The organism is Neoalteromonas flava (assembly GCF_002807685.1).
Taxonomy (GTDB): Bacteria; Pseudomonadota; Gammaproteobacteria; order Enterobacterales; family Alteromonadaceae; genus Alteromonas_E; species Alteromonas_E flava.
Window position 1 is genome coordinate 115,344 of sequence record NZ_PEAX01000004.1, and the last position, 115,343, is coordinate 230,686.

The 115,343-nt window shown below is 46.5% G+C and carries 102 protein-coding genes (1 of these 102 only partly in view); 49 read left to right on the forward strand and 53 right to left on the reverse strand.

The window, feature by feature from the left end; translation table 11 throughout:
* On the reverse strand, nt 1–4,485 hold the 5' portion of the coding sequence (locus tag CSH92_RS10615) for a PAS domain-containing protein (protein ID WP_100657619.1). 12 nt of this gene lie to the left of the window's left edge; only the first 4,485 of its 4,497 coding nucleotides appear in the window; it begins with the start codon at nt 4,483–4,485; its stop codon lies beyond the left edge, outside the window.
* 347 nt (nt 4,486–4,832) lie between these two features.
* Nucleotides 4,833–5,153, reverse strand: coding sequence for a TraR/DksA family transcriptional regulator (locus tag CSH92_RS10620; RefSeq protein ID WP_100657620.1), 321 nt, complete (start codon nt 5,151–5,153; stop codon nt 4,833–4,835).
* A 231-nt stretch (nt 5,154–5,384) separates the two neighbouring features.
* Between CSH92_RS10620 and CSH92_RS10625 the strand changes: the two genes are divergently transcribed.
* Nucleotides 5,385–6,545: an iron-containing alcohol dehydrogenase gene (locus CSH92_RS10625; protein ID WP_100657621.1), complete on the forward strand. Its 1,161-nt coding sequence runs from the start codon at nt 5,385–5,387 to the stop codon at nt 6,543–6,545.
* Nucleotides 6,546–6,592: 47 nt separating this feature from the next.
* On the opposite strand, the gene CSH92_RS10630 is transcribed toward CSH92_RS10625, so the two are convergent.
* The 3 genes from CSH92_RS10630 to CSH92_RS10640 all read right to left on the reverse strand — a co-directional run bounded on the left by CSH92_RS10630 (nt 6,593) and on the right by CSH92_RS10640 (nt 9,606).
* Nucleotides 6,593–7,048: a hypothetical protein gene (locus tag CSH92_RS10630; RefSeq protein WP_100657622.1), complete on the reverse strand. Its 456-nt coding sequence runs from the start codon at nt 7,046–7,048 to the stop codon at nt 6,593–6,595.
* Between the two features lie 2 nt (nt 7,049–7,050).
* Complete coding sequence (locus CSH92_RS10635; RefSeq protein WP_240612789.1) at nt 7,051–7,260, reverse strand: hypothetical protein; 210 nt, start codon at nt 7,258–7,260, stop codon at nt 7,051–7,053.
* Between the two features lie 207 nt (nt 7,261–7,467).
* The gene (locus CSH92_RS10640) at nt 7,468–9,606 is read right to left on the reverse strand and encodes an alpha-galactosidase (RefSeq protein WP_420807508.1); all 2,139 of its coding nucleotides are present in this window, start codon (nt 9,604–9,606) and stop codon (nt 7,468–7,470) included.
* A 175-nt stretch (nt 9,607–9,781) separates the two neighbouring features.
* Here CSH92_RS10640 and CSH92_RS10645 point away from each other — a divergent pair, with 175 nt between their 5' ends.
* From CSH92_RS10645 to galK, 7 genes are all read left to right on the forward strand, one after another.
* Nucleotides 9,782–11,743 (forward strand): beta-galactosidase, encoded by a 1,962-nt coding sequence (locus tag CSH92_RS10645; protein ID WP_100657624.1) that lies wholly within the window; start codon nt 9,782–9,784, stop codon nt 11,741–11,743.
* 373 nt (nt 11,744–12,116) lie between these two features.
* Nucleotides 12,117–14,918: a TonB-dependent receptor gene (locus tag CSH92_RS10650; protein WP_100657625.1), complete on the forward strand. Its 2,802-nt coding sequence runs from the start codon at nt 12,117–12,119 to the stop codon at nt 14,916–14,918.
* A 74-nt stretch (nt 14,919–14,992) separates the two neighbouring features.
* Nucleotides 14,993–16,519, forward strand: coding sequence for a tryptophan halogenase family protein (locus CSH92_RS10655; protein WP_100657626.1), 1,527 nt, complete (start codon nt 14,993–14,995; stop codon nt 16,517–16,519).
* Nucleotides 16,520–16,547: 28 nt separating this feature from the next.
* The gene (locus tag CSH92_RS10660) at nt 16,548–17,312 is read left to right on the forward strand and encodes a SapC family protein (RefSeq protein ID WP_100657627.1); all 765 of its coding nucleotides are present in this window, start codon (nt 16,548–16,550) and stop codon (nt 17,310–17,312) included.
* Nucleotides 17,309–18,769, forward strand: coding sequence for an SLC5 family protein (locus tag CSH92_RS10665; protein ID WP_100657628.1), 1,461 nt, complete (start codon nt 17,309–17,311; stop codon nt 18,767–18,769). Before CSH92_RS10660 ends, CSH92_RS10665 begins: the two co-directional genes overlap by 4 nt.
* A gap of 67 nt (nt 18,770–18,836) precedes the next feature.
* Nucleotides 18,837–19,868 carry a UDP-glucose--hexose-1-phosphate uridylyltransferase gene (locus tag CSH92_RS10670; protein ID WP_100657629.1) on the forward strand — a complete coding sequence of 344 codons (1,032 nt, stop codon included), beginning with the start codon at nt 18,837–18,839 and terminating at the stop codon, nt 19,866–19,868.
* Between the two features lie 2 nt (nt 19,869–19,870).
* Nucleotides 19,871–21,019, forward strand: a complete 1,149-nt coding sequence (gene galK / locus CSH92_RS10675) for a galactokinase (RefSeq protein WP_100657630.1) — start codon at nt 19,871–19,873, stop codon at nt 21,017–21,019.
* 18 nt (nt 21,020–21,037) lie between these two features.
* Here galK and CSH92_RS10680 read toward each other — a convergent pair whose 3' ends face one another.
* The 3 genes from CSH92_RS10680 to CSH92_RS10690 form a co-directional block, all read right to left on the reverse strand.
* Nucleotides 21,038–22,306 carry an alpha/beta hydrolase family protein gene (locus CSH92_RS10680; RefSeq protein ID WP_100657631.1) on the reverse strand — a complete coding sequence of 423 codons (1,269 nt, stop codon included), beginning with the start codon at nt 22,304–22,306 and terminating at the stop codon, nt 21,038–21,040.
* A gap of 39 nt (nt 22,307–22,345) precedes the next feature.
* Entirely contained in the window at nt 22,346–23,038 is a 693-nt protein-coding gene (locus CSH92_RS10685) for a FadR/GntR family transcriptional regulator (RefSeq protein WP_100657632.1), read from the reverse strand.
* 99 nt (nt 23,039–23,137) lie between these two features.
* Nucleotides 23,138–23,758 carry a hypothetical protein gene (locus tag CSH92_RS10690; protein ID WP_100657633.1) on the reverse strand — a complete coding sequence of 207 codons (621 nt, stop codon included), beginning with the start codon at nt 23,756–23,758 and terminating at the stop codon, nt 23,138–23,140.
* A 356-nt stretch (nt 23,759–24,114) separates the two neighbouring features.
* Between CSH92_RS10690 and CSH92_RS10695 the strand changes: the two genes are divergently transcribed.
* Entirely contained in the window at nt 24,115–25,116 is a 1,002-nt protein-coding gene (locus CSH92_RS10695; protein WP_100657634.1) for a substrate-binding domain-containing protein, read from the forward strand.
* A gap of 16 nt (nt 25,117–25,132) precedes the next feature.
* Entirely contained in the window at nt 25,133–26,062 is a 930-nt protein-coding gene (locus CSH92_RS10700; protein WP_100657635.1) for an aldose epimerase family protein, read from the forward strand.
* A gap of 38 nt (nt 26,063–26,100) precedes the next feature.
* On the opposite strand, the gene CSH92_RS10705 is transcribed toward CSH92_RS10700, so the two are convergent.
* The 8 genes from CSH92_RS10705 to hemC all read right to left on the reverse strand — a co-directional run bounded on the left by CSH92_RS10705 (nt 26,101) and on the right by hemC (nt 35,558).
* A complete protein-coding gene (locus CSH92_RS10705) occupies nt 26,101–28,146 on the reverse strand; it encodes a S9 family peptidase (RefSeq protein ID WP_100657636.1) in 2,046 nt (681 codons plus the stop codon).
* 131 nt (nt 28,147–28,277) lie between these two features.
* Nucleotides 28,278–29,180: a MipA/OmpV family protein gene (locus tag CSH92_RS10710; protein WP_100657637.1), complete on the reverse strand. Its 903-nt coding sequence runs from the start codon at nt 29,178–29,180 to the stop codon at nt 28,278–28,280.
* Between the two features lie 23 nt (nt 29,181–29,203).
* Nucleotides 29,204–30,820, reverse strand: coding sequence for a sel1 repeat family protein (locus tag CSH92_RS10715; protein WP_100657638.1), 1,617 nt, complete (start codon nt 30,818–30,820; stop codon nt 29,204–29,206).
* 10 nt (nt 30,821–30,830) lie between these two features.
* Nucleotides 30,831–31,493, reverse strand: a complete 663-nt coding sequence (locus tag CSH92_RS10720) for a cupin domain-containing protein (protein ID WP_100657639.1) — start codon at nt 31,491–31,493, stop codon at nt 30,831–30,833.
* A gap of 10 nt (nt 31,494–31,503) precedes the next feature.
* Nucleotides 31,504–32,691 carry a heme biosynthesis HemY N-terminal domain-containing protein gene (locus tag CSH92_RS10725; RefSeq protein WP_100657640.1) on the reverse strand — a complete coding sequence of 396 codons (1,188 nt, stop codon included), beginning with the start codon at nt 32,689–32,691 and terminating at the stop codon, nt 31,504–31,506.
* Entirely contained in the window at nt 32,688–33,881 is a 1,194-nt protein-coding gene (locus tag CSH92_RS10730) for a uroporphyrinogen-III C-methyltransferase (protein ID WP_100657641.1), read from the reverse strand. Before CSH92_RS10730 ends, CSH92_RS10725 begins: the two co-directional genes overlap by 4 nt.
* Nucleotides 33,882–33,884: 3 nt before the next feature.
* The gene (locus tag CSH92_RS10735) at nt 33,885–34,616 is read right to left on the reverse strand and encodes a uroporphyrinogen-III synthase (protein ID WP_100657642.1); all 732 of its coding nucleotides are present in this window, start codon (nt 34,614–34,616) and stop codon (nt 33,885–33,887) included.
* 9 nt (nt 34,617–34,625) lie between these two features.
* The gene (gene hemC / locus CSH92_RS10740) at nt 34,626–35,558 is read right to left on the reverse strand and encodes a hydroxymethylbilane synthase (RefSeq protein WP_100657643.1); all 933 of its coding nucleotides are present in this window, start codon (nt 35,556–35,558) and stop codon (nt 34,626–34,628) included.
* Between the two features lie 174 nt (nt 35,559–35,732).
* On the opposite strand from hemC, the gene CSH92_RS17425 reads away from it, so the two are divergent.
* Entirely contained in the window at nt 35,733–35,912 is a 180-nt protein-coding gene (locus CSH92_RS17425; protein WP_100657644.1) for a YgaP family membrane protein, read from the forward strand.
* 53 nt (nt 35,913–35,965) lie between these two features.
* On the opposite strand, the gene CSH92_RS10750 is transcribed toward CSH92_RS17425, so the two are convergent.
* Entirely contained in the window at nt 35,966–36,421 is a 456-nt protein-coding gene (locus CSH92_RS10750; RefSeq protein ID WP_100657645.1) for a YHS domain-containing (seleno)protein, read from the reverse strand.
* A gap of 197 nt (nt 36,422–36,618) precedes the next feature.
* Between CSH92_RS10750 and CSH92_RS10755 the strand changes: the two genes are divergently transcribed.
* Both CSH92_RS10755 and CSH92_RS10760 read left to right on the forward strand, forming a co-directional pair.
* Nucleotides 36,619–37,044, forward strand: a complete 426-nt coding sequence (locus CSH92_RS10755) for a hypothetical protein (RefSeq protein WP_100657646.1) — start codon at nt 36,619–36,621, stop codon at nt 37,042–37,044.
* Between the two features lie 154 nt (nt 37,045–37,198).
* Nucleotides 37,199–37,591: a hypothetical protein gene (locus CSH92_RS10760; RefSeq protein ID WP_100657647.1), complete on the forward strand. Its 393-nt coding sequence runs from the start codon at nt 37,199–37,201 to the stop codon at nt 37,589–37,591.
* Between the two features lie 66 nt (nt 37,592–37,657).
* On the opposite strand, the gene CSH92_RS10765 is transcribed toward CSH92_RS10760, so the two are convergent.
* The gene (locus CSH92_RS10765; RefSeq protein WP_100657648.1) at nt 37,658–37,843 is read right to left on the reverse strand and encodes a hypothetical protein; all 186 of its coding nucleotides are present in this window, start codon (nt 37,841–37,843) and stop codon (nt 37,658–37,660) included.
* Between the two features lie 158 nt (nt 37,844–38,001).
* Here CSH92_RS10765 and CSH92_RS10770 point away from each other — a divergent pair, with 158 nt between their 5' ends.
* Nucleotides 38,002–39,288 carry an APC family permease gene (locus tag CSH92_RS10770; RefSeq protein WP_240612790.1) on the forward strand — a complete coding sequence of 429 codons (1,287 nt, stop codon included), beginning with the start codon at nt 38,002–38,004 and terminating at the stop codon, nt 39,286–39,288.
* A 468-nt stretch (nt 39,289–39,756) separates the two neighbouring features.
* A complete protein-coding gene (locus CSH92_RS10780; protein ID WP_100657650.1) occupies nt 39,757–40,536 on the forward strand; it encodes a type 2 periplasmic-binding domain-containing protein in 780 nt (259 codons plus the stop codon).
* A gap of 86 nt (nt 40,537–40,622) precedes the next feature.
* Here the strand turns inward: CSH92_RS10780 and CSH92_RS10785 are convergent, their stop codons facing one another.
* Nucleotides 40,623–41,291 carry an alpha/beta hydrolase gene (locus CSH92_RS10785; protein WP_205662164.1) on the reverse strand — a complete coding sequence of 223 codons (669 nt, stop codon included), beginning with the start codon at nt 41,289–41,291 and terminating at the stop codon, nt 40,623–40,625.
* Nucleotides 41,292–41,440: 149 nt separating this feature from the next.
* Between CSH92_RS10785 and gmk the strand changes: the two genes are divergently transcribed.
* The 11 genes from gmk to CSH92_RS10840 all read left to right on the forward strand — a co-directional run bounded on the left by gmk (nt 41,441) and on the right by CSH92_RS10840 (nt 51,863).
* Nucleotides 41,441–42,085 carry a guanylate kinase gene (gene gmk / locus CSH92_RS10790; RefSeq protein ID WP_100657652.1) on the forward strand — a complete coding sequence of 215 codons (645 nt, stop codon included), beginning with the start codon at nt 41,441–41,443 and terminating at the stop codon, nt 42,083–42,085.
* A gap of 75 nt (nt 42,086–42,160) precedes the next feature.
* Nucleotides 42,161–42,430 (forward strand): DNA-directed RNA polymerase subunit omega, encoded by a 270-nt coding sequence (gene rpoZ / locus CSH92_RS10795; protein WP_100643468.1) that lies wholly within the window; start codon nt 42,161–42,163, stop codon nt 42,428–42,430.
* A gap of 111 nt (nt 42,431–42,541) precedes the next feature.
* The gene (gene spoT / locus CSH92_RS10800; RefSeq protein WP_100657653.1) at nt 42,542–44,659 is read left to right on the forward strand and encodes a bifunctional GTP diphosphokinase/guanosine-3',5'-bis pyrophosphate 3'-pyrophosphohydrolase; all 2,118 of its coding nucleotides are present in this window, start codon (nt 42,542–42,544) and stop codon (nt 44,657–44,659) included.
* A 17-nt stretch (nt 44,660–44,676) separates the two neighbouring features.
* Nucleotides 44,677–45,063, forward strand: a complete 387-nt coding sequence (locus CSH92_RS10805) for a RidA family protein (RefSeq protein WP_100657654.1) — start codon at nt 44,677–44,679, stop codon at nt 45,061–45,063.
* A 10-nt stretch (nt 45,064–45,073) separates the two neighbouring features.
* Nucleotides 45,074–45,784 (forward strand): tRNA (guanosine(18)-2'-O)-methyltransferase TrmH, encoded by a 711-nt coding sequence (gene trmH / locus CSH92_RS10810; RefSeq protein WP_100657863.1) that lies wholly within the window; start codon nt 45,074–45,076, stop codon nt 45,782–45,784.
* Nucleotides 45,785–45,857: 73 nt separating this feature from the next.
* Nucleotides 45,858–46,484, forward strand: coding sequence for a peroxiredoxin-like family protein (locus CSH92_RS10815; RefSeq protein ID WP_100657655.1), 627 nt, complete (start codon nt 45,858–45,860; stop codon nt 46,482–46,484).
* A 70-nt stretch (nt 46,485–46,554) separates the two neighbouring features.
* Nucleotides 46,555–47,181, forward strand: coding sequence for a peroxiredoxin-like family protein (locus CSH92_RS10820; RefSeq protein WP_164084719.1), 627 nt, complete (start codon nt 46,555–46,557; stop codon nt 47,179–47,181).
* A 37-nt stretch (nt 47,182–47,218) separates the two neighbouring features.
* Entirely contained in the window at nt 47,219–49,297 is a 2,079-nt protein-coding gene (gene recG, locus CSH92_RS10825; protein WP_100657657.1) for an ATP-dependent DNA helicase RecG, read from the forward strand.
* Complete coding sequence (locus tag CSH92_RS10830) at nt 49,290–50,096, forward strand: class I SAM-dependent methyltransferase (RefSeq protein WP_100657864.1); 807 nt, start codon at nt 49,290–49,292, stop codon at nt 50,094–50,096. Before recG ends, CSH92_RS10830 begins: the two co-directional genes overlap by 8 nt.
* Nucleotides 50,097–50,111: 15 nt before the next feature.
* Nucleotides 50,112–50,585, forward strand: coding sequence for a peroxiredoxin (locus CSH92_RS10835; protein WP_100657658.1), 474 nt, complete (start codon nt 50,112–50,114; stop codon nt 50,583–50,585).
* A 96-nt stretch (nt 50,586–50,681) separates the two neighbouring features.
* Entirely contained in the window at nt 50,682–51,863 is a 1,182-nt protein-coding gene (locus CSH92_RS10840) for a BaiN/RdsA family NAD(P)/FAD-dependent oxidoreductase (protein ID WP_100657659.1), read from the forward strand.
* A 92-nt stretch (nt 51,864–51,955) separates the two neighbouring features.
* Here the strand turns inward: CSH92_RS10840 and CSH92_RS10845 are convergent, their stop codons facing one another.
* The 10 genes from CSH92_RS10845 to CSH92_RS10890 form a co-directional block, all read right to left on the reverse strand.
* The gene (locus CSH92_RS10845) at nt 51,956–53,539 is read right to left on the reverse strand and encodes a winged helix-turn-helix domain-containing protein (RefSeq protein ID WP_100657660.1); all 1,584 of its coding nucleotides are present in this window, start codon (nt 53,537–53,539) and stop codon (nt 51,956–51,958) included.
* 153 nt (nt 53,540–53,692) lie between these two features.
* Complete coding sequence (locus CSH92_RS10850; protein ID WP_100657661.1) at nt 53,693–54,169, reverse strand: energy transducer TonB; 477 nt, start codon at nt 54,167–54,169, stop codon at nt 53,693–53,695.
* Nucleotides 54,170–54,189: 20 nt separating this feature from the next.
* Nucleotides 54,190–54,483, reverse strand: a complete 294-nt coding sequence (locus CSH92_RS10855) for a hypothetical protein (protein ID WP_240612791.1) — start codon at nt 54,481–54,483, stop codon at nt 54,190–54,192.
* Nucleotides 54,484–54,699: 216 nt separating this feature from the next.
* On the reverse strand, nt 54,700–56,007 hold the full coding sequence (locus CSH92_RS10860; RefSeq protein ID WP_100657663.1) for a sensor histidine kinase: 1,308 nt from the start codon (nt 56,005–56,007) through the stop codon (nt 54,700–54,702).
* Nucleotides 56,007–57,338: a sigma-54-dependent transcriptional regulator gene (locus CSH92_RS10865; RefSeq protein ID WP_100657664.1), complete on the reverse strand. Its 1,332-nt coding sequence runs from the start codon at nt 57,336–57,338 to the stop codon at nt 56,007–56,009. Before CSH92_RS10865 ends, CSH92_RS10860 begins: the two co-directional genes overlap by 1 nt.
* Nucleotides 57,339–57,356: 18 nt before the next feature.
* The gene (locus tag CSH92_RS10870; protein ID WP_100657665.1) at nt 57,357–58,574 is read right to left on the reverse strand and encodes an ABC transporter permease; all 1,218 of its coding nucleotides are present in this window, start codon (nt 58,572–58,574) and stop codon (nt 57,357–57,359) included.
* A 10-nt stretch (nt 58,575–58,584) separates the two neighbouring features.
* A complete protein-coding gene (locus CSH92_RS10875) occupies nt 58,585–59,898 on the reverse strand; it encodes an ABC transporter permease (protein ID WP_100657666.1) in 1,314 nt (437 codons plus the stop codon).
* Between the two features lie 4 nt (nt 59,899–59,902).
* The gene (locus CSH92_RS10880) at nt 59,903–60,619 is read right to left on the reverse strand and encodes an ABC transporter ATP-binding protein (RefSeq protein ID WP_100657667.1); all 717 of its coding nucleotides are present in this window, start codon (nt 60,617–60,619) and stop codon (nt 59,903–59,905) included.
* A 16-nt stretch (nt 60,620–60,635) separates the two neighbouring features.
* Nucleotides 60,636–61,895, reverse strand: coding sequence for an efflux RND transporter periplasmic adaptor subunit (locus CSH92_RS10885; protein WP_100657865.1), 1,260 nt, complete (start codon nt 61,893–61,895; stop codon nt 60,636–60,638).
* A gap of 196 nt (nt 61,896–62,091) precedes the next feature.
* On the reverse strand, nt 62,092–63,006 hold the full coding sequence (locus CSH92_RS10890; protein WP_100657668.1) for a M14 family metallopeptidase: 915 nt from the start codon (nt 63,004–63,006) through the stop codon (nt 62,092–62,094).
* 178 nt (nt 63,007–63,184) lie between these two features.
* Between CSH92_RS10890 and CSH92_RS10895 the strand changes: the two genes are divergently transcribed.
* The 3 genes from CSH92_RS10895 to CSH92_RS10905 are packed head-to-tail and all read left to right on the forward strand — an operon-like array spanning nt 63,185 to nt 65,163.
* Nucleotides 63,185–63,736, forward strand: coding sequence for a DsrE family protein (locus CSH92_RS10895; protein ID WP_240612792.1), 552 nt, complete (start codon nt 63,185–63,187; stop codon nt 63,734–63,736).
* Between the two features lie 18 nt (nt 63,737–63,754).
* A complete protein-coding gene (locus tag CSH92_RS10900; RefSeq protein WP_100657669.1) occupies nt 63,755–64,282 on the forward strand; it encodes a hypothetical protein in 528 nt (175 codons plus the stop codon).
* 14 nt (nt 64,283–64,296) lie between these two features.
* Nucleotides 64,297–65,163 (forward strand): ATP-grasp domain-containing protein, encoded by an 867-nt coding sequence (locus CSH92_RS10905; protein ID WP_100657670.1) that lies wholly within the window; start codon nt 64,297–64,299, stop codon nt 65,161–65,163.
* On the opposite strand, the gene CSH92_RS10910 is transcribed toward CSH92_RS10905, so the two are convergent.
* Together CSH92_RS10910 and CSH92_RS10915 are read right to left on the reverse strand one after the other, a co-directional pair.
* The gene (locus CSH92_RS10910) at nt 65,164–65,946 is read right to left on the reverse strand and encodes a PhzF family phenazine biosynthesis protein (RefSeq protein ID WP_100657671.1); all 783 of its coding nucleotides are present in this window, start codon (nt 65,944–65,946) and stop codon (nt 65,164–65,166) included. It lies immediately after the preceding gene.
* Nucleotides 65,947–66,167: 221 nt separating this feature from the next.
* Nucleotides 66,168–67,517 carry a DUF3300 domain-containing protein gene (locus tag CSH92_RS10915; RefSeq protein WP_100657672.1) on the reverse strand — a complete coding sequence of 450 codons (1,350 nt, stop codon included), beginning with the start codon at nt 67,515–67,517 and terminating at the stop codon, nt 66,168–66,170.
* Nucleotides 67,518–67,698: 181 nt separating this feature from the next.
* Between CSH92_RS10915 and CSH92_RS10920 the strand changes: the two genes are divergently transcribed.
* Entirely contained in the window at nt 67,699–68,103 is a 405-nt protein-coding gene (locus tag CSH92_RS10920; RefSeq protein ID WP_100657673.1) for a hypothetical protein, read from the forward strand.
* Between the two features lie 38 nt (nt 68,104–68,141).
* Here CSH92_RS10920 and ribA read toward each other — a convergent pair whose 3' ends face one another.
* From ribA to CSH92_RS10935, 3 genes are all read right to left on the reverse strand, one after another.
* Nucleotides 68,142–68,756, reverse strand: a complete 615-nt coding sequence (gene ribA, locus CSH92_RS10925; RefSeq protein WP_100657674.1) for a GTP cyclohydrolase II — start codon at nt 68,754–68,756, stop codon at nt 68,142–68,144.
* 74 nt (nt 68,757–68,830) lie between these two features.
* On the reverse strand, nt 68,831–71,722 hold the full coding sequence (locus CSH92_RS10930) for an EAL domain-containing protein (protein WP_100657675.1): 2,892 nt from the start codon (nt 71,720–71,722) through the stop codon (nt 68,831–68,833).
* Nucleotides 71,723–71,797: 75 nt separating this feature from the next.
* The gene (locus CSH92_RS10935) at nt 71,798–73,237 is read right to left on the reverse strand and encodes a protein adenylyltransferase SelO (RefSeq protein WP_100657676.1); all 1,440 of its coding nucleotides are present in this window, start codon (nt 73,235–73,237) and stop codon (nt 71,798–71,800) included.
* Between the two features lie 60 nt (nt 73,238–73,297).
* Between CSH92_RS10935 and CSH92_RS10940 the strand changes: the two genes are divergently transcribed.
* Both CSH92_RS10940 and CSH92_RS10945 read left to right on the forward strand, forming a co-directional pair.
* Entirely contained in the window at nt 73,298–73,615 is a 318-nt protein-coding gene (locus CSH92_RS10940) for a c-type cytochrome (RefSeq protein WP_240612793.1), read from the forward strand.
* A gap of 56 nt (nt 73,616–73,671) precedes the next feature.
* Complete coding sequence (locus CSH92_RS10945) at nt 73,672–74,337, forward strand: glutathione S-transferase family protein (protein WP_100657677.1); 666 nt, start codon at nt 73,672–73,674, stop codon at nt 74,335–74,337.
* On the opposite strand, the gene recQ is transcribed toward CSH92_RS10945, so the two are convergent.
* The gene (recQ, locus tag CSH92_RS10950) at nt 74,334–76,157 is read right to left on the reverse strand and encodes a DNA helicase RecQ (RefSeq protein ID WP_100657678.1); all 1,824 of its coding nucleotides are present in this window, start codon (nt 76,155–76,157) and stop codon (nt 74,334–74,336) included. The genes CSH92_RS10945 and recQ overlap by 4 nt on opposite strands.
* 112 nt (nt 76,158–76,269) lie before the next feature.
* On the opposite strand from recQ, the gene CSH92_RS10955 reads away from it, so the two are divergent.
* Nucleotides 76,270–77,607, forward strand: coding sequence for a magnesium transporter (locus CSH92_RS10955; RefSeq protein WP_100657679.1), 1,338 nt, complete (start codon nt 76,270–76,272; stop codon nt 77,605–77,607).
* 57 nt (nt 77,608–77,664) lie between these two features.
* On the forward strand, nt 77,665–78,579 hold the full coding sequence (rarD, locus tag CSH92_RS10960) for an EamA family transporter RarD (protein ID WP_100657680.1): 915 nt from the start codon (nt 77,665–77,667) through the stop codon (nt 78,577–78,579).
* Here the strand turns inward: rarD and CSH92_RS10965 are convergent.
* Complete coding sequence (locus CSH92_RS10965) at nt 78,576–79,820, reverse strand: GGDEF domain-containing response regulator (protein ID WP_100657681.1); 1,245 nt, start codon at nt 79,818–79,820, stop codon at nt 78,576–78,578. The two genes, rarD and CSH92_RS10965, sit on opposite strands and share 4 nt — an antisense overlap.
* 47 nt (nt 79,821–79,867) lie before the next feature.
* Nucleotides 79,868–82,036 carry a DNA helicase II gene (gene uvrD, locus CSH92_RS10970; RefSeq protein ID WP_100657682.1) on the reverse strand — a complete coding sequence of 723 codons (2,169 nt, stop codon included), beginning with the start codon at nt 82,034–82,036 and terminating at the stop codon, nt 79,868–79,870.
* Between the two features lie 230 nt (nt 82,037–82,266).
* Here uvrD and CSH92_RS10975 point away from each other — a divergent pair, with 230 nt between their 5' ends.
* Nucleotides 82,267–82,662, forward strand: a complete 396-nt coding sequence (locus tag CSH92_RS10975) for a TspO/MBR family protein (protein ID WP_100657868.1) — start codon at nt 82,267–82,269, stop codon at nt 82,660–82,662.
* A gap of 25 nt (nt 82,663–82,687) precedes the next feature.
* Here the strand turns inward: CSH92_RS10975 and CSH92_RS10980 are convergent, their stop codons facing one another.
* The gene (locus CSH92_RS10980) at nt 82,688–83,464 is read right to left on the reverse strand and encodes a hypothetical protein (RefSeq protein WP_100657683.1); all 777 of its coding nucleotides are present in this window, start codon (nt 83,462–83,464) and stop codon (nt 82,688–82,690) included.
* Nucleotides 83,465–83,666: 202 nt separating this feature from the next.
* Here CSH92_RS10980 and cysE point away from each other — a divergent pair, with 202 nt between their 5' ends.
* Nucleotides 83,667–84,470, forward strand: a complete 804-nt coding sequence (gene cysE, locus CSH92_RS10985; protein WP_100657684.1) for a serine O-acetyltransferase — start codon at nt 83,667–83,669, stop codon at nt 84,468–84,470.
* A 7-nt stretch (nt 84,471–84,477) separates the two neighbouring features.
* Here cysE and CSH92_RS10990 read toward each other — a convergent pair whose 3' ends face one another.
* The 8 genes from CSH92_RS10990 to CSH92_RS11020 are packed head-to-tail and all read right to left on the reverse strand — an operon-like array spanning nt 84,478 to nt 90,716.
* Nucleotides 84,478–85,203, reverse strand: coding sequence for an HAD-IA family hydrolase (locus tag CSH92_RS10990; protein WP_100657685.1), 726 nt, complete (start codon nt 85,201–85,203; stop codon nt 84,478–84,480).
* Nucleotides 85,204–85,211: 8 nt separating this feature from the next.
* The gene (xerC, locus tag CSH92_RS10995; protein WP_100657686.1) at nt 85,212–86,108 is read right to left on the reverse strand and encodes a tyrosine recombinase XerC; all 897 of its coding nucleotides are present in this window, start codon (nt 86,106–86,108) and stop codon (nt 85,212–85,214) included.
* Nucleotides 86,109–86,111: 3 nt separating this feature from the next.
* Nucleotides 86,112–86,798 (reverse strand): DUF484 family protein, encoded by a 687-nt coding sequence (locus CSH92_RS11000; protein WP_100657687.1) that lies wholly within the window; start codon nt 86,796–86,798, stop codon nt 86,112–86,114.
* Nucleotides 86,795–87,625: a diaminopimelate epimerase gene (gene dapF / locus CSH92_RS11005; RefSeq protein WP_100657688.1), complete on the reverse strand. Its 831-nt coding sequence runs from the start codon at nt 87,623–87,625 to the stop codon at nt 86,795–86,797. Before dapF ends, CSH92_RS11000 begins: the two co-directional genes overlap by 4 nt.
* A gap of 35 nt (nt 87,626–87,660) precedes the next feature.
* Nucleotides 87,661–88,911, reverse strand: a complete 1,251-nt coding sequence (gene lysA, locus CSH92_RS11010) for a diaminopimelate decarboxylase (RefSeq protein ID WP_100657689.1) — start codon at nt 88,909–88,911, stop codon at nt 87,661–87,663.
* On the reverse strand, nt 88,911–89,078 hold the full coding sequence (gene lptM, locus CSH92_RS17125; RefSeq protein ID WP_164084720.1) for an LPS translocon maturation chaperone LptM: 168 nt from the start codon (nt 89,076–89,078) through the stop codon (nt 88,911–88,913). Before lptM ends, lysA begins: the two co-directional genes overlap by 1 nt.
* 50 nt (nt 89,079–89,128) lie before the next feature.
* Entirely contained in the window at nt 89,129–90,196 is a 1,068-nt protein-coding gene (locus tag CSH92_RS11015) for an MJ1255/VC2487 family glycosyltransferase (protein ID WP_100657690.1), read from the reverse strand.
* Between the two features lie 7 nt (nt 90,197–90,203).
* Nucleotides 90,204–90,716, reverse strand: coding sequence for a phosphatase PAP2 family protein (locus CSH92_RS11020; RefSeq protein ID WP_100657691.1), 513 nt, complete (start codon nt 90,714–90,716; stop codon nt 90,204–90,206).
* A 177-nt stretch (nt 90,717–90,893) separates the two neighbouring features.
* Between CSH92_RS11020 and rraA the strand changes: the two genes are divergently transcribed.
* Complete coding sequence (gene rraA / locus CSH92_RS11025; RefSeq protein ID WP_100657692.1) at nt 90,894–91,379, forward strand: ribonuclease E activity regulator RraA; 486 nt, start codon at nt 90,894–90,896, stop codon at nt 91,377–91,379.
* A gap of 99 nt (nt 91,380–91,478) precedes the next feature.
* Here the strand turns inward: rraA and CSH92_RS11030 are convergent, their stop codons facing one another.
* Genes CSH92_RS11030 through mpl form a run of 3 tightly spaced genes read right to left on the reverse strand, consistent with a single transcriptional unit; the run spans nt 91,479 to nt 94,318 of the window.
* Nucleotides 91,479–92,279 carry a S1/P1 nuclease gene (locus CSH92_RS11030; protein WP_100657693.1) on the reverse strand — a complete coding sequence of 267 codons (801 nt, stop codon included), beginning with the start codon at nt 92,277–92,279 and terminating at the stop codon, nt 91,479–91,481.
* 3 nt (nt 92,280–92,282) lie between these two features.
* Nucleotides 92,283–92,924 carry a flavin prenyltransferase UbiX gene (locus CSH92_RS11035; RefSeq protein ID WP_276307868.1) on the reverse strand — a complete coding sequence of 214 codons (642 nt, stop codon included), beginning with the start codon at nt 92,922–92,924 and terminating at the stop codon, nt 92,283–92,285.
* Nucleotides 92,921–94,318 carry a UDP-N-acetylmuramate:L-alanyl-gamma-D-glutamyl-meso-diaminopimelate ligase gene (gene mpl / locus CSH92_RS11040; RefSeq protein ID WP_100657694.1) on the reverse strand — a complete coding sequence of 466 codons (1,398 nt, stop codon included), beginning with the start codon at nt 94,316–94,318 and terminating at the stop codon, nt 92,921–92,923. Before mpl ends, CSH92_RS11035 begins: the two co-directional genes overlap by 4 nt.
* A 219-nt stretch (nt 94,319–94,537) precedes the next feature.
* Here mpl and CSH92_RS11045 point away from each other — a divergent pair, with 219 nt between their 5' ends.
* The 9 genes from CSH92_RS11045 (at nt 94,538) to CSH92_RS11085 (ending at nt 104,793) form a co-directional block, all read left to right on the forward strand.
* Entirely contained in the window at nt 94,538–95,509 is a 972-nt protein-coding gene (locus CSH92_RS11045; RefSeq protein ID WP_100657695.1) for a class 1 fructose-bisphosphatase, read from the forward strand.
* Nucleotides 95,510–95,659: 150 nt separating this feature from the next.
* On the forward strand, nt 95,660–96,193 hold the full coding sequence (ppa, locus tag CSH92_RS11050) for an inorganic diphosphatase (RefSeq protein ID WP_100657696.1): 534 nt from the start codon (nt 95,660–95,662) through the stop codon (nt 96,191–96,193).
* A 118-nt stretch (nt 96,194–96,311) separates the two neighbouring features.
* Entirely contained in the window at nt 96,312–96,767 is a 456-nt protein-coding gene (locus CSH92_RS11055) for a DUF3299 domain-containing protein (RefSeq protein ID WP_420807512.1), read from the forward strand.
* A 68-nt stretch (nt 96,768–96,835) separates the two neighbouring features.
* Nucleotides 96,836–98,455: a methyl-accepting chemotaxis protein gene (locus CSH92_RS11060; RefSeq protein ID WP_100657698.1), complete on the forward strand. Its 1,620-nt coding sequence runs from the start codon at nt 96,836–96,838 to the stop codon at nt 98,453–98,455.
* A gap of 245 nt (nt 98,456–98,700) precedes the next feature.
* Complete coding sequence (locus tag CSH92_RS11065) at nt 98,701–99,384, forward strand: substrate-binding periplasmic protein (protein ID WP_164084721.1); 684 nt, start codon at nt 98,701–98,703, stop codon at nt 99,382–99,384.
* Nucleotides 99,385–99,405: 21 nt separating this feature from the next.
* Complete coding sequence (locus tag CSH92_RS11070; RefSeq protein WP_100657700.1) at nt 99,406–99,738, forward strand: hypothetical protein; 333 nt, start codon at nt 99,406–99,408, stop codon at nt 99,736–99,738.
* Nucleotides 99,739–99,810: 72 nt separating this feature from the next.
* Nucleotides 99,811–100,191, forward strand: a complete 381-nt coding sequence (locus tag CSH92_RS11075; protein WP_100657701.1) for a hypothetical protein — start codon at nt 99,811–99,813, stop codon at nt 100,189–100,191.
* Nucleotides 100,192–100,479: 288 nt separating this feature from the next.
* Complete coding sequence (locus CSH92_RS11080) at nt 100,480–101,685, forward strand: efflux RND transporter periplasmic adaptor subunit (RefSeq protein WP_164084722.1); 1,206 nt, start codon at nt 100,480–100,482, stop codon at nt 101,683–101,685.
* A gap of 9 nt (nt 101,686–101,694) precedes the next feature.
* On the forward strand, nt 101,695–104,793 hold the full coding sequence (locus tag CSH92_RS11085) for an efflux RND transporter permease subunit (protein ID WP_100657703.1): 3,099 nt from the start codon (nt 101,695–101,697) through the stop codon (nt 104,791–104,793).
* 42 nt (nt 104,794–104,835) lie between these two features.
* Here CSH92_RS11085 and CSH92_RS11090 read toward each other — a convergent pair whose 3' ends face one another.
* The 3 genes from CSH92_RS11090 to uvrA are packed head-to-tail and all read right to left on the reverse strand — an operon-like array spanning nt 104,836 to nt 108,817.
* The gene (locus CSH92_RS11090; RefSeq protein ID WP_100657704.1) at nt 104,836–105,564 is read right to left on the reverse strand and encodes a 2OG-Fe(II) oxygenase; all 729 of its coding nucleotides are present in this window, start codon (nt 105,562–105,564) and stop codon (nt 104,836–104,838) included.
* Nucleotides 105,554–105,961, reverse strand: a complete 408-nt coding sequence (locus CSH92_RS11095) for an acyl-CoA thioesterase (protein WP_100657705.1) — start codon at nt 105,959–105,961, stop codon at nt 105,554–105,556. The genes CSH92_RS11090 and CSH92_RS11095 overlap by 11 nt, the downstream gene beginning before the upstream one ends.
* A gap of 27 nt (nt 105,962–105,988) precedes the next feature.
* Complete coding sequence (uvrA, locus tag CSH92_RS11100) at nt 105,989–108,817, reverse strand: excinuclease ABC subunit UvrA (protein ID WP_100657706.1); 2,829 nt, start codon at nt 108,815–108,817, stop codon at nt 105,989–105,991.
* A 185-nt stretch (nt 108,818–109,002) separates the two neighbouring features.
* Between uvrA and CSH92_RS11105 the strand changes: the two genes are divergently transcribed.
* From CSH92_RS11105 to CSH92_RS11115, 3 genes are all read left to right on the forward strand, one after another.
* On the forward strand, nt 109,003–110,304 hold the full coding sequence (locus CSH92_RS11105; protein ID WP_338063737.1) for an MFS transporter: 1,302 nt from the start codon (nt 109,003–109,005) through the stop codon (nt 110,302–110,304).
* A gap of 12 nt (nt 110,305–110,316) precedes the next feature.
* Nucleotides 110,317–110,841 carry a single-stranded DNA-binding protein gene (gene ssb, locus CSH92_RS11110; protein ID WP_100657707.1) on the forward strand — a complete coding sequence of 175 codons (525 nt, stop codon included), beginning with the start codon at nt 110,317–110,319 and terminating at the stop codon, nt 110,839–110,841.
* Between the two features lie 586 nt (nt 110,842–111,427).
* The gene (locus CSH92_RS11115) at nt 111,428–113,821 is read left to right on the forward strand and encodes a response regulator (RefSeq protein WP_100657708.1); all 2,394 of its coding nucleotides are present in this window, start codon (nt 111,428–111,430) and stop codon (nt 113,819–113,821) included.
* A gap of 404 nt (nt 113,822–114,225) precedes the next feature.
* Here CSH92_RS11115 and CSH92_RS11120 read toward each other — a convergent pair whose 3' ends face one another.
* Entirely contained in the window at nt 114,226–115,203 is a 978-nt protein-coding gene (locus tag CSH92_RS11120; protein ID WP_164084723.1) for a PAS domain-containing protein, read from the reverse strand.
* Nucleotides 115,204–115,343 lie beyond the last annotated feature (140 nt).

Below are 115,343 nucleotides of genomic sequence, written 5' to 3' on the forward strand. Positions count from 1 at the left end.
TGCGTATAAATGCGAATAGATCACGCGCAGCGCAGAGTAAATGTTTTGTTTAGCCGTCGGCCAAAAGATAGCAATGTTGTCAATTAAGCGATTTTCGCAAAACATCTGTAGGCGATTAGCCATATCGCTTAATGGCGCAGAATGCATGCTTTCCAGTAGAGTGATTAACTTACGGGTGGACAGCTGGATATCACGAAGGTTGTTTTCTTCAACCGCATTGTCCAACTCTGCGACCCGAGCTTCTAGATTATCCATCAGATCCTGCAACGTATTCGCCAATGAAGTGACGCCTTGGTGGTGCTGTAGATAGGGCAATAAGTCAAACCATACGGAAGGTTCAGCAGGCATCGGGAGTTTGGCAAACTCAGGCACAGGCCTCTGCTCAGCAGCCGGCTGCTGTTCATTGACTTGCTTTAACTCTTCTTTTTGTGCATCGATCAGCGCCTGTTCTTGCGCGGCTAGTTTGTCTGCACTGCTGGCAATTTGCTTTTGTGCGTCTTGAAGAGCGTTTTCCTTCACACTAAGTTGCTGCTTGCTATCTTGCAGTTCAGCCTCCAAAGCCTTGAGCTGCTCATTCAACTCTTGCTGACTGCTATTTTGATCATTTAACGACGCTTTGCTTTGCGCATACTCTTCCTTGACCGAGCGCAATGCTTCAGTCAGGCGCTTCTGCTCAGCTTGTAATGCTTGGATATTATCTTCGCGCTGTTGCAGGCTACTTTGTTGCTCAGCAACCTGCTGTTTGAGTTTCTTCTCTTGTTCCTCCTGCTGCGCCAAACGGGCTTGCAGTGCGTCCGCTTGCTCCTTCGCTGCGTTTAATTCCTGCTGCAGCTTTTGCTCGTCGGATTGGGTTTTAGATACCGTGGATTCCGCACTCTTAAGAGCTTCCAGTTTGCTTGCTAGAGTCGACTGCATCTCCTTGTTTTGTGCTTCCGCTTGCTCTAGCGCTTGCTGTAATTGCTGCTTCTGTTTTTCAATTTCAGCATGATGTTGGCGCCACTGCTCATCGTTACCGGCCATCATCTCGCGTTGCTTGGTTGCGCGCGACTCGACGTCTGCCATTTCTTGCTTTAACTGTGCAAGTTTGTCTTGCTGAGCTTTACGTGCCAGTTTTTCTGCGTCAACTTGACGCTGATGTTCATCCAGTTGTGCTTGAGTAGAGTTAAGTTGCGCCTTCTTCGCAGCCAGTTCTTCAGCTAACGCTTGTTGCTTTTGCTGCCACTGTTGGTCACTTTGCGCGATCTTCTCATCCTGTGCTGCCGCACGTTGTTCAACATCCTGCAACTCGGCTTTTAGTTTCTCAAGTAAGGCGGCTTGTTGAGCCTTTTCTTCTTCCGTTTGCTGCTGAGTGCTGCTTAATTGTTCGGTGGTACGTTGTAACTCATCTTGCTTGGCTTTAAGTTCAGCTTGTAGCTCAGCTTGCTGGGCTTGCCATTTGGCGTCTGCTTCTGCAATTTTCTGCTGCTGTTCGATACTGCGCTTTTCAACCTCTTCCATTTCTTTATGTAATTGCGCCAATTCAGCTTCACGTGCCGCGCTTTGTTGCTTCTCTTTCTCTGACAACTCGCGCGCTTGAGCTAATTCTTGTGCGGTTGTATCTAATTGCGCTTGCTTGGCCTGAAGCTCTTGTTCGAGCTGCTGAGTTTGTTTCTCCATGTCGCCTTTTTGTTGTTGCGACATTTGTTCCAGCATTTTCATTTCGTGCTGTAGATGCTCAACGTAACTGCTTTTATTACTTAACTCTGCTTGGGCGGCTTGGCACATGAGCTCAAGTTCGCGTCGTTTTTGCTCTGCCAGCTCACTGGCTTTGCGCTGATTGATTAACTGTTCACGCAATTTTTCACTGGCTTGGCTAGAACTGACTAGCTGTGATTGCAGGGTGTGTATTTGTCCACCCACGTCGTGCAACTGCTTATCTTTACTGTCGATGGAGTTCTTCAATGATTCTATTTGGGCAAGTGAGGCCTCTAATGAGGCTTGCTGCTGCGCTTGTTCTTCTTTTAAACGTTGTGAATTTTGCTCACTGATCGCTAGTTGCTCTTGAGCTTTCTTGTGTTTTTTCTCACTGTATTGCAGCGCATCGGCAATTTGATTGCGTTGTTTTTGTAAGCGATTAACCTTGTCACTAGATTCTTCTAATTGCGCCTCAAGCTCAGCATTCGCCTCTTGGCTTTGCGCTAATAGTTCACGATTGCGCGCGTAGTCGTCTTGTAACGATTGCAAGTGACCAGTAATGTCCTCATGTGCCTGTTGCAGGTCTTGGATGGTATCCAATTTGGCTGCAAGGTCGGTCTCAGCGGCTTGTAGTTTTTGTTGGGTGTCTTCTAGTGAGCGTGCACGACTGGCTAACAGGTCCTGACTGCTTTCGAGCAGCTGTTGCTTTTCTGCAATCTCGCGCTCAGCAGCAGCGCGCAAGTTTACCGCTTCTAAACGCGCGGCATTAGCTTGCTCAATGGCTCGCAAATCAACCCACAAACAGAGTGTTGCCACATATTGTTGTTGGTCGAATAGTGGAACCAGAGTGACTTCACAAGGAAGCTGAACACCATTGTGTTCATGCACCCAAGAAAACGAATTCACCTTGTTCTCAATGGTCACTTGCTCCAAGTGTTGCGCCATTTCAGCGGCTTTATCTTCCGTGGTATTCAACGTTGCACTTGCCGGTGATTTGCCGCGCAGTTCATCAGCGTTTTTTACATCAAAAAAGGCACATGCAGCAGGGTTTAACTGGGTAAACCCATCATTCCCGAGTACAGCAATCGGCATTGCGCTATAGGTGATCAGTCGGTCTAATTTCTTGCTGATAAAATGCTGTTCTCTGGAGTCACTAATCCAACAAACATAGGTCGTTTCTTTCCCCGGTAGCTTGGATACATCTAGGCGTGTCGCAAGCGCATTGTCATCGCCGGAAGCCAGTTCAGAAAAGAAATTTTCGATAGCTCCTTTCTGATGTAAAAACCGCGCTGCGGTACCAGAGTGTTCAGGGTTCTTAAACAACTGGTAAAAGGTTTTCGATTCAAGCTCTTCTTTGCTTTTATTTAAAATATTGCTAAGCGAAGGGTTCACCTGCGTGATCTTATCTTCATCGTTGAACAAGGCAATTCCAAGGGGGGACTGTTCGATGAAGTTTTGTAACGCCTTAGTTTGCGTTGCGGCTTCTTGTTCGAGCTGCTTCACTGGCGTTAGGTCTTCAATCAATGCAACCATGCCAGCATGAGCCCCATCAACTTTATAACTAAGGAGATGTAAATTAACTTCGGCCTTTTGCTCATCGGCAATTTCGATGCTCAGCGATTTGCGCTTGGCGCCAAGGCCGTCGGTGCTCTTGTGTAACGCTTTAAACTCATCACTGAAAAACTCAACGTCGTCTATATGCTTGCCTTTGAGTCGGTTCAGCTCGACTTTAAACATGGCGCAGAAAGGGCGATTACAATCCACGATCTGGTTCTTAGCATTGATAAAATACACTGGCAATGGGCTTGCGCTTACCAAGGTCTTTACTTGTTTTTGATAATGCTCTGATTCGAGTTTTAGTTTCGCTAATTTGGCGTGACTGGTGAGCACCAAGGTAGCAGATACCGGTGCGTCTTGCCCTGCTGGTGTATAAGGCTGCGCATGTACACTGGCAGGAAAAACTTTGTCGGCGACGGCCAGCTCGACTTCTAATTCTGCCGGATAACCATCTTTGAGCTGTTTAATTGCGCGTTCCCATTCGGGGCGATTACCATCACTTAATAAGCGGGTAAAATCAGACAATCCGATAGATTCAGCTTCACTCACACCCAACATTTTAGCCGTAGGCTCGTTAAGCTGAATCGTTTCTTCCGCAAAAATTAACTCAGCAGCCGCGATATTGGCCTGCGACCGAGCTTCGAGTAAATGCTCATTAATGCCCTGGCGTTCATCGATCTGCTCTTGATAACTGTGGATATCTTCAATAGCCACTAAGGTAACGATATCGCCAATGGGTTTTTTCTGCGGAGCGATGCGCATTCGAACCAGTTTATCGCGACTACCTAGTAAACACTGAATATGCGTTTCTTGTGTTTGTTGAAGGGCTTGTTCAACCGTTTCTTTTAAGTCTTTGGGGCAAATCGAACTTAATGCTTTGGTAAGCATATGATCGACCTTTTGCGTCAAGTAATAGGCCGCCATACGGTTGGCATAAATCACATTACCGTCAGCATCAAGTTGCAAAATACCGGTAGTAAATCTATCCAGTTGCTCTTGTACATGCTGGATGCGACCATCAAATGCTAGCAATTCAGCATCTTTGCCTTTAATTTTATTCTTAAATACTACCAGCGCGATAATAAGTCCCAAAATGGCTGCGAGCAGCACACCAATAACCACATTAAAAGCTGTTGCACCCAGAGTTTGCAGAGGTTCGGCAAATGCCCATGCAGGACTTGCGATGAAGACGAGAATGAATGTGGTGCTAAGAGCTGCGGTCTTAGATATCAATGCAAGTGCTCGATTTGGCATTCCAGTTTGCTTCCGATGATAGTCAATTTTAATGAAATCAATACTATAAAGGATATCGACACATTGTTACGGTGCTGAACCGCATCTTTGGTGCTTAATTCGATACCTTTACTATTAGTTTTTGAAAATAGCTCATAAAAACATAGCAGAATGCCAGTAATTCGCTTGAAGAATTAATGCAGATAATCGATCTGGGCTAGCGCGGTAGAATTTCTTTTGCTCTAGTGGCCAGAGTTACTCTGTTGCAATTGCAGAAAGAACTGGCCAACGAGATATTGTTTGGTGAACATGACTTTTCTGTCGAGTTACCATTAGTTGTAGGCTGTGCGTATCTTCCGCCAAGGTTTTCACTTGGCGCAGTCACGACAAAATTGCGTGTAGGGTAGTATTTCAAGACGTTCATCGCCAATTGGGTCACCACACTTTGCACAGGTCCCAAAGTTTTCGTTTTTTAGCCGTTGCAATGCTGCATTGACTTGATTTAATTCCACCGTTGTTTCGTGCAATAGTTCGACTGCAACTTCTTCATTTTCCCGCTCAGTCGCCTGTTCGGCAAAATCAGCTGCACGGCATGTCGATAACTCTGATTGTAATGCCGCGATTCGACGCATTAATTCTTGTTGTTGCGCTTGTAATCGTTGAGCGTAGTCGACTACTAAATGTGACATAGGTGTTCCTTGTGACTTTGAATTTTTCTTTAGTCTGCCGGAATCGATAATCGGGTTTATTGATTTACCCCAATGTTTAATGATTTTTTAACTGCGTATGGTTTATGCTTGATTCCGGCTATTACTAGCGCGGGTCAACACTTAACCGGTTGGTCAGTCGAAGCGGCTTCTCTTATGGAGGTGTTGAATTTCCTAGCGGCTAGTTTGAATAACTTCAAAAGGTAATGAGCAATGATCACAAATATCCAGATACCACCTCAGCTTAAAGTGGGCGCCGGAGCGATCAATGAGATAGGGCCGCTACTGACACAGCTTGGCGTATCTAACCCCGCAATTATTGCTGACCCAATCATGATCACTTTGGGTCAGGTAGATAAGCTCATCGATCAATTGGGTGCGCTTGGAATCTCACCATATGTGCACGGTGATGTTATGCCAGAGCCCGATGATAAATCGATTGTGGCGGCGGTTGCTATGGTCGCACAAAGTCAATGTGATGGCCTGATAGCCTTAGGTGGCGGTAGTGCGATTGATAGTGCTAAGGCGATAGCCTTGTTGGCTTCGCATGGTGGGCAGATGCGTGATTACAAGGTGCCCAATGTGGTTACGCAAACAAGTATGCCGGTTATTGCTATACCAACGACAGCAGGAACAGGGTCGGAATGCACTAAAGTGACGGTCATCAGCGATAGCCAATCGCAAGAAAAGATGTTGTGTATGGGGCCCGGTTTGATGCCCGCCGCGGCGATATTGGATTATGAACTGACGTTATCCGTTCCGTTTAGAGTTGCAGCTGACACAGGTATAGATGCACTAACCCACGCAATTGAGGCGTTTGTGAGCCGCAAGGCCAACGCAATGAGTGATCAGCTCGCAATCAGCGCTATGCGACTAATTGCTCCTAATCTTATCTCTGCTTGTCTATCGCCTGAAAATCATGCGGCTAAAGAAGCGATGATGCTGGGTGCAAGCTTAGCAGGAATGGCGTTTTCCAACGCATCGGTTGCGCTTGTACATGGTATGAGTCGACCCTTAGGTGTCCATTTTCATGTACCCCATGGCATGAGTAATGCCATGTTGCTTCGTAGCGTTACTGAATTTTCATTGACGGGGAGTTCCCAAAAATATGCTGAATGCGCCTTCCATCTTGGTATTACTAACTCGATTCAGGATGTTGCAGCTAATCATCAAGTATTGCTTAACTATATAGAGGAGGTTGTTACCACATTAAAAGTGCCAACGATGTCAGAATTTGGAATTGCACAGTTGGAATACGACGCTTTGCTCGATGTTATGGCTGAACAAGCCCTGGCATCAGGTTCTCCGGCCAATAATCCGCGTAACCCAACGTCAGCTGAAATCATCGAGATATACCGACAGGTATATGCTTAATCTGCTTGATATTGCGCGAGCGATTTACCCAGTCGCAAAGTGGTGCCTTACTTGTCCTCTGGTTTCTTCTCAATCACAATATCGGCGTAAGAGCGGAGCTTTTCTTTGTGTCTAAGATGCGCAAAGGGATCCTCAGATTGAATCGCGTCTTGCTGCTCATTCCCTGTTTCGCTATGGGCAGCACTTGAAGTGCGAGATTTTCTTTTTAACAAGCGCTGCAGTGCAGAATTAGGCTTGCGTTGCTCAGCTAGCGCTTCTTTACGCGCATTGTACCACTGATTGGCGACTAAAAAGACGATAACCAAGACCAGCCAAGCCGCCCATTTCAAGACAAATGACCAACCCACTGCGGGATCCTCTGTGGTGACAGAATAACTCAAGTAATCAGCATGGATCTGACCGACAAGAATAATTGATAGCACGGTAATTATTAATGTGATCAATAAAAATTTATACCGACGCCAAAGTAAACCAGAGAGAATAATATTGATGAGTTTGTTCATATTTAGCCGAAAATATTAAAGCCGAGGACAGCAAGGATCGCCAACAACCCTTTTTCTTTAATCGCAGAATATAACTTGGCCTCTTCTTCCTGTACCACAACCTCCAATTCGTCGGGGCTAAAGTCTTCAGGCTTGCGCTGCATTAAGACGATGCGCGTGCGCGCTCGGTCAATCGCCTTATCGCGTATCGACTGTTTGATTTTTGTGTTCAACGATGAAAATGGATTAATAACAGGCTCCTCACTGTGCCGCTCTGATTGGCATTCAGAGTATTCTACAAACCGAAAACCAACTCACCACACTAATAGTGGTGCCTATGCAGCCTTAATGCAATGAGTGCTCTATGTATAACTATTTTTCTGTGGCATTTGAACTTACCTTTTGTAACCGAATTTATCTACTTTCCGACACAGTTCTGATTAGTTAGACGTTCGTTGCAACTTGAAAATCAAACTCGTTTGCGGAAAAACTATGGGTAACTGCATACCCAGTTGCATCAACACATCACCGTTATAAGTCGTGCTGTTAAGGTTAGCGAGTATAGAAGGGCTGTATTCAAATAATGTGTCAGGCCAAATACGCTCGAGTTTATAGGTAGCGGCAGGGTCTAGCCCAACAAATCGATATTTTCTAGGTTGAGTGCGCTTGGTTTCTATCACGCTATTGTAGGCAAATAACGCTTCACTTTTGTCTTTCGCAACGATGCCAAAGTCAACACTGTCACCATTACTTTCAAGCCGATAATAGTCGCCTTGATGAATAAGATGGCGATGTGCTTTGTGTAATGCAAACCCTTGCTGTAAGGCGTGCATTTCCTTTTCGGTTAGTTCGCGAGGGTCCATTTCCATACCCATGTGGCCAAAAAAAGCGACAGCAATGCGTGTTTCGATAGGGATATGCCTACCGGTAATATGGCAATCGCGCGGACCAACATGCGATCCCATTACAATCGGAGGGATGAAAAACGAAGCGCCGCGTTGAATGTGCAAGCGATCCAAAGCATCGTTCGAGTCTGACGTCCAAAAACGATCAGTGTGTTTGAGTATGCCAAAATCAATGCGAGCACCGCCAGATGAACAGCTTTCTATCTCGACATGTGGATGAGCTTTTTTTACCCGGTCAATCAACTGGTATACCGCAAGGGTTTGCTGATGAACTGCTGGGCGACCGCAGAAACTGCCGGCGTGAGTGTTATCTCTGTTCATATCCCATTTGATATAGGTAATAAGTGGGTACTCACTTAGCACAGCGTCAATTTGCTCAAATAGGTAGTCACAGACTTCTTGGCGGGTGAGATCAAGCAGGAGCTGGTGGCGAAAGTTGATCTGTGGATTCCCTGCAGTATTGAGTACCCAATCAGGATGTGCCCGGTAAAGATCACTGTCTGGGTTTATCATCTCCGGCTCAAACCAAATGCCCATTGCCATGCCCGCTTGGGTGACATGGTCTATTAACGGTTGTAAGCCATGCGGGTAGACTTTTGTGTCGACCACCCAATCGCCTAAACCAGCTTTGTCATGACGCCGTCCTTTAAACCAGCCATCATCCAACACAAAGCGTTCAGCCCCTGCTTTAGCTGCAAGATCTGCCATTTCCACAAGAGCCTCAAGGCTATGATTAAAGTAGATACCCTCCCAAGTGTTATAGTGGACGGGGCGTGGCTGCTCAATGAGCCTCGCATCAAGCAAGCGGCCTCGCACGTGCTCATGAAATTGCTGTGACAATTGATTAAAGCCTTGACCGCTGTAACTTACATAAAGCGTTGGGCTAGTGTAGCTTTCTCCTTGCGCCAGCATGACTTCGGTTGGATCAAGCAATTCACCCATTTGCACATAGGTCCGCTGGTCAGGTAACAATTCGACGCGCGTGCGATGATTACCACTCCAACCCAAATGAAAACCGTAGCATTGCCCGTGTTCTTCATTGGTCTTAGGTGCGTGCAGGATAACGCCGGGGAAATTGTCATGTGAAGTCTTGCCGCGTCGATTTTCACGACTGTATGCACCTAGAAATAAATCGATACTACGGGTTTGGAACTCACTCGACCAGCGCCCTTCAAAGGCAAGAATTTGAGTAATATGATCAGCTAAGGCGATCGTTGGTGCAGCAAGTTCCTGCAGGTTGATCACCCGCGTATGCTGGTTTGTAATCCGCGAATATCCGCTTAAAACGTGACTGTGTGGATCCAGAGTTAAGTGATGCTCTAACGTTAACTGACGGGTTTCGTCTTCGGCAGTAAACTGCACGTCGGTATGCTTTGTTTGTTTAACCTGAGTGAGTCTAAAAGCTGCTGACCAAGCGATACCACCATCATTGAGCGTCAGCGCAGGATGACCGGTAAAACCATCACCCAGGGTCGGGGTCAGGCTTATTGGAGATTCCTCAACAGGGGCACATTTCGCCTCTTGGCGTTGGGTCAGGACTGCAAGCATTTGATCTTGCACTGAGCTATGTAAACGATCCCCAAAGTACGTGATCACAGGAACACCGCGACGACAATCAAAAATAATAGTCATACGCTCAGAATGCAGATAGATAAATGGTGGTACTGAATTCACAAATATAATCCCCACGAAAATAAAATTAGTACTACGCTTAATTAGCAAGCATTTAGCACTTTATAAATAGCCGATAATACAGCAAAATCCAATCTGTCATATAAATATGTTAAATGTGTCACCTATGTCATAGGTTTTTTTACTTGCCAAGGTGCCGCATCAGAAGGAAAAATTTATGTTAGGTGTGTGTTATTACCCTGAGCATTGGCCAGAGAACATGTGGTCTAAAGATGCGCAAGAGATGAAGGCGTTAGGTCTTACCTATGTGCGTTTAGCTGAGTTTGCTTGGTCTAAAATGGAACCGCGTGCGGGAGAGTATCATTTTGATTGGCTTGATCGAGCGATTGATACACTGGTCAATGCGGGGCTCAAAGTGATTTTGTGTACGCCAACGGCGACTCCGCCTAAGTGGCTGATTGACGAATATCCTGACATTCTTCCAGTGGACATATTTACCGGCCACGTTCGCGGCTTTGGATCGCGCCGTCACTACGACTTTTCGAGTGAAAATTATTACCGCGAGTCGATGCGTATCACGCGTGTTATGGCTGAGCGTTATGCTAACTATCCGGGCGTGGTGGGTTGGCAAACCGACAATGAAATTGCCTGTCATGATACTGCTCACTCAGGCTCTGAAAATGCAAAGCGCGCTTTTCAGAACTGGCTTAAGCGTGAGTATGGTGACATTGATACGTTAAATCAGGCGTGGGGGACAATATTTTGGTCAATGGAGTATCAAAGTTTTGCACAAATTGAGCTTCCTATACTCGCGGTAACCGAAACTCACCCATCACACCAACTGGCTTATCGCCGTTTCAGTTCTGATCAAGTGGTGCGTTTTCATAACGACATGGTAGATATCATCCGTGCGTGCTGCCCGAATCACTTTGTTACTCACAACTTTATTCCTATGGTCGACACCCAAAGTGATAACTTTGCCCTAGCAGAGAAGCTCGATTTCGCCTGCTATGATAACTATCCACTGGGCCGCACAGATTTATTCTTTGCCACTGCCGATCAAGCTCAATTTAAGCGCTACATGCGTACCGGCCACCCCGACTTTGCCGCTTGTTCCTTCGATCATATCCGGGGTATCAGCAATAACCATTTTTGGATCATGGAGCAGCAGCCCGGACCAGTAAATTGGGGGCATCACAATCCGCGTCCGTTACCGGGAATGGTGCGCTTTTGGTCATGGGAAGCGGTTGCTCACGGTGCGGGAACTGTTTGTTACTTCCGTTGGCGTCAAGCGCCCTTTGCACAAGAGCAAATGCATGCCGGGATCAAGCGCGTGGATAATTCCAAATCCGTCGCATGGCATGAAATCGAGCAATTCCGTGATGAATTAGCGCAATCTGGTTTTGACTTGAACGCCAATATTCAAGCACAAGTTGCAGTTGTAATGACGACCGAAAACCAGTGGGTCACAGAAATTGAACGCCAAGGTGATAGTTTTAATCATCAGCAGGTGGAATTCGATTACTACTCGGCATTGCGTCAACTGGGCATTGATGTCGATTTTATTTCGCCAGATAGCGATTTAAGCCACTACAAGTTGATCGTTGTTCCGTGTATGCCGATTGTCTCAGATGACTTTATTCAGCGCTGCCAAGCGTCTGATGCTCACATTGTTTTTGGGCCGCGCAGTGGCGGTAAAACTAAAGAGCTCACATTTGCGCCAAATCTTGCGCCGGGAAAAATACAACAGTTAATAAAGGTTAAAGTGGCTAGTGTGGAAACGTTGCGAGCTGACTGTGAAGAACCCTTGCTGTTTAACGGTAAAACCTTTGTCAGTAATCGTTGGCGCGAAGAATTAATTGAGCTGCAGGATGTATCCGTCCTAGCGAATAATGCAGATGGCAGTGCTGCCGTGGTAGCGAATCAAAAGGCTACTTACATCTCGACACTGACGGATATAGGCTTTCTCAAGGCGCTGTTTATGCAGTATGCCCAACAATTGCAATTAGAGTGGCTCGAGCTTACTGAGGATATGCGCATCGCCCGACGAGGTGACTTTGCAGTCGTGCTTAACTATGCAGATCGGCCACAATCCGTTAACCCAAATCGAGCGGTTGAATACGTGATTGGAAGTGCTGACATCGACGCTTATGATCTTGCGGTATTTAAATATAAATAAATATGATAAATAGCATAATAAAAATAATGATTCGATTTCGCTGTGAAATCTTGCCTGAATCGACGCCGGATTTGACCAATATTAAAAAACACAGATAAAACATAGTTTTAAGTGTTTTGGGTGGAGTTTCTGAATGTCGTTTTGCGTCTTTTTTAGTCAATAATATGGCGTTTTTTTAAAGTAATAAATACGCTAAATAGTGTTTAAAAATGTAAATGGAATGTTGACACTTAGTATAAATACTATTTAGCATACAGTTTGGCATAAGCGTATTCTGCCAATTTGCGGTTCAGTGCACGTGATTTTGTATCGCGTTTACTAGAGCAACCTTAAATAGCATAACGAACACACAAACAGGACACGGGGGCTTCTCATGAAAAGAAGTTATCTTAGGTCGGCGATACAGGCGGCCTTATTAATACCAACAACTACGTTGGTTACATTGCCTGCGGTTGCTCAAACTGCAGATGAAGATCCAAATTTTGAAGTCATAGAAGTGCGCGGGCTGGTCAGCAGCTTAAAGCGTTCTTTCTCTGACAAAAAGGAATCATTGGTCGTTTCTGATGGTATTGCCGCTGAAGATCTGGGTAAGTTCCCTGATCAAAACGTCGCGGAATCACTGCAGCGCATCACGGGTGTATCTATTGACCGCAACGGCGGTGAAGGCCAGTTAATTTCTGTGCGGGGTTTTGGTCCTCAGTTCAACCTGGTTACCGTGAACGGTCGTCAAATGGCATCTGAACGAGCGGGTCGCGAGTTTAGTTTTGACACGCTTGCTGCTGAACTCATCTCGGGGGCTGAAATATATAAATCGTCCATCGCGGAAAATCAAAGCGGCGGCATCGGTTCGGTTATTAATTTGAAAACGGCTAAGCCCTTTGATTTAGATGGATTTAAGGCTGCAGGCAGTGTTCAAGGTACATATGATACGCTTTCTGAAGAATATACGCCGGAAGTTTCTGGTTTAGTCAGTAACACCTTTATGGATGGCCGCTTGGGCGTCTTAGCTTCGCTTTCGGTACAGCAGCGTGAGGCGCAGATTAACCAAGCAGACACGCGCGGTTTTTATCGCGTCGATCGGATAGCAACCAACGATTTTGATGCTGACGCGGGCACCGGTAAGGAAGCGTTTAACGTATACGTTCCACGTAACCTAGATCTTGTTTCCAACTATGAAGACCGCACACGCACGAGCGGTACTGTGGTTGTGCAATACATGGCAACTGACGAATTGACCTTATCGTTTGATGGTTTGTATTCAAAATTTGAAGTTGAATCTCAGGTAAATAACTACGCGAACTGGTTTACGCCTGGCAACTTCCGTGATTTCCAAGTTGATCCGGAAACGCAAACTGTAGTGTATTGGGATCACAACTCTGCTATCGATCCTAATGGTGGCGGTTCAGGCGCGACTGACTTTGTGCAACAAGGTTTGGATCGCAACGTGAAGATCCAAGGATTTGGTTTCAATGCAGACTGGGATATCACCGAAACGTTGAATATGAACCTTGATATCTCAACGTCTGAAGCAGAAGACCTCAGTGGCGATCAAAGCCGCGTATTTACGGTTATGGGTTACCCTAACGGCTATACCTATGACTTTACTGGTGGTGGCGATTTGCCGTCGTTCAGTAGTGATGGGATCTCTGGACCATTCTCTTCAAGTGATGCGAGCAAATTGCGCGCTCACTACGTTGAGCGTGGTGGTGATGAGCGCGAAGACGAAATTACCGAAATGCGCGCAGATTTCACTTACACACCGGATAGTGACACCTTTACGCGAATGAAGTTTGGTGTATACACGCAAGATCGCACTAAGTCAGCGAAAGTCTTCCAGTCGCCTAGCTTCCCCAACTGCTTCTATTGCGGTTATGGCACTGATGTTCCAGACGAATTGGCTACATTGGTATCTCCGAACGATTGGTTCGCGGGTATTCCAGCAGCCTTCTTTGGTTATGACGTTGATGCCTATTTGGCGTATCTAGCGAGTCCAGAGGCAATTGCCGCACAAACGGCTGTGCGTAATGCGTTTGGAGCAGGTGAAACCGTCGAAGGTAACATCGCAGCATTTGCTGCGTTGAACGGATATACACCGGTAGAGTTAGGTACAAGCTTTACAATAGACGAAGAGATCATTGCAGCTTATGCTGATTTCGTCTTCCAAGGCGACTTAGGTGATGTTCCGTGGACGGTTAATGTTGGCTTCCGTTATAGCGAAACGACTTCCACTGCATCGGGTTTGCAAGATACTTTACTCGATGTACAAGAAAATCCAACTGACGGCACTATCCTAGACCAAGTTTATGTGGTTGATGGGTCGGGCCAACGCGTGCTAAGCCCAATTTCAATCGAGAACGAGTACAGCAATTTACTGCCTAGCTTGAATGCGAAGTTCGAGATTGAAGAAGACATGCTTTTGCGTTTCGCGTATTCAGAAACCTTGACTCGACCTACTATGTCGAGCATGCGTCCGGTAACAAATATCGGTACAACGCGTCCTGATATCCTATTGGCAAGTGGTGGTAACCCTAATCTAGAACCATTCCTATCTGCCAACTGGGATGCGTCGTTTGAATGGTATTATGGCGATGCCAGTGCCGTTTCGATTGGTATCTTCAGTAAAGAAGTTGAAGGCTTTATTACTAATATCACTGCTGAAGAGAGCTTCTCATTAGCCAGTGGTGTGTATGTTTTCGACGTCAATCGTCCTCGTAACGGTGAAACAGCGAATGTTGATGGTCTTGAAATGGCCTGGACGCATACCATGGAAAATGGCTTTGGTGTTCAGATCAATGCAACAATCGTGAACAGTGACGCTGAAATTGATACCACTGCTACCGCACAAACCTTTGCTTTAGAAGGTTTAGGCGACTCACAAAACTTCATCGTATTCTATGAGAAGGATGGCTTCCAGGCACGTGTTGCATACAACAATCGTGAAGCATTCCTGCAAACATTGAGTAACGGTGATACCGGTGAGCCAGAGTTTGTTGATACTTACGGTCAATGGGATATCAGTGCAAGTTATGATATCGATGAGAACTTCTCTGTATACTTTGAAGGGATCAACGTAACCGACGAGTACACTGACAAATACGGTCGTATCCGTAGTCACTTTACTGAGCAGGTTAGAACAGGTTCGCGTTACGCTATTGGTGTTCGCGGCACTTTCTAAACGTTGTGTGCTAGCAACCGTTAAGCGCTGGATTGCTTAACGGTTGCCTTTATGTTGACTAAGGGGAGCGTTACGTGGCTGAAGTCACTCGAAATATAGTGATTGTGGGCGGTGGCACAGCAGGCTGGCTAACAGCGGCTTTGCTAGCGAAACAACATGGCCATGCACTCACTATTACCTTAGTTGAATCTTCAGATATTCCGACAGTTGGCGTTGGTGAAGGTACTTGGCCTTCGATGCGCACAACTCTCCAAAAAGTCGGTATTTCAGAAACAGAATTTATTCGTCAATGCACAGCAACTTTTAAGCAAGCCAGTCGCTTTGTGAATTGGATTGATAAAGAGAACGATGAATACTTTCACCCGTTTACTCAACCTGTAGGCGCAGATAAAATAGATATTGCGGCCTATTGGCAACAGCTCCAACCGAATATTCCATTTTGCGATGCAGTAACCGTGCAAGCACAGCTGTGTAAACAGGGCATTGCGCCAAAGAGTATTGCGCATCGCGAGTACGACACTGCCGCTAACTACGGTTATCATCTAGACGCGGGAAAGTTTGCCGAGCTACTCAAAAATCATTGTGTGAGTAATCTTAATGTTCGTCATGTGGTTGGCACCGTCACGGCCGTGCAACAAGACGAGCATGAGAATATCAGGGCGGTGGTAACGGCAGAGCAAGGCACTATCGCAGGCGAATTATTTGTCGACTGCAGCGGTTTTAAATCTTTGCTCCTTGGCGAAACGCTCAAAGTTCCATTTATTTCTAAGCAAGATGTCTTGTTAGCAGACACTGCAATCGCAGTACAAGTCCCCTATCCAGATCCTGAGCATCCTATTGCTTGTCATACTATTTCCACCGCTCAATCGGCAGGTTGGATTTGGGATATTGGCTTACAGCAGCGACGTGGGGTCGGTTATGTATACGCTAGTCAATATGCCAGCCATGCAGAAGCCGAGCAGACGTTGCGTAATTACATCGGCGATGACATTGACGACTGCTCAATTAAAACCATTAAATTTAATGCTGGCCATCGAGCGCAATTTTGGAAAAATAACTGCGTAGCTGTGGGTCTTTCCTCAGGCTTTTTAGAGCCGCTGGAAGCGTCTGCGCTAATGCTGGTAGAGACGGCGGCTAATTTTATTGCCGACCAACTGCCAGTAACGTCAGCAGAGATGGCGCCGGTAGCACGCCGGTTTAATCAGGTGTTTGCAGCGAAATGGCGAGGTATTATTGATTTTCTTAAACTGCACTACGTAATGTCGAAGCGTACCGAGCCATTTTGGCAGGCCAACAAAGATCCAAATACCATTCCTGAATCCTTAACCGAATTACTGACCTTATGGCAACATCGCACGCCGAATGAGTATGATTTTATGCAGGATTTTGAAGCCTTTAGTGCGGCGAGTTATGCCTACGTGCTTTACGGAACAGGATTTAAAACTGATTTAGCTTTGACCCAACATCGGTTAACTCAGCCGCAACGTGCCAATAAATTTTTTGCCATTCGTCAGCAGCAAAGTGAGCAGTTGCCGCTCCGTTTGCCGCGTCATCGCGAATTGATCAATCAAGTATTAACACAAGGGTTTGCTCAGATTTAACCTGAGCGCCCTGAGGATTATAAAAATAATGTCAAAAACTACGCCGCTAAACGCAGAAAGCCATGCGAAAACTAAAGTCAAACCGCGTGAAGATTTCTTGGATGTAAATAATCAGAATTTTATCAGTTTAACGGCAGATGAGTTTTCTTCTGCCGCTAGCAGTTTTCCTATCATGTTGATTAAGAACGGCCAAAACGGTCAGTTTCATGCAATTGCATTAACAGCATTTGAGGAAGGTCAGAACCTATTTTGTGGTCAAGCAGGTCAACAGTGGGAAGGCGTGTATATTCCCAAAGCAATGCAGAGAGTCCCTTTTGTTTTGGGCCCCGATCCGGACAAAGAAAATAGTGTAACGACTCATCTTATCGATGAAAATCCGCGAGTAAATGAACAAGATGGGCAGGCCTTATTTGATGAAAGTGGGCAAGCGACAGGGTTTCTACAAGGGGTAGAAAAGCAATTAGCCGATTTCTACCATATGGAACGTGCGACTCAACAGTTCATTAAGGCATTGCTTACTCATAACTTGCTTAAAGAATATGAAGTCTTGGTGCGGTTTGCCTCGGATCGCACAAAACGGATCAAGGGTTTTTACAACATTGATGAGGAGCGTCTCAATAGTCTGAGCGTTGAAGTCGCGGCAGATTTCTTCAAACAGGGATTTTTTGCGCCTATTTATGCAATGTTGAGCTCTGTTACTCAATTTAATCGTTTGTTGCGCCTGCAAAACAATCAGTCTGATGACTCGATCGTGCAACTCAATATGCGCGCTGCTCAGGAGGACGAACTGTGAGTGAACAATTGCTCCAAATTTTGGTTTTCTTGGGGGTAACCATTGCCATTGCGTTTGCAACTTACTTGCATTGTCGTGGCAAAGGTCATCGAACGGCGAACCAAAATAAAGAATACTTTCTCGCAGGTGGGGGCTTGGCGTGGTATTTCGTTGCTGGCTCGATCACACTGACCAATTTAAGTACCGATCAATTGGTGGGTATGAATGGTAACCAAATGGCTCTGCTGTCGCTGTGGGAATTTTCTGCTGTTGTTGGGCTTATCATACTCGCGAAAGTATTTTTACCGGTGTACTACAAATATAAGTGCACCACGACTACAGAACTTTTAGAACGTCGTTATCAAGACAAAAACATCCGTGCTGTCATCAGTACCATGTTTTTCCTCGGCAGCGCATTAATCTTTTGCCCCGCGGTTATCTATTCAGGCTCACTGTTTATGATCACCATGTTTAATGTCGATATTCCCTTGATGTATGTCGCCATTGCATTTGCTTGCGTGGGCGCAATGTATGCGATTTTTGGCGGTTTGCGCGCCGTTGCTGTATCCGATACCTATTCTGGTGTGTTGCTGCTGGGTATGGCTATTACGGTCGTGCTACTCGCCCTAGCTGCCATTGATTACGACTTTAGCGGGATCCCCAAAGAGCGTTTGACCCTGATAGGCGACGATGAGTCGCCCATTCCCTGGCATACCCTATTAACCGGTATGATATTCATTCAAATGTTCTATTGGGGTACCAATCAAGTGATAACCCAACGAGCTATGGCCGCACCCAGTCTCAAAGAGGCGCAAAAAGGGGTGTATGCTGCGGCGATCATCCGTTTGGTTATCGTGCCAGCGATTATCGTAGTGCCAGGCATCATTTCCTACAAATTATATGGTGATATTGGTGATGCTGCATACGGACGCATCGTAGGCGACGTTTTGCCTGCATGGCTGTCAGGAATCTTTGCTGCGGCGATGGCGGCCGCAGTATTGACCACTTACAACAGTAACCTAAACTCTGCGACCGCACTCTACGTGTGTGATATTCATGAGGCCTACATCAATAAAACCCCTAATGTGCCGCGCCTAAGTGGTTGGGTAACTGCGGCCCTGACATTAGTTTCATTATTGCTAGTGCCCGTTTATGCGCAAGCTGATAGCATTATTAACTTGCTACAACAGCTTTATGGATTGCTCAGCATGCCAATCTTATCGATTTTTATCGTTGGATTGCTGTTTAAAAACGTGCACGCAAATGCTGGGATTACAGCAGTGATTTTTGGTGTTGCTCTTTATGGTGCAATGTCCTTCGAATTCTCGCCCTTCCATGCACCCTTCGGATTGCATTACATCCATCTAATGTTCATTACCTTAATTAGTTGCGTCTGCGTCGCATTATTGGTGAACCGTGCAGTGTTTAAACAGTCGGCGAGCCTTTCATGGGCCAATAATGCGGAAGTGAACCTGTGAAAAATCATTTTCACTGTGTGGATTTAGTATTATCATATAAATACTATTATATAGATGGATGTACTGGATGAGTGCAAATAACGCGGCGTTTCGGCGTCGCAATCCATTGACCGGTGAATGGGTTCTAGTCTCACCGCATCGCAATAACCGCCCGTGGTCCGGTGCGGTGGAAAGTGTTGCAGAGCAAGATTTACCCAAACATGATCCAAGCTGCCCCCTTTGTCCCGCTAATCAACGTGTCAACGATGAGCTAAATCCGGCTTATGCCAAGACTTTTGTCTTTGACAATGATTTTGCCGCACTGACGAGCAATGCCAACAGTGCGACTGAATCGTCGCCGTTGTTTACTCAAACGCCTGCGACGGGGCTTGCCCGGGTGATCTGTTTTTCACCTGATCACAATCGCTCGCTACCACAGCTTACTGAAGATGAAATGCTTGCTGTAGTGGATGTATGGCGGTCGCAATACGAAGATCTTAGTACCCGTTTTACCTGTGTACATTTGTTTGAGAACAAAGGTGAGATTATGGGGTGCTCGCAACCTCATCCGCATGGTCAGGTGTGGGCGCACCAGCACCTATCAACTGAGGTCGAACGTGAAGAGGAGCATCAGCGTGCTTATTGGGAAACTCATGGAAAAGCGCTATTGAGCGATTACGCTGCCGCTGAAATAGAGAATGGCGAGCGAGTGGTTTATGCCAACGACGATTGGTTAGTGGTTGTGCCTTATTGGGCTAAGTGGCCGTTCGAAACGTTAGTGGTTTGTCGTCATGCGATTGCTAATTTTAATCAGATGTCTGACGCAAAGGCACGCACACTGGCACAGGCTATACGTCATTTAACCATTAAATACGACAATGTATTTAATTGTAGCTTTCCTTATTCAATGGGATGGCACAATGCCCCATCAGATTTAACAGATAGCTCGCACTGGGTTTTGCACGCTCATTTTTACCCACCGCTATTGCGCAGTGCAAGCGTGAAGAAGCATATGGTCGGCTACGAAATGTTGGCTGAGAGTCAGCGTGACCTGACTCCCGAATTGGCGGCACAAATATTACGCGACGTGAGTGAAGTGCATTACTTGGAGAGAGCATAAGCATGGTTGATGAAACGCTATTAGATGCATTCGTGAAAGCGTATGATTGCTCGCCAGATTATCAAGCGACGGCACCAGGTCGGGTCAATCTTATCGGTGAGCATACGGATTATAATGAAGGCTTTGTATTACCTTGTGCGTTGCAATATAAAACTATTGTGTTGGCGCGTCCGCGGCAAGATAGCAAAGTCAATGTGATTTCATTGCAATACCCGCAGCAGCGAGAGCAATTTGATTTGTCAGGTCAAATTACGCCAGGTGATTACCCTTGGGGTGACTACGTAAGGGGCGTTGCGCTAGAACTTATTGCCGCGGGTCACACGCTAGCTGGAGTAGACTTAGCGATTACAAGTGATGTTCCGCAGGGGGCCGGGCTATCGAGTTCTGCAGCACTTGAAGTGGCCATAGGCGGCATGTTTAACGAGCTCAATGGATTGGGTTTGTCGAATGCGCAAATTGCACGGTTTGGTCAACTTGCTGAGAATAACTTTATTGATTGCCAATGCGGCATTATGGACCAACTTATCTCTGCCAAAGCACAACATCATGCAGCTCTGCTTATTGATTGTGAGAATTTAGCGACGCAGACTGTCGAAATTCCAGACGATTTAAGTCTGTTGGTGATCAACAGCAATTATCCGCGCAAATTGGCCGACAGTGAGTATAACCAGCGGCGGCAAGCGTGTGAATTGGCTGCCGCTAAAATGCAGTTGTCGAGTTTGCGCAAGGCCGATATGCACATGCTGTCACTGATCCAAGCCGACATTCCGGATGAGGTCTATCGCCGCGCTAAGCATGTCATCACTGAAAACCAACGCGTATTAGATGTTGTAAAGGCGCTGGCCGACAGTGACTTTGAGCGTCTGTATAGCATCATGCACGAAGCGCATTTATCCTTGAAATATGATTTTGAAATTACCGTCCCGGCTACTGATGGGCTGGTTGATATATGCATGCAAGCTTTAAATAGCAAAGGCGCGTGTCGCCAAACTGGCGGCGGATTCGGCGGTGCGGTCATTTGTCTTTGTGACAAAAAGGATGCCGAAAAAGTCATTAGCGCTGTTGAGCAGCAGTACTTTGCGCAGTTTGGTTTGCGCGCTGATATTCTCCAGTGTGAGCCCTCTCAAGGGCTCACTATTCAAAGCTTATAAAACAGTGATTAAGCAGCCTTACGGCTGCTTTGCCTGCATACTCATCCCCGTGGAATAACGATCATCAAATCCCATCCAAGGGTCTGGTTTCTTGCCATCAATCGGATGTTGATTCGATGAGCCTCGCACGCCAAGGTATTTACACGCATCGCTGCTTTGCTTAACGTGGCAGTTCATCATGGCCAGAGTGAAATGTTGATTGGTCATCGCCAATGCCTGCATATCCCAGGTTGCATCCCAATAATGGCCGATGTCCAGCTCGTTAGACATTGCAGCTGAAGGTGCTGGGTGCGGCGCAATGTTATGCCGAGCGTAATGATAGGTAAGCATTTGTGTCGCTGGTAGTTGATGTTGCTCATACAACCAATGGATCCCAGAATAGCCTGAAATGTCATCTAGATCGCCTGCAATATACAAACTAGGCACCTTGATCTCGGCGAGTGAATCTGGCGCAAAAACTTGGTGCTGTCCGCCCCACGGTGCGATTAATATCGCGGCTTTCCAGCGCAGGTCCGCTCCTTGAGGCCGGCGTGCGGCACATTGATTTAAACCCATGGCAAGCGCTTGATTAGCTGCGCTATCTTGCGACCCGGAAATGGCCGCAACATGATGCTCAGTAAAGGCATAGCAGCCGCCGATGGTGTTGAGCGCGCCATAACCGCCCATCGAATAGCCAATTAAGCCAGCACGCTTGGCATCACTGATTTTTGTCAGAAATGAATCGTCCAACACCCAGTCCAAAACGAACTGTTGATCTAACGAGCGATTGACTAAAGTGCTTAGAAATCCCGCCCCCGGATCAACAGCAAAATCAACATCAGCATTGGTTGAATCCGTATGGTCAATGCCGATCACAATGTAGCCATGTGAGGCGAGGTGTTCCGCAATGTGAAACATGATGGTGCGATAGCCAGTGTAACCATGCGAAATAACGACCACTGGATACTGCTCTGACTCAAGCGGGCTAGCGTCACGAGAGGCTTGTCCGGCCAGTTCAAAAACCGCCCCAGAACGCGTTTCATTGATGTAGCTCGCGCGTTCGCCGCTGCCCGCTGTTGCGGGATACCAGGTTTCCAAAGTCAGAGAGCGTGAATCTAAACCGGGATTGAACGGATTTTGGTAGTTCTCTATGGTGACACTGACTGTCTTTACGCCAACAGCATAGTCGCCGAATTGACTTAATTGCGGCGTTACATCTGCTGGTAGTGGTTTAAACAATTGCTCAGGGGCTGCAGAGATCTGCGTCGATAAACACAGCTGCGATAACAACAATAACCAACGTTTCATACCTAATTCCGTTGTAGTTGAGCTACAACGGTGCTGGCGTTATTGGTCTGCAAGTACCGTTGTCATCATTTTTTTAAGCATTTGCTCGACCAAGGCAAATGCGGTGTCTGATTGTTTTTGTACGATGGCATCAAACACCGAAGTACAAGTTTCTACACTTGAAAGTTTGATGCCTTGCATGCGATTTGAGTAACGCGAGGTCACCCGCAATGCAGTACTAGTAAATTCAATTAATTGTATAAAAAAGCGATTGTGAGTGGCCTCAAACAGTGCTGACACAAATGCGATATCTGCATCTAAAATGTCGTCCAAACCTGACTCCGCATCGCGCATGCGATCGATCGCCTTACGCAGTTCGACGATGTTCTCTGGCTTTGCATGTTGCGCCGCCAGCGCTGCAGCCTGTGGGTCAGTCACTAAGCGCATCTCAAAAAACTCACGCAATAGTTCCAACGTGGGTTTACTTACCAGTGTCCATTTAAGCACGTCTGGATCGAACATGTTCCAGTGTCGCTCGGGTTGGATCCGGATCCCTTGCTTGGGCCGCGATCGAATTAACCCTTTTGCTGAAAGCATCTTAACCGCTTCACGCGTTGAGCTTCGACTCACTCCAAATTGTTCACAAATCTCCGCTTCTGACGGAAGCGCCTCATCAAAGTCACCACGGACTATTGCTAGGCCCAGAGTGTGGGTCAGGTTTTGAGTGATATTTAACGATGATGATTGTGACATTGAGGACGCATAAACATGGCAGACAATAGTTAGTCATATAAATACCACGTATTGAGCCCTGCTGTCACTTTTCCAAACCTATCACAGCATTTTAAACCACTAGTCCATGGTGAAAATATCGCGGAAATGGATATCCGACAAATTCCCTAATCGACGTGCAACTTGTTGTGCAGAAAAATCCGCACCGATAAATCGCTGCCCTGCAAACAGACCGGATTGGGCTTGTATGTTGGGAGTGATAACTGCTATCAAACAATTGTCCTCGTAACTCTCAGACCACTCTATGTTCAAAGGCACGGTACTCATACAAAGATTGTCATAGCGAGTCGATAAGACCGTCATAATATGCCCCAAACTATTGACCTGCGACGCATCCAATGAACTCAATGACACCGCACGGAACTTCGATATCACTTGTGTTGCGAATGGTTGGCTTGGGGAGTGCACAACAGTAACTTGCCAATCGGAGTTTTCACACACCAATAACGAAGTCATGTTACTGACGCAATTTCCGGCACGCAGGTTTTTGCCAAAATTAACTGTACCAACAAAGGAGCGATTGCTGTTTTGGCTGAGCCACTGTTGAATTTCTGATGTTCGCTGTTGCGGGCTTAAATGCGCAAACGAAGCGGTAGTCGTCTCGACAGCAGCAGAATCTAAAGGCGATAACTGAATAAAGGGTTGCGATGGAATTTGCAGTGCATGGTGTCCGATATTCATAAAAGGTGTCCCGTCAAATGTGTGTTTTTTGTAAAAAAGGGTAACCGGTTACCCTGCTTGCCGCAGCGATTTTGCTGCACCTTTTAAACTTGCGATCGTTGAGTGTTACACAAATCAGCTATTAAACAATGATTTACATTGATTTTGTTATCGTCTGATAATCAAAAGTACACACAAATCGACTTGGTTATTGTTTTTATTTTACAAAAGGTTTACATAAGGGTATACGCTTTCCCTAATTTTGCAAATGTTTTTAAGAATGCTTGCAATAAAGCGTATTTATCATAATTATTAACAGCGACAGGTTTGCGTCTGTAGTAAACTCTGATGATTAAGTAAGGCTGAGGAAAGCGACAATGGCGACCATGAAACAAATCGCAGATGCTGCGGGTGTATCCCAAGCCACGGTTTCTCGCGTGATCAATGATGGTCCTAAAGTTGGCCGAGCGACGCGCGAGCGTGTGAAGTCCATTATTAAGGAGCTGAATTATCGCCCCAATGCGAATGCACGTGCACTCGCAACCAGTCGCAATAACGCCGTTGGCATTGTCATCGCAGACTTGTACGAACCCTTCTTTGCCGCGCTCGCACACGGCGTGGAGACAATGGCACGTAAACACAACACGCAAATCTTGATCAGTGGCGGTTCTATTGGGGCTGAAGCGGAGCATAAGGCCATAGAGACCCTGCTCGAACATCGCTGCGACGCAATGGTTGTGCATAGTAAAACATTGCCGGATGAAACTTTGGTTGCACTTGCCGATTCGGTGCCCGGGCTAGTAATTATTAATCGCTTTATACCTGAGATATCAGCGCGCTGCGTATGGCTAGATAATCGTGCCGGCGGACGCTTAATGGCTGAATATATGATTAAGCAAGGGCATTCGAACTTTGCAGTGATCACAAGTGATTTTCCCATTGATGACCCCGCCCACAGGCTGCAAGGTATCAGGGCTGCTCTTGACGAAGCAGGCATTGAATTACGCCCCGAAAACATTGAGTACGCGCCGCCCAATCAAGAGGGAGGCGAGGCTGCAATTCAAAATTTATTGTCACGGGGGAGCAGTTTTACCGCTGTTTTGGCCTATAATGACGCAATGGCGTCAGGGGCGATGTCGATGCTTTTTGACCATGATATTAAAGTTCCAGAACAAGTTTCAGTGATCGGTTACGATGATATTTTATTGGCGAAATACTGTCGCCCGAAGCTGACCACCTTGCGTTATCCCATTGAGATAATGGCTTCCCGCGCGACAGAATTGGCGCTGGAATATGCTCAAGGACGGCCGCCGCAAAAAGAAACGACATTCAAATACCAGCCAACGATCGTAAAGCGAGATTCTGTAAAACGCGTTTAAACGTGAAGGTGATGCCATGAGGACTTTTCAATTAACGTCTGAAGTAATGCAAGTTACCTTATCCGATTGGGGGGCTAGGATTGTTGATTGGACAGTTAATGTTGCAGAAAAGCCGCGCCGAATCGTATTAACCTATCCTGATTTACAAGACTATTTTCCCGACCCTTACTACGTGGGTTGTATTGTGGGGCCATACGCAAACCGCATTCGTGATGGCAGAGTTCAGTTAGTACAGCACTCAATCCAGCTGCAGCAAAATGATGGCAGAAATCATTTGCATGGTGGCGTCAAAGCCTTAGATAAGCAAATCTGGGACGTGATTAATCATGATCATCAAACCCTGCACTTGCGATATGAGACCGAGGACGGTTGGAATGGGTATCCTGGTCCAATAACGTTTGATGTTATCTACACCTTGACGGGGAGCATATTGGATGTGCAATTAAACGCATTCTCCGACAAATCTACCGTTGTTTGCTTAACGGGTCACAGTTATTTTAATTTAAACGGGATAGATTCTGGTAAGTCTGGACTGTGTCAGTCGTTGCAAAGCAATGCAAGTCACTTTGTGCCTAAAAACGATGCAGGGTTACCTAAAGCAGCCCCTGAACCTGTGCGTGGCAGTATGTTTGATTTTTATAAAGCTGCACGATTGGATGCGCACGCTTCTTGGGCGCTGTTAGATCACAACTTAGTATTTGATAATGAGCCACAGCGCAGCGTCATAACCAGTGGTAATGGTGATCTAGGTTTAGTCATCACTTCAGATTACCCAGCGGCGCAAGCTTACACGGGTTACTATCTGGGGGATGTGTTCAAAGCCAATCAGGCTATTTGTATTGAGCCACACTTCGGTGCAGATGCCCCTAATCAATCGGACCAAGGACATCTTCCTGCGAATACGCCGAGTCGACACTATATTCGCTATGAAATCATTGTGGAATAAATCAATCCTCACTGAGTGTGAGGATTGATTTTGGCGGATTACTCTGCCTCTTCTTCATTGCCTTTTAGGCGTTCACCCATTTCAAGATCAAACGGCGGCATAGGGGCGGCACGATTATCACCCACAGCCAGATACGTATCCATCCAGCGCATTAAGCGTAGCGCATAATCATACTGCGCAGCGGCTTTACGATTGCCATGTCCTTCTCCCGGATAGAACACCAAACGCACAGGTGTGTTAGTCCTTACTTTCATTGAACGGTACAACTCCATTGATTGACTGGGGTGCACTCGGGTATCTTCTTCACCATGCAAGATTAAGGTTGGCGTAGTGCTATTACCGGCGTGAAAAATCGGTGAACGCTCAATAAGGTTCATCCAATTATCTTCCCAAGGCCACTTTAATGAGTGCACGAGATGCATTTCGTTAGGAATATCGCTGGTGCCAAACTTAGACACTTGATTTGAGATCCCAACGAAAGCGACAGCTGCAGCGAAATGCTCGGATAAGGCTGTTGCCCCCCACATTGACGCATATCCACCATAGGACCCACCAGTAATACCTACACGGTCACGATTGATCATACCGGCGTCAGCCAAGGCATTAACACCATCAACCAAATCATTAAACTCTTTACCCGCGTAGTCGTTTTGATGTTGTTTTGCGTATGCAACGCCTCGACCGGTTGAACCGCGGTAATTTGGATAAAACACCGCATAACCGTCCGCAGCGCCAAATTGTCCGGCAAGTGAATATGCGGTTAGCCAACCATCGCTGTAGTGGGCTTCAGGTCCACCATGCACTGTCAGGATCAACGGCCAGCCGTTATCTGGTTTAGGCGTGTTAGGTGTAATCAGTAGACCTTCAACCGTTTCACCGTCACGGGCTTTGTAGCTAAACGTCGATTGATTAGCCAACTCAATATCGTCTAGCCAACTATTATGCGAAGTTAACTTTTTGGTTTTGCCGCGGGCAATGCTAAACACCTCGCGCGGATGTGTGGGGCTATCTGCGGTAAAGCGGATTTCACCGTCACCCACATCAGCACTGCGTACAACGATATCTTCTGGTGTCTTGAATGTGCGCTTTACATCACCGTCAGTTGCATAGACTACGAGTGCGCTTTCCACACCTCGATGTGCAACTGCGAGGATGTCGTTGCCCAGCCAGTCAATGTCTTGGATGTGCTGTGGCGCGTCACCCGTTAGAATGGAAAATTCTGGGCTATCGGTTCTTGCTGTCATTAACACACCAGTTGCGGTGTCATGCACGTCGAAGCCAGCTAAGAACGCAATGTGTTCACCATCAGCTGATAACTCAAAAGTACCCAGTTTGCCAGGAATATCAACGTGATTGACGACTTCGCCAGACTCAACATTGACCACGTATAAATCGCGTAGCATGTAATAGTCGTCGATTAAACTGGTCGGCGCTGCAGCTAAAACGACGGTTTCGTCATCTGCTGCGAGGTCAAAATCGGATACATGACCTTGGTTATACACAACGCTAGGCTCGGCGCTAGGCTGTTTTAGATCAGCCTGCCATAAACTAGCGAGGCGCGTATCTTCTTCATAGGCATAGGCCTTGAAGCCTTTATCTTTTAAATCTTCACTTTCATCCTTCGGGCGCGCGACAAAATAAAGCTTGGAGAGATCAGCGCTAACGGCATAGTCGCCGATAGCGGTATCGAATTCAAAGCGCTTGGTGGCTTCTCCGCCCGATAGCGATATTGAATATAGCGCTGTATTTTCATCGCCTTCACGTTTGGTTTTAAAAAATAACGTGTCGCTGTCAGCGCTGAACTGCAATCCGCTTACGCTACCTTCGCCACCCACAAAAAGCTGTGGTTCCTTACCCTCGCGAAGCACGTAAATATGACTATCTGCACGGCCATCTTTATCGCCCGCAAGCATATCGCGAGGGTTGGAAAGCGTATAGGCGGTCACTTCGCCGTTGGGGGCGACGGTGATGTTGGCAGCATGTTTAACTTGGGGTAAATGTTCTATTTTAAATGTCGCAGCTGCACTAGCGTTAGAAACTGCAGCCATCGCAACAGCTATGGCGGTCGTTCGCATGGGATGCATGTGACGGGACTCCTTGTAGTTTTATTGGTCGTCACTACTACGATACAAAACCCGATTGCGTTCAGTCTAGCCCGTTAACGAAGTTAGCTTTATTAAGGTGTGCACGAAGCTTAACAACGCTTGGCGCATTATTACCAAGACGCCCGTGTTTTACTTTGGTATAACCGCCACACAAATCCCACACCAACACTGTAGGTTAGCTTATCTTCAAACAAGGGACTGTTGGTATTGGCTGCACCATGCTGGAGCTGCAAGGTTCCGCCTATAAATGCACGTACATTGGTGCCGACTGGAAATCCTAGACCGGCATAGATTTCGGTGCCGAGATAGCCACCTTTAGCTTCATAGGTAGCACGCTCTGCGGTGCTGAACTCTGGCGCAACTGAGTAAAAATAGGCGTGTAAGTCACGGCTTGCAAACGTGGAACTGATGGAAAGAGTAAGACTGGTATCAGCAAATAGTCGCCCGCGTTGCTGGTAGCTCAATACCGGCTCGACGACAAACCCTTGGTGATCGATGCCGCTGAAGTCAGTGGAAAAAACCGCTCGAGTTTGCAACCTGAAATTAAGCCGCCCGTTGCCACCTTTGGCAAAATTAAAGTCTCGCAACTTGTAGACAAATTGTGGGCCGAGTTCGAATAGATAATCCAAATCGGGCATACCTTGGCGCACACCATTGTCGTCATTTTCAGCAGCAAATGCGCCGCCTAGGGAGATATCAAATTCATAGTTACTTTCATCGACCACCACTGCGCGTGCGCCACCGCCGCCGCCGACACGAAAAACATCACCCCGATAGACCACATAGGGCGCTGCTAATGCAATAAAGTTTCGCTCACTGGATGCTGGATAATTGGGGACTTCACCGAGGCCTCCGCCAACCCCAAACTCCCACAATGGTTGTAGCTCTGTAACATCCTCAAAGCCACTAAAATCGCGATCGGGGCTGTCTGCTGATTCAGCGAAAGCAAGGGAATAAAAAGCAAGTACGCCGTAAGCAAAGCATGTTGAAAAGATCAGATGAAATAGACGCATTTACAAAGCCAACTATAAAGTGATTATTCAGTAACGTTGAGTGACTTAGGAGGATCAATTTCTTGATAAAAATAATCCAGTAGCATTTGTTCTATATCAGTCTTCAAGTCATCAAAGAATGCAGCGCTATCGCTTACCGCAAGATCATCATAAATGACCGGCTGGCTCGCTTGGTAAGTCGCTAGGCGCTCTTCATATAAGGAAATCGCTTCGGAATTTTCCGGTTGTTCTGCTTTCAGTATTGCTATCGCTTGAGTTTGAGTTGCGATGGCTTTGTCAAACTGTTGATTGGCCGCATATGCAGCCGCAAGCGTATCAACATAGGAATAATTGGTTTGCCCACCTTCATCTCCAATTAATGATTCAGCCATACTGACCGCATGTTCAGGGGGATGTAATAGATTATTTTCTAATGTAGCAAGAAACCATGCTGTATTATTAATACTGTCCGGCGTATTAGATTGGGCGTATTCATCCAGCAACTGCCTAGCTTTACTCAAATTAACTCGCGTGGCCAGACCATTCACGTGAATTTGGATCATTTCATAAACGCTGATCACTGAATTATCTTTTTGGTAGGCGCTTTCCAGCAACCATAAAATGTTGGCGTCACGCTCGAGTAAGTTCAAGCCGAGTGCATAAAGTGTCCCTAAGTAGGCTTCAGCTGGCGCAAAGCGTAAGTTTGCCTGTTGGCGGATACGACGTTCTCCATTGATCCGATCTTGTTCCTCTTCGCCGAGTAAAAACAAAATAACATTGGCTAAAAATTCAGCATTTTCGTCATCGTCGCCAATCTCTCTAAGCCAGCGATAGGCTTCGCCCCAATCCTGATTTTCATGCTCTACCGTATACGCCCATGCGATCCGTTTCTTGGCTGCCAACCAGTCGTCATTGGCGAGCGCCAAACAACGTTCAAAGGATTCTGTTGCAGCAGCGTCTTCTACCTCGTTGCAAGCAAGCAAGTCTGGCTCCCATGCCACGTCTGGGGTTTGAGCTGTGGGTTGAGGTTTATTTAAAGCCACACCAATCAGCAGAATAGTCGCGACTAAAAAGCCGACTATCGCACTGTTCACTATCCATTTAGCATGGGAGGAATGGGGCTGCGTATCCGCTACATAGGGGGGAAGCTCGTCGCCAACCGCCGCCAATAACTGGTTCGTGGTAGAAGTACCTATATGGGCACGTAATTGTTGTTTATGATTTTGCCAAGTGAGTGCACGTGCGAGTGCCGGTAAGACAAAGGAAGGTAAATCGAAACTAAACTGCTGGGCCTGATTGCCTGCCACGTATGCTGCGCACATGTTAGCAATGGTGATCCGCAGCGCCGTTACACAGCGAAAATTGGCTACACTGAGTTGGCTTAAAATACCCTCCCAATGGTTGTGGTTAACGCGCAGCTCTGTGGTGTTAAAGGTTTGCTCAACAGCTGCCAGCATGTGTTGCACAAATTCAAAGTCGGCTGCTTCTAATTGCAATGGTTGCGCAAATGCGAGCGCATCATTGCGGGCCTGAATCAGCGCCTCACTTTCGTCATCAGCGCCATCGCTGAGAGCTGAAATCGCTGTTGTGTAAGCGGCTTCGATTTTTTGCGTGTCATGCGTCGGCTCGATTGCCAATAAGTACCAACAACTCGGAGTCATTCCATTGCCTTTAACTACTTAAATGCCCTACTTTAACATAAATCAATGCGCCGTCTCCTTTGGTAAACGGCGTATGTTCACTTAAGTGCGGACTGCGCAGCCAACTGCCGGCAGGATAGCTGCCGTGCTCATCATGGAAGGTACCTTGCAACACTAAAATCTCTTCACCACCCCAATGTTTATGCGGTTTAAATTGAGTGTTGGGAGCCCACTTAACCAATGCGACGCTTTCATGCTCAAATTGATGCAGGCTCATTACTTTTAAACCCTCGACCAAGCCCGGAGACCAAGTTTGTTGGGTGGTATCAAGCGAAAAGTGCGCAGTGTCCTGCGGTGAAAACTGGTGTAGTTTGACAAAAATTAATGCGCCTTCAGGACCAATGCGAGGGGAGTGCTTGGTTCCAATAGGATTGCGCATGTAAGTACCAGCAGGGTACTGGGCATGTTCATCAGCAAAAACGCCATCGAGTACAAAAATTTCTTCTCCGCCACCGTGCTGATGTTCGGGGAAAGTAGAATTGGGCGCATAGCGTACCAATGACGTTGCTCTGGCGACTTCATCTCCAATCCTATCTAACATCATGCGTTCCACTCCTTGAATCGGGCTGTCAACCCACTGGTAGTCATCGGGAGTGATCACAACGCGTTGAGTAAAATCGCTATTGATGTGCATGTTCGCTGAATTATTTAAGGTTCGTTGACGACTGCTTTTCGAGACTTTGTTTATATAACGCTAATGCTTTTACATTATCCTGTTTACGCTCACTAAGCTGTGCAAGCAGACGCAGTCGCTCTTGGTTAGGGGCTAACTTAATCGCTTTTTGTAAGGCTTTTTCAGCCAAAATGTCATTCCCACAGTTGTAAGCAATTGCGCCGAGAGTGGTTAAATAATCAACGTTACTTTCATCCTTTTTGAGCCAGTGCTCTAGCAGTTTAATGCTTGGCGCCGGGTTAGGCAGCTGTAGCTGTTTCATTAATGGGAGTAACGCATCGACGGGCTTTTCTGATTGCCATTCCACCAAATGTTTTTGCGCATCATGATGCATCCCTTGATCAAGTAACTGCTGCACATAAGCGGCTTGTTTGGCTCTATCTCGGCGCACATTGCGCGGCAATTGATGCCAATGCTGGATTAATTGATTCGCACCGGATTTGCTGGCGATTTCGGCAAACTCACCCTTAGCAGCACGTTGCGCCCAATCGGTATAATCGTCGCCCAGAGGTTTGCGCCAATCCGACAAGTGCGCTTGAATATCCTTCCAACGCCCCATTTGAGCCAATATTCGGATCCATAAACGAACACTGGAAACTCGCTGTTGCTCCTTTTCGTCCATAGCTTCAATAACCGCTAGTGCTTCTGCTAGGCGGTTGTGGGTGAGATGATTTTTCGCTACACAAATTTTGGCAGCATAATCAGCGCTACTTTGATCGGCGGCCTTTTGCCAGAGCTTTTCTGCGCGGCCATGATCTCCTAATTCCGCTGCGACTTGTCCCGCAGCAAGCAAGTTTACACCGTCAAAGTCACCCTCTTCAGTCCGTGCTAACCATTTGTTGGCGCGCACTAAATCGCCTTCGAAATAAGCTGTGATCCCTTTGAAGTAGGCTTTATTGAGACGGCGCTGACTCCATCCGCCAAGCCACACAGACGAGCCTGAGAGCATTCTAAACAGGCGTTTAATCGCCCACTCTACAACCAGAAAACCGACCACCAACGCCAATAGAATAAAACCTAACGCGACAACGCTTAGTTCAATGGTGTAGTTACCCATTGCAATTAGTACGTAGCCCTTTTCTCCGGCAAGCGATGGGCCGGCAATCATTGCTACCATAAACAATAAGAATAACGCGATTAGCATAATCAACCGTGTCATAGCGGCTGCTCTCCAACTCTAAAGGCCGCGTTAATCCGGTCGTTGAGTCTGTCTTCAAGCGGTTGTTGCACTTTAAATTGTTGCGGTAAGGTTTTGCTGATATCTGTCTCAAGCAAATTCTGAAGCGCATGAGTGAATTGTTGTACCGCTGTATTTTCTAAATCAAAATCTTCAATTAAAATCGCCATGGCCCGCTGCAGAGACTGTTGATACAGCGTTGGCTCTGCACGCATAGCCGCTGACTTAGCCTGCATGAGCGTCAAGCTTAATTGTTCTTTCAGCAGCCACTGTAATTTTTCTGACATCAAAGGTTCAACCGGTTGGTCGCGATGTTTGACGCTAATAAAATCATCCATCATTGTACGCATAGTTCGGCGCAGATTTTCCCACCAGTCGCTGACCGACTCGGTTAATGGCTCTATTTCTTGTCCTGCGGTTGGCTCAGGTAACTTCAGCGCATCGACAGGAAGTTGCTCAATCAGCGGAAGCATCCCTGAGAGTGACAATGCTACCGATGTTAGGGAAACCGGATTAATCTGTTGTAAGTTTTGTACGTCTTCAGCTAACAATTGTCGCAGAGGAAGCAGCGAAGGGTCGCCCAAATCGGCCAATCTGGCATCAGCCGCACTTAACATCATAAGAGCGCTACGCGTATCACCTTCTAGCCATAGCTTGCGGCCGGCCATACGCACGAGATAATCTGCCTCGGCAAGCAACCAATCTGAAGGACGACGCCCACCAACTTCTTCCAATTGAGCGCGTAGCTGGCCAATTTGCGCTTGTGACGTGTTATTTGCTTCGCTCAATTGCGCTATGGCAGCCGCCGATGTTTGCTCTTGCCTATCGCGATCAGCGATTAGGGTGTCTAGAGCATTGGCGTTGGCTTGCAGACTGGCGCTGAGTTGGGTGGTTAACGCTTGCTGTTGGGCCACAGCGGTTTGGTTGCGTTGAACTTGTGCATCACCGACCCGCAGTTCTGACCAATAATACCAACCGGCTGCAGCAACAGCCGCAATCAATAACAGCCAGTTTAAACCTAGGAAAAACCAAACTAACCCAGATGTACGAGGACTTTGCTTGCTGGGCTTCTCTTGCTCATTGATTACAGAGCTTGTATCTCCGCGCTCGTTGGTACTCTTCGATGCCGAGGTTAAGGCGGTAGAGGAGACTGTTGGTTCCGAATCTGTCATGCGTTACTCCATGATTTGATGAAGACACTTTAACAACGCTGCGTCGCTTGCGCCAGCGCTTATATACACAGATTGTAGACCATGTCGCTCGATCAAATCAGCGATCCGTTGACTGGGCACAATCCAGCTAATAGTAGGTAATACCTTTGCCTCAATATGCTGCAACAAAACTTTTGCCGATTCGCCGTTGGTGACTATTATTGTGCTGGCTGTATTGATGGTTTGGCGCATAGATGTGCTTACTGGCAAGTACTCGCGTTGATATACCGCTTGTTCAGTGACCCATGCACCTCTTTGCGTTAACGTCTGATAGAGGTTCTTTCTGCCGCCCTGACCTTTGACAATGATGATGGCTTTTTGCGCGACATCGGTTAGGCAAGGCATGGCGAGTACCCCTTCCGATGATTGTTCATGCGGAAGCAAACAGAAATCGGCATATTCCTCCATCGCTCGTCTGGTTTTTTGCCCAATGGCAATAAGCGTTGCAGGGAGATGGTCAGAATGACTATGCCGAAATGCCTTTACCAGCATTGCAGCAGCATACTGGCTGGTAATGATTATGACTTGCGGAGGCTTTTCGTTATCTGTCAAAAGGTTTGTAAGTGCTTGCAAACCACTGTCGTCACTAATTATCTCTTGCAGCGCGAGGCCGCTAACAGGTTCAGTTAATTGAGCCTGTTGAAAAACCGCTAAGCTCGCTGCAAGCGCTTGCAGAGGTCTTACTAGCAAGATCACGTGTACTCCTTAGTGACTTAGTGCCGCGAGTATTTCACCTGCGCCCTGGGCCAAAAGATCGTCAGCAACGCGTTCGCCGATTAACACTGCGTCATGATAAACACCTACAGCCTCTGCCATGAATCGCTGTTTGCCATCGGGACTGGCTACCAGTCCACGCAAAACCAATGTATCACCATTAATCTCTGCAAAACTTCCAATCGGCACCTGACAACCCCCTTCGAGTCTCGCGTTCATGGCGCGCTCGGCAGAGACTCGATAATACGTCTCAGAATGTTGCAGTGGTTTAAGTAGATCACGCAACTCCATATCATCGCTGCGACATTCAATACCAACAGCACCTTGACCGACGGCAGGCAGTGAAAGTGTTGCAGGCAAGGTTGCGCGGATCCTAGCTTGCATGTTTAGTCGAATTAAGCCTGCAGCAGCAAGTATGATGGCATCATAATCTCCCGCGTCTAGCTTGCTCAAACGCGTATTAACGTTGCCGCGCAAGTCTTTGATTACTAGGTCTGGCCGATGATGGCGTAACTGACTTTGACGACGCAAGCTGGACGTGCCGACTATCGCTCCTTTGGGCAAAACCGCTAAGCTGTCATATTGATTGGAAACAAAGGCGTCAAACGGATTTTCGCGTTCGCAGATGGCGTACAAACCAAAACCCTCAGGAAAAGCCACCGGAACATCTTTCATCGAATGTACCGCAATATCTGCACGGCCTTCCTGCATCGCTATTTCGAGTTCCTTTATAAACAGGCCTTTTCCTCCGATTTTCGCGAGCGGTGTATCTAATATACGATCGCCTTGCGTTGACATCGGTACGAGTTCAACTTGAATGCCAACGTGGTGATGTTCAAGCTGTGCTTTGATGAATTCTGCCTGCCATAGAGCTAACGCACTTTTGCGTGTAGCGATACGAATTGTTCTGCTTGTTGTCACAATAACTCACAAAAATAAAGCTTATTAGCCTTAGTGTAACTGAATTGATTGATTCTCACATCATCACCCGTTATCACCGGCACATTTTGTTTTAGTGTTTTAATGCTATCGTTGATCCGCATCAATCCGCCCAAGGGGCGATTTCTCTAAGCTAAGGAAAACCTGCGGAGATTTATCATGTTATTGAATGAAAATGGGCCGGATCGAGTAATTCGAATCATACTAGGGGTTGTCCTTCTTAGCCTGGTATTTGTAGGGCCACAAACGCCTTGGGGCTATGTGGGAGTCGTCCTCATAATAACCGGAGTCGTTGGTTTTTGTCCGATCTACAAGTTGTTGGGACTCAGTACTCGTTAGCTTTTTAGCGAGCACTGAGCCTTATTTGTTGGAAGTTTAGGCGGCGAATAAACTCAAAGGTCGACTTTTTTAGGGTACCAAGTATCAGCCTGAGGAATATAGGTAGCAGTATCTTCACGCCACTCGCGCATAACACTTTTGCTGTAATTTAAATACAGTTTGCCATCCAAGATGGTAAAGGCCTGTTCATCGATTCCAACCAAGCGACCATCAGACATCGCATATGCGCAATAGCCGCCATATTGTGGGGCGTATTTTTCAGGGTCTGCAACAAACATGTCCAAATGCTGTTGTGATGAAAAGTACCAATCTGCACCGCGCCAGGCAGTTGTATAGTCTTCGCTGCCTTTAACTGCTGCGTCTTGGGTAAAATAAGCCACGGTATCGTAGCCATAGATAGCTTTATTGTTAAACGTGCCGGTCTCTATAGGGTCGTCAGCCATTGCACTAGCACTTGCAAGTACCATTAAAATAGAAAGCGCGCGTAGCCAATTAGTGAGTTTTAACATGAGTTATTTCCGCTTTGATTTACTAAGCAATAAAACCGGCGGAGTTGGCAAAAACTTTCAGCAAAGTTTGAATGGGATTATTGTGTTTAATGAAGTTGTGCTTTAGTGCTCACATTCGAACGCCCAAACGGGTTTATTTTTCGCGCATTTTTGCTAGTCTCTTATAAATTCTAATGCACGGAAGCTGAAAACCTTACATGCAAACAGTGAACAGCGCATATATCCTGGCGGTAGCTGAACAACTGTCCTTCGTTAGTGCTTTTTTAGGCGGGATCTCGGCCACCATACTGGTTACCATTGTGGTGTTTATGTCGCCGAAAAAGTCCGTTAGTTGGATCATATCAAGCTCCGCCTTGGCCGCTTGTAGTCTCTTGGTCGCGGTTGTCGCTTCGTGGCGTTTATCAATTCTGCTACATCCAGAGCTCCCTTTCAAAGTGGAGTCCACAGTTCTCCAGATTTTGTGGAATGGTATGTTGCTTGGGTATGGATTAGGTTTTCTCGCATTGTTGGTAAGCATTGGCTTGTCTGGCTGGTTGCGGTCACGTAAGAGTGGAATAATTACCAGTGTCATCGCGAGTATCGCTGTGCTCTTTTTCGTTTTGGCTACCCCTTTTGGTTTGTAGCAGCTGAGAAACGCTCGTATAACGCAGCAGAGCCTTATCTCAGGGGTTGCAGTAATTTATCAAGTGTTGCACACTTTACCCTCATGTTTTCAATGTGTTAGCAAGATTTTACTTAGTTCGTAGAAATCGGGAATTTGCATTAAAAGGACTCAATATGCGAAAGATTGTCTGTTTAATCACGTTACTTTTCTTAACTGCGTGCGTCTCAACTTCTGAACCTCATTTGGTACAAGACCCCGTGAAAGTAAGTCCGGACACAATAGATGACTACTGGGTGTCGCAGAACGATGTGCAATTTAATATTCGTCCCTCCAGTAAGCAATTACGCGTCATGGAAGAGCAAAAAGTGGTAGTGGATGCACGCTATTTAGTCGACTCAAATGGCAATGTTCACGATATTGAAATTCTAGATTCAAACGTTGAAGTATCGTTTTTGAATATGGTTGAGCGTGCTCTTGAACGTCGCGATTTTAAACCAGCTGAATCAAATCCCAATCGAGTGCCCATTATCGCCGTTTCTCGCTTTACCTATGAGAGTGATACCTGAATTCATTGGATGCCGGAGCTAATCATTGGCCTTAAATTAGTATATTGGTTAAATCCATAAACCCAGTTAATGCAATGCTAATGTGTATCTGCTTGACTGGGGACTAGCTTCGGTTTTCCCCATCGCTTTGGCATCTTCTACCATAATTGCCATTGAATCTAAGACATCAAGAAAATCTCTAAGTTGTTCAGGATTCATTTGTGCTGATAAGGTTTCAATTTTGGCAATCAGGCTTTTAGTGGGTAATCTCATAGCGTCAATTTTCCGTAACTTTTGTTAAATTGAGACTATCTAATCAAAAATCTTGCCAATTTTTGCCGTTACGAGGTCGGCGGAAAAGGCTGGTATCGGGTCCCTTAATCATACACAGTAGTGATTGAGCTCGATAAATCGAACTGAATATTGGAGAAATGGTGTCAAATAGCACAACAAAATACCGCCGCGATATGGGCACTCTGGGTGTTCTCTTTATTGTTGTTAATGGCTTGATTGGTGCAGGTATTTTTGGGCTGCCAGAAGCTTTGCATGCGGCAGTAGGATCATTCTCGCCATGGCTATTATTGCTTGGGGGGATTTTAGTACTCGCAATAGTCATTTGCTTTGCAGAACTGACCAAACTCACCGACCGCTCCGGCGGTCCGCAGCGTTATGTCGGTGATGCGTTTGGCGCCTACCCAGGCTTTGTCGTTGGTTGGACATTTTTTTCTGCTCGCTTGATCAGCCAAGGCGCAAATGTACTCGTGCTCGTCGCCTACGCTGCTGCACTGTGGCCAGTGGTTGGGCAGGGAGCGGCGAAAGTTAGTTTAATTATTGCAGTTCTCGGCGGCATAACCTTGGTCAATGTTATCGGAATAAAGCGCGTTGTTGCGGTGCTGGGCGCAATGACCTTATTGAAATTACTGCCGCTATTAATTTTGCTGGTGGTTGGCGTGGGCGCAGCTAGCAGCCCCAGTACAGTATCATTGCCACAATTCTCTGCCGTGGAAGGTATTGCTCTCGCCGCACTTTACGCGTTTGTTGGTTTTGAAAACGCCACTGTACCGGCTGGTGAGACTAAAGATCCGAAGCACGCCATGCCACGAGCTCTGCTCTTAGGAATCGCCATCGTTACAATGATTTATTTTGGTTTGCAGTGGGCCTATACCCACAGTGCAATAGCGGGTACAGCGCCAGCCGCACCCTTGACAGCTCTTGCTGGAGAGTACGGTGGCGATATCGGTGCTTGGCTTATCGCTGCAACTATAGTGATTAGCGTGTTGGCGAATCTTACCGCAGGACATACCTCGGCGAGTCGCATGCCGCCAGCGCTTGCCGAAGATGGGCTGCTACCGAGTTGGTTTGGAAAAGCCTCACGCTGGGGCACGCCAGCGAACTCCATTGTTTTTTTCGGTGTAGGTGCAGTCTTTTTCTCGTTGTGGGATGACTTTTTGGCGCTCGCCGCGGTCAGCACACTGGCGCGTTTATTGGCCTATATTGGTTCTATCATTGCGTTACCCAAATTACGTGCTCAAGCCGGTTTATCAATATTTAATCTCACTATCCTCATAACGACGCCCATCGCGTTAGCCCTAAGCATTTGGTTAACATTGCAAACCACCGCCAGTCAATGGCAAATATTGGGCGGTTTTGCCTTCGCGGGAACAGTGCTTTTCTTTGTTGCTCGCAAGCGCAAAGAATCGCTGAACAATAAAAGCTAAGCCAACGAAGTTGTTAATCAATGGAACCTGATTACTCAACGTATTCTCAGCGGGAGCTATTAGAAGCCTACGAATCTATTGACCGTGAGACTTATCCCGAAAGGTTTGCATTAATAAAACAGTACTTGGGGGCAGAAGAAGCAGAGCATCCAAGCGACCCTTTTTACGATCCAAATCCGCAAGAACTCAAAGGGAATTTCCAAAACAGGGTATTATAGGACAGAGTTCGCCTATCTTAAGATTTGAGATCAGGGCTTATATGATTAATGCGCTGTAGTATTCGAGATACCTGACAAAGTGAACCGTTTTACGTTACCAAAGAGACTCTCGAGTTGTAATTTACCAAGGTTACCTATGTAACTGATTGCTGTGTTTAATTATTACTCATATAGAACGACTTATTTGGCGCGCTTATATTGAGATCGTTTAATATGAAACTACAATGTATTGAGGGATACTTTGATTTGTATGGCGCAAATGTTGTGTAGAATATTTATGATCGGAGTTTTATGCTTCATCCCACTTCGCTCAAGTGGGGAAGTACTCCAAATCGGATTTTATCCTATATACCCTCATGTTTTTGAAAATGAGTGCACCAATATGGTAGATGGTGCTGTTGTCAGTTTTTTAAATCAACACATTGCTCCATTCATGAATGCTGAGTTCGATTTTAAATTATTGCCTTTAAGTCGAGGACTTCTTGAATTGGAAAAGATGCGGCTGGATGGTTTTGCAGCTTTAGCCAAAACAGAAGAGCGCAGTGATATCTTTAGGTATCCGTATAATAGTTTTCATCAAGAAAATGCTGTTTTAGTCGTGCGCAAGGAGCATCCTCTTCAGTCATTCAATGAACTAAGTGATATTGAAAATTATACTGTTGCATATGCTCAGAAGGCACAAGTGTCTAATTACATGCAACAGGCTAAAATCCAATGGGTAAAAATATCAGGGTTATCATTGACAGAGCGAATTTTACAGCTTGTTGCCATTGGGCGAGTGGATGCAGGCTACACTTTGATTGAACAGAATTCGAAGCGCAAAGCAAGTGCACTGGGTATTAGTTCAAAACTGAGGTTTCTACAAATACCGGAAGAGAAACGAGAGCTCTACACCGTTTTTGCAAATAACAATCAAGCTGCTCAATTACAATATGATGAGGCTTTTGAGTATATCGATGGCAAAACCATCTACTCGAACTTATTGTTAGGGTACTCATCGGCTGAAAAATGCCAAAATGAAAAACACTAAGTGTCTATTAAAAGACGCACACAGCAAAATAACTTCGAAGTTTAGAGCAATTACTTGTTTACAAATACGTAACTAGACCTGAAATGCTACACCAGCCTTTCTTGTAACCAGCGGGATACATCAATAACTTCTTGCATACAGACGTTATGCTGCATCACATATTCTTTCCATTGCACATTGAAGTTATTGGCTTTTAAAGCCTGATACGCGGTGTGGCCGAGAAACATGGGCACCACTTCATCTTGTTGCCCATGACAAAACAAAATCGGTGTATTTGCGTTGGTGTCGGTTTTTTTGCTGCTAAGTTGATCAGCTTCACACAGGTATGTGCTTAATGCCATAACGCCAGCAAAAGCAGTGCTGCCGCGAGTGGCTAAATGCAATGCAATAACGCCGCCCTGTGAAAAGCCAGCGATTACAATGCGAGAACTGGGAATACCTGCGGCTATCTCAGCATCTATCAGTTGTTGTACTTGCGTGGCTGATTCTTCCACGCCCTGAATATCTGCGCGTGAATTAAAGTCGAGACTTTTTATGTCATACCAGGCACGCATGGGCATCCCATTGTTAATGGTCACCTGCCGCACCGGTGCGTGGGGGAAGATAAAGCGAACGCCATGGTCAGCCGGGAGTTTTAATTCCGGCACAATCGGTGCGAAACCATTGCCCGAATCGCCGAGTCCATGCAGCCAAATAACCGTAGCCTTATGCTCGCCAGGAGCGGGGACATCAACAAATTGTAGCGCTTCGGTCATGTTACTCATCCTTCTTGGTATTCTTGTTATGGTTAGCTAACCGCAGTGAGTTACGCTTGTATATCACGCTTTTATGTTACTTATGCTACCATTGCTTCAGCAATTTTCACCAGAGCATATTGCTCAATTTTGAACGTCTTTTATCGTCTATGGCTCAACTTCTTGGAAATCTGTTCATCTTGTCAGCGCCCTCAGGTGCGGGCAAATCCAGTTTGATTAAAGCGCTATTAACCAAGCACGAAGGTTCTTTGCGCCAACAAAACGGCGCGTTGCAAGTGTCCGTTTCACACACGACTCGTCAACCGCGACCTGGTGAGAATGACGGTGAACATTACCACTTTGTAACTCATGAGGAGTTTGAAGCGCTTATCAAGCAAGATGCGTTTTTTGAATGGGCAGAGGTTTTCGGTAATTACTACGGTACTTCGCGTGTGGTGATCGAGGAAACCCTCGCACAAGGTGTTGATGTGTTCCTAGATATCGATTGGCAAGGCGCACGCCAGGTTAAAAAGCAGCTGCCTGATGCCGTGGGGATTTTCATTTTACCGCCATCCATCGACGTTTTACGCGAACGTTTAGACTCGCGTGGTCAAGACAGCGCAGAAGTGATCGCTGCACGGATGCAAAAAGCCAAAGATGAAATGAGTCATTACCATGAGTTTGATTATGTGTTGGTGAATGATGATTTTGAAACTACGCTTGAGGCCTTAGGTGCAGTGGTTTTTGCTCAGCGTGAACGCTTGGTCAATCAACAGCTGCGAAATAAAGCACTAATTGATGCTTTATTAGCATAAATGACTACCGTCTGTACAAAGCTTAGGCTATACTACGCGGCCTTTTTTAAAGTAATCGCATAATCGGAGAACGACATGGCTCGCGTTACAGTCGAAGACGCCGTAGAACAAATCGGCAATCGTTTTGATTTGGTATTAGTTGCTGCGCGTCGTGCACGTCAATTAGCTACTGAAGGTAAAACACCTCAAGTGGATATGGGCAACGATAAACCAACCGTGACGGCATTGCGTGAAATCGAACAAGGTTTGGTTACCGCAGCAAGCATCGAAGCGGAAGAAATGCGTGATCAGCAACATCAGGACGAAGTTGAATTTGCTTCAGTAGCAAATATTTTGTCTGAATAATAAAAAGACACTAAAAGATCGCCTAACGCCAGCATTTTGCTGGCGTTTTCATTTGGTTATTTGAATTAAAGGCCTTATTCTACTTATCAGTATGGGCATAGCGTAAACACTGTGTATTTATTCGAAGGACTACAAAACAAGATCGCACAATATTTGCCACCGGAGCAAACTGCTGTGGTGCGCGATGCATTTGTAGTTGCCCGAGATGCCCACGAGGGGCAGATGCGCTCCAGTGGTGATCCTTACATTACTCACCCCGTTGCAGTTGCAGGGATTTTAGCTGACATGCACATGGACCATGAGACTATCATGGCCGCGCTGATGCACGATGTCATCGAGGATACGCCTGTCAGCAAACAGCAACTCGAAGACCAATTCGGTGCCGTGGTAGCTGATTTGGTTGAAGGTGTGAGTAAGCTCGACAAAATTCAATTCAGCAATAAACAAGAAGCCCAAGCCGAGAACTTCCGTAAGATGATGATGGCGATGGTGCAAGATATTCGAGTCATTCTGATTAAGTTAGCGGACCGTACTCATAACATGCGAACGTTGGGTTCACTCCGCCCTGATAAGCGCCGGCGTATCGCCTTAGAAACTCTCGAAATATACGCCCCTATCGCCCATCGCTTGGGTATTCATGACATGAAGAATGAGCTTGAAGACCTTGGGTTTCAAGCCATGTACCCGATGCGCCATCGGGCCTTGAAGTCAGCTGTGGTGCAGGCCCGCGGTAATCGTAAAACCATTATCGAAAATACGCGTTTGGAATTAGTTACACGGTTAGAAGAGCATCATATAGAAGCTTCTGTTATCGGCCGTGAAAAGCACTTGTACTCAATTTATCGCAAAATGAAAAACAAAGAGTTGATGTTCAATGAAGTTATGGACATCTACGCGTTTCGTATTGTGGTTGATACCGTCGACAATTGTTATCGCTCCTTGGGTGCTATGCACTCCTTGTACAAGCCCATTGAAAATCGCTTCAAAGATTATATTGCGATCCCGCGCACCAATGGTTATCAGTCGTTGCATACCTCATTGATTGGCCCGCACGGTATTCCTGTTGAGATCCAAATTCGTACCCATGAAATGGATCAAATGGCCGACAAAGGTGTTGCCGCGCATTGGTTATACAAAGGCGAAGATACCGACACCACTGCGCAGTTGCGTGCGCGCAAGTGGATGCAATCTCTGCTCGAATTACAGCAAAGTGCGAGCTCCTCCTTTGAGTTTATTGAGTCGGTCAAAACTGACCTATTCCCCGATGAGATTTATGTGTTTACGCCGGACGGAAGAATAATTGAACTGCCCACTGGGTCGACCGCGGTCGACTTTGCTTATGCTGTGCATTCGGATATTGGTAATACCTGTGTCGGTGTGCGAGTTGAACGGCGCAATTATTCATTGAGCAAGCCATTAGAAAATGGCCAAACTGTAGAGATTATTACCTCGCCGCGCGCCAAACCGAATGCCAACTGGTTGAACTTTGTGGTCAGTGCTAGAGCTCGTACGCGCATTCGCCAATATTTACGCAAGCAACAATCACAAGAAGCCGTCACCATGGGCAATCGCCTGCTAAGACACGCGCTCGGTGCTATCAAACTTGATGATATTCCGCAGGCGGATAAAGATCGTGTGGTTGCTGAAACCAAACATGAAACCTTCGATGATCTCTTAGTCGATATTGGCCTGGGTAACGAACTCTCGGCCATCGTGGCACGCCGTTTGTTGGGCGAGAATACTGACATACCCGAGAAAAAAGGCGATGTTGCGATTAAAGGCTCCGAAGGCTTGTTGGTGCACTATTCGCAATGCTGTTACCCCATTCCAGACGATGAAGTTGTAGCTATATTAAGTCCTGGGCGCGGCATGGTTATCCATCAAACCGGCTGTACTAACATTCGCAAGTTAACCAAAGAAGAGCCACAACGCGTGCTGCCAATGCAATGGGAAAAAGGCGCGAAAGGCGAGTTTAAAGCGTCACTACGAATAGAACTGTTCAATCATCAAGGCACGTTGGCGACGCTAACCAATACCATCGCGGGCTGTGACTCAACCATTATTGGCCTGCAAACCGAAGAAAAAGAAAGCAATATTTACTACATCGACTTGCAATTGACGACCGTCAACCGCGTCCATTTAGCGCGTATTATGCGTAAGATTAGAACCATGCCAGAAGTGCAGCGTGTGTCTCGGCATAGCAAGACGAAAACCCGACAAACTGCATAAATTAATTAGGAATTATTATGTCAAAAGCGATTATCTCTACGGATCGTGCGCCACAAGCTATTGGCACATATAGCCAAGCTGTTAAAGCAGGAACAACGGTTTATCTTTCAGGCCAAATCCCATTGGTGCCCGAGACCATGGCTATGGTTTCGGAAGACTTTGCTGAGCAAGCTCATCAGGTATTTAAAAACCTAAGCGCTGTGTGTGAAGCAGCAGGCGGCACGTTACAAGATATGGCCAAGGTTAATATCTTTCTAACCGACTTAAGTAACTTTGCCACGGTTAATGAAATCATGAGTCAGTATTTTAGTAAGCCATACCCGGCACGCGCTGCAATAGGCGTTGCGCAACTCCCCAAAGACGCGCAAATTGAAATCGACGGTGTTATGGAGATGCCAGAGTAATCTCATGAAAATGTCAGCCGAGCGTAATGCCAGAATTCGGGCATTATTGGATAAACGTCAGCCCGACCTAACGGTATTGCTAGAAGAAGTGCACAAGCCACATAACGTGGCTGCCATTGTGCGCAGTTGTGATGCGGTAGGGATCCATCAAATCCATGGCGTATGGAATAATAAAAATACCGTGCGCAAAGGGACTGCGGTTGGTAGCAATATGTGGGTTAAGAGCCGTGGTCATGCCACAATTAATGATGCTGTAGCAGATCTTAAGAGCGAAGGTATGCAGATTTTGGTGACCAATTTGAGCACCAAAGCCGTTGATTTTCGTGAAGTTGACTATACGCGGCCGACTGCGATTATCATGGGCCAAGAGAAAACCGGCGCAACGGCTGAAGCTATCGCGCTGGCTGACACCGATATTATTATCCCCATGGTCGGCATGGTGCAGTCGCTGAATGTATCTGTCGCTGCGGCCCTCGTGTTGTACGAAGCGCAACGTCAGCGCGAATTAGCAGGTATGTACAATGAACCTCGTTTACCTGAAGTTGAGCGCCAGCGCGTATTGTTTGAAGGTGGCTTCCCGCGCTTGAGCAAGTTTTGTAAAGAAAAAGCCATTGCCAATCCACACGTAAGTGAGGATGGCGAAATCATTGCTGATGACTCGTGGTGGGAGCAACTTAAACTTTCAAAACAGGCTATGCGGGAGATTGTAGCTGACGAATAAGGCTAGATTTTGTGAAATAATTAGCTAAGTGCTCAGGTCTGATGGTGTGACTTTAATCTACCCGAGAAACTTTATGCGAAATGTTTTGTTAGTGATGTCTGCCTTGTTTACCTTAAGCTTGCCCGTCGCAGCTTTAGATAGAGCCGTTATTGCCGAGCAGGCGGAAAGTGTTACTCCATTATTGAATGGTCAAACCATTCCTAACACAACGTTAAAGCTGGCTGACGGTGCTCCTGTCAGCCTGGGCGCACTGGCGATGCAAAAGCCAAGTATCATCTTGTTTTACCGCGGCGGTTGGTGTCCTTACTGCAATCGCCAGCTAGCCGAGTTGAAAGATATCGAAGGGGAACTCGTTGAACTTGGCTATCAGGTTTTGGCTATATCGCCAGAGTCTCCGGCGCGATTGCAGGAACAAAAGTTGGAAACAGAATTTGCGGTGACGCTGCTATCTGATGAGTCACTAGACACTATTCGTTCCTTTGGTATTGGCTTTTATGTCGATGCACAAACCAGCAATCGTTATCAAAACGAGATGGACATTGAATTGACCGAAGATACTAGCCAGCGTTCTGTGTTGCCAGCACCGGCAATATTTATTGCCGACACTCAAGGTGTTGTGCAATTCAGTTATGTAAACCCGAATTTCCGCGTGCGTCCTTCCGCGGAGCTGTTGTTGAATGTTGCTAAGGCACTAAAATAACTAAATTTGCTACGCATGCAACGTGATCTTTGTTTACTATTACAGGATGCAAATGTGATGAGCCATGTTCATGCGATTGATTTTACTGTTGTGCTTAATGCTCGGCGCCAACGCGCTGAGTATTGCTGACGATGCGCCGCGCGTAGCCAAAAACGCTGACGACATTAAGCCCTTACTAATCGGCCAGTTTGCCCCCAATGTCCAGGTAAAGACTGAGTTCGGTGGCAACGTTATGTTGCACAGCTACATTGAGAAACGCCCAACAGTGGTGATTTTTTATCGCGGCGGCTGGTGCCCCTATTGCAGCCGCCAGTTAGCGGGTTTGATTGAAGTTGAACAACGTATTCTGGATTTGGGTTATCAAATTTTAGCCATTTCATTGGACAGTCCAGAGCGCCTCAAGGCCCAGCAGGCCACCCAAGATTTCACTCTTACGCGCCTGTCAGATATGGACCTGAATGCAACCTTGGCCTTTGGTTTGGCGTATTACGTCGATGATGAAATGGTTGAGTTTATTCGTGGTCAGCGTGGCGCTGAGGTCGTTACCCTAGCCGGCGAGAGTAAAGTTGTGTTGCCTGTACCGGCAGCCTATATCATTGATACCACAGGCTTGGTAAAGTTTGCCTATGTTAATCCCAATTACCAAGAGCGCATCAATCCGCACTTGCTCTATCAAGCCGCGCGATTATCGCGTTAAGAATTTTAGTGATCAAAGTTAACTTAAGTGGCGGTGCATGACCGTCACCGCGCATAGTCCTGTTACGGAATTAAAAGGTGTCGGCGCCAAGATGGCCGAACGTCTGGATAAATTGGGGATCCGCTCGATTCAGGATGCCCTATTTCACTTACCCGCACGTTACGAAGATCGCACGCGCATATACCCGATTGCTGATCTCCAGCCTTTTTTACATGTGAGTGTGGCCGGTGAGGTTACCTCAAGTGCCGTGCAGTTTGGTCGTAAACGCATGCTGGTTACCCGTATCAATGACGGAACCGGTTCACTGACATTGCGTTTTTTTCATTTTACTGCCGCGCAAAAAAACATGTTGGATAAGGGCCAAAAAGTGCGCTGTTTTGGTGAAGTGCGCACCGGCAAGCACGGGCTGGAAATGATGCATCCGGAATTTAAATTACTGGCGGATGATCCAGATCAGCTCGCAGTGGAGGAATCACTCACGCCGGTGTACCCGACCACGGAAGGGGTTAAACAAATTACTCTGCGGAATCTAACTGAACAGGCGTTAGCAAAATTAAAACAGGGGTTTTTACCCGATCTGTTGCCGCCGGGAATGTATCAGCAGCAAGTACCACTGGAAGAGGCATTGCACCTCATCCATAGGCCCTCACCTGATATCTCTACCGAACTGCTGGAAAACGGAAAGCATCCGGCACAGCAACGCTTGGCGTTGGAAGAATTACTCGCCCATCACCTTAGCATGCTGAAGTTACGCAAACAGGCCAAACAGGTAACCGGTTTTGCAATTCCGACTAGCAGTAAATTGCGCCAACGCTTGCTCGCTAACTTGCCATTCAAACCGACGAATGCTCAAACGCGTGTGTTAGCAGAAATTCAACAGGATTTAAGTCAAACATCCCCCATGATGCGTTTGGTGCAAGGCGATGTGGGCTCGGGTAAAACATTAGTTGCTGCACTGGCAGCCCTTGATGTGATCGCAGCAGGTTACCAAGTCGTTCTTATGGCACCCACCGAACTTCTAGCTGAGCAGCATGCAAGTAATCTTAATAGCTGGCTAGAGCCATTAGGGATAACAGTTGGATGGTTAGGCGGTAAGCTAAAAGGCAAAGCACGGGCTGAATTATTAAGTTTACTTGAAACCGGTCAAATTGATTTACTGGTAGGTACGCATGCGGTTTTTCAGCAAGGAGTAAATTATACTAATTTGGCCCTCGTGATCGTGGATGAGCAACACCGCTTTGGGGTGCACCAGCGCTTGGCATTGCGTGAAAAAGGCGAGGCGCAAGGGCGCTATCCACACCAACTAATTATGACCGCGACGCCAATCCCGCGAACCCTGGCAATGACCGCCTATGCGGACTTGGATACTTCCATTATTGATGAATTGCCGCCCGGAAGAACACCGGTAACAACCGTAGTCATACCTGATAGCCGCAGGATTGAAGTGGTTGAGCGGGTCCGTCAGGCTTGCACTGAGCAACAACGCCAAGCTTACTGGGTATGTACGTTGATTGACGAGTCAGAAGTATTGCAATGCCAAGCGGCCGAAGATACTGCGATTGCGCTTACCACCGCGTTGCCTGATTTGCGAGTTGGTTTAGTCCATGGCCGCTTAAAAGGGCCTGAAAAGCAAGCGATTATGGCGCAATTTAAAGCGGGAGAGTTGGACTTGCTGGTGGCCACTACGGTTATCGAAGTGGGTGTAGATGTTCCCAACGCGAGCCTTATGATCATTGAGAATCCCGAACGTTTGGGGCTGGCTCAGCTGCACCAGTTGCGCGGTCGGGTTGGGCGTGGGGCGGTAGAGAGTCATTGTGTTTTGATGTATCAGAGCCCGTTATCAAAAACGGCAAGTAAACGCTTAGCTGTCATGCGCGAGTCGAACGATGGTTTTTACATTGCACAACAAGATCTAGAAATCCGCGGCCCGGGTGAACTATTGGGTACTAAACAAACGGGGATAGCGGATATGAAAATTGCCGACGTGGTACGTGATGCTGAATTGATCCCGCAAGTGCAGACACTTGCTGAAGATTTGTGGCAGCGCTATCCCAGCTATGCGCAAGCGATCATTAACCGTTGGCTGCAATACAAAGAGCACTATGGCAATGCCTGATACAAATTTAACCAATAGTATTCCAGTAATAAATGAATTGCCTAATGATCATGCACTTACGATCGAAGAACAGTTATTCTCAAGTTATCTAGTCACGGTACTAGCAAATGAAAAGTGGCATTTGGCAAATCTTTTAGATGATGCTTTGGCACTCGTGGTAAAGGCTGATGGCCTTGCATTGCGTAACCTATCCGAACCGAAACAGTCAGACGTTAGTGTTGATTTTCTATCACCGGCACTCGCCTATCGGCAAGCCAAAGGGGGAGGCAAAAGTGAGTTGTTGGTCAAAGCGATCGGCATTAAAGGTGCCGCTGATTACCATGTGATTGATGCGACAGCAGGATTAGGAACCGATGCCTTTGTATTAGCCAGTGCTGGCTGCCAGGTGACCATGTTGGAACGTTCACCCGTGGTCGCTGCTCTTCTTTTTGACGCACTGACTAGGCTCGAACAAGCGCCAGCGAATTCCGATTGGCAGCAACGATTAAAGTTGCAACGTGGCGATAGTGTGGCATTGTTATCACAATGGCCGTCGGAAAACACGGTTCCTGATGCCATCTATTTAGATCCTATGTTTCCCCATCGTAAGAAGTCAGCGCTGGTGAAAAAAGAAATGCAGGCGCTGCAAAAGTTACTCGGTGTTGACCCAGATGCTGATGCCTTGTTAGCGCCAGCGATCGCATTGGCCAAGAAACGCGTAGTTGTAAAGCGCCCCGCCAGTGCACCTTATTTAGCGGAGCGAAAACCAAATTTATCGATGAGCAGTAAAAAGCATCGCTTCGATATTTACCTTACTTAATGACAGGAGAATGCAATGTTAGAAGTTGGTTCACGTTTACCTGAAGAAACACTCAGTTATTTAGACAATGGCGAGATGAAAAACCCGCATACGAACGACTTGTTTGCCGACAAGAAAGTCGCTTTTTTTGCCGTACCTGGCGCTTTCACGCCAACCTGCTCTGCTGCGCATTTGCCGGGCTTTGTTGCCCTAGCCGACCAGTTTAAAGCTAAAGGTGTGGATAGCATTATCTGTTTATCCGTCAACGATGCGTTTGTTATGGATGCATGGGGCAAGTCGCAGAATGCAGAGCATATTTTGATGGTCGCTGACGGTAACGCAAGTTTTACTCAAGCTTGTGGCATGGACATGGACACCGATACGTTTGGTGGTATTCGTTCTATGCGTTACAGCATGTTGGTCGATGACGGTGTAGTTGTAGCGCTAAACGTCGAAGATCCCGGTCGCTTTGAAGTGAGTGATGCTGAGACATTGCTTAAAGCTCTGTAAGTTTTTTATTTTAGCAGCACTCAATGGAGTGCTGCTAACCCTCCCTTCCTGATCTTTGCTATCATCCCGTTTTTAGTCTTGGTTGAGTTGTAAGCATTGAGCACATTCGACGTTGTAATCATTGGCGCAGGCGCTGCTGGATTGTTCTGTGCAGCTCAAGCAGGTATGCGCGGGCGTCGTGTTTTAGTTATCGACCATGTAAAACGGCTGGGCGGCAAGATCCTGATGTCTGGCGGTGGCCGCTGTAACTTCACCAATATGTACGCCAGTGCAGACAACTTCTTATCGAATAACCCGCATTTTTGTAAATCAGCCCTTAGTCAGTATACCCAGTGGGACTTTATTGCATTGGTTAATGAATACGGCATTGCTTATCATGAGAAAACGCTCGGGCAACTGTTTTGCGATGACTCTGCAAAGCAGATTGTTGATATGTTGCTAGCCGAATGCAGTAAAGCCAATGTGACTATTCATAATCGAACTACAGTTAGCATAATCGAGAAAACCACTAGCGGTTTCTCGGTTACGACATCAAATGGGCAGTTCAGTGCTGAGTCATTAGTGGTTGCAACCGGTGGGCTTAGTATGCCTAAGCTCGGAGCAACACCGTTTGGCTATAAAGTTGCAGAACAGTTTGGCATCCCGACCACACCGGTACGAGCTGCACTAGTGCCGTTTACGCTGCACGAAGAAGATAAAAACACACTAAGTGAGCTCAGCGGTGTATCGTTAAAAGCCGTTGCGTCATGCAACAACATGGCATTTGATGAGAGCATGTTGATCACCCATCGCGGACTCAGCGGGCCATCAGTGTTGCAAATTTCGAGTTATTGGGAGCCGGGTGATACCGTCACATTTGATATTAGTCCAATCCCAGATTTTACTGCTTGTGTGCTGCAAAAGCAGAAAGAGAATAGTGATTCTTTATTGTCCACAGCACTCGCAGAGTGGTTTCCCAAGCGATTCGTGCAAACTATCCTGAATGTATTCAACGTTGAGAATAAACCGCTGAAGCAATATTCTGAAAAGCAACTCGAGAATGTGTGCGAGCATTTTCATCAATGGCAGGTGAAGCCGAATGGTACCGAAGGTTACCGCACCGCAGAGGTTACCTTAGGCGGTGTAGATACCGACTACTTATCCTCGAAAACCATGCAGGCCAAGCAAGTAGAAGGTTTGTATTTCATTGGTGAGGTTGTAGACGTAACGGGTTGGTTAGGCGGCTACAATTTCCAATGGGCCTGGTCGAGTGGCTGGGTCGCTGGGCAGTATGTTTAGTCTAGAACGCTGAAATTATCGCTCGTCAGCACCACAACCTACGATGCGTCTTCCATATTCTTATTTTTAACTGCAGCGGCCCGCTGTTATTTCTACAACGCTGGTATTTGCACTTCCTCTATAGCGTTGTGTTGCATGCTCTGTGCACTCTGCATAGAAAGCATGATTTCTTGATAAATGCCGCTGGCGTGAAGAGGAGTAAACATGGGTAATTTATCAATATAGGCATAATCAAAGTAACCCAGACGCATGGCTCGGGATAAGTTCACAAGTGCAGCTTCCGTATCATTTCTCGCCATGGCAAATACCGCATTGGCAACAAATAAGTCAGGACTCTGGTTGTCATTAAGTGCTGGAAACGAACTTGTTATCGCTGCAGCTGCACCGTTTTGTGCCTGATCCCACGCGCTCCAAGCGACTACATGTAATGCATTTGGCTCTATTGCCTGCGCTGCGCTTAGGGCTTGCTCAGCTTTGTCCAACTCAGTTAAATGGCGGTAAAGTGTGTACGCTAACAAGTAACTCTGTACCGAACCCTCATGACGTTGATGAAACTGGCTGAGCAGCGCCATTGCGGCTTGATACTCATCGTTCACTAGCAATAATCTGGCGTAAGCGAGGTTTACACCAGGGTCGTCTGGAGAAAGCTGCAGCGCCGCTTCAAACCAGTCTCTAGCCAAAGCGTAATTGCCGGTTAAATATAAAACCCGGGACACATTTAAAAATTGCGCACGGTGCTGGTCGCTTTGGCTTTGCAGACTAAGTTCTAACGCATTGCGGAGTTGTCCTTTGACGATATGTAAGTGCGCAAGGCTTAATGCGATCTGTGCGCTTTCTGGCGCTTGTTGATGCGCGGTCTCATAGTATCCAATTGCGTTTGTAATATTGCCCGTGACCTCAGCATAGTAACCACGTAGCCACAAATAGTTAGGATTGGTGGGAGCGTTTAACAGCAACCGTTCGATCATTTGATTGACGGGAGAGAGTAATTGTTTATCTGCATTAAATTTGAGTACCCCATCAAGACTGGCTTTGGCTAAACCAAATGCAATCGCTGGGTCATCGGGATCGGCACTGTATAAATCTTGATATAAGGAAATCGCAATAGAATTGGTATATTGCGTTGAGGCATTTGCATATTGCTGCGCGCGGGCCAACTTTACGCGAGTATATACACTGGCATCAAGGCCATGTTCTACAGGGCGGTTTACCGTGCTCACCGGCTGCGCCGGAGCTTGGGTTGTCGGTTGTAACCAATACACAATAATTCCAATCACTAAAAGCGCAGCAGCGGCAAAAATCCACGGTTTAACGCGCGCAATAGTGACTAAAAAAGTTACGTCGCCGGTAGTGTCTGCGTGAATGCTGGGTGTCCATCTGTAACCTTCACTGCGTACAGACTCGACAAAACTGGAACACTCCTCGGGTAGTGCGCGTCGCAGAAGCGAGACTCGCTGCGAAATGGTATCGTCACTGACGAATTTTTCTTTCCATACCAAACGCGCGAGATCTTCCGTTGATACTACTGCGTTTTGCGCGGCAAGCAGCGTTGCCAACATTTCAAAGGTTAGCCCTTTAACTGACAGCATTTTCCCTTGATAGAAAACTTGCCGTTTTTCCAAGTCTACAGTGAGGCCTCCCGTCTTCACGCGGGCTTGTGTATGGCTATTTGTCATAACAAATTTTATACGTCCTTAGCTTCAGACCTTTCGCAACCAGCTAGTCGATTTGACTGATCCATGACCACTGGCTCCATTCATTGGCGTTTTGGTGCCTAAACAATCAAAGGGCGCCCCGCAAGCGAGGTGCCCTAGTCTTAAATAATGTGCTTAGCTGCGTTTGTTGGAGCATGGCAGCGTCGCCTGATACAAACATATCTGACGTACCTCTTCCTTGGTTGCTCCACCGATACAAAAATCTAATCGTAACAATACAGTTTCTTCGATACCGCCGTTTGATTTTGCCCGCCATTTCCAGGAGCTTACATATTCCTTGGCATGTCTACGCAAACCAAAGCTCGGCACCACAGTTTCTGTAGTAATGTCGTCGACTTCACCATTTTCATCAATTGTAATACTGAAAATGGCGCATCCTCTTGCTCCCGCGCGTTCAATTCCGCGCGGCATTGTCAGCACTTCTGGCTCTATCCGTTCCCAAGACAGAGCCTCGGCAGACTCTGGAACCAGTAGGGTTTCAATAACATCTGTCTGCAGTACGACTTTATCGCTTTGCGCGTAAGAAACCATGGATGTTAGGCAACTCACCGTACATGCTGCTACGAGTCCTTTACATACCAAATTTTTCATCCGTTTAACCTTTCTGTTTATCAACCGTCGCCGCCTGTTTCACTGCCGCCTTGCAAGCGCAGAATACCTTCACGGGCTGCTTCTTCCATTGCTGCGCGCTCTTCAGCCGTGCGGCAAACACGTGTCATCATATTAGAACCGATGCGCTTTTCCATTTTGCATACTACGCCATCATCATTGTTTGCGCTGCTCGCAGTGTACTTTTCTGAATAGCGCGTACCAGTGCTCTCACACCCCAACAGTGCAGCTGATGCCGCGAGGGTAATAAGTAATGGTAAGTGTAAAACGGTTTTTGTATTACGTGTAGTCATCATGTTGTTCCTTAGTGTCGTATACACATCTCCATAATGAGAAACAAAGCCGCAATCAGGCAATTAACAAATCATGAAATTGCATGAATTTAGCTGCTTTCAGAAAACTTAAGAATTGTAAGTTTATGATTTGTATTATGTTATTTTGGTTTTGGGCAAGTATTCAGTTAATGCGTTACTCAGCGAAAACGTACTTACTGACACTCATTAGTTTGGACTTTAAGAAGGCTCGCTGCTCCTGGGAAGCATAATTTTCACTTTTAAGCCGCCGCCGTTGCGTCGTTGCAGAGATATGCTGCCTTGGTGTGCATCGGTGATTTCTCGGCAAAGTGCTAAACCTAATCCACTGCCGCTGGCTTTTGTAGAGTAAAACGGGATCAGCGCTTGCTCTAGTACCGCATCAGACATGCCTACGCCCCGATCGGCCAGCTCAAAAATGCTGTAATCGGCACTAGTGGTAACGCTCAAGACAATCTCTTCAGGGGGACTGCCTGACTCATGTGCATTTTTAATTAAGTTGATCAGTAGTTGTTCCAACTGGATCGCGTCGGCTATCACATTAACTTTGTCAGCAAGCGTAAAGCGGAATGGCCATTGTTCAGCAAGTTGGCTTAAGAGTTCCTGTATATCGACGCTGACGAGTTTGGGTTGCGGTAGTTTGGCAAATTTACCGTAACCTTGAACAAAGTCAGACAGATGAGAAATACGGTCTTCAATCGTAGAGAATACCCGTTCTAATCGCGGCTCAACGACATTTTTAGTTAGCAGCCGGCCACTGTGGATCATTGATGAAATCGGGCCAAGAGAATTATTCAGTTCGTGGCTAATGATCCGAATCACCTTTTTCCATACAGCGACTTCTTGGCGGCTGAGCTCTCGGGTCATTTGTTTCAGGATAAACAAGGTATGAGCCTGCCCATTCAAGTTGAACCGCCCGCTCGACAAATACCAGGTTTGACTTTCCTGCCCCTCCTGACTGAGCGTAAATAGTCCTTCTCGCGCGGCTCTGAACTGAGCTTGCAGTTCTTCACTTGCGTGTGCGATCAGTTCATTCAACAATTGACCTTCGAGAGAATGACGCGAGGCGAAAAACTGTCGCGCGGCAATATTGCTGAAAACAACCTGCCCCTGATCGTTGACTAAAAATAGAGCTTCAGGCGAGCTCTGCGTAATCTTGTCGAGTAATAGTTCACGTTGATAGATCCACTGCTTCTCTTGGCGCATCCGGTTTGCGGTATCGTTATACAAGGCGCAGAGTTGAGTGAATTCGTCATTGCCTTCGGCTGCGAGGCTTGTCGAATATTCCCCATCTTTGAGATTGAGCAATCCAGTCTCCAGTGCATCAATACCATCACGCAGACGCTGAGTCATTACAGTTGTAATGGAAAAAGCGAGAACAATGATCCCGAGCGCCATTATACTTGCGTGCCAAAGCGTTAACTCGCTAAACAGAAATAACGGTACGCTGGCAAGACTTCCACTCAGTACCGCAGTCAACTGCAGTCGCCGACGCAGTGGCAACAGCATCAATATTCGATCCCATACTTAGCCAACCTGCGATACAAAGCCTGTCGACTTAAGCCAAATTCACGCGCAACGCGGGCAATGACGCCATGATGCTCGCGCAAGGCGGATTCTAACGCTTGCCTATCGGGTTCTCTGGTTGTTTCAGGTGCAGTTGTAAATGCCGGTGGTGCCAGTGAAAAGTCATTGGCTTCTATAACGCCCTGTGGTTTAAGTACTGCGACACGCTTACAGGCATTTTCCAGTTCGCGCACATTGCCCGGCCAAGGATATTCGTTAAGTGCTTTTTCTGCACCCAAACTCAAGGTTCTGCCGGGCAGAAAGTAATGCGCCAAAGGAACAATATCATCCACTCTGGAGGCTAGCGGTGCGAGTGGTATTTCAATTACATTTAGTCGGTAAAAAAGATCTTCTCTAAATTTTCCGGCGTGGATGTCTTGGGCTAAGTTCGCATTTGTCGCGCTGATCAGGCGCACCTGTGTTTTTTGGGTTTTAACCGACCCTAAGCGTTCAAATTCACCGGTTTGGAGCACTCGCAATAACTTGGTTTGCCCCTCATAGGATAAATTGCCAATTTCATCGAGAAATAGCGTTCCGCCGTTCGCGGCCTCAAAGCGTCCGATGCGGGTTTTATTTGCACCTGTATAGGCACCGGCTTCGGCACCAAACAGCTCGGCTTCAATCAGATCAGCAGGTAATGCGCCGCAATTAACCTTAACAAAAGGTTTATTGCATAAAGACGACTGCGCATGGATCAGTTCAGCAATTTTTTCTTTGCCGGCACCATTGGGACCGGTTATTAACACCGAAATGTCTGCGCGCGCGACTTGAATGGCCATATCAACAGTACGTTGCATAGCGTGACTTTGGTAAATCAGGCCAACCGATTGCGCTGCACTGCGGCTATCTTGTGTGGCTTCCTGTTGGCGCGCCAACTGTGCGGTTTGACGTTTTGCCTTGCCAACTTCAAGCAGGTTCGCCACTGTGGTAATGAGCTTATTATCATCCCAAGGCTTGGCAATGTAATCTGCTGCTCCGGCTTTAATCAAAGCGACGGCCTGCTCTAAATCGGTCCAGGCGGTGATCAGTATAATGGGTAAATGCGGATTGATGCCGCGCAACCGTTGAAACAATTCACAGCCTTCCTCACCTGAGGTTGTGTCCTTGGTGAAGTTCATATCCTGAATGACTAAGCCAATACGCAATTGGTCCACCAGTTTAATCGCTTCTTCAGGAGAGGTCGTTGTGATCACATCATAATCGTGCAGCTCAAGCACCAGCGACAGCGCTTGTAGCACTGCCGGGGTGTCATCGACGATTAAAATCTTATCCATTCGTTTGTCACGATCCGTTTAAATTGAGCGAGTCGCAATACTCGGTGAAATGTTAGCAGCCCGATTCGCTGGTAGTAATACTGACAGTAAACTCATCGCTAACACGCCAACAGCAGTCATAGCAATATATGAGTAGTCTAGTGCTGGTACTGAAAATTCCTGCATCATCAAATTTCCCAAATAAACAGCAGCAATACTACCTAAAACTAGACCTGCTGCACACACAATGCCGTTTTCAACTAGGAAATAGCGCACGATCGCTGATTTTCGCGCCCCAAGAGCTCTACGAGTGCCGATTTGCTTTGTGCGCTTGCTAATATTAAATACGGTCATACCGAAAATACCCAGTGCCGTGATCAACACGAGTACCACTATCAATACCACCAACATGCGTAGCATTAACACATCTGCTGCGTTGTACTCTGCTTTAGCGTCATCCATGCTGGTTAAACTCATTATCACGCGCTCTTCGTATTCATCCAGCAATATTTGTTCGATTTGGCCCATCACTTGAGCACGATCGTCTGCTCGGGTACGCACGACAAACTTTTGAAAAGGGCTTAACTCAATATTGGGGAAAATCGAGAAGTTGTCGACATCATCGTCTTTCAACCAAGGTCCTTTCATGTTTTCTACCACACCAATGATAGTCACAGGATCATTGCCGATATAAAGTTGCTTACCGAGTCCATCGCCTTCAGGGTATAGCTCATTTAAATAATGGCGCGAGACGACAACGACTTTGGGCAGCACAGTAGGATCATCAGTCAACTGCACTTCACTCGGCATAAAGTTGCGTCCTTCGCTGATCTCGAGTCCCAAGGTCGCAAATATGGAGGCATCGCCGCCGGTGAAGGCGGTGCGCACACTGCGATAGTCATCGCTATCCCGTTGACTCATGGGTAATATCGAGAATCCAGAAGACGAACCACTTCCAGATAGCGGAATTTCGCGGATCAAAGAAGCGCTAACCACTCCCGGGATATTACGAATGGTCTCTTGAGTTTGTAGCAGCAATTGCACAATGCTCTCTGGCTGACCAAAAGTGTTGATAGCAAAGCCAAATATTTCGTCTTCAGGATAACCGGTGTCTTGTTGTAAATACTGTACGCGGTCTTTAATGATAAACGCAGCGTTACTGACAATAGCAACCGTGATCGCGATTTGTAGTAAGAGTAAAATCGCGCCCGCTTTAGAGCGGAATAATGCGCTGATAATCGGTTTGATTTCTAACATGGGTCGCTCCTTATTGGGTTTTTAGGCAAATGGCTGGATTCGTTCTGCATACCAACCATGCAGGGTAGAGTCCGGCAACCACACAGGCGGTAATGGCAATTATTGGGGCTGCAAATAACATGGTGAGATCCATGGTTGCCAGTGCACTGTAGTAGCTAAAAGTAGCCCTAACACCCCACAACCCAAGTTGTGCTAGTCCTATGCCAATGATCCCTCCGACCAGACCAAGCATGGACACTTCAACAATATGCTGTAGAAAGACCTGTCTCTTGTTCGCCCCTAAGGCCCGTCTTACACCAACTTCTGGTACACGCTTTAAAAACTTGCCCAGCAGTAGCCCAAGAATGTTTGCTAAACAAACCGCTAGGAACATAAAACTCAAGCCCACCAGGACTCGATTGTCTTCAGTGACAACCCGATTGTAATCCAACCAATCACGTAAATTACGTAAACCAAAGTGAACTTCACTACGCTCAAATCGACCTTTAGTCGCTTCTTCGGCGAGATAGTTGTTTAAAAATTCACGATATTCGGCGACTTCCTGTGGTGAATCCAGTTGGACCCAAAATTGTAACCAGAACTGTTCGGAACGCAGTTTGTCTGCAAAGGTTTGGACTTCTTCAAACTTCCAGCCATTGGTGTTGCCCCAATTGTGTATTTGCAGTGGCTCAATTAACGTTATTGGGATCATCAAATTTTCAGGATCGTTAAATGCGCCATTGGTTAAGTCGTAGTACTTGATGTGAAAATCGAAGTTTTGGTATACGCCGACCACGCGAAAAGCTCGTTTGTTAAGATAGACCTGCTTGCCTACCGAGTTTTCACCGCCAAATAGGGTTTCATTCAACTCTTGGCTGATCACTGTGACTAACTCGGCCTTATCTTCTTGCTCCTGTGACCACGGTGCACCATATTGAAAATCCACATCGAACGCCGTAAAGAATGTATTGGCGGTAACTCGGACGCTTTCCATAAAGGGTTTGATCCGGTCATCATTCAAATGAATACCATAACCTGAGCGTACTGATGGGACTTTTATCCCGGGAGAGTCAGCACGGTACAGATTCATCGTGTCTCGAAATGTTAGTTGATGCGGCAGATTATCTTCGGTCCACCAGCTATTGCTCTCATCAATAGTGTTGAGCTGGGGATGAAATAACTTGTCGCTTTTGTGTGGCAGCGGGTCCATCGACATCATGTAATACACCGATAAACTGGTCATGGTTACGCCAATACCGACAGCGATAGCGAAGACCATTAGCAAACTCACCATTGGCGTGCGCTTGAAGCTACGCCAACTTAAATCAATATAGTGCAGTAACATCGCTTTACGCCTCCGCCGCAATAGGTTGGGTGTCAGCCATTTGTTTTTGATAAAGAGTAAAATCAGCGATTTGGCCGTCAACGACCTGAATGTTACGCGGTGCGCGACGGGCCAGCTCCGGATCGTGCGTCACCATGATAATGGTTGCGCCGTTACGGTTGATCGTTTCCAACAATTCCATCACTTGGCGCGCCATCAAGCTGTCTAAGTTACCGGTGGGTTCGTCGGCTAACAAAAAGCGTGGTTCACCGGCCAGTGCACGAGCAATCGCAACGCGCTGTTGCTGCCCTCCGGAGAGCTGTTGCGGCAAGTGCTTCACGCGACTAGCTAAGCCCACTTGCTCTAAACAGTCCATTACGCGGCGTTTACGCTCAGCGGATTTAATCCCGCGATAGCGTAATGGTACTTCTACGTTCTCAAACAAGTTAAGGTCGGGGATCAAGTTAAAGCCCTGAAAAATAAACCCAATCTTTTGGTTGCGTAAATCAGCGCGTTGATTATCTGATAACTTGCCAATATCAACACCATCCAATAGATACTGCCCAGAAGTAAAAGACTCGAGCATGCCAGCGATATTCAGGAAGGTGGTTTTCCCTGAACCCGAGGGTCCAGTCACGGCGATAAACTCACCTTCTTCAACGCGTAAATCGAAATCGCGCAATGCGTGCGTTTGGACCTTTTCGGTTTGATAGACTTTGCTGATGTTCTTCATTGTTAGCATTGGTATATTCCTTATTTTACTGGCGCAACAGAATGGTTTCTGCATTGTCGAAAGGTTGATAGTTTGAAATGATGATTTGATCGTTTTCTTGCAGGCCTTCGAGCACTTCTATCTCGCGCATGCTGTAAGCGCCCAGCCGAATGTCGACCTTGTGGGCTAAATCTCCGACAACTTTGTATGCGGTAAAACCGCCGGCCTGAGTAAAGCTGCCGCGACGAACTTTAAGTACGTTTTGTTTACTGTCTAATAAAACCCGCGCAGTGACTTGTTGATTTTGGCGCAGTTGTGATACGTCAGCGCCTTGCAGCCGGACTCGCGTGGTTATTTCACGATCTTTAATCTCTGGAGAGACTGATGACACTACGCCGTCGATACGCTGATTACCAATACGGATCTCAACCGGTAAACCCAACGCGAGTTCATTAGCATAGCTTTCCCCGACCTGCACTTCAGCTTCGTATGCGCTGAGATCCACTAAGGTCATAAGCGGCGCATTTTTGTTTACCAAAGCGCGGGGTTGGACCAACAAGTTACCCACCACACCATCGACACTGGCACGAATGGTCAGCTCAGCTAATTGTCGATCGAGTTCCTGCACAACCAGTGCTTGGCGCTCCAATGTACTGCGCGAGCCCTCCAGTTCAAATGCAAGCGTGTCTTTGGCTAATGCAACTTCTTGTTGAGCGTGCTTAAAGGTAAGTTTCGCCCGGGCTAAATCATCAACGGCCTTCTCATGATCAATTTGACTAATAAGATTGTTTTTAATGCTTTGGTTAGCCCTGCGATTCTCGCGCTCTGCGGCTTGCAAGTCGACTTCTGCGAGGTCGAGCCGCTTAGTGAGTTCAAGTGTTTGGCGGCGGGCGTCTAGTTCTTGACGGGCCAACTCTCCCTGTAATCGTTGCATTTCTGACTTTTCTTGTTGCAACTGATTTTCTAGTTCTGGACTGTCTACTACCGCGACAACATCATTAACTGCGACGTTATCGCCGGGATTAACATGGAGTTCAACAAAGCCTTGTTGTGGCGCATAGAGTTGTGGTGCATTGGCCGCGACTATACGGCCATTGGCAACGATATCTCGGACTAAATCTCCGCGCTCAAGCGCAGCGATCTGTAGCGTTGCACGATCAACCGACTTTTGCGCGCCAGTAGTAGTCAGCAGGGCCTGTGCGGTAAAACCGACAAGCACTAAAAGTACGCCGACTATCGCAATGTTCCGCTTTAAACGACTGTTGTCTTTTACAATGACGTCTTGGGCGCTGGTGTCTTTTATCAATGCAATACTCCATTCAGTTAAACTGTCGGACAGTGGCAAGATGAGCTTGTTATTGTCCGGTTATAATGAAGATTACATAGCGAAGAGTGTGCCACCTATTAACACTCTGAAAAATATAGAAAAAATGACGATGTCGATGAAGGGTAAAGTGTCCGCGGACAAAAAAGTGTCCGGACGGACACTTTTTTATCTGAACTTATTGCCGTTGCAACAAGTAATCCAGGCCACCACAAATTGCCGCGACTTGAGCATCGATGCACTGTTCTGGAGTTGCCTTGGGGCTATCCGGATAGACTTCTGTGGTGGTCACAAAAGGTGCTTGAGTAAATCCACCACATAAGTGCAGCGAGCGCTTATCATAATGAATAACGCCGGGCTGTTCGATCTCAACGCCAATGATTTTGCCATCATTATCCGGCGGTGCGATGTGAGTCACTTTGGCAACCGAAGCAATGACCGCGGCTTGAAATCCCGCTTCTGGTCGGCTGGTATCGCCAACAGTGTAAAAGCCGTCCGGTATGTTCCAGATATCATGGCTTGTACCATCGCGCGCAGCGAGGGCTGGACGGAATTCAGAGTTGTCTGTATCCGTGGTCTCATGTAAGTCAAAATGGGCCAATAAGGTTGTGCTCTGGGCATCAACATAGCCCATCGCTTGTGCTGCCTCTGGCGATGGGCCATTCGCAATAAAAGAGCGATTCGGATCAACCGCAGCAGGATTCCAGCGGTTAATGGTTTCATAGCCCCACGGACTTAAACAAGATAACACGATAAAATTAAACTTATCTGCATAGCGCTTGGCAGCATTGAGAGCGAAGCCTAATGCGCCGTGTACACCACTGGTTTCGTAGCCATGTACACCACCAGTGACCAGAATGGTTGGCTTATCCTCATGCCAGGCGAGTGATTTTGCTGCAAATAGGGGATAGCGTTCCTGATCGTAGGGTAATGCACCATACTGTTCGACGGTAAACTGGGTATTTATCAGTTTTACTTTGCTAAGAACTTCATCGGCATAAGAGCGTTTAATTGCTTGTTGTTCTAACCACTGTGCTTTCTCGGCCTCTCCCCATGGTTGGCCAGGTTTACCGATTGGATATTCTGAATTCAAGTCGACTCCTTGTTTTTATCTAGGATAGGTGCGCGTTCATCACGCCTTTTTTACCGCTATACTCTAGCGCGTTATGCGTTGAGATTAAATCGTTGCCGTTCAGGACAAAACGATAAACGTCACTTTGTATTTCGTGATATCTTGCTAAACAATTCAGCGCCTAAGGATCTTAATTTTCATGTTAAAGCAACGACGTCTTTGGTCTTTATTTCCAGTAGTGCTAATGCTTTTCTGTGCAACGGATAGTTTTGCTCAATTATCCGCCTTTTCTGATGGGCCGACGATAAAAGGCTATGGTAAAAAGGTGGAAATACCGGGTCAGAAATTTACCCCACAGCAGAGCTTTTCCGTTGCCTTTGATGTAGCTGCAGGTGCCGAAGCTGGAGAAATAAATCGGCGGTTTGATAGCCTGGCTCGCTTTATCAATATGCATACTGCGGCCGGTGTGCCAAAGGAGAATATTCAGCTGGCGCTAGTTGTGCACGGCAAGGCAAGTATCGACTTGTTAAACAATGAAACATACCAGCGAGTACATCAAACCGATAATCCCAACCTCGGATTGCTAGCCGCACTGCAAGCCAATCAAGTTCGCGTTATTTTATGCGGTCAAAGTGCGACGGCGTATGAGATTGAGCATTCTCAATTGGCTGAAGGAGTAGAAGTGGCATTATCCGCGATGACTGCCCATGCGCTGTTACAGCAGCAGGGTTATTCGGTCAATCCATTTTGATCGGGGCTGTATGAAGTTATGAAAAGTATTAGTTTATTACGCTATTTAAATGTCGGAATACTATTCCTGTTACTTGTGCTCTCAGGCACTGCAACTGCGTTAGAATTTACTATCAGCGAAAAAGATATTAATCGCTTTGCTAAACTCGCGTTCCCATACAAGCAGAGTTACAACGGTGCAGATATATTTTTCACTGATCCTAAAGTGATCCTCAGTGGCCTAGATAATGAACTGCGGATTCAAACTAAGATCAGCGCTTACAAAAATAACCAACTACTCAAAGCTGATGCAGAAATCACCGGCGAGCTATTGTATGACGCCATCGATTATAACTTGCAAATTAAAGAGCCCATGGTCAGTGAATTTAAAGTACTTGAGAGTACAATGGATGATGCCGATCAATTGATCCGTGGGATCCGCGATGTCGTCGGGCAGTCACTCCCGGTTATCGTGCTAATTGATCTGGATAGTGTGGATATGGGCTTTGGTAAAATTCAGCCAAAATCCATTGTCGTTGGTAACAAGAAACTCATAATAACCTTGTAAATAGGGCAGCTGAAATGCGTAAAGTAGCTATTCTAACCATGGACAGCCTGGAAGATTTTTTCGCCTACGACAGTATGCTCGATTCGCCATTTGCTGCCGCGGGTTGGCACAGCGAGCACGTCTCTTGGCGTAAGGCGGATGTGAACTGGGACCAGTTCGATGTGGTCATTGTACGCAGTCCTTGGGATTATCAACAAGCTCCTGATGCTTTTCTCGCCTGTTTACAACGTATTGAAGCGTCAAAAGCAGTATTGGAAAATCCCTATTCTTTAATGCATTGGAACTTAGCTAAAACATACTTGCAAGACTTGGCGGAGCAAGACGTGCCGATTGTTCCCACGCTTTGGTTTGATGCTTTCGAGCCAACCATGCTTGAGCAAGGGTTTGCAACATTTGCGAGTGACGAAATTGTGGTTAAACCGGTGGTCAGTGCAAATGCCGATTTTACCTATCGGATTGCGCAGTCAAATCGCGCCGATTTTCGTGCTGAGTTAGCGCAGGTTTTCGCGACGCGCGCGCTAATGATCCAGCCATTTCTGCCAGCGATTGTTTCACCCGGAGAATACTCGCTGTTTTATTTTGACCATGTGTTTAGTCACGCGATACTAAAAACGCCGAAACCTCAGGATTTTCGTGTGCAAGAGGAGCACGGTGGACAGTTAACTCTAATCACACCTAACGATGATATGTTCGCAGTAGCCGAAAAAACATTAGCCGCCCTACCGGATCGCGCCCTGTATGCGCGCGTTGACCTTATCGAAACTGATAATGGCTTTGCCATAATGGAAGTTGAACTCATTGAGCCGTCATTGTATTTCAATATGGATCCAACTTCAGCACAACGTTTCGTGGATACTTTTTGTCGTAAATATTCAGCCTGATCAGGGTAAAGTGATGGTTCCTTGCAAGTAGCTGACTGCATGTCCAGCGAGTAATACTCGCGCGCCTTGAACTTCACACATAACGCGTCCGCCTCGTTGCGACTTTTGCTCAGCCTGCAATCTCTGCTGATTCAAACGCTCGGCCCAAAAAGGCGCCAATTGACAGTGAGCAGAACCGGTGACTGGATCTTCATTTACCCGTAACTTGGGAAAAAAGCAACGACTGACAAAGTCCACATCCTGGCCACGGGCGGTCACAATAACACCGCGTAAATCAAGTTTTGAAAGTAACGAAAAATCTGGCTTCAGCGCGGTTATTCTGGCTTCTGTATCCATTTCTACCAGATAATCAAAACCCTGGTAGGCTCCAACAACACCCTCGCCCAAAGCCTGTAATAAGTGTTTGGGTGGTTGGCATTTATGTACGAGAGTGCTGGGGAAATCCATCACGTAATGATCGCGTTCATGATGCACAAGCAATTCGCCGCTGCGAGTCTGAAAACACAATGGATTTGCATCAGATAACTGTTGGGTGCGAATAACATGGGCTGCCGCGAGTGTAGCATGGCCACACAGGTCGACTTCGGCTTCAGGGGTAAACCAGCGCAACTCGATAGTGTTTTGCTTAATTACAATGAAAGCCGTTTCGGACAAATTGTTTTCTTCCGCAATCTGTTGCAGGGTCGAATCGTTGAGCCATTCATTGAGTGGGCATACTGCGGCGGGATTCCCGCCAAATATTTTAGTAGTAAAAGCGTCGACTTGGAAAATCGGTAGTTGCATCTTGGATTTTCATTGCTTTAAAAGGCCTAGATTAGCGCATAAAAGCAGACGAAAACTAGCTCTTGGGTGCAAATAAAAAACCATCGAAGATAGAGAAAGTAGCCCTATCATCAATGGTTTTGTCTGTCCTTTATTTAAAACAGGCTCGGACATTTCCTAGTTTTTATTCAGAGCGACCAGAGTTCCAAACCAGTTTTAATCTGCACGTCAATGAGCATTGGTTACTTCTGTCGATTCTCACGCGAATGGCGTTTCACCTGCTGTGGCGCGCGATCTCGACTCACCGGTTGCCGCGCTTTCGGTTGTGCACGCTGAACATCGCGTGAAGCTCTTGGGGTTTCGCGCGGCACCTTAAGTGCTGGTTGCTGTTTATTAACACGCTGCGGCGGCGCATAGTTTCGCTGTTCAACCCTCGGCTGAACAACGGCTCGCTGGTGCTTACTCGGTTGCCTATGCTGCGTGGGACGAGGGACTTCGACTCGCTCCCTCTTGGGTGTTGTAACCACATCACGGTGTTGTCGCGGCGTTTCAGTGCGCACTTTGGACACATTTCGACTGGTCGTTGTTACCGGTTTACTTGTTCTAGACTGTACCGATTTTACATGGCGTACCCGTTGTTCAAGTTTAACTGGAGCAGCGCGCTGATACTCGCCGTATCGTGTATTCACCACTTCGCGATTACGCACTACCTTTAAAGGTTCACGCTGGCGGTATTCACGATGGCGCACAACGCGTTCATGATAACGCGCACGGCGGTGTTGTGTATTGTGCGCCCAACGTTTGTATTCTCTGGTGTACACGCGCTTGTGGTCACGATAATAAGGACGATAGTGTGGGGTTGTGTTGATCACTACATAACCATGATGCCAATGGAATCCACCAAAGAAAAAATGTGACGCAATGTGGATGCTAGGACTCCAATAGAAACCAGCATTCCAATGATAATGGCGCGGATGATGCCAGTAGTAGGGCGAACGAGCGTGCCACCAGTTACCATACACTACTCGAGTATCATAATAGGGCACATAAACCACACGGTCGCGCACGGTTTCAATCACCACCACATCGTCCTCGCGTGCAACGCTAACATAATCGTTACTTTGCAAGTTACCTTTACGATACGCGATTTCGCGCAACGCTTGAATGCGTGACATAACCCACTCTTCATCAGCAATTACTGCATCGCCGAGGTAATTAAGCCAGTCGATATCCTCACTCATTTGCGTTAATACACGATCAAACGGAGTTAATGCTTTGACGCTAGGGTCCCAGTCAAATACGTCTACCCGCTCGCGGATTTGGTCTTCAGACAAGTGTTGATTATCCTCTCGCCAACGTGCCGCGCGAATAACATCCATAGGGTAAGTTGATGCAATTAACACGTGAGTAAGCAATGTATCGGGATATAAAGCAATTGGGGCAAGCACAGTATCCAGCTGCTCTTCATTTAAGACCGAGCTTGAGTATTCACCATTGTCGTACTCTCGAGCGCTCGCAAACTGTATTGCCAAGCTAATACTGAGAATGAGTGCAATAGCGTAGATCAGAGCAATTCGTTGCGTTGATTTCATAGGATTCTCCCTTTAATGCGGTCAATGAAAAACCTTCATTGATGCTATCGTAGTTATGGTTATAGTGCTTATCGCCTTAACCAAACCTGAATGTATTGCAACAATGCTGGGAGCTATCCATTTGCTATTAGCATACAAAAGGCGCACAGTAAGTAGTGAGTTTGATCTGAACTAGAGTCATATGGATTATTTTTTTAAGCTCGACCCTGAGCTAAATATATCGTTTACGCGAGCGAGCGGCGTATTACCCGTCAGTCAGGTAATTGCAGGACTTAAGCGTTTGCGTGCGGACTCAGCGTACAAGCCTACAACTCACTTTTTTCTCGACTTTAGAGATGTAGAGGAAATAACCGGCAGTTTAGATGATTATGAGCAAATCGCTAGCTTGGCTGTGCGCATGCAGTCTGTCGAGAATACCAAAACGGTATTCTTAATTACCGAGAATAAGCCCGCGATAAAACGCTATGTTGAAGGCCATGCGCTAATGGCATCGCAGTCCAATCGTGAGTACATTATTGTGCAAGACACAGCGCTTGAATCGGCGCTCAGCAAGCTTGGTTTAGAGAGCTTGCCTGCTGGTTTTTGATGTAAGCATAAACCGGCAAAGCAAATGCGCAGAGTGGGTTACTTCAGTAAATGCGGATCGAACAAGTGACCTAATTTTTCAGTTTTGGTTTTCAAATAATGACGGTTTTGCTCGGTTAAACCATGGTCGATGGGTTTGCGCTCTACAATGTTTATGCCAAGCTCGGCCAGCGCTGCAGCTTTACGCGGATTGTTGGTCATCAATACCACATTGGTCACATTAAGGGTTTCGAGCATGAAACCACAGATGGAATACTCCCGTAAGTCTGCATCAAATCCCAAGTGTAAGTTGGCCTCAACCGTATCCATACCAGTGTCCTGCAATTGATACGCTTTTATTTTGTTCAACAAGCCAATGCCGCGGCCTTCTTGACGTAAGTACAATAAAACGCCTTTGCCATGCTCGACTATATTTTGTAAAGCTTTCTCCAGTTGAAAGCCACAATCACAACGGGTACTAAACAGTGCATCTCCCGTCAGACATTCGGAGTGCACGCGGATGGGAACCGCTTCGCCGGCCTGCCAATCGCCATACGTCAACGCCACATGTTCTTGCCCTGAGGACTCCACAAATCCATGGATACGAAACTCACCAAAGCGTGTTGGGAGTTTTGCGGCGCTGATGTATTCAAATTGTGGACTTGATTGTGTCATCTTTATCTCAGGCAGTTGCACGGCATGACAGAAGCGTAGAGCCTATGTAGGGCCGTTTCGATGCAAAACAAGGGTCAAACACCAAATGCTTTATAATCATCCAGAGGTGCAGGCATGGCAATGCCATATCCTTGCGCATAGTCGACCCCCATTCTACCCAATTGCACCTTAATATCCGAATTTTCTACAAATTCCGCAACGGTTTGCATGCCAATGGCTTTGGCGACGTCATTAATGGAGCGCACCATGGCGAGATCAATGGGGTCGGTTAATAAATCGCGGACGAAAGCGCCATCAATCTTCACGTATTGAACAGGTAATTGTTTTAAATAGCCATACGACGAAAACCCACTACCAAAATCGTCTAATGCAAAGGTACAACCCAGTTGATGGAAAGTTTTGATAAACTCGAGGGTTTCATCCATTTTTATGATTGCCATACCTTCAGTAATCTCGAAGCATATTTTACTGTAGGGCACGTTAAACTTCTCAAATGCGTTTAAGACGTATAACTTAAAGTCTCGATCTGCCAATGATTGGCCGCACAGATTGATGTTACATTTCTGCAGTTCTTGCGCGTGATCGGGATTCTGGTGCAACCATTCGAAATAGTGATGGATCACCCAGCGGTCAATTTTAGCTCCCAACGAATAACGCTCAGCGGCGGGCAAGAATGCACCCGGAGGCACAAGGTCACCTTCTTTGGTCTGCATCCGTAACAAGATTTCGTATCGATGGCCTTCATCGGCCAAATGTAGCGGCTGATAGTGTTGGTAATAGAGGCGAAAATTATCTTGCTCAAGCGCATCATTGATGTGTGCCAACCAATTTAATTCACTTTCATAACGTTTAGTGGTGATATCACTGAGCGAATAGCGATGAATTTGATTACGACCTTGTTCTTTTGCGATGTAACAAGCGGCATCAGCCATGCTCATCATCTGTTCAGGTGAGTCTATTTTCTCGGTACGCTCGACTAACCCGATGCTGATACCCAATGAAAATACATTGTTTTCCCACATAAAACGAAAATCAGAGACGATATTAAGCAGTCGATTAGCAAGTATAAAGGCTTGATCGCTATCAGTCTTGGTCATCAACACACCGAACTCATCGCCACCTAGCCTCGCAAGCAGTCCACGCTCACTAACGCCTTCATCTAACAAACGCGCGAGTTGCTGGAGCAACGCATCGCCGGCTTTGTGGCCACAGGTATCATTTACGACTTTAAATTGGTCTAAGTCCATATATAGCAGAATCAATGGCTCTTCATGTTTAAAGGGGAGGGTGAGTTGCTGATGCAATTGCCGCTCAAACTCGCGGCGATTATTCACCCCTGTGAGGGAGTCATGCGTGGCAAGGTATTCAAGGCTAATGTTGGATTGTTTGCGTTCCGTGACATCAAACAAAGAACCATACAAGAATGTCTGGTCTCCTTCGCTATGTAATTGACAAGAAAGTGAAAACCAGAATTCTGTTCCGTCTTTTCTTAAACCCCTAAATTCTCTACCCAGTACCGTACGGTGAGTCCGCAATTCGCCTATCAAAACGTCACGTTCATTTCTATCGGCGTAAAATTCACTGGTATTTTGCACGGCGCTGAGCATGTCGTCTTCGCTGCTGTAGCCAAATAATTGCCACATAGCCGGATTGACTGATAACAAAACACCATCGGGAGTGGAGGTGTATAACCCCTCGGCTGAATTACGAAACAGTTGATAAAATTGACTGAGGTTATCAATTTGCTTTTCTTGCTTGCTTTGCTCCATGCGCATCAAGACTTGTTGATTAATTTCGATAGCCACACCCAGGATTAATATACCGAGAGTGGTTAACAAGATAATCAACAAGGTACCAACATTATTCAGCATCCCCATGTTTTGATACAGGTAGAGGTTTAATCCTGCGGCGGTCACCAAGAGTACCCACCCAGCGATAAAGATGAGCGCGGGTCGACTCCTGAAGAGCACGTAATAGCGCATTGCCATGCCGCATTGGCATAACATGCTGAGACCTACTACTAGCCCATTTGCGGTTGCCTGCCAGTCATCAGGTGTTAGCCATTTGTTGAGTAAAATCCCTAGCGGAATGAGGTAAATAACGTGCTTGTAGAGATTTGGACTACGCGTAAAAAGGGCTACGCTGACCTTACTGGTTAGCAGTAGGAAAAGGGTGAGTAATACGCTAGTCAGTGCGCGACTGTGTTCAGTGATTTCTGTGAGTTGAGCAATGAAGCCATGGATATTGAGGACACTGAGCATTAGTACGCAACAAGTCAGGGAAAACCAAAAGCGCACTGGACTTTTTAGGACTAAATAGGTCACTAAAAAATAGAGAGTAAATACCGACATTGCGCCGACAAAAATACCAAACAGAACTTGTGTATTTTGCTGTTCTAACACCCAGGCGTCTGAGCTTTTAACAGTGATGGGTACGAGCAATGGGTTGTCATCAACCAAGCGAATATAGACGCTTACCTTTTCATTCATTGCTAGCGAGATAGGTGCGATAAAGTGGCGATGGCTAATGGGGCGCTTTTTGAAATTTTGAGCAGCGCCCATTAGGTGCGAGGCGACGATCCGATCGAGATCATCAAGAATATAAATATCTACGTCATCAAGGTTGGGGTCATTAATAGTGAGGTAAAGGGTTACAGGGGCATCTGCTTTATTCTGAATGGCGCTTCTGATCCAAAGGCTTTGACCATCTACCAATGCACTTTTGTCCCAACTGCGAGTCCAGTTTTCCAATAACAGCACTTCGCTTAACCTACGAGCGTTTTCAATACGCATAGATTCAGAATAATCACGTAAGTCTATAGCCGACACTGAATGATTGACTTCAATGGTCGTACTGTGCTCGGTTTGGGCGTATGCAATCGTGCCCAGCAAACCAAGTACTGAAACGATACACCACACCCAATAACGCACCCAGGTAGTTCGCAAACGATGTTTAATTGTCGACAAGCCGTTACCTTATGCTGTATTGCGCTTTATACAGAAGCGTAAGTCATTAATAGACAATACTAATCCCAGTTTAGACTAACTGCTACAACTAAGTGCAATGCCTTTTTCGTGCGGGGGTGGAGGACTCGCAAACTCTGTACTCTCGGGCGCGTCATCAAAGGGAGCAGAGACTGCGCTGATCAGTGCCTCTGCAACAGAGAAATCATTTTCATAGGCAGCAGCGATGGCGCGTTGAAGATGGTGATTTCTAGGTACTATCCGAGGATTAACCTGTTGTAAATCTATAGTGTTAATTGAGTGACGCTCGCAGATGGCGTGATAATCATTTAACCATTGCTGAATTGTATCGCGATCAATAAAGTGATCGAGCAGCTGTTTCGGCTCGATTTGAGCGAGGGCTAATAACCGAAAACTTTGAGTGTAATCGCGTTGTTGCCGTTCCAGCATATCAAACCATTGAATACGTAATTGGTCGGCACGAGTTTTGTCAGGATGCTCGGCTGGGAGTTTATCAAAGCCAAACTTGCTAGCGATGAGCGTTTGGTATGTCCGCATTAATACCGGCTCGAATAAGGAAAGTGCGGATGTTATCGCATCAACCGACAAATAGTGGGTAAAGGCTTGTGCCAATGCGTTTAAATTCCACAGGGCTATGCCCGGCTGTTGGTCGAAAGCGTAGCGCCCATTGTAATCAGAGTGATTACATACGTAATTGGGAATAAAGTCATCGAGAAAAGCATATGGGCCGTAATCAAACGTGATGCCATGAATTGACATATTGTCGGTGTTCATCACACCATGATTGAAGCCAGTCGCCTGCCAATGTGCGACTAAATGGGCGGTAGAGGTGACTATGTTACGCAGTAATTCTAGGTAACGGTCTGGCTCATCTTTTAGGGTAGTAAAATGATGAGTAAAACAATAATCAAATAGTGCATCGAGTTGAGCTTTCTGCCCGCTGTAATGGTAGTACTCGAAATGACCAAAGCGAATGTGGCTCGGACAAGTGCGAATTAACATTGCGCCAGGCTCAAGAGTTTCGCGCCGTACCGGCTCATTACTGGAGAATAAACATAATGCGCGTGATGTCGGGACGCCAAGTGCGTGCATGGCTTCGCTGACAATATATTCGCGTAGAGTTGAACGTAATACAGCGCGACCGTCAGCGTGGCGAGAATACGGTGTTGGTCCAGCGCCTTTTAAATGTAAGTCAACACGTTCGCCAGAGGGAGCCATTATCTCTGCCAGCAGATGGCCGCGCCCATCACCTAAGGCAGGATTCCACTGACCAAACTGATGACCGCCGTATTTTTGAGCCACTGCATGCTTTTGCCATGGACTATCATGGTCAGTTAATAGCGCTTTCCAGTCGTTTTGCCATACGCTCTGATCGATCCCTAATTCACTTGAGAGGTCGTGGTTTATAATAGCCAGACGTTGATCACGCAATAACGCTACTTTGACCGGTGAGGTTAAGGCTTGCAATTCAGTCGCGTAGGTGTAGCTTAACTGCATCGAGTGTAGACTTTGAAATAAATTATGAGCGGTATGGTATCAATACGGAAGAAATTAGTAATGCGATCCCTGCTAATTGTTGCAATCAGTGGTTTATTGGTAGGCAACGTTCAGGCCGGTGATGCGGAGGCTGGGAAAAAGCGAGCAACGGTTTGTGCAGGCTGTCACGGTAATGACGGAATGGCGTTTATCCCAAATTATCCTAACTTAGCAGGGCAGAATGAACTGTATTTGGTCGATGCGCTCAAAGCCTATCGTGATGGTTTGCGTCGGCATATGCAAATGACACCGATGGCAAGAGGCCTGAGCGATACTGATATTGAAAATCTCGCAGCGTACTACAGTAGCTTAACGCCAAAAACTAAAGCGACTGATTAAACCAAATCGGCCATCCCAGTGTATCTATCGGATATTTAGTCCAATAGGCAACAGACATGCTGGTTTTACATCATTTAAATAATTCTCGCTCGCAGCGGATCTTATGGTTACTCGAAGAATTAGACGTTGATTACACATTGAAAACCTATCAACGTGACGCTAAGACTAATCTAGCGCCGGCTGAATTAAAGTTAGTTCATCCGCTGGGCAAGTCACCAGTGGTGACCGACGATGACGTAACTATTGCTGAATCGGGCGCCATTATCGAATACCTCGTAACCCAGTACGGTAACGGTCAGACATTAGCCGAATTATCACCCAAAGAGAAACAAGAACAAGCATTCTGGTTGCATTTTGCGGAAGGAAGTTTCATGCCTCCGTTAGTGACGAAGATGGTATTGGAGAAAGGGCGGGATAAAGCTAAGCCCTTCTTCATTAAGTATATCGTCGATAAATTCGTTGAGGCTGTGATGGATGCGTATTTTGGGCCAAACATAAAGGCAAATATTGCATTTGTGGAGCGCCATCTGACTGGTCGTGAATGGTTTGTAGGCGATAATTTGAGTGCTGCGGATTTTCAGATGAGTTTTCCGCTAGAGGCCATCGTCGCAAAACAGGGTAAGGATGCCTTTCCTAACATTGCCAACTTCGTTGCGCGGATCCATTCGCGCGACGCTTATCAGCGCGGACTCAAAAAAGGCGGGCAATACGATTACGCTTAAGCAATATCGCTTAAGCTATCGAGGTACTCGTTGATAACTAATAGGAAAGCGTCACCATAACGTTCGAGTTTGGTGGCTCCCACGCCTGAAACTGCCAAAAACGCGTTTTTTGTGGTTGGCATTTGCGCTGCCATATCGGCTAATGAAGCGTCACTAAACACCACAAACGGCGGCACGTTATCTTCATCAGCAATGCTTTTACGTAAATGCTTAAGCTTGGCAAACAAGCGTTTGTCATAGGCTTTCTGCGCACTAGTATTCTTTGCAGCTTTCACGCTAAGACGTGGAATAGCCAGGTCGCACTGAACGTCGCCGCGCAGAATATCCCGCGCGGCTTCCGTTAACTTCAACGCAGCGCCTTGGGTGATGTCGATGCGCAAAAAGCCCTTATGTACCAACTGATTAATGATACTGTGCCAATAGGTATCGGGTTCTGACTTGCCAATACCGTAAGTGCTCAGCTGGTCATGCTGATTTTCCACAATGCGTTTATGTGACTTGCCGCGCAGAATATCAATCACGTATTGGGCGGCAGCGCTTTGTTGGATCCGTAATACACATGAAAGAACTTTTTGCGCAGTAACTAAGCCATCAAAATGGCGGGGCGGGTCAAGGCATACATCGCAATTGCCACAGGCTGTTCCGGCAAATTCGGAAAAATAGTTAAGCAGTACTTGTCGGCGGCAGGTTTGCGCTTCGGCAAATGCCTCCATTGCGGTAAATTTTTGCGTCTCTATTGCTTCACGGTCTGCATTTCCCATGGCGATCCATTGACGAATACGTGCACCGTCTTTTTCATCAAATAGCAACAATGCTTCTGATGGCATACCGTCTCGCCCTGCGCGCCCAGTCTCTTGGTAATAAGCTTCAATACTACGCGGCACATCGTGATGTAAAACGTAGCGCACGTTACTTTTATTTATCCCCATCCCAAACGCGACAGTGGCAACGACAATGTCAATGGCATCAGTCTGAAAACGGCGCTGTACCCAGTTTCGTTCTTCGTTATCCATACCTGCATGGTAACCAGCGGCTTTCAATCCAGCTTTATGCAACTTCTCACTCAGTTCATCCACTTTGCGACGGCTATTGCAATAAATAATCCCGCTGCCTTCCTGCTGTTTTACATAGCTAAGCACTTGGTCAAAGGCCTTGTATTTGGGTAACACGTGATAGCGGATATTGGGGCGGTCAAAGCTACTTTTGAGAACGAGTGGTTCACGTAAACACAGCTGTTGCTGAATATCCGCTTGAGTCGTGATATCTGCAGTTGCCGTTAATGCCATCATTGGGATGTCTGGGAAATGCTGCTTGAGTTCACCGAGACGACGATACTCCGGGCGAAAATCGTGCCCCCAATGGGAAACGCAATGTGCTTCATCGATAGCGAACAAGGCGACATTAATACTGCGGACAAACTGGAGGAAACGGGGCTGTAAAAGCCGCTCCGGCGCAACATAGACGATCTTTATGCTGCCCGCCTCGATTGCATCATACGTTTGCTGTTGTTGCGCTTCGTCAATACTGCTGTTGATGAATGCCGCAGCTACGCCGCTGAGTTTTAGCTGTTCGACCTGATCTTGCATCAAAGCAATTAACGGTGAGACGACGATCGTTATGCCATCCATCATTAACGCTGGGACTTGATAGCATAAAGATTTCCCGCCACCAGTCGGCATTAGCACCAAACTATCGCCGCCACTGAGCGTATTGGTGATGGCGTCACGTTGACCGTCACGGAACGTTGAATAGCCAAACACGTGGGCAAGCACGTGTTCTGGCGTAGCATTATTTTCGGCTTTCAACGTGGATGATTGCATGTGGTTTAGAAAATCGATGGTAAACTACAACAAAAGAATAGATAGCCCTATGATACGCATTTTTACGCCATGCTTCACTGGCTAGTTGTGACAAGTTTTTAAGGATCGAGCAATGACTGAACAATTACCCGAATTGATCGAAGAGTTGGTCAATACGCCAGAGGACACGTCCCAGATTGCACGCTCCTCAGCGATGTTGGAGTTAGACGATCCGGATATTGCACTAATACTTGAGTCGTTACCGGTTGAACAACGGATCCTGACCTTTAGTGCGTTGCCTAAACACCGCATGCTGGATGTATTGGTAGAGATGCGGGCTGATCCGCGGGAAATACTGATTGACGCAACGCCGCAAGATCAGTGGGCAAGCATCTTTAGTGACATTGATGCTGAAGATTTATTGGAGTTGATGGACTCACTACCCAATCGACTCATCGACCGCGCCTATGAGGCTCTCGATTCACAGCAACAAGCCTACTTTGATGATGCTCGCCAATTTCCGGTTGAGCAAATTGGTCACTGGCTCAATCACGACATGCTGGTTTTACCTCTAAATGCAAAGGTGCGAGAAGGATTGCGCTTGATCCGTAGGGGAGTGCCAAGCTACTGCGATACCATTTATTTATTGAATCGATCAGGCCAATTTGCTGAAGCGGTGAAACTCGCGCGTGTATTTAACGCTGCCGAGCACATTCCTTTGGTTGAACTTGCAGAGGAAGGACTTACCGTGCTTAAGGCCACCGACGAGAATGTCTCAGCGTCTTTGCTGGTGCAACGCTCGGGCTACACGTCCTTACCGGCAGTGGATGACAATAATAAGCTTGTAGGACGCTTGGATATTGGCGCTGCCTCAGAGTTAATCAACGAAAATTATGAGCGTCAAGTGATGGCAACCGCGGGTATGGACGAAGATGAGGATTTGTTCTCACCTGTGGCTAAAAGTGCCAAAAATCGAGCCTTGTGGCTGGGGATTAACCTTTTAACCGCGTTTTTGGCTTCTTGGTTTATTGGATTGTTTGAAGCCACATTACAACAGGTTGTTGCGCTTGCCGTTCTGATGCCAGTGGTGGCCAGTATGGGTGGTATTGCGGGCAGCCAAACGCTTACCTTGATTGTACGTGGTTTAGCGCTGAAGCAGGTGACCACCGCTAACGTGCAGGCATTATTGAAAAAAGAGTTTCAGGTCGGTGGCGTGAATGGCGTTATCTGGGCAATAGTTATCGGCATAGTGGCTTTCTTCTGGTTTGCCAATCCATTACTGGGAATGGTTATTGCGCTGGCGATTCTGGTCAACATTATCAGCGCGGCCTGTGCCGGAGTGTTTATACCGGTGTTGCTGGATAAACTTAAAATCGATCCTGCCCTTTCGGGTTCGGTTATCTTAACGACAGTGACTGACATTGTTGGTTTTGTGGCGTTTTTGGGCTTGGGTACGCTGTTTTTACTGTAATTTATGTGAGGAAACGCGCACAATACGCGCTTTCCTCAAAGCCACGACTTAACCTAAATGTCTGATCTTGCTCAACAGTCTCGCGCTGGTGTTATTTTTGCCATTGCTGCCTATAGCATGTGGGGCTTTGCGCCACTCTATTTTAAGTTATTGCAGCACATGCCGGCGGCAGAAATTTTAGTTCATCGAGTGGTTTGGTCTGCGCTAATTTTGGTTGGCCTAATTGCGATTAAACGACACTGGACGAAAGTAAAAACGGCACTAACTTCACGCAAAGTTATGTTGGTATTGTTAGCCGCAGGCATTTTGTTGGCGGGTAATTGGTTATTGTTTATTTGGGCAGTCAATAACGATCAGTTGCTAGAAGCCAGTCTTGGTTATTACATCAATCCGCTGTTTAATATTCTGTTTGGTCGAATCTTTTTGGGTGAGCGTTTACGCCCGCTCCAAAAGCTCGCAGTGGTTTTAGCTATCAGCGGTGTGGCCGTAGCCATCGCGGGATTAGGTTATCTTCCGTGGATTGCTCTGGTATTGGCAGTGTCGTTTTCATTATATGGATTACTGCGTAAAACCGTTGCGGTTGATTCTTTGCCTGGCTTACTCATTGAAACCATGATGATGTTGCCGCTGGCACTGGTGTATTGGGCTGTCTATGGTAGTGATGCGAGCAATCTCGGATTAAATAGCTGGGAAATGAATCTATTATTGATAATGGCTGGCGTGGTTACTACAGCACCATTGTTGTGTTTTACCGCCGCAGCCCGTCGGATCCAATATTCAACGCTGGGCTTTTTCCAATATATTGGCCCGAGCATTATGTTCATTTTGGCGGTGTTCTTTTACCAGGAGCCGATTGATCAGGCGCGCATGATCACCTTCGCTTTTGTGTGGTGTGGTTTGGTGATTTTTTGCTGGGATTCGTTGCGTAACTATCGGCAAGTGCGCAAATTGGCAAAAATCAAACCGGTTTAGTCGAGATCGGATTCAACTCGATTCCGACCACTGCTTTTAGCTTGGTACAATAAGGTATCGGCTTTAGCGAGCATGGCTTCTAGGTTCTTGCGGCCCTGCACAGTAACACCAATGCTGGTGGTCACTTGTAAATCTTGCTGTTGAAAGCGGATTTGCTTTTGCGACAAAGTCTCTCGGAACGTTTCTAAGCGCTCGACAACCTCTTGGGCAGGAATATTGGGTAAGTAAATACAAAATTCCTCACCACCAAAGCGTGACACATGAAAGTCAGAGAATTGGCTGGCGATTAGTTTCGCCACGTCTTTGAGTACCTTATCACCGGCATCATGGCCATAGGTATCATTGATTTGCTTAAAGTGATCTAAGTCGACCAGTGCAACGGCTTGGTTTTCGGGTTGGCTGCGTGACACATGATTGACTGAGTAGAAAAAATGGCGGCGATTAGGCAAACCCGTTAGGTAATCGGAATTCGCTGCGCGCCTAATGGCTTCAACATTTTCAATGTATTCCACATTCTGGTTAATACGAACCAAGAATTCTTCTTGGCAAAATGGCTTGTGCAGAAAATCATTGGCGCCACTTTTCAAAAAGCGGGCTGAAAGTAACGAACTATTGCCTGACGAAACGCCAATAATTGCCAGTTGTTCTTTGGGCATGGACTTACGTAGTTCCGCCACAAATTCGGTGCCCGTCATGTCTGGCATGGTTTGATCGGTAATGACTAATTGAATGTTCATGCGCTCATGTAAAATTGCCAAACCTTTTTCTGCACTCTCTGCTTCAAAGGTCTGAAAATTATGCCGGCGCAACATTGACGTCATTGAACTGCGACTGACCCTAGAATCATCGACCACCAGAACGCCAATGTGCTTATTTTTTTCTAAGCGGGCCAACAGCCGACTTAAATAGTCGTAAACCTGGGCGTTTTCTTTCGGGATATAATCAACCACGTCTTTGCTCAGCACGTGCTCTCGCGTGTCGTCATCTAACCGACCAGTCACTACGATGGTAGGGACAAAACTAGCAATAGTGAAGTCGATGGCTTCACCAAAAGGGGCGTCTGGCAGGTTGTAATCCACTACCGCGCAAAGATATTCTTCTGGATTAGATGCACCAAACACATGTTTAGCTTCAGTTAACGTGGAGGCGCTGACCGGTAACAGCTTAGCTTGCAATACCAGTTTTTTGATAATGTTCATACTAGTAGAACTATCTTCAATCACTAGTACTTTCTTTTGCATACCATGCTCACCACAATGGTTATTAGCTTAACTGTATACTATGTAACCTATAATTTCGATAATTTAGCGTAGCTTAAAACTAACCACTTAGTGCCGACATCATCAAAGTTAACCTGTACGCGCGCTTGCGGGCCTGAGCCTTCACAATTCAACAGCGTGCCATCGCCAAATTTAGGGTGCATTACCCTATCGCCGAGGGCAAAACCACTTTCATCCACGGCATCAAAGGTTGTTTGCTGATTAAAACGGTTTTGTACTGGCCGGGACACTGTGCTGCGCAAGCGGACTTCCTCTAAACAGGCTTGCGGCATTTCTTTAATAAAGCGGGATTGGGTGTGATACTTGTCTTGGCCGTAGACCCGGCGCGATTCCGCATAAGTGATATACAGCTTTTGCATTGCGCGCGTCATGCCAACGTAGCATAGTCGGCGTTCTTCCTCTAGTCGGCCAGGCTCATCATGACTTTGCTGGCTGGGGAACATTCCTTCTTCTACCCCAGCTAAGAAAACCATTGGAAATTCAAGCCCTTTCGCTGTATGAATGGTCATCATTTGTACGGCGTCTTGGTGACTATCGGCTTGCGCCTCACCCGCTTCAAGAGACGCATGTGCAAGAAACGCGTCTAGCATTGTCATGTTCTCAACGTCATCTGGCATTTCAAACGCTTTACACGCTGACACCAGCTCCTCCAAGTTCTCAATTCGAGATTGCGCTTTTTCGCCCTTTTCAGCTTGATACATAGCGAATAAGCCAGAGCGTTTGATCGCAATATCTGCCTGTTTCTCTAGCGGCTCATCTAGCGTTGCTGCTTTCAATGACAGGATCAAATCGATAAAGCTTTGCAAAGCTGTCGCCGCGCGTCCAGAAAGACGTTTCTCTGCCAACAAAGTTAAGCTGGTTTGCCACATGGACTGGTCCAGTGAGCGTGCACTTTCCCGGATTTGCGCGAGTGTGCGTTCACCGATCCCTCGGGTAGGCGTGTTCACAATCCGCTCGAAGGCAGCATCATCCAGAGGTTGATTGATCATGCGCATATAGCCTAATGCGTCTTTTACTTCTTGGCGTTCAAAAAAGCGCAGGCCACCGTAGATACGATAAGCGATAGATTGGTGCAGTAAGGCTTCTTCGAGTACCCGCGACTGTGCATTGTTGCGATACAAAATGGCACAATCACTCAAGGCATTGCCATAATCACTCCAACGCTTAATTTGGGAAACGATGAAACGGGCTTCATCCATCTCGTTAAATCCGGCGTATAGGGAGATCAGCTCGCCGTCTTCGCCATCAGTCCAGAGTTCTTTGCCTAGGCGACCTTGATTGTGATCGATAACCGCATTAGCAGCTTTTAGAATAGTCGCAGTGGAGCGGTAATTTTGCTCTAAGCGAATGGTGCTAGCGCCAGCAAAATCCCGCAAAAAATATTGAATATTATTAACATTAGCGCCGCGCCAACCATAGATAGACTGATCATCGTCTCCCACAATCATCATGTTATTATCGCCGCTAGCCAAAAGTTTCAGCCATGCGTATTGAATGTTGTTAGTGTCCTGAAATTCATCGACTAATATGGCTCTGAAACGACGTTGGTAATGAGCCAATAAGGTTGGATGGTTGAGCCATAGTTCGTGGGCGCGCAGCAGCAGTTCGGCAAAATCTACCAGTCCAGCGCGATCGCAGGTTTGCTGATACACCGTATAGATTTCACGCATTTTGATTTGCGTAGGGTCGTTGTGCGTTTCGATGTGTTGAGGGCGCAAACCTTCATCTTTATTGCCGTTGATAAACCATTGAATTTGTTTGGGCGGATAATGCTTTTCATCCAGATTCATGCTTTTCAGTACACGGCGTACAAGTCGATATTGATCATCTGAGTCGAGGATTTGAAAACTTTGTGGCAGGCGGGCTTCTTCATAATGACTGCGTAACAAACGATGTGCCAAACCATGGAATGTGCCAATCCACATGGTATGCAATGATTGACCCATTAAACTTTCAATACGCCCACGCATTTCTCTTGCCGCTTTATTCGTAAAGGTAACGGCTAGTATGCTATGCGAGGCAATATGTTCGACTTCCATCAACCATGCGATGCGATGCACTAAGACGCGCGTTTTACCGCTTCCGGCACCAGCCAAAACCAGCATATCGGATGGCGGTGCGGCGACAGCATCGCGCTGTTTGTCATTCAAATCATCGAGAAGTCGGGAAACGTCCATAATACTGCAGCATGGTCAAATTAAATCGCGAGTATACCAGTTTATCTGTTAATTTATACAGCGGTTGAGATTTCAGCGGTGCAATCCATTGTACTCTTTCAAGAATTCCCTCTAGATTTTCTTACAGGCACTAAGTACAAAAGATAATCGTGTTTTTGTATCGCTGTATGATCTGTTCTTATTTACCAGCGGTAATCAAACCGACAAACATGCGCTTAGAAGAGAACATCATGCAATTTCGAGAATGGTACGACGCCCTGGCTAAACCTGACTGGACCCCTGATCCTGCATTTATTGGTATGATGTGGCAAATTTTGTACCCCATCATAATTGTTACTTTTGCTTGGGTTTTTATCCAAATTTGGCGCAAGAAATACCCTAAAGGTTTAGCGCTACCCTTTGCCATTAATTTAATTGCAAATCTAATTTTCACACCAATCCAGTTTGGCTTGCGTAATCTCGAACTAGCAACGCTTGATATTCTTGTTGTGTGGGGGACGATTGTATGGATGATCGTTGCGGTATGGCGACATAATAAATGGGTCGCTCTTGCGCAATTACCCTATTTAGCTTGGGTGTCGGTAGCGACGGTACTGCAAACAATGATCACAGTTATGAATTGGTAATGCGATAACCAGAACGCAAACGGTTTTAGTAGTCACAGGCTGGGTGATTAGCAATTGTATAAGTGGCTACCTGCCCTAACAACTGTTGCGTGGTTGGTGCAATTTCAAGACTCTCTACCGGCCGCACTAAATCGGCTGGATAATCGGTGATAACTTCAAACATGACTAGCGCGGTCAAAAAACTTCCGGCAAGTGCCGCATGGTTGCCATCAGAGGCATGCAGTTCAAGATCAGGTTGTATTTCCAATGCTCGCTCCCAAGCATAGCCAATAGGGGCCACACAAGCACCGCTTTGCGTCGCAATTTTAGCGTGGATGTTGTGTATGTAGTCGGTTTCAGCAGCACGTCCTACCTGTGCCCACTCTGGAAACATAATTGCCTGAGCAGAACTATTGTGTGCAAGCTGAACCAGATTTAGCGCGCCGTTGATGGGATACTCAGTCTGAAAGCTCTGTGAGTATTTTTGCGCTTGTAGGATCACATGTGTCCAAGGCTCTGCAGCCAAAGCTGCTAACGTTACAGAGGACCCTGCGTGGTCGCTTAAAAATTTAAATTGAGGGACGCGATACACGTAGGTACCGTGTTGCGGAAATTGCTGTTGGATCAACGTCTGTATCATCCCTGGCAAGTTGTTAGCAGCGGAGTGACTATTGCCCAGCATGATAACCCTAAAACCTGGTTGCAGCGTTTGCGATGCCGGTGGTGTAGGTGACGTTAAAGTCTCATTTTCGCTGCTAGCAGAACCCGCACCGCCGCCACAGCCGACTATCAACAAGACGATGAATCCGAGCCAAAGTCGCATTCTGATTATCCTCAACTTATTCTATTCAAGCTTAGATAAGCGGCAGTCTATTCACCATGCTCCTTGTCTCGTTGCCAGTGCGTTTTATCTCTTCTTTCTGGCGGGGGCTAGGTTGGAAAGTTTATCGTGATTAATCTGGTCGTATTGATTTATCAAGTAGTGTCCTTACATCTAATTCACTACCTCAAAGGGAACTCATCAAATGCTCAGCGAAGATATTGATACGCAATCATTTTGGCTAACCTTAAAACAGCAAGCGCAAACCACTGTTCAACAAGAGCCACTACTAGCCAGCTATGTGCACGCATGCATTTTGGCTCATCACAACTTCGAGAGCTCTTTGAGTTTTATTCTATCCAATAAACTCTCTGATAACGTGATGCCAGCGCTCGCGATACGTGAAGTTTTTGATGAGGCATACCTGCTATCACCGAATATTGTTGAGTCGGCCATGTGTGACAGTATCGCTATCGTCAATCGTGACCCTGCAGTAGATTCTTACCTTCCTGTCTTGATGTATTTTAAAGGTTTTCAGGCGGTGCAGGTTCATCGCTTAGCGCATTATTTGTGGCACAACGGACGGCATGATTTAGCCTTATTTTTACAGAGCCGTAATTCTGAAGTTTTTGGTGTTGATATTCATCCAGCAGCGAAAATTGGTAAGGGCGTGATGTTGGATCATGCAACGGGTATCGTCATTGGCGAAACAGCAGTGGTAGAAGATAACGTGTCAATCCTGCAAAACGTAACCTTAGGCGGTACTGGTAATCAGTCAGGCGACCGACATCCCAAAATCCGGGCCGGTGTGATGTTAGGATCTGGTGCTAAGATTTTGGGTAACATTGAAATTGGTAAAGGCAGTAAAGTGGGCGCTGGTAGCGTTGTCCTTAGCAATGTTCCCAGCGGGGTTACCGTAGTTGGCGTACCAGCTAAAATTGTAGGTAAACCTGATTGCTGTATGCCTTGTGATTCAATGAAGCAAAACGTATTAGAGGATAAAGAATAAATATTCTTTATCTTATCTGAAGTATTTGAACAAGCTCTTCCAAGTCTTTTAGTTGCACTGTAGGAAGAGCGCGTACGGGTTCATTGATTAAATTCATCTCGCGGTTACAGGCAAACCAGGCAGTTTGAAAACCTAATCGATGGGCGGCCCACACGTCTTTAACAAGATGATCGCCAACATGCAAAACCTCTTCGGCAGGCAAACCTAATTGCGCCAGTGCAGAGTAAAACATTGCTGGGTCGGGTTTCATAGGAGCATCAATGTTAGCTTGATATACCTGTTGAAAGAATTGCCCAATACCCACCTGCGTCAAATCGACATTGCCATTAGTGATAGCGATCAAAGGGGTGTTTTCGCTCAGCCTTTCCAATAAAGAATAAATATTCTTATTAACTTTAAAAGCGCTGCGTTGGGCGAAAAAGTGCGCCAAACCGCGATCGGCGACTTCAATTTGGTCTTGCTCAGCAAAGCCAGCCTGCCGCGCTAACGCTTGTAAGATCTTGTGGCGCAATACGCTCATATCAGAGGCCAAGCGCGGATCTTGCTTTACCAAAGCATTACGATGCCGCTGCCAATGCTCGTGTATTAAATCTGCAATCGGCGGGTATTCGTCGCGCAGAAAATTGGCTAATGCCTGTGTGGCGTGGCGTATAATTGGGCCGTTATCCCACAACGTATCATCTAAATCAAAAGAGAGAGCTTTGATTGGCGCGAGTGGTCGATAAAAAATCATGTGTCACCTTAGTTTTTTTTGCGCGCACGTGGGTGGGCTTTGTCGTAAACCGCGGCTAGATGCTGAAAGTCCAAGTGCGTATAGACTTGGGTTGTTGATAAATTGGCATGACCCAGTAATTCCTGCACAGCACGCAGATCACCACTCGACTCCAACATGTGGGTGGCAAATGAGTGGCGCAATTTGTGCGGATTTACTGCGCTATCTAGGCCTTGCTGCAGCGCGACGCGATTCAATCGATTAGCAACCTGCCGGTTGGAAATACGCTTTTGTTGCTTGCTTAAGAATACTGCTGATGCGTCAGGCATAGCAAAACTCGCCCTGACTTGCAGCCAACGTGCTAGTGCTTCTTGTGCTTTACGTCCGATGGGTAGAATACGCTGCTTTGCGCCTTTACCGGTCACTCTGAGTGTATTGTCTGCTTGAATATCCTGTAAATTTAGACCGGTTAATTCCGATAGACGTAATCCGCAGCCATAAAGTAATTCAAACATCGCAAGGTCACGTGTGAGCAATACATCATCTTGCTCAGCGCTATCTAACAAGCGCTGGGCTTCATCGACACTAAGTTGCTTTGGCAGTGGTTTTGGTAATTTAGGCGCTTGGACTCCATCACAGGGGTCACTGGTTAAAATATTTTTTTTAAGTAGATATTGGCAAAAGGTTCGCACTGCAGACAGTCGATTGGCGGTGCTTCGCGCCGATAATCCTGCTTTGCGGGCGCGCATTATGGCAGATTTAACATGCGCCGTTGAAAGCGCCTTAACGTTGTTACACTCGGCATCTGCCAGTAGTGCATTTACCTGTCGTTGATACTGCTCACAGGTGCGTTCTGAAAGTCCGCGCTGGGCTCGGATATACTGAATAAAATCATTCAAGTGCTGCTCGGTGCTCACAGCAACCATGGGTTAAAATCCGATGGCGTCGGGCAGTAAAATATTTAAAAACTGCTGTAGCTGGGTCAGTAATAACGTGTCCATATCAGGATTAAAGTGCCCAGGATCGTTGCTGCCCACAGCCAAAATGCCTAAGTCTTTGTCTGTGCCTAACCTTACTAGCACCACAGACTCAGCGGGTTGTTCATCAAACAACAATTGCTTCTCGTGTTGGCTCAGGCGGCCAAAGTAAAAAAGCTTATTCTTGAAATGTTTCTCAGTAAACAAGCGCTGATGCAATTCGGACATCGCATATGGACCAGCAAATGGCTTAACAGCAACTGCAGACAGTTTTAATTGGGTTAACATGACTTCTTCAAGGGTGTTTTGAATGTCACCGAAATCCTTGCACTGCCAGAGTTTTATATTGAGGTCCACGTAAACTCGATAGATGCGTTCATTTTGCTTAGCAATTGCAATTAGCTGATGGATTTTGCGGCTCAGCTGACGAACCTTATTACGTAGAATTTCACTCTGCTTTTCTACTAACGACACGCTGCCGTGTTGCTCGTGCGGAATCTCTAATTTTTCTAACAGTTCTGGGCAATGCGCAAAGAACGATGGGTTTTGTAACAAGTATGCGCGCACTTGCTCAGCGCTGAGCTGTTCTTCTTCGTGCGCATCAAGCGTTGCTATTGATGGTTGAGTGGCATCTTTCATAGCTGGAAATGCCCATCGTATATATGTTCTGCAGGCCCTGTCATTTTTAGTACGTTATCCTTACCTTGCCAGCGAATCTTCAAATTGCCACCGGGCAATTCAACTCGCACATCTTTACCTAATTTACCCTGAATTTGTCCTATTGCAACTGCTGCGCACGCGCCACTGCCACATGCCAATGTTTCACCAGTGCCACGCTCAAAAACACGCAATTTGATATGGCCACTATTCAGGATCTGCATAAAACCCACATTGACCCCTTCCGGAAATCGTTCATGCTGCTCCAGTAATGGCCCCAAGGTCGCTACATGCGCTGTATCTATATCGTCAACTTCCATGACACAATGAGGATTACCCATCGAAACTGCGCCACAAAATAAGGTATGGTCGTCGGCGCGAATGACATAAGTTTTCTCTTCTTTTTGCGCCATCATGGGTATCTCAGCCGGGGTGAAAATTGGCTTGCCCATATTAACCGTAACATTGCCATCGCGTTCGATGTAAAGAACCATGCGCCCTGCTTTGGTACTGACCACAATTTTATTGCGGTTGGTTAAGCCCTTAAGTTTTACAAATCGTGCGAAACAACGGGCGCCATTTCCACATTGCGAGACCTCGGTGCCGTCAGCATTGAATATTCGATAGTGAAAATCTTGGTCAGGGTCGTAGGGTGGTTCAACCATTAACAATTGATCAAAGCCGATACCGAAATTGCGATCTGCGAGCTTTTGGATCTTTTCTTTTGACAAAAATACATTCTGAGTGACGTTATCGATGACGACAAAGTCATTCCCCAGACCATGCATTTTTGAGAATTCTACAAGCATTAGCAGCGCATTATTATTTTCGTTATAGTTATAGTTTACGTAAGTTTATGCTCTCCTTTCCAGAGATCTTTTAGTTTTTCTCGTTCACGCACCAAATTAACCTTGTCTCCATCAATCATAACTTCGGCTGGACGGCAGCGACTATTGTAGTTTGAGGCCATAACAAAGCCGTAAGCGCCGGCGCTGCGAACGGCCAACAAATCCCCTTCAGCAATCGCTAATTCGCGTTCCTTACCGAGAAAATCGCCAGTTTCACATACCGGTCCAACAACATCATAGATATGCGTAGCAGCCTGTTTGTTTTCAATTGCCGGCACAATTTCTTGCCAAGCGGAATAGAGAGCAGGGCGCAATAGGTCGTTCATAGCGGCATCGACAATGGCGAAGTTCTTTTCTTCACCGGCTTTTATAAACTCGACATGAGTGAGCAAAATACCCGCATTACCACTGATTGCTCGGCCCGGCTCTAAAATTAACATCAAGTCTTCACGCCCGGATAATTGCTCGGCCATAGCGGCAGCATAATCATTTGGATGTGGAGGCTCCTCATTGCGATAACGCACGCCTAAACCGCCCCCAACATCTAAATGTTTGATCTTGATACCTAACTCAGCAAGTTCATCAATAAGAATGAGTAAACGCGAGAGCGCATCGACAAATGGCGTTAGGTCAGTGAGTTGAGAACCAATATGGCAATCCATCCCAACAACTTCAAGATGGCTCAAACTCGCAGCTAACTGATAGACCTCTTTGGCTCGCTCGCGTGCGATCCCGAATTTATTGGCTTTCAGTCCGGTGGAGATATACGGATGAGTTTTGGCATCGACATCAGGATTGATGCGTAATGAAATTCGTGCCGAAACCCCCATTTCTGCGGCGACACTGTTAATCCGATGTAATTCACTTTCGGACTCGACGTTAAAGCACAAGATCCCTTGCATTAGGGCGTAGCGGATCTCCTCCACAGTTTTACCGACGCCACTGAATACCACTTTAGCCGGATCGCCACCGGCTTCAATGACTCTAGCTAGTTCTCCACCGGAAACAATGTCAAAGCCTGAACCGAGTTTGGCGAGCACGCTAAGCACACCTAAATTTGAGTTAGCTTTTACTGCATAGCACACTAAGTGGGGATGCTTTCCAACGGCATTATCGAAGGCATGCCAGTGGCGCTCAAGGGTTTTACGTGAATACACATAACAGGGTGTGCCAAAATCAGCAGCAATCTGTTCTACCGGCACTTCTTCAGCATATAGAGCGCCATTTTTGTAATTAAAATAATCCATTAGGGTTGCTCTTTTACTTCTGTTTCTGGCGTCTCTTCAGGGGCCGATTGTTGATTACTTTGCGTGGGCTCGGGAAGGTATAGTGCCCCTCTATACCCACAGCCGGCAGCGGCTAGTGTCCATGCGACTAACGCAAAGATAAGAACGAAATGTTTTTTAGTTTTCACAGGCTCTATGCGATGAACTCCAATTGTGCCGATATCATCGCATCGACACTTTAAAAAGCAAGTGCCATTAATCGCTGACGGGTTTGTTCAGGGAACTTTACTTGTTTCCACAGGGAATCACAGAGTTTGTTGGTACTGTCCCAATCTTGCTTAGTGATCCAGTCAATTAGCAGATGAGGATCATGCGGGAAGTCGATGGGTTCAATCGATGGCATGGCCAGCCATTCCTCTACTGCATCAGTATCCAATTGATACATCACTTCGCATAACGCGAGCTGTTTCAAAGTGTGGGCATTAGACAGTTGTTCGAATTGACCGGCAAGGGGTTTGATCAACAACTTCTTACCCAACTTCAGCGCTTCACTCGACAACTCAAAACCTGCATTAGCGATAACGCCTTCAGATTGTTTTAATTGGCGCTGGAAGGGCTCGACCGCGGTTGGGTGCCAGGTAATGTGGCCCTGTTTTTTGACTTCCTGCACGGTTGGGTGAAAACAGGTGAAGGAAACCTCACTCAAAGGTTCAAGCGTGGCTTCTATATCATCGGTTGCTTCAAAAGGTAGGTAGACTAAATAGCCATCTAGTCCGTTGTCACCGTTTGTCACGTCATGAATAAATGGCGGTAAAATGGTTTGACCAAAGTGATACCAATGCACGCCAAGCTTTATGTCTGCAGGAGCAAAACTACGCATAATAACTTGATCAATAAAGGTTGCTCCCGTTTTCGGAGCGCCTAAGTTGAACGCTGCTTGATGACTGATTGACATTGAGGGCACACCACAGCTTTTGGCAGCCCATGCAGTGATGGGTTCAAAATCATTAATCAAAAGATCGTAGCTGGACAAATCAAGCTGCTTAATATCTTTAATTAAGCGACATGGTTGCGCATTCTTAAGCGTTTGAAGATGGTTAACGCGACCGTTCTTAGTGGCGAAACTCAAGCCTGGGAAACTTTTAAATTCGCCAAATGCTTGCATATCAAAGTACTGCTGCCGCGGTCGACCGCTAAAAAAGTAGTCTACTTCTACATCGCTTCTCTCAGCGAACGCTTGTGCCATTATGCGGGCCCGGGTGATATGCCCATTGCCAGTGCCCTGCACTCCATATGCGATTCTCATACTTCGACTACGCCATTACTAAAAGACTGAATAAGCCAACACTGGTGCCCAATACAGCGCCAGCAAGAATATCGCTGGGGTAATGTACGCCTAAGAGTACACGTGACAAACCAATGAGCCCGGCCCATAGAATGGCCAGCCCAGCGATGGGTGGGTAAAAATAACTTAATATTGTCGCCATCAAAAACGCGGCGGCAGTGTGTCCGGATGGCAGACTAAACTTATCAGCAGGTTTGATGTGCGCGTTGAAATCGCTAAGTAAATCCGCGGGTCTTGGGCGTTTCAACCACTTCTTTAGGAGTAAAAACAGAGGCAATTCGAATGCATAGGCAAGTAAACCAACGTAGATAAACAGTTCACCATGGACAGGATCATAAAACCAGAGCAGTGCAGCAATAAGGAGATACAGATACCCGTCCCCCGTTTTTGAAACAAAAAGAATGCGTCGCATGCCGATGCTACTGCTGGCATTGAATATCCAGAAAAATAAGCGCCGATCTTGCTCAAGTAACCCCTTCATTCGCATTGCGTCATACTCTTAGCAATAACCTTATGGGCAACATAGTTAACTTGAGTGACATAATTGTGACGCTTTGACGACGTGTTGATGACAATGCTGTGTGCGAAACTGGCGCTGAATAACAACTCGATGCTAGACTGCAAAAGAGCCAATCAAAGGTGTATCTAAGGAACAACCATGGAATACAACACATCCGAGCTTTGTGACCTATTTGCGGACAGCGTAGATGTTGTTGAGCCAATTTTTTCTAGCTATGGGGGGCGCTTGTCTTTTGGCGGCGAGATTACCACGATCAAATGCTATGAAGATAAAGGCTTGATTGACCGAGTGATTGCAGAAAATGGCGAAGGCAAGGTTTTGCTTATTGACGGTGGTGGCTCATTGCGCCGAGCACTCGTCGATGCGGGAGTAGCGCAGCTGGCAGTGGAAAACCAATGGGAAGGTATCATCTGTTATGGCAGTGTGAGAGATGTAGATACCCTTGAGGATCTTGATCTTGGCATCCTTGCAGTTGGCAGTATTCCAGTTTTAGCGGATGATGAACAAACTGGTGATGTTGACGTGGCTGTAAATTTCGCAGGAGTGACCTTCCTGCCTGAGGATCACATCTATGCTGATAGTACAGGCGTGATCTTGTCTCCGGAACCACTGGACGTAGACTAACGCAAACGGCGATATGACTACGCTAGTATACACACTCAGGCTTGCATGAGAGCAATGCCTTTGTTGGCATTGCTCCACTCACAAAAATTGCGCAAGATTTTATTGTCCTGCCGTTTGCTCAGCAAAAACCTCATTTAGATAAGCCGCAATCCGCACTCCTGCTTGTTGCAGTCTTAGCTTCGCCGTCGGGATGTGCTGGTATAGATAATTCCAAGACAAGTTATTGGCGTCTTCAGGATACAGTCCGTCACGATATTGTGTTGACTCTGCAATCCAGGTCGCTGGGTTACTATCCCACCATGCTTGTACATTTTCCGCTGATATTTTTGCGCCTAACCACTCAGACCATTCGGTATAGGACAGTTGGCGTTGGTCTAGCAACCCGGAATCCCAAACTCGGTGCAAGTTCGAATCTTCCCAAAAGAAGCGTACCTTTACGTCGTTACCACCGCGATCTGTGCCATTGCCGGCATGCAGCGGTTGATGCAAGTCACCGATAATGTGCACGATAAACCTCAGGGCTAACTGCTTGTCTGCCAGACTTGCGTCGCTATCCAACAACGTTTGGCGAAATTTTGCTAATGCGGTAACACTGTCGCCTTGCTCTGGAGCTCCGACTTCATGATAGTGTTTGCCTTCTGGCACAGTTACATAATGATACGGGCCTGCAACCTTTTGCCAAAAATCAGCGGGATTCGAACGTTGCTCATCGGCATAGGTTGAGGCTTCAGCAAGTGTTTCGTTAGGTAGCAACGCCGTAATAGCTGCTTTGGCTTCTGATGATAAGTAGCTTTCAGCAATTTTACCGGTAACGCGATGCCCTGTTTGTCCCCAAGCGAATGCTTCGGCACTGACCAGAGATAATCCAGCAACTACTGATAAAAGAACATTTAGTCTCATTTATTAATCCTCTTTTCGCTGCGGCGAGTAGCCCCAGCGGTCGACTAAGGTTTGTGAAATTTGTAGATGATCCAGAATTCGTGCAACAACAAAGTCAACCAGATCACTGATACTTTTGGGTTGATGATAAAAGCCAGGCGCAGCCGGCATCACGGTAACGCCGAGATTACTCAACGTCAGCATATTTTGCAGGTGAATAGAAGATAGTGGCATTTCCCTTGGCACAATAATCAGTTGACCTTTTTCTTTAATTACAACGTCGGCTGCACGTTCAATCAAATTATCGCATCCACCACGCGCAATGGCCGAGAGGGTTCCGGTGCTGCAGGGGCAAATGACCATCTGTTTTGGCGCAGCCGAGCCTGAAGCGACCGGTGAAAACCAATCTTCTTTGCCACAATAAACAATTTGCCCTTCAGCTGCTCTGAGTTTCTCACTAAACCAAGCCGAAGCTTTATCTTTGCCGCTGGGAATTTGCATGCCTTCTTCAGTTGCAAACACCACCTTGGCTGCCGCCGAGACTAACAAATAGACTTGATAATCGGCTGCAATCAACTGTTCTAGTAGGCGCAACGCATAAGGAGCTCCGGAGGCGCCAGTTATTGCGAGAGTGATTTGTTTAGGCGTATTGTTCGCTTGTATCACTGTACTTTTCCAAGTTGGGTTAATAGCTTACCGTGGATCCCTTCAAATCCGCCGTTACTCATTACCAGAATATGTTGGTTTGGTATGTTTAAAGCATCGGGGTTGCCAAGCGGTGCGTCCGCGACTTGATGCTCATTACGCACCAGTTCAGCAACCAGTTCATCTACACTACTAAAAACGTGAACTGGGCATCGGCTCGCTGCTTTAACCTCTGCAATTGACCAAGTAACCGTGTCGGGAATGTAAATGAAAACTTCATCCGCCATTGACCACGCATCGGCTAACAAGTCTTTATGGATACCCATCTTCATTGTATTCGAGCGTGGCTCCAGAACAGCGATGATGCGCTCTGTTCCTACACGTTGGCGCAGTCCTTCAAGAGTGGTCTTGATCGCAGTTGGGTGGTGAGCAAAATCATCATACACCGTGGTGTGGCCAACTTGCCCCTTAACTTCCATGCGGCGTTTGACGTTTTGAAAACTGTTCAAAGCTGCTATTGCATCATCGATTTTAACGCCAGCATGATGAGCTGCTGCAATCGCCATAACGCCGTTAACAACATTATGTAGACCAATTAGCGACCAATCGACCACGCCCTGGGCTTTGCCGTGATGCAGAATTTCAAATAAGCTACCATCGGCTTGCAGTAAGTTGTAGGTCCATTCACTGCCAAGCGCTTGCTGCTCACTCCAACACCCCTGTTGTAACACTGACTGCAGATTTTCATCCTCTTGCGGTGAAATGATCAAGCCATTACCGGGGACACTGCGCACCAAGTGGTGAAACTGACGTTGAATAGCGGCTAAGTCGTCAAAAATATCGGCATGATCAAATTCTAGATTATTAAGAACAAGCGTTCTTGGACGATAATGAACAAACTTGGAACGCTTATCAAAAAATGCGCTGTCGTATTCATCGGCCTCTATTACAAAAAACGGGCTTGAGCCGATACGCGCAGAAATCCCGAAGTTCTGCGGGATACCCCCAATGAGAAAGCCGGGATTCAAGCCCACATGATCGAGTATCCAAGCCAGCATACTTGTTGTAGTGGTCTTGCCGTGGGTACCCGCGACGGCGAGTACCCAGCGATCGTTCAGCAAGTTGTCGAGTAGCCATTGTGGACCACTGGTGTAGGGTAAGTTTCGATTGAGTACATATTCAACCGCGGGATTGCCACGCGCCATGGCATTACCGATAATGACCATATCCGGAGCAGGTTCGAACTGACTGGTATCGTACCCTTCGGTGAGTTTGATACCCAGATCTTCCAATTGCGTTGACATGGGAGGGTAAACATTGCGGTCAGAGCCAGTGACTTCGTGACCTAAAGCTTTGGCAATCGCAGCAATACCACCCATGAAACTGCCACAAATGCCCAGAATGTGTACGTGCATACGCGAATGATTAGATTATGTTTACTGTTGACTATGGCATCACTGTATCAAATGCAGCTGGTAACGAATAACAGTTTTAACAATTTTGCTAACAAGGGTACAATTATTCGCCAGTGGCACACCTATACAATAATAATGAGTGCCTGTTTTATTGGCCGTGTAACATGAACCCACTGTCAAAAACCAACCCCTACAGAAAAAATAAGGCTTACAGTCAGAATGAAACGACTTAATTCACAATTGCAAAACGACGGTGCACCACTCGAACTTATCCTATTAATTCGAACCTTACTGGCAGGTTGTAAAGAAATCTCCTTCCGGGTTAGTCAGGGGGCGCTTGCCGGCGTGCTGGGTTCGACTTTGAGTGAAAACGTGCAAGGTGAAAAACAAAAGAAACTGGATGTGATTTCTAATCAGATTTTAAAAGATACCTTACGTGAATCCGGTTATGTAAAGGCGATTTCTTCTGAGGAAGAAGATAACGTTGTGCCCTGTAATCCAGAAGGGAAGTACCTAGTTAGTTTTGACCCTCTGGACGGCTCTTCTAATACTGAGATCAATAGCCTCATTGGGACTATTTTCTCCATTACACACGCTCCGCAGTGGATGGAGCCTGATGATCCTTCGGCTTTCCTTCAGCCAGGCACACAAATGGTCGCAGCCGGTTATGTTTTGTATGGTCCATCCACAATGCTCGCAATGACCACGGGCCGAGGCACTCACTTGTATACCCTGGATAAGACCCATGGCGGGTTCTTGGTCACTCAGGCCAACGTAAGAGTGCCAGAAGAAACCAGTGAGTTTGCCATAAACACATCTAACCAACGTCATTGGGAAGAACCTATTCAACGTTACGTGGCTGATTTGATCGCGGGCTCTGAGGGGCCGCGCAAGAAAGACTACAATATGCGCTGGGTTGCCGCGATGGTGGGCGACATTCATCGCGTACTTTGTCGTGGCGGTATCTTTGCTTACCCATTTGATAAGCGCAACCCCGCCAAGCCAGGTAAACTCCGTCTGTTGTATGAAGCCAATCCAATGGCGTTTTTGATGGAACAAGCAGGAGGTTTGGCGGATACAGGCGCTGGCCGCATCATGGAGGTGATGCCTTCTGAAATCCATCAACGGGTTCCCACTTTGTTAGGCTCTAAAAAAGAAGTCGAGGCCTGTTTGAGCTATTACCAGAAGTAAGGCCAAACGTATCCGGGGCGAGCGCTTAATGAACTCGCCCAGAGGGCTTCATTCACTCATGCGACAAACGTCGTAAGTGATGTCAATTGAGTGATAAATCCGTATAATCAGCGGCAAAAATTTTTATCGATTAATGTAAAGGAAACTCTTATGAGCTTGAACGCGATCCCTGCGGGCAAAAAATTACCTGATGAAGTTAATGTAATCATCGAAATTCCAGCGCACTCTGATCCAGTTAAGTACGAGGTAGACAAAGACTCTGGTGCATTGTTTGTAGACCGCTTCATGGCAACTTGTATGCATTACCCAACAAACTATGGGTATGTTCCGCATACATTATCTGATGATGGTGACCCGGTAGACGTATTAGTTATCACGCCATTTCCATTGTTGTCTGGCTCAGTGATTGCCGTGCGCCCAATTGGCGTGCTAAAGATGACAGACGAGTCGGGTGAAGATGCAAAAGTGCTAGCAGTACCCGTTGATAAGTTATCAACCATGTACCGCAACGTACAAAAAATCGAAGATGTTGAGCCTTTGTTGCTGAAGCAAATCGAGCATTTCTTCGCCCACTATAAAGATTTAGAGCCGAATAAATGGGTTAAAATCGAAGGTTGGGAAGGCGTTGATGCGGCGAAACAAGAAATCACTTCAAGCGTTGAGCGTTATCAACAGGAAGGATAATAACCTTCGCTGAATAGATTGCTAAAGGGCCCCAAAGTGGGCTCTTTTTGGTTTTGCGAAGTAGAAATTTACACCACTCGATTTTTAATTGTGAGGAACTGATACACACATGAGACGCATGATTGTAATGCTAATGGTATTAACTGCATTCACAGCAAACGCATCAGAATTCAAGGAATTATTCTGGGAAGACATGGCACCAGCTGATTTTGAGATCCCAGAAGTTCCGGTTACCCATGATGGCAGTATGACCCAAGCGATGCCGAATGCCCCGGTGATTGAAGAGCTCAATGGCAAGAAGGTGAAAATTCCTGGTTTCATTGTGCCGCTGGAAGGGACCGCCGATCTGACTACTGAATTTCTCCTAGTGCCCTACTTTGGGGCTTGCATTCATGTTCCTCCTCCGCCCTCAAATCAAATAGTTTATGTAAAATTTGGCGAAGGTGTGCCGATAGATAACCTATACGATGCCGTGTGGGTGTCGGGTGAATTGTCGACCCAAGGCTGGACCGGTGATATAGCCTCTGTAGGCTATACTTTAGCGGGGGTCAGTGTAGAGCCATTTGATGGTTAACACTTGTCTAACAATTAGCCTATACTGAGGTTGCCAACGAATTATTGGCTGACGATAGAAGGGTAGTTATGAATTTCTTAGCACGTATGTCAATTGCACAAAAACTATACTTGATCCCTTTGATCGGATCAGTGTTGTTTGTGGTTTATTTGATCATTACTTATAACACTGCGTCCAACAATGTCGATTTGCTTGATGATGCCAAGGATGTCCAGTTTCCTGCGTTGATTGACTCGCGTGAAGCGCTCGTCAATATGGAGAAGGTTAAAGACACCTTGAGCGCAGCAGTAACGACGGGTGATGAGGAATCACTAGAGCGAGCAGAAGAGTTTGCTGCAATTACCCAAGCTAAGTTGTCAGACATTGGTAAAGTCGATCCGACGTTGCGCGCAGAGTCTTCACAAATTTTAAACCTCTTTAATGATTACTACGAGACTGCGTTTTCAGTGAGCCAGTCGATGGTTGACGGGACTGCAGACTTTTCCAAGCTCGCGCAGCAGTCGCAAGAGATGAATGACGCATTTGATGCCGCCACGTCGCAGTTAGACAGTTTTAGTGACAAACGGTTAAAGACCTTCCAAAACGCGATTGAAGAAAGTAATGACAGCGCTCAGTCCTTGATATATATCGGCTTAGTTATGGGCGTAGGCACCACCCTACTGCTGTTCGCTACTGCATTACCGGTGGTTACTTCATTACGCAGCAGTATTGTCGACGTGGTTAAATCACTGAAAGATATTGCCCAGGAAGATGGTGACCTTACCGTCCGTATCGAAACGAAAAATAAAGACGAAATCGGAGACTTGGTTTATTGGTTTAATCAGTTCGTGACTAAACTCCAAAATGTGGTTCGCGAAATTTGCGAGTCATCCATGCCGTTGGCTGATTTGGCTAACAACCTGAACCAAGTGTCGGATCAGACCCAAACTACGATTTCTGCTCAGCAGCGCTCGGCGGCAGATGCGAAAACCGCGGTTGATAATATGACCATGAGCGTTAATTCAGTAGCCACCAGTGCTGCCGAGGCCGCTGAGGCAGCGACCAATGCCTCCACTGCTGCAAGCGATGGTCAGCGGGTGGTAAATTCAACTGTTAACAGTATTCAAACATTAGCAGATAGCGTAGAAGAAACCGCCGAAGTTATCCGTAAACTTGAAGCAGACTCGAATCAGGTTGGCGTTGTTCTGGATGTAATCAAGGGTATTGCTGAGCAAACCAACCTATTGGCCCTGAATGCAGCGATCGAAGCGGCGCGTGCCGGTGAACAAGGCCGCGGTTTTGCGGTAGTCGCTGATGAAGTAAGAACCTTGGCATCGCGAACGCAAAAATCCACTGAAGAAATTCAAGCTACGATTGAACAATTACAAACGGCTGCTCGCTCAGCGGTGACCGTAATGGGTAAAGGAACTGAGCAAGCCTCGGTGAGTGTTGACGAGGCTAATAAGGCAGGTCAAAGCTTAGCGGTTATCAATGAAACTATTGCTAAGATTACGCAAATGAATGATTTAATTGCGAATTCAACAGGCGAGCAACAGGCGGTTGCTGACAGCATCAGTGCGAATGTTGATGATATAAATAGTCGCACCCATGATACTGCCCGTAGTTCTAGCCAACTGGGAGAAGTGAGCCAAGAACTGGCACAATTATCCCAAGAGTTTATTCGTATCATGGGGCAGTTTAAGTACTAGCAAGCATGCTACGAAAAGGATTGATCGAAAGCCGGCTTGTGCCGGCTTTCTTGTCTCTACGATTGAGTAACGTCGGACATCCAAAGCATGTGCTTGTACTTCAATGTTTACGCTAGAATGAAGATGCGCTCTAGCCACGTGCGCGAGTGACGGTGTTATCGATTTTTGCCATCTGATTTGTTGTTCATCGCGCAAGCTCAGAACCAGTTGCTATACTCAATACGGTATCTGTTGGAGTTATGTCAATGTCGCTGAAGAAATCGTTGCTTTTAAGCCTACTTATCTTGGTTGCACCACTCAATCAAGCCGAAGAGTTGAAGCTTGGTTCACCGTATTTTCCACCGTATGTTTATTTTGATATTGATGGAGAGCTAGCCGGACTTTGGATGACGCAGTTAACCCCTGTACTAGAGTCTGCGGGCATTACTTACAATGCCGTACATATTCCCATTAAGCGTTTTTATTCTTCAGCCGCGACCGGCAAAATTGATTTGTTCGCCATGCCGAAGGGGCGAGCCGGATTGGAGAATGTACTTTTTAGCCAACAACCTTTCTCACATTTTGATTTACGTGCATTTTGGTTGGATGGCAAGCAAGGCATTACCTCAACCGCAGAGCTTGCTGAACAAAAAGTAGCGTTAATTAAGGGATATACGTACGGCGGTGTGCTGCAAAATGACCTAACGGCAGAAGCAAGAACTAACTTTGTTATTGCAGATAATCAAAATACCGCCCTGCAAATGCTGATCAACCATGAGGTTGATTACGTATTGGGGTACTGGGCAATAATGACGCACTTGCAGGAGTCTTACCCGAATATGCAGATTAACAATATGAAAATCGCGGAGCTACCCATTTACCTCGCCATACACAAAAACGTAGAGGGTGCTGAGGAGCTTATGCAGCGCTTTGATGCCGCCATGCAATAACGATTGGTGTGCGATAAAACGATGGTTGAGCGTTTACCTTTATATAAAAAGTTAACTGTGTTGTTTCGTGTAGAACCCGGATGTTTGGGGCCTCAAGGTGCTGATCATGTTGAGGATTTTTGTGTTTATGTGCGTACGCAATTAAAAACCTTTGAAAGTGGTATCGTGCGCTGGGTTATTAAGCCACGCTATGACAAAAGTCTTCCCGAAATTGAATATTCGCTGCAACAACAGCCCGCTGATGAACTAGCGGTTAAGGCCTTTTTTGCTGAAGTGGGTAAATCCATGCAGGATTTTGAGGAAGCGCTTGAAGAAAAGTTGGCTGAATCAGTTGAAGAGTTTTTTGAACGTTAAGTGGCATTTGGTGACCATCGCTGATATGAATATCTGGTCAATCGGCGCGGTTTTCAGTAGACTCTGCGCGTTATGAGATCGTTTATCGCGTTTTTTTGCATACTTGCTTTGAGTTTCTCTGCTATTGGCGGCGGCTTGAGTGTGGATGTTGCTCATGGTGAGCATGCATCAATCGCTGCAATGCACGGCAACGCGGCATGTGACCAACATGCAGTCGACAACATGCAATCCAGCAGCAATCATGACTGCTGCGATAAAGACAAATCCAGTAGTATGGCCAGTAGTTGTGATGAACAGTGTCAAACTTGCTGCAATGACATCAATACCAGTCACTTAGCAATTTTAACCACAGCCTATGGAATAGGGAGTGACGCCACCCCCATAAAACTGGCCACCATTACTAAACTCCCTGAGGCCCCTCATCGCGAGCCCGTTATTCCTCCTATTATCTGAACAATAGACTAGCTCACTGGCGTCATGCGGACCCTCAGGTGCGCTTAAATAACTGATCTCTTGAATGATTAGTCAATGCCGAACGAGCAATCAGCAGCAGATTTATAGACATTGCGGCGCTACTATCGTGTCGCAACGACAATAAAAAACGCAATAACAAAATAACGATAACCTAGGATTTGATATTTATGTTGTTGCAAACATTGCCACCGATCGTTGGATCTGTGGTGAGGTAAAAATCAGCAACTACCAGCTTGCTGAGTACTACCTCAAATAATGGAGGCTATTGTGAAAACGATTTTAGGCGTATTGCTCGCCGTATTTATTGGTACCGCAGCGCTCTCAGTAAGTGCACAATCGGGTGATGTTCTAGACCATTCTGTACATGCAGAAAACGAACGTTACGTTTGTCCGATGCACAGCCACATCGTGAAAGATCATCCAGGTACTTGCCCAATCTGTGGTATGGATCTGGTATTGCGCAAGCAAAAGCCCACAGAAAGCCTTGATGTTTCGGTAAGTGGCGGCATGCAACAAGCCATGGCACTGACAACCGAAACTGCAGATATCAGTAAACTATGGCGCTTTATCTATACCTACGGTTCGGTTCAGTTTGATGAAACCAGTCTGCAGCATATTCATCCCAGAGCCTCGGGCTGGATTGAGAAACTTACCGTCAATTCGCTTGGGCAACAGGTACGCAAAGGTGAACTGCTATACGAACTGTATGCACCAGATTTACTGGTAGCCCAAGAAGACTTTTTATTGCTGTTGTCCTCACAAGCGAAGAATAAGCCGCTGCTAGAGCGCAGTAAGCGTCGTCTCAGTTTACTTGGAATAGATCAAAAGCTCATTGAGCAACTCGAGCAAACCCGCCAAGTTCGTTATCAAGTTCCGTATTATGCCGAGCAGGATGGGATCGTTTCTGCGTTGGATGTGCGCGAGGGGATGTATATTGAACCCGGGGTCAGCATAATGACGGTGGCTGATCTCTCCAAGGTGTGGGTGATAGCAGATGTTTTTGAGCATCAAATGGATTGGGTGAAAACCGGCAAAGCCATTGAAATTGATATCCCCGCGCTGGATCTGTACAAGCTCGAAGGTAGCGTTGAATTTATCTATCCGACTTTGGATCCGGTCACGCGGACATTACAGGTCAGGTTGGTATTGGATAATCCCGATCAACAATTGAAGCCTGATATGTTGGCTACGGTGCGGATCTACGCCGGACCCAAAGAAACCTTGAATATTCCGGTTGATGCACTGATCCAAACGGAAAAGCATAATCGGGTTTTTGTGCAGGTGGATGACGGTACCTTTCAGCGTCGCGATGTTGAGGTTGGTATTGTAACGCACGGCCGCGCTGAAATTTTAGCTGGGCTAGAGGTTGGTGAACGGGTTGTTACGGCGGGGCAATTCCTACTGGATGCCGAAGCCAATCTGAATAATGTGGCGACGCGTAATAGCACGCCCGCATCGCAGCATCAGCACTAGGAGGCGCTAATGTTGACACAGATAATAACCGCCTGTGCACGTTGGCCGTTGCTGGTGTTGCTGGTCGCTGGGCTTGGTTTAGCCGCCGGCTACCGCGCAATGTTGCAAACGCCGGTCGATGCCATACCCGATCTCAGCGATGTGCAAGTCATTGTTAAAGTGAACTATCCCGGTCAGGCACCGGACCTGGTTGAGCAACAAGTCACGTATCCGTTATCGACTATTTTAATGTCGGTGCCGGGCAGTCAGACAGTGCGAGGGTATTCATTTTTCGGTGACGCCTACCTTTATGTCATTTTTGATGAAGACACTGATTTGTATTGGGCACGTGCCAGAGTATTAGAGTATTTAAATCAAGCGCAAAGTGAATTACCAATGGGTACATCCATTGAGCTAGGACCGGACGCGTCAGGCGTGGGGTGGATTTTTCAATATATCTTGCGTGATAGTTCTGGCACCCAGAATCTTGCTGATCTAACCCGCTTACAAGACTGGTTTATCCGCCAAGAACTACAATCGGTTCCTGGCGTGAGCGAAATTGCCAAAGTCGGTGGTATGGTGCAAACCTATCAAGTAGTGATAGACCCGCTGAAGCTGGTTAACTATCAGCTCACTCTGGCGCAAGTGCGCAGTGCCATTGTAGCCGCCAACAATGACGTAGGGGGCTCGGTTATTGAATTAGGTGAAGCCGAGTACATGGTACGCAGCAAGGGTTATCTAACTTCACTAAACGACTTTTCTACTATTCCGCTAGGCATTGAGAATGCACTTGGCACTCCGCTGCAGTTAAAAGATGTAGCTACGGTGCGTTTAGGGCCGCAAACCCGCCGTGGCGTTGCGGATTGGAATGGCGAGGGTGAAGTTGTCGGCGGAATCGTGGTTATGCGCGATGGTGAGAATGCGTTGGCGGTGATCGACGCAATTAAAGCTAAAATTGAGCAGCTAAAGCCAGCACTGCCGCCAGGAGTAACCATCGAAACGGCCTATGATAGGACTGGATTGATCACGCGTGCTATTGAGTTCTTGCAAGAAAAGTTAGTGCAAGAAATGTTGGTTGTTATTGTGGTGTGTGGCTTGTTCTTATTGCATGTCCGCGCCACGTTAATCGTCGCATTATGCTTGCCCAGCGCCTTGCTTCTGGGATTTGCTCTGATGCGCATGCTCGATATTAACGCCAATTTGATGTCATTGGGCGGTATCGCCATTGCAATCGGCGCCTTGGTCGATGCTGCCATTGTGATGGTTGAGAATGTTCAAAAGCATCAGGAGGAGGCTCGCAAACACACGAGAACGATTGAGCACATGGAGCTAGTGAAGAAGGCCTGTACTGAAGTCGGCCCGGCATTATTTTTCTCACTGCTGATCATCACCTTGAGTTTTATTCCTATTTTTGCTCTTGAAGGGCAAGAAGGGCGCTTATTCTCGCCACTCGCCTATACCAAGACCTTCGTTATGGCAGCAGCGGCGTTATTGTCCATTACCCTGGTACCGGCGTTGGTGGTGTTGTTGTTAAAAGGTAGGGTGCCAGAAGAAGATAAAAACTGGTTAAACCGCGGGTTAAAAGCCATGTATCGCCCGTTTCTAAATGTGGCTTTACGCTGGCCTTGGTTGGTGGTGGTATTGGCCATAGGGTTAGGCGCATCAGCAATCTATCCATGGCAGAAATTGGGTAGTGAGTTTATGCCAACCTTTGACGAAGGTGACCTGCTGTACATGCCGACCACACTGCCTGGAGTATCGATTCAGGAAGCGGGGCAGATATTGCAGCAAACGGACCGTTTAATAAAAACGATTCCCGAAGTGAAAACCGTGTTCGGCAAAGTGGGGCGAGCAGAGACGGCTACCGATCCAGCACCGCTAACTATGATCGAAACGACTATTCAATTGCACCCCAAGGCGGATTGGCGAGTGGGCGTGACCTTGGATGACATCATTGCTGAATTGGACAACACCGTGCAATTCCCTGGCCTCACCAATGCTTGGGTACAACCGATTAAAACCCGCATTGATATGCTGAGCACCGGAGTGAAAACCCCTGTTGGGATAAAGCTTTCCGGCGACAGTTTGGCTGACATCTCGGAGGCCACTACACGAATAGAGCGGGTGATAAGTGAGATCAATGGAACGTCATCGGTTATCGGTGAGCGTCCGCTATCTGGCCGTTATCTGGATATAACGCCGGACCGTTTTGCTGCCAGTCGCTACGGACTTACCGTTGAAGATATTCAAGATGTGGTACGTTCAGCCATTGGTGGTGCCATCGTCGCAACATCAGTGCAAGGTACAGAGCGCTTTCCGATCAATGTGCGATATCCACGCAGTTATCGAACTGACCTGCAATCCATTAAAACATTGCCATTCGCCAGCCCAACAGGGGCATGGGTGACCCTTGAACAAGTAGCGGATATTCGTATCAGTGACGGGCCGTCCATGATCAAGTCAGAGAACGCCAGAACCATCGGTTGGGTATTTATAGATTTGGAGCCGCAAGTTGTTATGGGCGACTATGTGAAGCAGGTGAAAGAAGCCTTGGCGACCGTTGAATTGCCGCAAAAGGTCACTTGGAGTATCGCTGGGCAATATGAATATCAACAGCGGGTGGCTGATAAGTTAATGTGGATAGTACCAGCAACGTTAGTGATTATATTCGTGCTGCTGCAATTATTGTTTAAGCAAACTTGGCAAGCACTTTTGGTAATGGCGACACTGCCGATTGCCTTAGCTGGCTCTTTATGGATGGTGTATTGGCTGGACTTTCAGTTATCGGTGGCATTGGCGGTTGGGATGATCGCTTTGGCTGGTGTAGCAGCCGAGTTTGGTGTGGTGATGTTACTGTATTTAAACAATAGCTGGGCGCAACAACCTGGCAGTGCCAAAGATAAGATCCGCCATGGTGCCCTGCAGCGAGTGCGGCCAAAAGCTATCACCGTATTGACCATTATCGCAGGCTTAATTCCAATTATGTTGGGTGACGGCAGTGGTAGCGAAATAATGCAGCGCATCGCTGCACCCATGTTAGGCGGAATGCTGGTCAGTCCGTTGCTATCAATGCTCGTGATCCCTGCAGTTTTTTGGCTGCTAAAACGAGGAACTGTAGATAAACCGTAGTTTCAATCAACAAAGTCAGGAGGGCAAAGCCCTCCTGATTGATCACTGTCCGGCAGTGTAGATATTTTCTGCGCGGTTAAATAGCATCCACGATGTCAGAATGTATTTGTCGTTGGAGATTGGCATACACCCGCGATGGGTATGGGTGAAGTAGGCTGGCGCAATCACCATACGCCCGGTTTGTGGCTGAATGGACTTATTCTGATAAATAAAGTCAGTAGTTCCGCCTTCGTCCACATCGTTGAGGTAATACATAAACAACAAATTGCGGTGCAAGGCTTCATTGTGCCCTTGTTGTGGATAGACTTCAGAATGCCAGTAAGGATATCCCCCGTCTCCCACCTTATAGTGCTGGGCATTCACCTCACCTATGCGAAACAAATAGTTTAACAAGTTGCGCAGATTGGGACGCCCAACCTCAGCATAATTTTCATCAGTTAAACGCACTGGCTGTTTGGTTTCGGGATGTGCTACGGTTAATCCAATTGGGCCGATTAATGCAAAATGGTACTTGTCGATATAGCGTAACAGGTGCTCGCCCGTGATCTGTAACACCTTCTGAAACAAAGGTGCAAACTCGGGGTGTTGGCTAAAAGAAACATCGGTGCTCTTTTTGCGCTCTGGATCTACGCCACCACCGGTGCGCCCAGGATTCTTGTTGGGACTTGCTTGAAAGGCCTGAATAATTTCCAAGCAAAGATCAGCGGGCAACGCCTTATCGATAACCTCAATAAAGTCAGTACTTGGGGTTGTCTGTTGCTCAGTTGTCATTGCTTGATTCCTTTATGTGCGCAAGTAATTGTTGTTTTAGTTCGCCCTCAATAGGCCGCGACTTTTGCGTCTGATAATCAAAATGTACCATGGTGGTTGTGCCCGAAGCACAGCAGGTATCTTGTTGCCAAACTTCCTGATAGACATCGAACGAACTTTTACCTAACCGACTGATCCAGGTTTTTATAGTCACAGCTTGGCCGTAGTAGATTTGCTTCAGAAAATCGACTTTGTAGCTGGCTAAGATCAATGGCCAGTTGGCCAAGTCTAATTCAGGGGTAAAGAGGCGAAAAATAGGCTCTCGTGCGGTTTCAAACCATCCCACTACCACAGTGTTGCTGACGTGCCGCAAGGCGTCAGTTTCATAAAATCGGACGTTAAATTGTTCTGTTAACATAACGTTTGGTTCCTGCTCTTATACTTATTATTGTTTTAGCATGGGTTTTAAGAAATGCCCGGTGTGACTTTCTTTGACCTTACAAATGGCTTCAGGAGTACCCTCGGCAATAATGTTACCACCACCAGCACCGCCTTCTGGGCCAAGATCGACAATCCAATCTGCAGTTTTGATCACATCCAAGTTATGCTCAATAACTACGACGGTGTTGCCGTGATCACGTAAGCGATGTAATACCGTCAGTAATTGGCGAATATCATGGAAATGCAAGCCAGTGGTTGGCTCATCGAGAATATATAAGGTTTTACCCGTATCTCGTTTAGATAACTCGCGGGCCAGTTTTACGCGCTGGGCTTCGCCACCCGACAGCGTAGTTGCTGCTTGGCCGAGTCGTATATAGGACAGGCCTACATCCATTAAGGTTTGTAGCTTGCGCGAAATCGCAGGGATCGCATCAAAAAATTCACGAGCATCTTCCACTGTCATTTCCAACACTTCGTGTATATTTTTGCCTTTGTAACGAATTTCCAGAGTTTCACGGTTATACCGTTTGCCATGACAAACATCGCACGGCACATAAACATCGGGTAAGAAGTGCATTTCAACTTTGATCACCCCATCGCCCTGACACGCCTCGCAGCGCCCACCTTTCACATTAAAACTAAAGCGCCCCACTTTATAACCGCGTGAGCGAGATTCTTGCGTTCCGGCAAAGAGCTCACGAATTGGCGTGAAAATACCGGCATAGGTTGCTGGGTTTGAACGGGGTGTACGACCGATGGGGCTTTGGTCAATATCTACCACCTTATCTAAATGTTCCATGCCGCTAATCTCGTCATACGGCGCGGGCTCACCTGTAGTGGCACCATTTAGTTCACGGTGCGCAATGCGGTAGAACGTATCATTGATTAATGTAGATTTACCCGAACCCGACACGCCAGTAACACAGGTCATCAAACCAACGGGTATGGATAAATTCACGTTCTTGAGGTTGTTACCGCGGGCTCCCGTTAGGGTGATGTGCAGGTCGTCTTTGGCTGTGCCGCGCTTTTTCGGTACTTCAATGACTTCGCGGCCACTGAGATAGGCACCCGTTAAGGAACGTTCGTTCTTTAATATATCGTCGAGGGTACCTTGTGCAATAATTTCGCCGCCGTGCACACCAGCACCTGGGCCGATGTCGACAATATGGTCAGCTTCACGCACCGCATCTTCATCGTGTTCAACCACAATGACCGTGTTACCTAAGTCTCGCAGGTGTGTAAGAGTTTTTAATAGGCGCTCGTTGTCCCGCTGGTGCAAACCAATCGAGGGTTCATCCAGCACATACATGACGCCAACTAACCCAGCACCGATTTGGCTAGCGAGACGAATTCGCTGAGCTTCACCGCCCGATAGGGTGTCGGCACTACGTGACATCGACAGGTAATTCAATCCCACGTTAACCAAGAAACCTAAGCGGTCCTGAATCTCTTTCAATATTTTTTCGGCAATTTTGGCGCGTTGACCGGTCAGCGCGAGTGCGTCAAAAAACTCAAAGGCTTCGGCAATCGATTTGTTTGCCACCTCTGGCAAATTAATGTCGTCGATAAATACGTTGCGAGCCTCTAGTCGCAAGCGCGAGCCGCCACAGCTGCCGCAAGGTTGGTGACTGAGGTACTTAGCAAGCTCTTCACGCACAGCGTTAGATTCAGTTTCACGATAGCGCCGCTCCATGTTTGGAATGATCCCCTCGAAGGGATGATTCCGCTCCATCACATCGCCACGGTCGTTAATGTACTTAAATTTCAGTGATTTACCCTTGCTTCCGTGCAGTACAATCTCTTTGGCAGTATCAGAAAGGGAATCAAAAGGCACACTGAGATCAAACTGAAAATGTTCGGCCACTGCTTGCAGCATCTGGAAGTAATAGTAACTACGCTTATCCCACCCGCGGATAGCACCGCCTGAAAGGCTCAGTTCCGGATTAGTGACCACACGGGCCGGATCAAAAAACTGGCGAGTGCCTAAGCCATCGCAGCTTTGACAAGCACCTGCAGGATTGTTGAAGGAAAAAATGCGCGGCTCTAATTCGGTAATGCTGTAGCCACAGTGCGGACAGGCGAAATTTGCCGAAAAAACGATTTCTTCCTGATCGGGCTCATCCATGTAAGCAACTTTGGCGCTTCCTGCAGACAATTGCAGGGCTGTTTCAAAGGACTCAGCTAAACGAAGCTGCAAATCTTCCCGCACTTTAAAGCGGTCAACCACCACTTCAATGGTGTGTTTCTTGTGTAGATCCAGCGTAGGAGGATCTGATAAATCGCAAACGTCGCCGTCGATGCGCGCGCGAATGTAACCTTGTGCCGCCAGGCTTTCTAAGATCTTTATGTGTTCACCCTTACGCTCTTGGACAACCGGCGCAAGTAACATGAGTTTAGTGCCTTCTGGCATTGCCAGCACTTTATCAACCATCTGGCTAATGGTCTGCGCGTTCAGCGGCACGTGGTGATCGGGGCAACGCGGTTCGCCCACCCGCGCGTAGAGCAAACGCAAGTAGTCGTAAATTTCAGTAATTGTACCAACCGTAGAGCGTGGATTATGTGAGGTTGATTTCTGCTCAATGGAGATTGCCGGTGATAACCCTTCAATGTGATCCACATCCGGCTTTTCCATCATCGACAAGAATTGTCGTGCATAGGCAGACAACGATTCAACATAGCGGCGCTGGCCCTCTGCATACAAGGTATCGAAAGCCAAGGAAGATTTACCCGAACCAGACAACCCCGTAATAACGATCAATTTATCTCTTGGAAGCGTTAAATTAATGTTTTTTAGGTTATGTGTGCGAGCACCGCGTACTTCAATTTTATCCATATTGCCGCTTAGAAAAGGAAAACCACCAGTATGCCACAGTGGTGCAAGAAAATATCGCTTGTTTACGAATTCGTTTACGTCTGGATCAATCAATTGTGGTACACTCTCGCGCCGTTAATAGGGAGCAAGAGAGAAGATTGAACGCTGTAGAGATTAGAACAGCTTTATCACTCGCGGCGGTGTATATGTCGCGAATGTTGGGGTTGTTTATGGTTATGCCGGTTTTGGCCATTGCCGCGACTGAGTTTGCTGGTTTTTCACCATTGTTACTCGGCTTAGCGATTGGGGGTTACGGCCTCACGCAAGCAGTGCTGCAGATCCCCATGGGCATGTTGTCGGATCGTATCGGCCGTAAGCCAGTCATTATTGCAGGACTCAGCGTATTTGCCGCAGGTAGTGTACTTGCTGCGCTTGCAGATACGATGTGGTTACTCATTCTTGGCCGCATTTTGCAGGGGGCTGGTGCTATCGCTGGTGCAGTGATGGCACTGGCGGCAGACACCACTCGGGTTGAGCAGCGCACTAAAGTCATGGCGATTATTGGTGTATCTATTGGCATGTCGTTTTACATCGCAATCTTGTTAGGACCATTGCTTCAGCCAATCGCGGGTTTGTCTGGCTTGTTTGGGCTCACGGCGGTATTTGCTCTTGTCTCTATTTTTCTTGTTATATTTGCAGTTCCAAATGCGCAGCAAGAGCAGCCCACTAGCGAAGTTCTGCCACAGAAACAAGAATTAAAAGAATTGCTGCGCCAGCCAGAATTATTCAAGTTGAACCTCAGTGTAGCGCTACTGCATATGATGATCACAATTCTGTTCGTTAACTTACCAGTGCAGCTCAGTCAGGTCGGTTTAGATTTATCTGCGCAGTGGCAGTTTTATGCCCCCGTTTTTGCCTTATCCTTGGTGTTGCTTGGCGCTTATATGCAAGTGGCCAAGCGCATCAAGACTTCGGTTGCTATTCAAATCCCAATTATTTGTTTACTAGTGGCGTTTTGGGGGTTTGGTTATGTTTCGCTGACGTATACCAGCGTGGTAATTTTTACCTTAATGTTTTTTGTTGGATTTAACTTTCTGGAAGCGCGCTTTCCAGCATTGGTTTCTATGTTTGCACCTGCTGGATCACGCGGTAGTGCCATGGGTATATATGCAAGTTTTCAGTTCTTTGGTGCATTTGCCGGCGGCATGCTTTCCGGCACATTGATCAGTTGGTTTGGGCTAGAAACCTTGTATGCTGTTTTGATTGTGATGTGCACACTTTGGTTAAGTTTATTTTTGAGATTTGTTGGTCACACGCAATTAAAACGCGTTACACTAGCGCTAGATCCTTCGCACACCGATGCGGGTGCAATCACTCAGGCTTTGAAACAGTTAACCGGTGTGATTGAAGTTAACCCAGTGTTGCATGAAGGAGTTGTGTATTTGAAAGTCGACCCGATGTTTGATCAGCAACAGGCAAAACAAGCACTCGCGAACGATAAGAATTAGGAGAAAGTGGTTATGGCCAGTCGAGGCGTAAATAAAGTCATTTTGGTTGGAAATTTGGGCAACGACCCAGAGATCCGCTACATGCCAAATGGCAATGCAGTTGCGAACTTAAGTATTGCGACCAGTGAAAGTTGGAAAGATCAACAAGGCAATATGCAAGAAAAAACTGAGTGGCATCGGGTTACGATGTACCGCCGCTTAGCCGAAATTGCTGGCGAGTACCTTAAGAAAGGTTCACAAATTTACCTTGAAGGGAAATTGCAAACCCGTAAGTGGCAAGATCAACAAGGCCAAGACCGTTATACTACTGAAATTATTGCTGACCAAATGCAAATGTTAGGTGGGCGTGCAGAAGGGCAAGGACAAGGTCAGGGTGGCGGCTATCAGCAACGCCCACAAAATCAAGGCCAACAAGGCGGCTATCAGCAGGCACCTGGCAACAATCAGCGCCCAGCACAGAACAATCAAAATCAAGGCAACCAACCACCACCAATGGCTGAACCAGATTTCGATTTTGATGATGATATTCCGTTCTGATCTGAAATAAAAAAGAATGGTGATTACTATTGATAAAGACCGCTTAACCAGCGGTCTTTTTGGTTGAACGAAACAGCTGTATAGGTAAGCAAATAGTGACTTTCAACTGTTATGAAACTCTTGGTCTGAATAGTTAAATCTTGGCGTTTCCCTCGCCACAAGACTTACATTGATATACAAGTTAAAAACCACTCACGAAGTGGCATCAAGATTGGGCGCAAAGCCTGCGAAAAATTCATTCTTATACTAATATAACGATGTATCGCCTTATTAATTTTAAGCCAAGCAGATAGGTATGCATATTCATTACTCTCTAAAAAGGATCCATCGACTAAACGTGAATGACGCTTGTAAAAGCTTTTGATGACAGGAGCGTCAAGCCCTAGGTTTATGTGGCCTGTTATAGAATATTGAAAGGTAAGCCGGTTGCAAAACCTTGTCTGTTCTGGGAGGTTGATCCTCAGGTCTCTCATAGCTGTTAAAAAGAGGCCCAACTCTCTTGAGATATCACATGTCCTAGTGGAGCTAGGCAAAAGTGTTTAGTTTAAACATGTCATGTTTGACGTATTTTTTGGATGAATGTTAAATGAATCAAGTTTTGTTTGACTTCGATATCAAAAACCTAAAACTGGTCGTATCAAAGAAGCGGGTTGTCATAGAAACATATCTGTTGAAGCTTAACAGACTCCTTCATGCGGACGTTTTATTTGTCGCCGAAACGAATCAGTCTTACAGCGAAGCCACCTCCCTTATTACTATCTCTGAACAAACCATAATTGATAATTTTTCATATTCGCTGGCAGATACACCTTGTGCGACTCTCTTTGAAACTGACATGTGCGTTTACCCAAGCGGCGTTGCGGAAGCCTTTCCAAAAAATTTTCTGCTAGATGAGATGGGCATTGTCGCGTATTTGGGACTTCCAATTGTCGCTACTGAAGGGAGGCCTGTCGGGATTCTTGTGGCCTTGTTTAAAAGAGAATTGGAAAGCGTGGAGCTCATACAGCATTCTTTTGAGATGTTTGCCGGCCATCTGAGCACTCTGCTGCAGGAGACTTTCATCAATGAAAAAATGCTAAGGCAAAATCAGGTTCTAGAAGAGGTTAGCCGTTCAGCCAGAATTGGTAGCTGGCAGTTAGATATTGATGAAATGACCATGCACTGGTCTGATCAGCTATGTGAGCTTTTTGAGGTGGGACATCAGTTCAGATCAATTCATATCGATTCTATGTTGGATTTAGTTAATCCGCAGGATAAATCTAAAGCTCGGCTATTCTTCGAATCCGCACGTCTTAATCAAAAGAACAAAAGTATTAGTTTTCAATTGTTGCATTCCAGTGGTCAATACAGAACAGTGGTTTGTAGTGTTATTGAATACTTAGAACAACACAAAATATCTGGGTTGCTACAGGATATTTCCGAGAAAAAATACGTTTATGATCAATTGGCCACGCAGCAAAAAGAGTTGCTCGCCCAAGAGAAAATGATGCAGGACATCATGAATTGCTCACCTGCAGTAATTTACGTTAAGGCTGTCAATGGAAAATACCTTTACATAAACGATCAATACTTAAGAATTTTTGGTCTCGTACGCGAGGATATTATTGGTAAAAGCGATTTGGATATTTTTCCGGAAGCGACCGCACAAGAGTTAATGTTGAACGACCGCAATGTTATTGCATCCAAATCTCATATTGTGCTTGAGGAGCAAATACCACAGCCGGATGGGGTTAAGTTATACATCTCTGAAAAGTTTCCGTTAGTGGACAGTAACGGTGATGTGTATGCGCTTTGCGGTATTTCGACGGATGTCACAGACCGAAGCAATCAGGAAATGCACTTGAGGCAAGCACAAAAAATGGAAGCGATCGGTCAATTGGCTGGAGGCATTGCACACGATTTTAATAACCACTTGGCCAGTATCATGGGGTATGCCGAGCTTGCATTGGCTGGCGATAACCCTCAAAAAAACAAAAAGTATATCAAGAACATTTTGCTTTCCGCTGAAAACTCGAGTGAGCTAACCAAAAAGCTTCTTACCTTTTCTAGAAAAGAAAACGTTCAGAAAGAAGTCCTGAATCTTCACCAGTTGATTAGAGATACTAGCGAACTGTTATCTCACACTTTGGAAAAACGTATAGAGATCAAAACGGACCTCAGCGCTAGCAATGCTTTCATCGAGGGAAATAAATCGGTCTTCCAAAACGTTTTAATCAATCTTGGGTTGAACGCTCGTGATGCGATGCCATCGGGAGGGGTAATAAATATAAGGACCGCCAATGTTAACCGGGCTTCTGTGCCTTACATCGATGTCAACGCGAGCGATGATCCAAACAGCTTTGTGTGCCTGGATTTTGAAGACACTGGCATCGGTATGACGGAAGCAACTCTCGCTAAAGTTTTCGACCCCTTTTTTACGACCAAGGAGCAAGGAAAGGGAACTGGCATGGGGTTGGCCTCAGCCTATGGCACAATAAAAGATATGGGGGGAACCATAGAGGTCGAGAGCTCTGTCGATATTGGGACGACGTTCAAATTATACATTCCCACAACCCTATCAGTACCTGTATGTGATAGAGGAGCTCATGCAGCTGAAACGGGTAATCAGGTAACAATGCGTACTATTTTGCTGGTGGATGATGAACCGTCCATAAGAGACCTTTGCCAGGAGTTTTTTGATTCTTTGGGCTACCATTCCATGTTTGCTTGCGATGGCTCCCAGGCTGTTGAACTATATACGAAGCACTGGGCTGAGATCGATTTGGTGATTTTGGATATGCTCATGCCCAAAATGACAGGGGAAGAAACCTTTCATAAATTGAAAAGCATCAACCCTGATGTCAAGGTTGTGATTGCTTCGGGATACACTGCGAACATCTCTACCAAAGATCTCATGTTGGCAGGTGTTTTCAGTTTCCTAGATAAACCCTATAAACTTTCTGATTTACAATACTGTATCGAACAGGCATGTAATTCTTAGTCGTCTCTAATGAGAGCTAGTACTCAGGCGATAAGCTGATTGGTAAATACCGACTAATGGGAAAGTCTTTCATGCTATTGCCCAGTTGAGCTTTCAATAATATCAAGAAGAGCCCCCGAAAAAATTGAAGCCCCACGAAAACAGCCATGAGAACGCGTTGACTGCAAAAGAAATACGAGTTCAATGGCTACCCGCTGAAAATGCTCCACGCGTTTATTCCCGATAAAAAATCATTGATGTAACACGACTGGGAGACGAAATATAAGAAGAATAAACTTCATAGATGAACTTGCTTACAAGACAACTTACAGCCCGTCATCCTCGCGAAGGCGAGGATCTCCAGAAGACAACAAGCAGACTTTCGAACTTTGGTTTAGTTGCTAAAGGTTTAGGTTAAAAAGCAGTCATTTCACATTCAAAAACATCATTATTTGCTTGGAATTAGCGATAATGGAAGCATCTAACGCATGAATATCATTCGATGACTGCTCGATAAAAATATTTTTAAACCACAAACACAACTCGTCAACAAGCTCTCGCAATGATTGCAGTACTATTTCACTGATGGTTTTACTTTCAGCCTCATCAAATGCTACTGAAAGCTCACTGATTGCATCTGAGACTTCTGTGAATTCAATTAGAAAACTTATATGCCTAGAAAACTCACTGACAAGACTTGTCATTCTATTGCATTCGTCCAAATTATCTAGACTTTCAATGTGCATAATAATAAGAGCCTGTAATTCACACAGAATATCATCGATTGCTCTTAATTCATCCTCTTCAATTAAAGCGTTTTCAATGAAAGTTTGAGCATTAATTGCTTCTTTTTGAATGATGGGGATACTTGATTCTTCATGAGCATCGAAATCGAAAAACAAGCCATCCGCAACTTCATGAGCAGACTTATCAGGTGATGCATGTTTATCGCTAGATTTCAGCGCGTTTAATTCTCTTTTAAGAGCTTTATTTTCTTTTGTTAGTTTATTTAGAAGATTCCATGCTCCACTCAGGTCGCGTTGCACTGACAAGAACCCTAACACGATTCCATCATCATCTTTAAAGGGAGTAATATTCCAACGTACAGGATAGGCCTCGTTGTTTTTCCTGTAATTAAATGAGACTCCTGAAAAGCCATTACCTTTTAATAAGCTCTCCTCTAATAACCGAAGCGTTCTTTGATTACTTCTTTCTCCTTGTAGGATGGAGGGGGACTTGCCCAGAAGCTCACTTGGCGAATATCCTGTAATTTGACAAAAAGCAATATTCACATAAATTATCTTGTAGTAGCCATCTGTTTTATTGTCGGTAGCAATTACTGGCAATAAATATTCATCAAAAACCTGACTTGCGAAATGAATAAGTTGCTTGAGCGACGTCACATCAAATTCTCTAATCATTTAATAGTAGTAATGTAAACTCTAATTTCAGCAATTCAAGCAATAAATCCGATGCTTAGGTGTAATATAGAGCGTCTCTTAGCTGTACATTTTTATTGTTATCAGTGAGTTTTCATCAATCA

Bases quoted from the DNA above. Each gene is read 5' to 3' on its own strand.
- CSH92_RS11115 (WP_100657708.1), top strand. From the start codon at position 111,428: ATGAATCAAGTTTTGTTTGACTTCGATATCAAAAACCTAAAACTGGTC.
- rraA (WP_100657692.1), top strand. From the start codon at position 90,894: ATGGAATACAACACATCCGAGCTTTGTGACCTATTTGCGGACAGCGTA.
- CSH92_RS10720 (WP_100657639.1), bottom strand. From the start codon at position 31,493: ATGCACATCAATAGCGATTTTACTCAACGCGTTGTGATCACTCCCGAT.
- CSH92_RS10920 (WP_100657673.1), top strand. From the start codon at position 67,699: ATGGATTATTTTTTTAAGCTCGACCCTGAGCTAAATATATCGTTTACG.
- CSH92_RS10765 (WP_100657648.1), bottom strand. From the start codon at position 37,843: ATGAGATTACCCACTAAAAGCCTGATTGCCAAAATTGAAACCTTATCA.
- CSH92_RS10625 (WP_100657621.1), top strand. From the start codon at position 5,385: ATGATCACAAATATCCAGATACCACCTCAGCTTAAAGTGGGCGCCGGA.
- ribA (WP_100657674.1), bottom strand. From the start codon at position 68,756: ATGACACAATCAAGTCCACAATTTGAATACATCAGCGCCGCAAAACTC.
- CSH92_RS10725 (WP_100657640.1), bottom strand. From the start codon at position 32,691: ATGACACGGTTGATTATGCTAATCGCGTTATTCTTATTGTTTATGGTA.
- recQ (WP_100657678.1), bottom strand. From the start codon at position 76,157: ATGCAATCATCCACGTTGAAAGCCGAAAATAATGCTACGCCAGAACAC.
- CSH92_RS10975 (WP_100657868.1), top strand. From the start codon at position 82,267: ATGCAATTTCGAGAATGGTACGACGCCCTGGCTAAACCTGACTGGACC.
- CSH92_RS10695 (WP_100657634.1), top strand. From the start codon at position 24,115: ATGGCGACCATGAAACAAATCGCAGATGCTGCGGGTGTATCCCAAGCC.
- mpl (WP_100657694.1), bottom strand. From the start codon at position 94,318: ATGCACGTACACATTCTGGGCATTTGTGGCAGTTTCATGGGTGGTATT.
- CSH92_RS10755 (WP_100657646.1), top strand. From the start codon at position 36,619: ATGCAAACAGTGAACAGCGCATATATCCTGGCGGTAGCTGAACAACTG.
- CSH92_RS10650 (WP_100657625.1), top strand. From the start codon at position 12,117: ATGAAAAGAAGTTATCTTAGGTCGGCGATACAGGCGGCCTTATTAATA.
- CSH92_RS10690 (WP_100657633.1), bottom strand. From the start codon at position 23,758: ATGAATATCGGACACCATGCACTGCAAATTCCATCGCAACCCTTTATT.
- CSH92_RS11065 (WP_164084721.1), top strand. From the start codon at position 98,701: ATGTCGCTGAAGAAATCGTTGCTTTTAAGCCTACTTATCTTGGTTGCA.
- CSH92_RS10660 (WP_100657627.1), top strand. From the start codon at position 16,548: ATGTCAAAAACTACGCCGCTAAACGCAGAAAGCCATGCGAAAACTAAA.
- gmk (WP_100657652.1), top strand. From the start codon at position 41,441: ATGGCTCAACTTCTTGGAAATCTGTTCATCTTGTCAGCGCCCTCAGGT.
- CSH92_RS10990 (WP_100657685.1), bottom strand. From the start codon at position 85,203: ATGATTTTTTATCGACCACTCGCGCCAATCAAAGCTCTCTCTTTTGAT.
- CSH92_RS10700 (WP_100657635.1), top strand. From the start codon at position 25,133: ATGAGGACTTTTCAATTAACGTCTGAAGTAATGCAAGTTACCTTATCC.
- CSH92_RS10680 (WP_100657631.1), bottom strand. From the start codon at position 22,306: ATGAAACGTTGGTTATTGTTGTTATCGCAGCTGTGTTTATCGACGCAG.
- CSH92_RS11020 (WP_100657691.1), bottom strand. From the start codon at position 90,716: ATGAAGGGGTTACTTGAGCAAGATCGGCGCTTATTTTTCTGGATATTC.
- uvrD (WP_100657682.1), bottom strand. From the start codon at position 82,036: ATGGACGTTTCCCGACTTCTCGATGATTTGAATGACAAACAGCGCGAT.
- CSH92_RS10850 (WP_100657661.1), bottom strand. From the start codon at position 54,169: ATGAAAAATTTGGTATGTAAAGGACTCGTAGCAGCATGTACGGTGAGT.
- trmH (WP_100657863.1), top strand. From the start codon at position 45,074: ATGTCAGCCGAGCGTAATGCCAGAATTCGGGCATTATTGGATAAACGT.
- CSH92_RS10750 (WP_100657645.1), bottom strand. From the start codon at position 36,421: ATGTTAAAACTCACTAATTGGCTACGCGCGCTTTCTATTTTAATGGTA.
- CSH92_RS10670 (WP_100657629.1), top strand. From the start codon at position 18,837: ATGAGTGCAAATAACGCGGCGTTTCGGCGTCGCAATCCATTGACCGGT.
- rpoZ (WP_100643468.1), top strand. From the start codon at position 42,161: ATGGCTCGCGTTACAGTCGAAGACGCCGTAGAACAAATCGGCAATCGT.
- CSH92_RS11090 (WP_100657704.1), bottom strand. From the start codon at position 105,564: ATGACAACTGAGCAACAGACAACCCCAAGTACTGACTTTATTGAGGTT.
- CSH92_RS10645 (WP_100657624.1), top strand. From the start codon at position 9,782: ATGTTAGGTGTGTGTTATTACCCTGAGCATTGGCCAGAGAACATGTGG.
- CSH92_RS11070 (WP_100657700.1), top strand. From the start codon at position 99,406: ATGGTTGAGCGTTTACCTTTATATAAAAAGTTAACTGTGTTGTTTCGT.
- galK (WP_100657630.1), top strand. From the start codon at position 19,871: ATGGTTGATGAAACGCTATTAGATGCATTCGTGAAAGCGTATGATTGC.
- CSH92_RS10935 (WP_100657676.1), bottom strand. From the start codon at position 73,237: ATGCAGTTAAGCTACACCTACGCGACTGAATTGCAAGCCTTAACCTCA.
- dapF (WP_100657688.1), bottom strand. From the start codon at position 87,625: ATGCTTGTAGAATTCTCAAAAATGCATGGTCTGGGGAATGACTTTGTC.
- recG (WP_100657657.1), top strand. From the start codon at position 47,219: ATGACCGTCACCGCGCATAGTCCTGTTACGGAATTAAAAGGTGTCGGC.
- CSH92_RS10965 (WP_100657681.1), bottom strand. From the start codon at position 79,820: ATGCAAAAGAAAGTACTAGTGATTGAAGATAGTTCTACTAGTATGAAC.
- CSH92_RS10830 (WP_100657864.1), top strand. From the start codon at position 49,290: ATGCCTGATACAAATTTAACCAATAGTATTCCAGTAATAAATGAATTG.
- CSH92_RS10710 (WP_100657637.1), bottom strand. From the start codon at position 29,180: ATGCGTCTATTTCATCTGATCTTTTCAACATGCTTTGCTTACGGCGTA.
- CSH92_RS17425 (WP_100657644.1), top strand. From the start codon at position 35,733: ATGTTATTGAATGAAAATGGGCCGGATCGAGTAATTCGAATCATACTA.
- CSH92_RS10630 (WP_100657622.1), bottom strand. From the start codon at position 7,048: ATGAACAAACTCATCAATATTATTCTCTCTGGTTTACTTTGGCGTCGG.
- CSH92_RS10860 (WP_100657663.1), bottom strand. From the start codon at position 56,007: ATGCTGTTGCCACTGCGTCGGCGACTGCAGTTGACTGCGGTACTGAGT.
- CSH92_RS10730 (WP_100657641.1), bottom strand. From the start codon at position 33,881: ATGACAGATTCGGAACCAACAGTCTCCTCTACCGCCTTAACCTCGGCA.
- CSH92_RS10955 (WP_100657679.1), top strand. From the start codon at position 76,270: ATGACTGAACAATTACCCGAATTGATCGAAGAGTTGGTCAATACGCCA.
- CSH92_RS10760 (WP_100657647.1), top strand. From the start codon at position 37,199: ATGCGAAAGATTGTCTGTTTAATCACGTTACTTTTCTTAACTGCGTGC.
- CSH92_RS11095 (WP_100657705.1), bottom strand. From the start codon at position 105,961: ATGTTAACAGAACAATTTAACGTCCGATTTTATGAAACTGACGCCTTG.
- CSH92_RS10620 (WP_100657620.1), bottom strand. From the start codon at position 5,153: ATGTCACATTTAGTAGTCGACTACGCTCAACGATTACAAGCGCAACAA.
- rarD (WP_100657680.1), top strand. From the start codon at position 77,665: ATGTCTGATCTTGCTCAACAGTCTCGCGCTGGTGTTATTTTTGCCATT.
- CSH92_RS11075 (WP_100657701.1), top strand. From the start codon at position 99,811: ATGAGATCGTTTATCGCGTTTTTTTGCATACTTGCTTTGAGTTTCTCT.
- CSH92_RS10875 (WP_100657666.1), bottom strand. From the start codon at position 59,898: ATGTTACTGCACTATATTGATTTAAGTTGGCGTAGCTTCAAGCGCACG.
- CSH92_RS10705 (WP_100657636.1), bottom strand. From the start codon at position 28,146: ATGCATCCCATGCGAACGACCGCCATAGCTGTTGCGATGGCTGCAGTT.
- CSH92_RS10855 (WP_240612791.1), bottom strand. From the start codon at position 54,483: ATGATGACTACACGTAATACAAAAACCGTTTTACACTTACCATTACTT.
- CSH92_RS10770 (WP_240612790.1), top strand. From the start codon at position 38,002: ATGGTGTCAAATAGCACAACAAAATACCGCCGCGATATGGGCACTCTG.
- CSH92_RS10905 (WP_100657670.1), top strand. From the start codon at position 64,297: ATGCGTAAAGTAGCTATTCTAACCATGGACAGCCTGGAAGATTTTTTC.
- CSH92_RS11030 (WP_100657693.1), bottom strand. From the start codon at position 92,279: ATGAGACTAAATGTTCTTTTATCAGTAGTTGCTGGATTATCTCTGGTC.
- CSH92_RS10820 (WP_164084719.1), top strand. From the start codon at position 46,555: ATGCGATTGATTTTACTGTTGTGCTTAATGCTCGGCGCCAACGCGCTG.
- ppa (WP_100657696.1), top strand. From the start codon at position 95,660: ATGAGCTTGAACGCGATCCCTGCGGGCAAAAAATTACCTGATGAAGTT.
- CSH92_RS10780 (WP_100657650.1), top strand. From the start codon at position 39,757: ATGGCGCAAATGTTGTGTAGAATATTTATGATCGGAGTTTTATGCTTC.
- CSH92_RS11045 (WP_100657695.1), top strand. From the start codon at position 94,538: ATGAAACGACTTAATTCACAATTGCAAAACGACGGTGCACCACTCGAA.
- CSH92_RS10865 (WP_100657664.1), bottom strand. From the start codon at position 57,338: ATGGATAAGATTTTAATCGTCGATGACACCCCGGCAGTGCTACAAGCG.
- CSH92_RS11085 (WP_100657703.1), top strand. From the start codon at position 101,695: ATGTTGACACAGATAATAACCGCCTGTGCACGTTGGCCGTTGCTGGTG.
- CSH92_RS10845 (WP_100657660.1), bottom strand. From the start codon at position 53,539: ATGACAAATAGCCATACACAAGCCCGCGTGAAGACGGGAGGCCTCACT.
- CSH92_RS10915 (WP_100657672.1), bottom strand. From the start codon at position 67,517: ATGAAATCAACGCAACGAATTGCTCTGATCTACGCTATTGCACTCATT.
- CSH92_RS10895 (WP_240612792.1), top strand. From the start codon at position 63,185: ATGTTAAAGCAACGACGTCTTTGGTCTTTATTTCCAGTAGTGCTAATG.
- CSH92_RS10945 (WP_100657677.1), top strand. From the start codon at position 73,672: ATGCTGGTTTTACATCATTTAAATAATTCTCGCTCGCAGCGGATCTTA.
- xerC (WP_100657686.1), bottom strand. From the start codon at position 86,108: ATGGTTGCTGTGAGCACCGAGCAGCACTTGAATGATTTTATTCAGTAT.
- CSH92_RS10785 (WP_205662164.1), bottom strand. From the start codon at position 41,291: ATGACCGAAGCGCTACAATTTGTTGATGTCCCCGCTCCTGGCGAGCAT.
- CSH92_RS11000 (WP_100657687.1), bottom strand. From the start codon at position 86,798: ATGAAAGATGCCACTCAACCATCAATAGCAACGCTTGATGCGCACGAA.
- CSH92_RS10880 (WP_100657667.1), bottom strand. From the start codon at position 60,619: ATGCTAACAATGAAGAACATCAGCAAAGTCTATCAAACCGAAAAGGTC.
- CSH92_RS10870 (WP_100657665.1), bottom strand. From the start codon at position 58,574: ATGTTAGAAATCAAACCGATTATCAGCGCATTATTCCGCTCTAAAGCG.
- CSH92_RS11055 (WP_420807512.1), top strand. From the start codon at position 96,312: ATGATTGTAATGCTAATGGTATTAACTGCATTCACAGCAAACGCATCA.
- lysA (WP_100657689.1), bottom strand. From the start codon at position 88,911: ATGGATTATTTTAATTACAAAAATGGCGCTCTATATGCTGAAGAAGTG.
- CSH92_RS10940 (WP_240612793.1), top strand. From the start codon at position 73,298: ATGCGATCCCTGCTAATTGTTGCAATCAGTGGTTTATTGGTAGGCAAC.
- CSH92_RS10715 (WP_100657638.1), bottom strand. From the start codon at position 30,820: ATGACTCCGAGTTGTTGGTACTTATTGGCAATCGAGCCGACGCATGAC.
- CSH92_RS11015 (WP_100657690.1), bottom strand. From the start codon at position 90,196: ATGAGAATCGCATATGGAGTGCAGGGCACTGGCAATGGGCATATCACC.
- ssb (WP_100657707.1), top strand. From the start codon at position 110,317: ATGGCCAGTCGAGGCGTAAATAAAGTCATTTTGGTTGGAAATTTGGGC.
- CSH92_RS10685 (WP_100657632.1), bottom strand. From the start codon at position 23,038: ATGTCACAATCATCATCGTTAAATATCACTCAAAACCTGACCCACACT.
- CSH92_RS10980 (WP_100657683.1), bottom strand. From the start codon at position 83,464: ATGCGACTTTGGCTCGGATTCATCGTCTTGTTGATAGTCGGCTGTGGC.
- CSH92_RS10835 (WP_100657658.1), top strand. From the start codon at position 50,112: ATGTTAGAAGTTGGTTCACGTTTACCTGAAGAAACACTCAGTTATTTA.
- CSH92_RS11060 (WP_100657698.1), top strand. From the start codon at position 96,836: ATGAATTTCTTAGCACGTATGTCAATTGCACAAAAACTATACTTGATC.
- uvrA (WP_100657706.1), bottom strand. From the start codon at position 108,817: ATGGATAAAATTGAAGTACGCGGTGCTCGCACACATAACCTAAAAAAC.
- CSH92_RS10815 (WP_100657655.1), top strand. From the start codon at position 45,858: ATGCGAAATGTTTTGTTAGTGATGTCTGCCTTGTTTACCTTAAGCTTG.
- CSH92_RS10805 (WP_100657654.1), top strand. From the start codon at position 44,677: ATGTCAAAAGCGATTATCTCTACGGATCGTGCGCCACAAGCTATTGGC.
- CSH92_RS11105 (WP_338063737.1), top strand. From the start codon at position 109,003: ATGTCGCGAATGTTGGGGTTGTTTATGGTTATGCCGGTTTTGGCCATT.
- CSH92_RS10900 (WP_100657669.1), top strand. From the start codon at position 63,755: ATGAAAAGTATTAGTTTATTACGCTATTTAAATGTCGGAATACTATTC.
- cysE (WP_100657684.1), top strand. From the start codon at position 83,667: ATGCTCAGCGAAGATATTGATACGCAATCATTTTGGCTAACCTTAAAA.
- CSH92_RS10910 (WP_100657671.1), bottom strand. From the start codon at position 65,946: ATGCAACTACCGATTTTCCAAGTCGACGCTTTTACTACTAAAATATTT.